The organism is Photobacterium proteolyticum (genome assembly GCF_001939735.1).
GTDB classification, from domain to species: Bacteria; Pseudomonadota; Gammaproteobacteria; order Enterobacterales; family Vibrionaceae; genus Photobacterium; species Photobacterium proteolyticum.
Window position 1 is genome coordinate 171,590 of sequence record NZ_MJIL01000069.1, and the last position, 115,343, is coordinate 286,932.

General features: G+C 45.3%; 116 protein-coding genes, 1 tRNA gene and 1 pseudogene (1 of these 118 cut by a window edge). 105 read left to right on the forward strand and 13 right to left on the reverse strand.

The window, feature by feature from the left end:
* Window positions 1-42: 42 nt before the first annotated feature.
* Together BIT28_RS11840 and BIT28_RS11845 are read right to left on the reverse strand one after the other, a co-directional pair.
* Window positions 43-119 (reverse strand) — tRNA-Arg (locus BIT28_RS11840).
* Window positions 120-179: 60 nt separating this feature from the next.
* On the reverse strand, window positions 180-1,316 hold the full coding sequence (locus tag BIT28_RS11845; RefSeq protein ID WP_075763887.1) for a flagella assembly protein FlgT: 1,137 nt from the start codon (window positions 1,314-1,316) through the stop codon (window positions 180-182).
* A 198-nt stretch (window positions 1,317-1,514) separates the two neighbouring features.
* Here BIT28_RS11845 and BIT28_RS11850 point away from each other — a divergent pair, with 198 nt between their 5' ends.
* Window positions 1,515-2,150, forward strand: coding sequence for a FlgO family outer membrane protein (locus tag BIT28_RS11850; RefSeq protein WP_075763889.1), 636 nt, complete (start codon window positions 1,515-1,517; stop codon window positions 2,148-2,150).
* 8 nt (window positions 2,151-2,158) lie between these two features.
* On the forward strand, window positions 2,159-2,584 hold the full coding sequence (locus BIT28_RS11855) for an LPP20 family lipoprotein (protein WP_075763891.1): 426 nt from the start codon (window positions 2,159-2,161) through the stop codon (window positions 2,582-2,584).
* Between the two features lie 211 nt (window positions 2,585-2,795).
* Here the strand turns inward: BIT28_RS11855 and BIT28_RS11860 are convergent, their stop codons facing one another.
* The 3 genes from BIT28_RS11860 to flgA form a co-directional block, all read right to left on the reverse strand.
* Complete coding sequence (locus BIT28_RS11860; RefSeq protein ID WP_075763893.1) at window positions 2,796-3,224, reverse strand: flagella synthesis protein FlgN; 429 nt, start codon at window positions 3,222-3,224, stop codon at window positions 2,796-2,798.
* Window positions 3,225-3,264: 40 nt separating this feature from the next.
* A complete protein-coding gene (gene flgM, locus BIT28_RS11865; protein WP_075763895.1) occupies window positions 3,265-3,582 on the reverse strand; it encodes a flagellar biosynthesis anti-sigma factor FlgM in 318 nt (105 codons plus the stop codon).
* A 73-nt stretch (window positions 3,583-3,655) separates the two neighbouring features.
* The gene (gene flgA / locus BIT28_RS11870; RefSeq protein WP_075763897.1) at window positions 3,656-4,363 is read right to left on the reverse strand and encodes a flagellar basal body P-ring formation chaperone FlgA; all 708 of its coding nucleotides are present in this window, start codon (window positions 4,361-4,363) and stop codon (window positions 3,656-3,658) included.
* Between the two features lie 126 nt (window positions 4,364-4,489).
* On the opposite strand from flgA, the gene BIT28_RS11875 reads away from it, so the two are divergent.
* From BIT28_RS11875 to BIT28_RS12115, 49 genes are all read left to right on the forward strand, one after another.
* The gene (locus BIT28_RS11875; protein WP_075763899.1) at window positions 4,490-5,407 is read left to right on the forward strand and encodes a chemotaxis protein; all 918 of its coding nucleotides are present in this window, start codon (window positions 4,490-4,492) and stop codon (window positions 5,405-5,407) included.
* 19 nt (window positions 5,408-5,426) lie between these two features.
* Window positions 5,427-6,257: a CheR family methyltransferase gene (locus tag BIT28_RS11880; protein WP_075763901.1), complete on the forward strand. Its 831-nt coding sequence runs from the start codon at window positions 5,427-5,429 to the stop codon at window positions 6,255-6,257.
* Window positions 6,258-6,398: 141 nt separating this feature from the next.
* Entirely contained in the window at window positions 6,399-6,794 is a 396-nt protein-coding gene (gene flgB / locus BIT28_RS11885; protein WP_075763903.1) for a flagellar basal body rod protein FlgB, read from the forward strand.
* Between the two features lie 3 nt (window positions 6,795-6,797).
* Window positions 6,798-7,214 carry a flagellar basal body rod protein FlgC gene (gene flgC / locus BIT28_RS11890; protein ID WP_075763905.1) on the forward strand — a complete coding sequence of 139 codons (417 nt, stop codon included), beginning with the start codon at window positions 6,798-6,800 and terminating at the stop codon, window positions 7,212-7,214.
* Window positions 7,215-7,232: 18 nt separating this feature from the next.
* Window positions 7,233-7,949: a flagellar hook assembly protein FlgD gene (flgD, locus tag BIT28_RS11895; RefSeq protein WP_075763907.1), complete on the forward strand. Its 717-nt coding sequence runs from the start codon at window positions 7,233-7,235 to the stop codon at window positions 7,947-7,949.
* A gap of 22 nt (window positions 7,950-7,971) precedes the next feature.
* On the forward strand, window positions 7,972-9,405 hold the full coding sequence (locus BIT28_RS11900; protein WP_075763909.1) for a flagellar hook protein FlgE: 1,434 nt from the start codon (window positions 7,972-7,974) through the stop codon (window positions 9,403-9,405).
* 209 nt (window positions 9,406-9,614) lie between these two features.
* Window positions 9,615-10,364: a flagellar basal-body rod protein FlgF gene (flgF, locus tag BIT28_RS11905; protein WP_075763911.1), complete on the forward strand. Its 750-nt coding sequence runs from the start codon at window positions 9,615-9,617 to the stop codon at window positions 10,362-10,364.
* Window positions 10,365-10,384: 20 nt separating this feature from the next.
* On the forward strand, window positions 10,385-11,173 hold the full coding sequence (gene flgG / locus BIT28_RS11910) for a flagellar basal-body rod protein FlgG (protein WP_075763913.1): 789 nt from the start codon (window positions 10,385-10,387) through the stop codon (window positions 11,171-11,173).
* 18 nt (window positions 11,174-11,191) lie between these two features.
* Entirely contained in the window at window positions 11,192-11,956 is a 765-nt protein-coding gene (flgH, locus tag BIT28_RS11915) for a flagellar basal body L-ring protein FlgH (protein WP_075763915.1), read from the forward strand.
* Between the two features lie 64 nt (window positions 11,957-12,020).
* On the forward strand, window positions 12,021-13,091 hold the full coding sequence (locus BIT28_RS11920) for a flagellar basal body P-ring protein FlgI (protein ID WP_089153675.1): 1,071 nt from the start codon (window positions 12,021-12,023) through the stop codon (window positions 13,089-13,091).
* Window positions 13,092-13,111: 20 nt separating this feature from the next.
* Entirely contained in the window at window positions 13,112-14,095 is a 984-nt protein-coding gene (gene flgJ / locus BIT28_RS11925; RefSeq protein ID WP_075763919.1) for a flagellar assembly peptidoglycan hydrolase FlgJ, read from the forward strand.
* Between the two features lie 161 nt (window positions 14,096-14,256).
* On the forward strand, window positions 14,257-16,140 hold the full coding sequence (flgK, locus tag BIT28_RS11930; protein WP_075763921.1) for a flagellar hook-associated protein FlgK: 1,884 nt from the start codon (window positions 14,257-14,259) through the stop codon (window positions 16,138-16,140).
* Window positions 16,141-16,154: 14 nt separating this feature from the next.
* Entirely contained in the window at window positions 16,155-17,345 is a 1,191-nt protein-coding gene (gene flgL / locus BIT28_RS11935; RefSeq protein WP_075763923.1) for a flagellar hook-associated protein FlgL, read from the forward strand.
* 349 nt (window positions 17,346-17,694) lie between these two features.
* Window positions 17,695-18,810: a flagellin gene (locus BIT28_RS11940; protein ID WP_425439631.1), complete on the forward strand. Its 1,116-nt coding sequence runs from the start codon at window positions 17,695-17,697 to the stop codon at window positions 18,808-18,810.
* A gap of 347 nt (window positions 18,811-19,157) precedes the next feature.
* The gene (locus tag BIT28_RS11945) at window positions 19,158-20,306 is read left to right on the forward strand and encodes a flagellin (RefSeq protein ID WP_075763927.1); all 1,149 of its coding nucleotides are present in this window, start codon (window positions 19,158-19,160) and stop codon (window positions 20,304-20,306) included.
* 64 nt (window positions 20,307-20,370) lie between these two features.
* Window positions 20,371-20,826: a flagellar protein FlaG gene (locus BIT28_RS11950; protein ID WP_075763929.1), complete on the forward strand. Its 456-nt coding sequence runs from the start codon at window positions 20,371-20,373 to the stop codon at window positions 20,824-20,826.
* A 23-nt stretch (window positions 20,827-20,849) separates the two neighbouring features.
* Window positions 20,850-22,241: a flagellar filament capping protein FliD gene (fliD, locus tag BIT28_RS11955; protein WP_075763931.1), complete on the forward strand. Its 1,392-nt coding sequence runs from the start codon at window positions 20,850-20,852 to the stop codon at window positions 22,239-22,241.
* A gap of 24 nt (window positions 22,242-22,265) precedes the next feature.
* Entirely contained in the window at window positions 22,266-22,550 is a 285-nt protein-coding gene (locus BIT28_RS11960) for a flagellar rod protein FlaI (RefSeq protein ID WP_075763933.1), read from the forward strand.
* A gap of 16 nt (window positions 22,551-22,566) precedes the next feature.
* Window positions 22,567-22,971, forward strand: a complete 405-nt coding sequence (fliS, locus tag BIT28_RS11965) for a flagellar export chaperone FliS (RefSeq protein WP_075764215.1) — start codon at window positions 22,567-22,569, stop codon at window positions 22,969-22,971.
* Window positions 22,972-23,258: 287 nt separating this feature from the next.
* Window positions 23,259-24,716: a sigma-54 dependent transcriptional regulator gene (locus BIT28_RS11970; RefSeq protein ID WP_075763935.1), complete on the forward strand. Its 1,458-nt coding sequence runs from the start codon at window positions 23,259-23,261 to the stop codon at window positions 24,714-24,716.
* Between the two features lie 139 nt (window positions 24,717-24,855).
* Window positions 24,856-25,926: a sensor histidine kinase gene (locus tag BIT28_RS11975; RefSeq protein ID WP_075763937.1), complete on the forward strand. Its 1,071-nt coding sequence runs from the start codon at window positions 24,856-24,858 to the stop codon at window positions 25,924-25,926.
* Window positions 25,923-27,305 carry a sigma-54-dependent transcriptional regulator gene (locus BIT28_RS11980; RefSeq protein WP_075763939.1) on the forward strand — a complete coding sequence of 461 codons (1,383 nt, stop codon included), beginning with the start codon at window positions 25,923-25,925 and terminating at the stop codon, window positions 27,303-27,305. The genes BIT28_RS11975 and BIT28_RS11980 overlap by 4 nt, the downstream gene beginning before the upstream one ends.
* 153 nt (window positions 27,306-27,458) lie before the next feature.
* A complete protein-coding gene (fliE, locus tag BIT28_RS11985) occupies window positions 27,459-27,770 on the forward strand; it encodes a flagellar hook-basal body complex protein FliE (protein ID WP_075763941.1) in 312 nt (103 codons plus the stop codon).
* Window positions 27,771-27,785: 15 nt separating this feature from the next.
* The gene (fliF, locus tag BIT28_RS11990) at window positions 27,786-29,534 is read left to right on the forward strand and encodes a flagellar basal-body MS-ring/collar protein FliF (RefSeq protein WP_075763943.1); all 1,749 of its coding nucleotides are present in this window, start codon (window positions 27,786-27,788) and stop codon (window positions 29,532-29,534) included.
* The gene (gene fliG, locus BIT28_RS11995; RefSeq protein WP_075763945.1) at window positions 29,527-30,567 is read left to right on the forward strand and encodes a flagellar motor switch protein FliG; all 1,041 of its coding nucleotides are present in this window, start codon (window positions 29,527-29,529) and stop codon (window positions 30,565-30,567) included. The genes fliF and fliG overlap by 8 nt, the downstream gene beginning before the upstream one ends.
* Window positions 30,568-30,611: 44 nt before the next feature.
* The gene (gene fliH, locus BIT28_RS12000; RefSeq protein WP_075763947.1) at window positions 30,612-31,415 is read left to right on the forward strand and encodes a flagellar assembly protein FliH; all 804 of its coding nucleotides are present in this window, start codon (window positions 30,612-30,614) and stop codon (window positions 31,413-31,415) included.
* Window positions 31,415-32,737, forward strand: a complete 1,323-nt coding sequence (gene fliI, locus BIT28_RS12005; protein ID WP_075763949.1) for a flagellar protein export ATPase FliI — start codon at window positions 31,415-31,417, stop codon at window positions 32,735-32,737. The genes fliH and fliI overlap by 1 nt, the downstream gene beginning before the upstream one ends.
* A 51-nt stretch (window positions 32,738-32,788) precedes the next feature.
* Window positions 32,789-33,232, forward strand: coding sequence for a flagellar export protein FliJ (gene fliJ, locus BIT28_RS12010; RefSeq protein ID WP_075763951.1), 444 nt, complete (start codon window positions 32,789-32,791; stop codon window positions 33,230-33,232).
* A gap of 85 nt (window positions 33,233-33,317) precedes the next feature.
* Window positions 33,318-35,498 carry a flagellar hook-length control protein FliK gene (locus BIT28_RS12015; protein WP_075763953.1) on the forward strand — a complete coding sequence of 727 codons (2,181 nt, stop codon included), beginning with the start codon at window positions 33,318-33,320 and terminating at the stop codon, window positions 35,496-35,498.
* Window positions 35,499-35,549: 51 nt separating this feature from the next.
* Window positions 35,550-36,041, forward strand: a complete 492-nt coding sequence (gene fliL, locus BIT28_RS12020) for a flagellar basal body-associated protein FliL (RefSeq protein WP_075763955.1) — start codon at window positions 35,550-35,552, stop codon at window positions 36,039-36,041.
* Between the two features lie 7 nt (window positions 36,042-36,048).
* Window positions 36,049-37,104 (forward strand): flagellar motor switch protein FliM, encoded by a 1,056-nt coding sequence (gene fliM, locus BIT28_RS12025; RefSeq protein ID WP_075763957.1) that lies wholly within the window; start codon window positions 36,049-36,051, stop codon window positions 37,102-37,104.
* 15 nt (window positions 37,105-37,119) lie between these two features.
* A complete protein-coding gene (gene fliN / locus BIT28_RS12030; RefSeq protein WP_075763959.1) occupies window positions 37,120-37,512 on the forward strand; it encodes a flagellar motor switch protein FliN in 393 nt (130 codons plus the stop codon).
* Between the two features lie 8 nt (window positions 37,513-37,520).
* Entirely contained in the window at window positions 37,521-37,931 is a 411-nt protein-coding gene (gene fliO, locus BIT28_RS12035) for a flagellar biosynthetic protein FliO (RefSeq protein ID WP_075763961.1), read from the forward strand.
* A complete protein-coding gene (fliP, locus tag BIT28_RS12040) occupies window positions 37,918-38,769 on the forward strand; it encodes a flagellar type III secretion system pore protein FliP (RefSeq protein WP_075763963.1) in 852 nt (283 codons plus the stop codon). Before fliO ends, fliP begins: the two co-directional genes overlap by 14 nt.
* A gap of 17 nt (window positions 38,770-38,786) precedes the next feature.
* Entirely contained in the window at window positions 38,787-39,056 is a 270-nt protein-coding gene (gene fliQ, locus BIT28_RS12045) for a flagellar biosynthesis protein FliQ (protein ID WP_075763965.1), read from the forward strand.
* Between the two features lie 37 nt (window positions 39,057-39,093).
* The gene (gene fliR, locus BIT28_RS12050) at window positions 39,094-39,876 is read left to right on the forward strand and encodes a flagellar biosynthetic protein FliR (RefSeq protein WP_075763967.1); all 783 of its coding nucleotides are present in this window, start codon (window positions 39,094-39,096) and stop codon (window positions 39,874-39,876) included.
* A 1-nt stretch (window position 39,877) separates the two neighbouring features.
* On the forward strand, window positions 39,878-41,008 hold the full coding sequence (gene flhB, locus BIT28_RS12055) for a flagellar biosynthesis protein FlhB (protein WP_075763969.1): 1,131 nt from the start codon (window positions 39,878-39,880) through the stop codon (window positions 41,006-41,008).
* A gap of 153 nt (window positions 41,009-41,161) precedes the next feature.
* Complete coding sequence (gene flhA / locus BIT28_RS12060) at window positions 41,162-43,261, forward strand: flagellar biosynthesis protein FlhA (protein WP_075763971.1); 2,100 nt, start codon at window positions 41,162-41,164, stop codon at window positions 43,259-43,261.
* An 82-nt stretch (window positions 43,262-43,343) separates the two neighbouring features.
* On the forward strand, window positions 43,344-45,029 hold the full coding sequence (flhF, locus tag BIT28_RS12065) for a flagellar biosynthesis GTPase FlhF (RefSeq protein ID WP_075763973.1): 1,686 nt from the start codon (window positions 43,344-43,346) through the stop codon (window positions 45,027-45,029).
* Complete coding sequence (locus BIT28_RS12070; RefSeq protein ID WP_075763975.1) at window positions 45,022-45,921, forward strand: MinD/ParA family protein; 900 nt, start codon at window positions 45,022-45,024, stop codon at window positions 45,919-45,921. The genes flhF and BIT28_RS12070 overlap by 8 nt, the downstream gene beginning before the upstream one ends.
* Window positions 45,914-46,636, forward strand: coding sequence for an RNA polymerase sigma factor FliA (locus BIT28_RS12075; RefSeq protein WP_075763977.1), 723 nt, complete (start codon window positions 45,914-45,916; stop codon window positions 46,634-46,636). Before BIT28_RS12070 ends, BIT28_RS12075 begins: the two co-directional genes overlap by 8 nt.
* 54 nt (window positions 46,637-46,690) lie before the next feature.
* Complete coding sequence (gene cheY / locus BIT28_RS12080; protein WP_036800231.1) at window positions 46,691-47,062, forward strand: chemotaxis response regulator CheY; 372 nt, start codon at window positions 46,691-46,693, stop codon at window positions 47,060-47,062.
* A 36-nt stretch (window positions 47,063-47,098) separates the two neighbouring features.
* A complete protein-coding gene (locus tag BIT28_RS12085) occupies window positions 47,099-47,818 on the forward strand; it encodes a protein phosphatase CheZ (protein WP_075763979.1) in 720 nt (239 codons plus the stop codon).
* Between the two features lie 9 nt (window positions 47,819-47,827).
* On the forward strand, window positions 47,828-50,164 hold the full coding sequence (locus BIT28_RS12090; protein ID WP_075763981.1) for a chemotaxis protein CheA: 2,337 nt from the start codon (window positions 47,828-47,830) through the stop codon (window positions 50,162-50,164).
* A gap of 163 nt (window positions 50,165-50,327) precedes the next feature.
* The gene (locus BIT28_RS12095; protein ID WP_075763983.1) at window positions 50,328-51,476 is read left to right on the forward strand and encodes a protein-glutamate methylesterase/protein-glutamine glutaminase; all 1,149 of its coding nucleotides are present in this window, start codon (window positions 50,328-50,330) and stop codon (window positions 51,474-51,476) included.
* A 10-nt stretch (window positions 51,477-51,486) separates the two neighbouring features.
* A complete protein-coding gene (locus tag BIT28_RS12100; protein ID WP_075763985.1) occupies window positions 51,487-52,266 on the forward strand; it encodes a ParA family protein in 780 nt (259 codons plus the stop codon).
* A complete protein-coding gene (locus BIT28_RS12105) occupies window positions 52,256-53,539 on the forward strand; it encodes a chemotaxis protein CheW (RefSeq protein ID WP_075763987.1) in 1,284 nt (427 codons plus the stop codon). Before BIT28_RS12100 ends, BIT28_RS12105 begins: the two co-directional genes overlap by 11 nt.
* A gap of 22 nt (window positions 53,540-53,561) precedes the next feature.
* Entirely contained in the window at window positions 53,562-54,056 is a 495-nt protein-coding gene (locus tag BIT28_RS12110; RefSeq protein WP_075763989.1) for a chemotaxis protein CheW, read from the forward strand.
* Window positions 54,056-54,490, forward strand: coding sequence for a DUF2802 domain-containing protein (locus BIT28_RS12115; RefSeq protein ID WP_075763991.1), 435 nt, complete (start codon window positions 54,056-54,058; stop codon window positions 54,488-54,490). The genes BIT28_RS12110 and BIT28_RS12115 overlap by 1 nt, the downstream gene beginning before the upstream one ends.
* Before the next feature lie 38 nt (window positions 54,491-54,528).
* On the opposite strand, the gene BIT28_RS12120 is transcribed toward BIT28_RS12115, so the two are convergent.
* On the reverse strand, window positions 54,529-54,825 hold the full coding sequence (locus tag BIT28_RS12120; protein ID WP_075763993.1) for an EscU/YscU/HrcU family type III secretion system export apparatus switch protein: 297 nt from the start codon (window positions 54,823-54,825) through the stop codon (window positions 54,529-54,531).
* A 31-nt stretch (window positions 54,826-54,856) separates the two neighbouring features.
* The gene (locus tag BIT28_RS12125) at window positions 54,857-55,429 is read right to left on the reverse strand and encodes a hypothetical protein (protein ID WP_139310462.1); all 573 of its coding nucleotides are present in this window, start codon (window positions 55,427-55,429) and stop codon (window positions 54,857-54,859) included.
* Window positions 55,430-55,810: 381 nt separating this feature from the next.
* On the opposite strand from BIT28_RS12125, the gene ccmA reads away from it, so the two are divergent.
* The 25 genes from ccmA (at window position 55,811) to BIT28_RS12250 (ending at window position 77,987) form a co-directional block, all read left to right on the forward strand.
* The gene (ccmA, locus tag BIT28_RS12130; RefSeq protein WP_075763997.1) at window positions 55,811-56,461 is read left to right on the forward strand and encodes a cytochrome c biogenesis heme-transporting ATPase CcmA; all 651 of its coding nucleotides are present in this window, start codon (window positions 55,811-55,813) and stop codon (window positions 56,459-56,461) included.
* Window positions 56,462-56,467: 6 nt separating this feature from the next.
* Complete coding sequence (ccmB, locus tag BIT28_RS12135; RefSeq protein ID WP_075764000.1) at window positions 56,468-57,136, forward strand: heme exporter protein CcmB; 669 nt, start codon at window positions 56,468-56,470, stop codon at window positions 57,134-57,136.
* A 234-nt stretch (window positions 57,137-57,370) separates the two neighbouring features.
* Window positions 57,371-58,102 (forward strand): heme ABC transporter permease, encoded by a 732-nt coding sequence (locus tag BIT28_RS12140; RefSeq protein WP_075764002.1) that lies wholly within the window; start codon window positions 57,371-57,373, stop codon window positions 58,100-58,102.
* A 7-nt stretch (window positions 58,103-58,109) separates the two neighbouring features.
* Complete coding sequence (gene ccmD / locus BIT28_RS12145) at window positions 58,110-58,316, forward strand: heme exporter protein CcmD (RefSeq protein ID WP_075764004.1); 207 nt, start codon at window positions 58,110-58,112, stop codon at window positions 58,314-58,316.
* Window positions 58,313-58,798: a cytochrome c maturation protein CcmE gene (gene ccmE / locus BIT28_RS12150; RefSeq protein WP_075764006.1), complete on the forward strand. Its 486-nt coding sequence runs from the start codon at window positions 58,313-58,315 to the stop codon at window positions 58,796-58,798. Before ccmD ends, ccmE begins: the two co-directional genes overlap by 4 nt.
* On the forward strand, window positions 58,795-60,777 hold the full coding sequence (locus tag BIT28_RS12155; protein ID WP_075764008.1) for a heme lyase CcmF/NrfE family subunit: 1,983 nt from the start codon (window positions 58,795-58,797) through the stop codon (window positions 60,775-60,777). The genes ccmE and BIT28_RS12155 overlap by 4 nt, the downstream gene beginning before the upstream one ends.
* Window positions 60,777-61,331, forward strand: a complete 555-nt coding sequence (locus tag BIT28_RS12160; RefSeq protein WP_075764010.1) for a DsbE family thiol:disulfide interchange protein — start codon at window positions 60,777-60,779, stop codon at window positions 61,329-61,331. The genes BIT28_RS12155 and BIT28_RS12160 overlap by 1 nt, the downstream gene beginning before the upstream one ends.
* Complete coding sequence (locus BIT28_RS12165; RefSeq protein WP_083651792.1) at window positions 61,328-61,834, forward strand: cytochrome c-type biogenesis protein; 507 nt, start codon at window positions 61,328-61,330, stop codon at window positions 61,832-61,834. The genes BIT28_RS12160 and BIT28_RS12165 overlap by 4 nt, the downstream gene beginning before the upstream one ends.
* Window positions 61,834-63,057 (forward strand): c-type cytochrome biogenesis protein CcmI, encoded by a 1,224-nt coding sequence (gene ccmI, locus BIT28_RS12170; RefSeq protein WP_075764012.1) that lies wholly within the window; start codon window positions 61,834-61,836, stop codon window positions 63,055-63,057. Before BIT28_RS12165 ends, ccmI begins: the two co-directional genes overlap by 1 nt.
* A 75-nt stretch (window positions 63,058-63,132) precedes the next feature.
* Window positions 63,133-63,945, forward strand: coding sequence for an MlaA family lipoprotein (locus BIT28_RS12175; protein WP_075764014.1), 813 nt, complete (start codon window positions 63,133-63,135; stop codon window positions 63,943-63,945).
* Between the two features lie 359 nt (window positions 63,946-64,304).
* Window positions 64,305-64,928, forward strand: a complete 624-nt coding sequence (locus tag BIT28_RS12180) for an acetyltransferase (protein WP_075764016.1) — start codon at window positions 64,305-64,307, stop codon at window positions 64,926-64,928.
* Window positions 64,928-65,968, forward strand: a complete 1,041-nt coding sequence (gene neuB / locus BIT28_RS12185) for an N-acetylneuraminate synthase (RefSeq protein WP_075764018.1) — start codon at window positions 64,928-64,930, stop codon at window positions 65,966-65,968. The genes BIT28_RS12180 and neuB overlap by 1 nt, the downstream gene beginning before the upstream one ends.
* An 8-nt stretch (window positions 65,969-65,976) precedes the next feature.
* The gene (locus tag BIT28_RS12190; RefSeq protein ID WP_075764020.1) at window positions 65,977-67,233 is read left to right on the forward strand and encodes a cytidylyltransferase domain-containing protein; all 1,257 of its coding nucleotides are present in this window, start codon (window positions 65,977-65,979) and stop codon (window positions 67,231-67,233) included.
* Window positions 67,234-68,400, forward strand: coding sequence for a UDP-N-acetylglucosamine 2-epimerase (neuC, locus tag BIT28_RS12195; protein ID WP_075764022.1), 1,167 nt, complete (start codon window positions 67,234-67,236; stop codon window positions 68,398-68,400). It begins immediately after the preceding gene.
* A complete protein-coding gene (locus BIT28_RS12200) occupies window positions 68,397-69,314 on the forward strand; it encodes a polysaccharide deacetylase family protein (protein WP_075764024.1) in 918 nt (305 codons plus the stop codon). Before neuC ends, BIT28_RS12200 begins: the two co-directional genes overlap by 4 nt.
* A gap of 15 nt (window positions 69,315-69,329) precedes the next feature.
* Window positions 69,330-71,108, forward strand: coding sequence for an HAD-IIIC family phosphatase (locus BIT28_RS12205; RefSeq protein ID WP_075764026.1), 1,779 nt, complete (start codon window positions 69,330-69,332; stop codon window positions 71,106-71,108).
* Entirely contained in the window at window positions 71,098-71,331 is a 234-nt protein-coding gene (locus BIT28_RS12210; protein WP_075764028.1) for an acyl carrier protein, read from the forward strand. The genes BIT28_RS12205 and BIT28_RS12210 overlap by 11 nt, the downstream gene beginning before the upstream one ends.
* Entirely contained in the window at window positions 71,325-71,723 is a 399-nt protein-coding gene (locus tag BIT28_RS12215; RefSeq protein WP_075764030.1) for a VOC family protein, read from the forward strand. The genes BIT28_RS12210 and BIT28_RS12215 overlap by 7 nt, the downstream gene beginning before the upstream one ends.
* Window positions 71,713-72,669 (forward strand): GNAT family N-acetyltransferase, encoded by a 957-nt coding sequence (locus BIT28_RS12220; RefSeq protein ID WP_075764032.1) that lies wholly within the window; start codon window positions 71,713-71,715, stop codon window positions 72,667-72,669. The genes BIT28_RS12215 and BIT28_RS12220 overlap by 11 nt, the downstream gene beginning before the upstream one ends.
* Window positions 72,666-74,075, forward strand: a complete 1,410-nt coding sequence (locus tag BIT28_RS12225; protein ID WP_075764034.1) for a polysialyltransferase family glycosyltransferase — start codon at window positions 72,666-72,668, stop codon at window positions 74,073-74,075. The genes BIT28_RS12220 and BIT28_RS12225 overlap by 4 nt, the downstream gene beginning before the upstream one ends.
* Before the next feature lie 2 nt (window positions 74,076-74,077).
* Window positions 74,078-74,857, forward strand: coding sequence for an ABC transporter permease (locus tag BIT28_RS12230; RefSeq protein ID WP_075764036.1), 780 nt, complete (start codon window positions 74,078-74,080; stop codon window positions 74,855-74,857).
* Window positions 74,857-75,552 (forward strand): ABC transporter ATP-binding protein, encoded by a 696-nt coding sequence (locus BIT28_RS12235; protein ID WP_075764038.1) that lies wholly within the window; start codon window positions 74,857-74,859, stop codon window positions 75,550-75,552. The genes BIT28_RS12230 and BIT28_RS12235 overlap by 1 nt, the downstream gene beginning before the upstream one ends.
* Before the next feature lie 5 nt (window positions 75,553-75,557).
* Window positions 75,558-76,622 carry a sulfotransferase domain-containing protein gene (locus tag BIT28_RS12240; protein WP_075764040.1) on the forward strand — a complete coding sequence of 355 codons (1,065 nt, stop codon included), beginning with the start codon at window positions 75,558-75,560 and terminating at the stop codon, window positions 76,620-76,622.
* A 4-nt stretch (window positions 76,623-76,626) separates the two neighbouring features.
* Entirely contained in the window at window positions 76,627-77,592 is a 966-nt protein-coding gene (locus BIT28_RS12245) for a glycosyltransferase family 52 (RefSeq protein WP_175577519.1), read from the forward strand.
* Window positions 77,589-77,987 (forward strand): FAD synthase family protein, encoded by a 399-nt coding sequence (locus BIT28_RS12250; protein ID WP_075764044.1) that lies wholly within the window; start codon window positions 77,589-77,591, stop codon window positions 77,985-77,987. The genes BIT28_RS12245 and BIT28_RS12250 overlap by 4 nt, the downstream gene beginning before the upstream one ends.
* Before the next feature lie 88 nt (window positions 77,988-78,075).
* On the opposite strand, the gene BIT28_RS12255 is transcribed toward BIT28_RS12250, so the two are convergent.
* Complete coding sequence (locus tag BIT28_RS12255; protein WP_075764046.1) at window positions 78,076-79,269, reverse strand: CDP-glycerol glycerophosphotransferase family protein; 1,194 nt, start codon at window positions 79,267-79,269, stop codon at window positions 78,076-78,078.
* A 39-nt stretch (window positions 79,270-79,308) separates the two neighbouring features.
* Here BIT28_RS12255 and BIT28_RS12260 point away from each other — a divergent pair, with 39 nt between their 5' ends.
* Window positions 79,309-80,259, forward strand: a complete 951-nt coding sequence (locus BIT28_RS12260; protein ID WP_075764048.1) for an NAD-dependent epimerase/dehydratase family protein — start codon at window positions 79,309-79,311, stop codon at window positions 80,257-80,259.
* Window positions 80,260-80,330: 71 nt separating this feature from the next.
* On the opposite strand, the gene BIT28_RS12265 is transcribed toward BIT28_RS12260, so the two are convergent.
* On the reverse strand, window positions 80,331-82,256 hold the full coding sequence (locus tag BIT28_RS12265) for a polysaccharide biosynthesis protein (RefSeq protein ID WP_075764050.1): 1,926 nt from the start codon (window positions 82,254-82,256) through the stop codon (window positions 80,331-80,333).
* 206 nt (window positions 82,257-82,462) lie between these two features.
* Between BIT28_RS12265 and BIT28_RS12270 the strand changes: the two genes are divergently transcribed.
* The 12 genes and pseudogenes from BIT28_RS12270 to cysN all read left to right on the forward strand — a co-directional run bounded on the left by BIT28_RS12270 (window position 82,463) and on the right by cysN (window position 94,188).
* Window positions 82,463-83,476, forward strand: a complete 1,014-nt coding sequence (locus BIT28_RS12270; protein WP_075764052.1) for an MraY family glycosyltransferase — start codon at window positions 82,463-82,465, stop codon at window positions 83,474-83,476.
* Window positions 83,477-83,645: 169 nt separating this feature from the next.
* On the forward strand, window positions 83,646-84,710 hold the full coding sequence (rfbB, locus tag BIT28_RS12275) for a dTDP-glucose 4,6-dehydratase (protein WP_075764054.1): 1,065 nt from the start codon (window positions 83,646-83,648) through the stop codon (window positions 84,708-84,710).
* On the forward strand, window positions 84,710-85,609 hold the full coding sequence (gene rfbA / locus BIT28_RS12280) for a glucose-1-phosphate thymidylyltransferase RfbA (protein WP_075764056.1): 900 nt from the start codon (window positions 84,710-84,712) through the stop codon (window positions 85,607-85,609). The genes rfbB and rfbA overlap by 1 nt, the downstream gene beginning before the upstream one ends.
* The gene (gene rfbD / locus BIT28_RS12285) at window positions 85,597-86,472 is read left to right on the forward strand and encodes a dTDP-4-dehydrorhamnose reductase (RefSeq protein ID WP_075764058.1); all 876 of its coding nucleotides are present in this window, start codon (window positions 85,597-85,599) and stop codon (window positions 86,470-86,472) included. Before rfbA ends, rfbD begins: the two co-directional genes overlap by 13 nt.
* Window positions 86,473-86,495: 23 nt before the next feature.
* Window positions 86,496-87,038 carry a dTDP-4-dehydrorhamnose 3,5-epimerase gene (gene rfbC / locus BIT28_RS12290; protein WP_075764060.1) on the forward strand — a complete coding sequence of 181 codons (543 nt, stop codon included), beginning with the start codon at window positions 86,496-86,498 and terminating at the stop codon, window positions 87,036-87,038.
* 61 nt (window positions 87,039-87,099) lie between these two features.
* Window positions 87,100-87,615: pseudogene (locus tag BIT28_RS29525) on the forward strand (elongation factor P hydroxylase); the annotation flags it as partial.
* Between the two features lie 30 nt (window positions 87,616-87,645).
* Window positions 87,646-87,912, forward strand: coding sequence for a YfcL family protein (locus BIT28_RS29530; RefSeq protein WP_175577524.1), 267 nt, complete (start codon window positions 87,646-87,648; stop codon window positions 87,910-87,912).
* A gap of 638 nt (window positions 87,913-88,550) precedes the next feature.
* Window positions 88,551-89,465 (forward strand): sulfate adenylyltransferase subunit CysD, encoded by a 915-nt coding sequence (cysD, locus tag BIT28_RS12310; RefSeq protein ID WP_075764064.1) that lies wholly within the window; start codon window positions 88,551-88,553, stop codon window positions 89,463-89,465.
* Between the two features lie 3 nt (window positions 89,466-89,468).
* On the forward strand, window positions 89,469-91,184 hold the full coding sequence (locus BIT28_RS12315; protein ID WP_083651799.1) for an SLC13 family permease: 1,716 nt from the start codon (window positions 89,469-89,471) through the stop codon (window positions 91,182-91,184).
* A 9-nt stretch (window positions 91,185-91,193) separates the two neighbouring features.
* Window positions 91,194-91,793, forward strand: a complete 600-nt coding sequence (gene cysC / locus BIT28_RS12320; protein WP_075764066.1) for an adenylyl-sulfate kinase — start codon at window positions 91,194-91,196, stop codon at window positions 91,791-91,793.
* On the forward strand, window positions 91,793-92,749 hold the full coding sequence (locus tag BIT28_RS12325) for an acetyltransferase (protein WP_075764068.1): 957 nt from the start codon (window positions 91,793-91,795) through the stop codon (window positions 92,747-92,749). The genes cysC and BIT28_RS12325 overlap by 1 nt, the downstream gene beginning before the upstream one ends.
* Before the next feature lie 29 nt (window positions 92,750-92,778).
* Window positions 92,779-94,188: a sulfate adenylyltransferase subunit CysN gene (gene cysN, locus BIT28_RS12330; RefSeq protein WP_075764070.1), complete on the forward strand. Its 1,410-nt coding sequence runs from the start codon at window positions 92,779-92,781 to the stop codon at window positions 94,186-94,188.
* Window positions 94,189-94,279: 91 nt separating this feature from the next.
* Here cysN and BIT28_RS12335 read toward each other — a convergent pair whose 3' ends face one another.
* From BIT28_RS12335 to BIT28_RS12350, 4 genes are all read right to left on the reverse strand, one after another.
* Window positions 94,280-96,472 carry a YjbH domain-containing protein gene (locus BIT28_RS12335; protein WP_075764072.1) on the reverse strand — a complete coding sequence of 731 codons (2,193 nt, stop codon included), beginning with the start codon at window positions 96,470-96,472 and terminating at the stop codon, window positions 94,280-94,282.
* Between the two features lies 1 nt (window position 96,473).
* Window positions 96,474-97,391 (reverse strand): capsule biosynthesis GfcC family protein, encoded by a 918-nt coding sequence (locus BIT28_RS12340; protein ID WP_245823680.1) that lies wholly within the window; start codon window positions 97,389-97,391, stop codon window positions 96,474-96,476.
* A 12-nt stretch (window positions 97,392-97,403) separates the two neighbouring features.
* Window positions 97,404-98,114, reverse strand: a complete 711-nt coding sequence (locus BIT28_RS12345; protein WP_075764074.1) for a YjbF family lipoprotein — start codon at window positions 98,112-98,114, stop codon at window positions 97,404-97,406.
* Window positions 98,115-98,254: 140 nt separating this feature from the next.
* On the reverse strand, window positions 98,255-98,593 hold the full coding sequence (locus BIT28_RS12350) for a hypothetical protein (RefSeq protein WP_075764076.1): 339 nt from the start codon (window positions 98,591-98,593) through the stop codon (window positions 98,255-98,257).
* Window positions 98,594-99,266: 673 nt separating this feature from the next.
* Between BIT28_RS12350 and BIT28_RS12355 the strand changes: the two genes are divergently transcribed.
* The 16 genes from BIT28_RS12355 to wecA form a co-directional block, all read left to right on the forward strand.
* Window positions 99,267-100,415, forward strand: coding sequence for a polysaccharide export protein (locus BIT28_RS12355; protein ID WP_075764223.1), 1,149 nt, complete (start codon window positions 99,267-99,269; stop codon window positions 100,413-100,415).
* A 75-nt stretch (window positions 100,416-100,490) separates the two neighbouring features.
* Entirely contained in the window at window positions 100,491-100,868 is a 378-nt protein-coding gene (locus BIT28_RS12360) for a four helix bundle protein (protein WP_075764078.1), read from the forward strand.
* 103 nt (window positions 100,869-100,971) lie between these two features.
* A complete protein-coding gene (locus BIT28_RS12365; protein WP_075764080.1) occupies window positions 100,972-101,403 on the forward strand; it encodes an arsenate reductase/protein-tyrosine-phosphatase family protein in 432 nt (143 codons plus the stop codon).
* 98 nt (window positions 101,404-101,501) lie between these two features.
* Complete coding sequence (locus tag BIT28_RS12370; RefSeq protein WP_075764082.1) at window positions 101,502-103,667, forward strand: polysaccharide biosynthesis tyrosine autokinase; 2,166 nt, start codon at window positions 101,502-101,504, stop codon at window positions 103,665-103,667.
* Between the two features lie 403 nt (window positions 103,668-104,070).
* The gene (locus BIT28_RS12375) at window positions 104,071-105,201 is read left to right on the forward strand and encodes an oligosaccharide flippase family protein (protein WP_245823681.1); all 1,131 of its coding nucleotides are present in this window, start codon (window positions 104,071-104,073) and stop codon (window positions 105,199-105,201) included.
* Window positions 105,185-106,693 (forward strand): hypothetical protein, encoded by a 1,509-nt coding sequence (locus tag BIT28_RS12380; protein ID WP_075764086.1) that lies wholly within the window; start codon window positions 105,185-105,187, stop codon window positions 106,691-106,693. Before BIT28_RS12375 ends, BIT28_RS12380 begins: the two co-directional genes overlap by 17 nt.
* The gene (locus BIT28_RS12385) at window positions 106,683-107,852 is read left to right on the forward strand and encodes a glycosyltransferase family 4 protein (RefSeq protein ID WP_075764088.1); all 1,170 of its coding nucleotides are present in this window, start codon (window positions 106,683-106,685) and stop codon (window positions 107,850-107,852) included. The genes BIT28_RS12380 and BIT28_RS12385 overlap by 11 nt, the downstream gene beginning before the upstream one ends.
* Window positions 107,849-108,973, forward strand: coding sequence for a glycosyltransferase family 4 protein (locus BIT28_RS12390; protein ID WP_075764090.1), 1,125 nt, complete (start codon window positions 107,849-107,851; stop codon window positions 108,971-108,973). The genes BIT28_RS12385 and BIT28_RS12390 overlap by 4 nt, the downstream gene beginning before the upstream one ends.
* Window positions 108,963-109,955 carry a glycosyltransferase gene (locus BIT28_RS12395; protein WP_075764092.1) on the forward strand — a complete coding sequence of 331 codons (993 nt, stop codon included), beginning with the start codon at window positions 108,963-108,965 and terminating at the stop codon, window positions 109,953-109,955. Before BIT28_RS12390 ends, BIT28_RS12395 begins: the two co-directional genes overlap by 11 nt.
* Window positions 109,942-110,583 carry a hypothetical protein gene (locus tag BIT28_RS12400; protein WP_075764094.1) on the forward strand — a complete coding sequence of 214 codons (642 nt, stop codon included), beginning with the start codon at window positions 109,942-109,944 and terminating at the stop codon, window positions 110,581-110,583. Before BIT28_RS12395 ends, BIT28_RS12400 begins: the two co-directional genes overlap by 14 nt.
* Complete coding sequence (locus BIT28_RS12405; protein ID WP_075764096.1) at window positions 110,580-111,206, forward strand: hypothetical protein; 627 nt, start codon at window positions 110,580-110,582, stop codon at window positions 111,204-111,206. Before BIT28_RS12400 ends, BIT28_RS12405 begins: the two co-directional genes overlap by 4 nt.
* Window positions 111,207-111,647 (forward strand): PssD/Cps14F family polysaccharide biosynthesis glycosyltransferase, encoded by a 441-nt coding sequence (gene pssD / locus BIT28_RS12410; RefSeq protein WP_075764098.1) that lies wholly within the window; start codon window positions 111,207-111,209, stop codon window positions 111,645-111,647.
* Window positions 111,644-112,159, forward strand: a complete 516-nt coding sequence (locus BIT28_RS12415) for a glycosyltransferase (protein WP_075764100.1) — start codon at window positions 111,644-111,646, stop codon at window positions 112,157-112,159. The genes pssD and BIT28_RS12415 overlap by 4 nt, the downstream gene beginning before the upstream one ends.
* A gap of 39 nt (window positions 112,160-112,198) precedes the next feature.
* Complete coding sequence (locus BIT28_RS12420) at window positions 112,199-112,972, forward strand: glycosyltransferase family protein (protein WP_075764102.1); 774 nt, start codon at window positions 112,199-112,201, stop codon at window positions 112,970-112,972.
* Between the two features lie 136 nt (window positions 112,973-113,108).
* Window positions 113,109-114,029, forward strand: a complete 921-nt coding sequence (gene galU / locus BIT28_RS12425) for a UTP--glucose-1-phosphate uridylyltransferase GalU (protein ID WP_075764104.1) — start codon at window positions 113,109-113,111, stop codon at window positions 114,027-114,029.
* Window positions 114,030-114,261: 232 nt separating this feature from the next.
* A protein-coding gene (wecA, locus tag BIT28_RS12430; protein WP_075764225.1) for a UDP-N-acetylglucosamine--undecaprenyl-phosphate N-acetylglucosaminephosphotransferase crosses the window boundary here: on the forward strand, window positions 114,262-115,343 show its 5' portion. The gene runs 40 nt beyond the window's last position; 1,082 of the gene's 1,122 nt are visible here — the first part of the coding sequence; the start codon lies at window positions 114,262-114,264; its stop codon lies beyond the right edge, outside the window.

The window sequence follows — 115,343 nt, forward strand, 5'->3', positions numbered from 1 at the left end:
GTTTGAAGAAATGTGAGGTTGGGCTAGTTGCCAAAGAGAAAATGGCGCTCCCTGCAGGAGTCGAACCTGCGGCCTTCCCCTTAGGAGGGGGACGCTCTATCCAGCTGAGCTAAGGGAGCATCAAGTCATACTTGAATTACCATTATACCTAAAATATTACTGATTTTAAGTAATTAGTGTTAACGAGGCAGCTGCTTGGTCAGTAAATCACCAGGTTGAATGCTGCTCGCCAGATCGGCTTGCTCGACGGAAAGCTCGGTCGATTTTTCGTATACGCGATCTACCGTCAGGGTAATGTCTGTCTGCACCATTCGATTGCGCGGGATGCCCTGTTGGTCAATAAAGCCTGCGCTGTGCCAAAGCTTCAGCTGATCGCCACGTTTTACCCCATGAATACGGCCAATATTGATTTGAACCTTGTTTCCGTAGACGTTCACGACTTCAGGCAGGCTTGTTCGGCATGAAAGGGCACTTTCGAGATCAAGCATCATGTTGCGACTAACCCGTTGTACAGCCTGGCCATAGCTCGACTGCCAAAAACGGGCACTCTGGGTATCGACCTGGCTGACACGAGAGAATGGCCACTCGGCAACCTCACGATAGTTATTTTGCATCAGCACTTCACCGGTTTTGCCATCCATTATCTTGAGAGTGGCGGCAAATTGACGGTTTATTTTATCGCTCTGGAGCAGTTTTTGATCTAGGGTCGATGTCAGGTCAGTAATTTGACCGTTGATAATATATTGGGCGTCATTATCTTCAGCCAGCATCATCATGGCGGCAGGTTGCCCGGCATTTACCGGCACGCGAGTGATCCCGGAAACCACAAAACTTTGTGATTTTCGCTCAATCTGGCGTTTTAGCATAAACGAAAAATCGTTGCCGAGCTGATAGACACCACCCATCGCGGCGTGCTGAGGCGAGACGATGTCGAAGCTGCCTAGCAGTACGCCTTTTTTGTATTGGATTTTGTGGCAAGTATTTGCCGATGGGTAAACATCAATACGTGCCGTCAGGTAATATTTGCCGCTTTTCTTACGAGTTTCCGTCACCATGACATGGCGCACTTCATTACCGCTAAACTGGTACTCGTCACGGACAGAGGCCAGGAAAGGCTTTAGGTTTGGGAAGCTGGCAAGGTCGGCACCGGCATAGCCCATCGCCTGATAAACGGCATCTTCCAGCGCATTGGTTCTGGCTGTCTTTTCACTTTCAAGCATAACGGCAGAACCTGTGACCTCAAGCCAGGCGGCATTAAGCTGAAACGCGGCGATAAGACATAGGCTGCTCAAGGTGTTAATAATTTTTTTAATCATATTTTAACTTCGGTATGAAAATTGCTTGCTGTGTGATTAGCTAAAGAAAATTGCCGTTTCTTTAATTCAGTTTGGAACATCTATGCAAAGAGTGTTCCTAGTAGCACTTTTTGAAACGGCGAGATAATAACGAGTAAAGTTTTTCTTTATACGAACGATAACAGGCTACAAGTCTATTTTCATCCGGAGCTGGCAAGAATGAAAAAATGGATAGTCCTGATACTGGCAGCGATGACTGTATCTTGCTCTTATTCTCCGATATATAACGGTAAAGAGCCCTATATGGGAAGCTCTTTTCTGCTAAAGGAAACGCCACGTCATACGATGGATTTCTTTATTGAGGGGCTGACTGAGCAGTTGGTATCATCGAACCAGTACCTGACGGCAAAGACGCCACTGGCTGTGACATCATTTGTTGACTTGCAGGAAATGAATGAAACCAACTGGTTGGGTAATTCCGTAACGGAAGGTTTCATGTTCCAAATGCAACAGCGCGGTTATACCGTTGTTGACTATAAAGCGACAGGTGCAATCAAGGTTACTGCTGATGGTGATTTTGCTATCAGCCGCAACTGGCGTGAGCTTGCTGGTGAACAGCCAGTTGATTATGTACTTACTGGTACGATGTTGCGCCAGGGGGCGGGGGTATTGGTTAATGCCAGGATCATCGGTATGCGCTCGCGGGTTGTGATTGCCTCGGCGCAAGGTTTCCTACCGGCCGATAGAATTGGACGTGACCTAGATACTTTGAATAAAATGCGGATTCAGAATGGCGTTATTATTCGCAGCGAAGTGAATACATTCGACCGCAATACTGTTGTCTTAAAACCTTAGGAGTTGTTATGCGTTACTGGTTTCTGCTAGTTTTCATGGCGTTGGCGGGCTGTCAGCCTTTAACAGAGATCCGTAATGATGATCTGATCACTTCCGTTGGCTATGCCTCTATCAGTGAGCAGCGTGGCCGCACAATTGAAGAAAAGCGTGTTCGGGCGATGCGTGCATCGAAAATTGATGCCTACCGTGAACTGACTGAGCAAGTTTACGGTATGCGTATAAGTGCCCGTGCGGAGCTTGAAGATCAGCAACTTGGTGTAGAAAACACCGATGGTGCGGTAGATGGCATTATCCGAGGTGCCGAGGTGATCCGTAGCTATCCTGTCGGCGACAGCTTTGTGACCGAGATGCAGTTGGATCTTCGCAAAATGGACAAGATGAAAAAACATGGCGAAGTCTTCCATGTTCCTACCAATCAAGAGACCATGTTCTAACAGCGCTTAGAGCAGCATTCCTATTTACAACATACTTGATCAAAAGGTGTACTCGTAGCGAGCGCACTTTGTTGTTGTTGAAGGGAAGAGATGCTGGGCGGTATCCGCTGTCAGATTTTGACAGAAATAAGGGAGTCGATGAGTTGATCTTGGTGCTGGGTCTTTGAACCTGGATTTTGATATCAGTGCGCAGGCCTTGCTATTGATTCTCTTATGCCTTGATATTGGTTCCCAATGAGCGGATGTTCTGTGCCACCCCTTCACTGTTATAGGTCATTTGTTGCTTGCCGCGGCTTTGCTGGAATAGGTTATTTAATTTATGGAAGCTAAGTTGGGCACGCTGTAGTGCTTCGCCGTTGACTTCATTGATCTCTTTGCAACGACTGACGATTGCTTTTATCGACTCAACTTTCTGTACATATTCCGGGTTGTCGACAAGCAGTTGGCGTTGGGCATGGCTGGAGATCTGGTGATCCTGCTGTTGCACTTTGTTGAGCAGGGCAAGTTTATCGTTGGCGAGTTTGGCGATGTCTGCCGCTTTTCGCTCGACAATAGCTGCTTTTTCTTGTTCAAGCAGGCGAGAGAGTGACTCCAATGTTGCAAGTTGCAACTCTAGTAATTGTTCAATACTTTGGGCCATTAAGTTCTCTCTGATAGTGCGTCATATCGAGCCTGCCTGGCTAGAGGCCACGAAGCTCGTCTTCAAATTTCATCATATTGGATGCCAGCTTGTCGGCATCGACCACATAAGAACCGTTGGAAATCGCATCCTTGATCGCCGCAACCTTGGCACTGTCAAAGCTTGGTTCAGCAGCGAGTTGCTGGTGGATCTGCCCGACCGCCTTGCCCTGAGAGCTGAGCGAAACGGCATCTTTGGGTCCACTTGGCACAGATTGCTGACTTTTTGCAGCCCCTGATGTCGATCCTGATACGTTGCCATGATTGCTGCGTGCTGTGGTCATTGGATGACCGGAGCGTAGCTGATCAATACTTGCCATAAAAAAAGCCTTTGCACAATTTACTAGAGACAGCCATTACTTCGGCAGGGTCTGTAATAACTTTAGCATTTAATTAAAAGTTTACGGTGACTTCACCGACGCCGGTGATAATACCATCGACAACACGCTTTGACTTGGCATTTTGTACCCGTATTTGTTCTCCGAGCGAGCCGTCGGACAGTGCTGTCCCTTTGGTAACAATATTTAGCCCGCTGCGACCAGCCTTGATAAGGACGGCATCATTTCGACAAACAAGGCAGATATCATTGCCCTGTATGGCGTCTCCCATGTTAACATTTCGCTTTACTTTAGAGCCAATGATTTGTTGTGGGTGCTCGAAAACCACCCCGCGCTGAAACCGGGTCTCGATCATTTGTACCACCAGATCGGAGGCGGACAGTACTGCGCCACGAGCCAGTGGCTTGGCGGCGACAACCCGGGGAAGGAGCTGCTTGACCCGAACCGGGACATAAACCTGCCAGCCTTCGGTGCTGCAACTGACCAGTACCGTGATATTGCCCGTCAGGGATTGCTTGCCGGGCACCGAGGTCTTAAGCGGCTCGGAACAGGTGCTCAGTTTTAGCCGGGAATCTAAATGTGCAGCCTTAACAGTGAGTTGGCCTTTAGGGGGAGATTTGACAATTGTTTTGACATATTCTTCCGCGGTATGCTGTACCATATCTAAGCTATTTTGTGGTGCTGATGACACAAAAGTGCTAAAGAAAAATGCCAGTAGGCCGAAAAAAATGGTTAAGAGTGTTAAATGTGTTCTTTGGGTCACGGTTTTTACTCTTTAATGCAAGGTCTAAGGGGCTACAATTAGCCTCAGCTCATCATATGTGATTTGCAATGAGAATTCTCATTTAACACGTATAGAAATAAAAAACGCATAACATGGAGTCACCTTATGTCGGGGATACTTGATTCAGTGAATCAGCGCACCCAGCTAGTCGGCCAAAACCGTTTGGAACTGCTAACCTTCCGGTTAAACCGACGTCAGCGCTATGGGATAAATGTATTTAAGGTCAAAGAGGTGCTTCAGTGCCCGAAACTGACAACAATGCCTAACCTGCACCCGTTGGTAAAGGGTATTGCCCATATTCGCGGACAAACTATTTCTGTTATTGATATGAGCCTGGCAACCGGTGGTCGCCCGATTGATGACCTGGACAACTGTTTTGTGATCATTTCGGAATTTAACCGTTCGATTCAGGGCTTCCTGGTATCATCCGTTGAGCGCATCATCAACATGAACTGGGAGTCGATTTTGCCGCCGCCGAAAGGAGCCGGCAAGGAAAACTACCTGACTGCGGTGACTGAAATCGACAATGAGCTGGTTGAAATTCTGGATGTAGAGAAAATTCTCGACGAGATCTCTCCGGTTGATACCGATATTAGCGGTACGGTCCTTGAGGAGCTGGTTGATGATATGCCGGTTATCCGTCGCGTGCTTGTTGCTGATGACTCCAGTGTTGCGCGCAAGCAGATCCAGCGCGCGATTGAAGCTATCGGCTGCGAGTGTGTACTTGTTCAGGATGGTAAAGAAGCCATTGAGAAGCTCAGGGAGATGGCCAAAGACGCCAGTATTTATGATCAGTTGGCACTGGTTATTTCAGACATTGAAATGCCGGAAATGGATGGCTACACCTTAACGGCAGAAATTCGTAATGATGCCAACCTAAAGGATTTACATGTTATCCTGCACACCTCATTGAGTGGGGTATTTAACCAGGCGATGGTTGAGCGTGTGGGTGCGAATGCTTTCATCCCTAAGTTTAACCCGGATGAGCTGGGGGCTGCGGTGAAGGCCGCTATGCCGGAATAATCGAATTAAAGAGTAGTAGATGACAGCTATAACAATTAAAGACCAGGAATACCGCGATTTTTGCCGTTTTCTAGAAGCGCAATGCGGCATTGTACTTGGCGACAGTAAGCAATACTTGGTTCGTAGCCGCCTGAGTCCGTTGGTCAGCCGATTTTCGCTATCATCTCTTTCCGAGTTATTGCAAGTAGTGATCAGTGGTCGTAACCGGGAGTTACGCGTTGCGGCTGTGGATGCCATGACGACCAATGAGACGTTGTGGTTTCGCGATACCTATCCGTATGCGGTGCTGGGGGATAAAATTTTGCCGGAGCTTGCTGCCAACAAGCGCCCGATCAAAATCTGGTCATCGGCAAGCTCTTCCGGCCAGGAACCGTATTCGATCGCGATGACGGTGCTGGAAACCCAAAATCGTCGCCCTGGCATGATTGCCGGCGGTGTTCAGATCACGGCGACAGATATCTCGCAGACTATGCTGGATACCTGTCGTGCCGGGGTTTATGACAATTTGGCATTGAGCCGTGGGCTTTCCCCGGATCGCCGCCGTGTTTTCTTCGAAAACAACGGTGACGGCCGAATGAAGGTCAACGACAAAGTGAAGCGGATGGTGAACTTCCGGCCGCAAAACCTGAAAGACAGTTATGCGCTATTGGGTAAATTCGATGTAATTTTCTGTCGCAACGTACTGATTTACTTTTCGCCGGAAATGAAGGCGAAAGTACTGAACCAAATGGCTGCCAGCTTAAATCCGGGCGGTTACCTGCTGCTGGGTGCGTCCGAGTCACTGACCGGCTTGACCGATAAGTTTGAGATGATCCGCTGTAACCCGGGAATAATTTACAAGCTCAAATAGATTTAAGAAAGAGCAGGACCCAGAACCCAACGTTATCGAGGAACATCCCTAGTTCCTCGATACTTACCTTCCAACCCTCATTATCTTTAAAACTTGGCACACCATTTGCTTATATATCAATAACGATTTTTGGAGGCAGCTATGTCCATCTCTTTTGATAAAGCATTAGGTATTCACCAGCACACGGTTGGCGTGCGTGCCAAGCGCGCGGAAACACTGGCCAGCAACATTGCTAATGCCAATACCCCAGGCTACAAAGCAAAAGATATCGACTTTCAGCGTGCATTGAATGCGGCAACGTCAGAGGCAAAGATTGGCCTGAGCCGCACTGATGGTCGGCATATATCTGCCTCCACCAAAATAATGGGCGAGCAAAAGTACCGTGTACCCAATCAACCGGATACCGGTGACGGCAATACGGTAGATGCGCAGCTTGAGCAAAATCTGTTTATGCAGAACTCACTGGAATACCAGGCATCACTCGACTTTCTGGGCTCCAAGTTTAAGAACCTGAGCAAGGCATTAAAAGGAGAATAATAAATGAGTTTGTTTAACGTTTTTAATGTCACAGGGTCGGCGATGAGTGCAGAATCTGTTCGTCTGAACACGACGTCCAGTAACCTGGCCAATGCCAACAGTGTAAGTAGTTCTGCAGAAGAAACTTATAAGGCTCGGCACCCAATTTTTGCAGCAGCGCTGCAGAATGCCAGTTATCAGCGTGATGAAAGCGTGCCGGTACAGGTAAAAGGCATTGTTGAAAGTCAAAAGCCGCTACGTGCCGAATATAACCCGCAGCACCCGATGGCGAATGCTGAAGGGTATATCTACAAGCCGAATGTCAACGTTATGGAAGAAATGGCCAACATGATTTCAGCTTCTCGTTCCTATCAGAGCAATGTCCAGGTAGCAGATGCCAGCAAGCAGATGCTAATGAGCACATTGCAGATGGGCAAATAAGGGTAAGGAGTAACTGTTATGACCAGTATTAACGGCGCAGGTCAAAGCAACTTGTCCTACCTTGATCAACTCAAGGGGATGCAAGAGAAAAAGCTTCAGGAAGATCAGAAAATTACTACTGGTCAGAATGAACTGAAGCAGGAGGATTTTCTCTCGTTGCTGACCAAACAGCTTGCCCAGCAAGACCCGTTCAAACCAGTTGGTAATGATCAGATGATTGCCCAGATGGCATCGTTTGCCACGGTTGACGGGATCAACCAGATGAATGAGCAGTTTGGCAGCCTGAACTCTGCCATGACCTCGAACCAGGCGCTGCAGGCATCCTCGCTGGTTGGCCGTGATGTACTTATCCCTAGCTCGACTGGGGTGAAGCAGGCTGAAGGTGGTATGGCCGGCATGGTTAGATTGCCTCAGGCGCTGGATAATATGATGGTCAGGGTCGAAAACGAGCAGGGCCAGTTAATTAAAACCTTCGATATGGGCGCTAAACCGCCGGGCGAGCATCGCCTTGAGTGGGACGGCACCGATGAAAGTGGCAATGTCTTGCCGGAAGGTCGCTATCAGCTAAAAGTTGCCGGGCTGGTTGATGGCGAAAGCCGGGAATTTGATGTGTCTACCTATGCAAATGTAAACAGTGTGTTGCTTGGTAATGGTGATGGCAATGTCATGCTTAACCTTGCGGGCTTTGACTCGCCATTCAAACTTGCCGAAGTACTTGAAGTCGGTCAGGTATAACAGGTCTTAGGAGATTCATAACATGGGATTTAATATTTCACTAAGTGGTATTGGGGCATCACAGAAAGACCTGAATACCACCAGTAACAACATTGCCAACTCGAATACTTTCGGCTTTAAAGAGTCGCGTGCTGAGTTTGGGGATGTGTATTCAAGCTCGGTATTTTCGAACGCCAAGACCACAACTGGTGGCGGTGTTCAGACATCGGTAGTTGCACAGCAATTTCACGAAGGCTCCAGTATTTATACCAACAACCCGATGGATCTGCGGATCTCGGGCAGTGGTTTCTTTGCGGTTGCCGATGACAAGCTGCAGCCTCAGAACAACAGCCTGACCCGTAACGGTGCTTTCCACCTCAACAAAGACAATAACATTGTCAACTCGGAAGGCCAGTACCTGCTGGGCTATAAGGTTGATCAGGAAACCGATCAGGTGACCTCCTATGAATCTCAGGCAATGAAAGTGCCGGATCAGTTTGGCCAGCCGAAGGAATCAGAGAATATCGAGATCGGCGTGAACCTGCCGGCCTCGGCAGAGGCGAAGAACCCGAGCGAGTTCGACTTTACAGATCCAAGTACCTATAACAAGTCAACCTCGCTGACGATGTACGATTCTCTGGGTCAGCCTTATAAAATGACCACCTACTATGTTAAAGACAATGGTGGTACAGGTGGTGCAGCTCCTGCTGTTGATGCCGATGGTAACCCAATTCCAGCCGACCCGGCTGCTGAAGGTGCTGCTGCGGCAGACGGTGCCGAGAACCGTTGGGCGGTGTACTACACCGTGACGGATGGGTCCGGTGAAAAAGCAGTCGATGTTAACCTGACACCGGAAGGTGATGGTGAGGTTGCCACTGGTGATGCAAACGGTCCGTTGGCCAGTGGTCATCAGGGCCACTATGTAGAATTCAATACTGATGGCTCGGTGAAATCTGTCAACAACGGTAATCCGATTCAGACCGAGGAGCTGGGTGCTGCCGGTGCTGGGGTTGATATGAACGGCGCCAGCGAGACACAGAAGCTGAACATTCAGTTTGAAGACCCGACTCAGTATGCTGCGCCGTTTGAGATCCGTCGTTTTAGCGAAGATGGCGCAACCACCGGTTTCCTGGCAAAAGTTGACATCGATGCTAAGGGGTCGATTGTCGCGACATACAGTAACGGTGAGAACGTGACGCTAGGCCGCGTCGGTATGGTACGTGTGCCGAATGAACAGGGGCTGGTATCGAAAGGCGGTACCCAGTGGGTAACGAGCCAGGATTCTGGCGCGGCTATCTGGGGTGAGGCCAGCCAGGGGGCATTCGGTGGTATTAAGAGTGGTACCCTTGAGCAGTCAAATATTGATATGACCCAGGAACTGGTGGATCTGATCACAGCCCAGCGAAACTTCCAGGCAAACTCCCGTGCGCTGGAAGTAGATAACCAGCTTCAGCAGACAATCTTGCAGATCCGATAAGCAAGAGGCGCTAGCGACGCGCAATATTATTGCCGCTTTATTGGCCTTGTGTCGATTAAGCGGCAAATCTTGTCCTTGTCCGTCATAAAATTGTCCCTTCTTTGCCCCTATTCTGGGCGAAAATCCTCAATTCGTTGATTTATTACACTATCTTAATGGTGGCATAGTTATTGCTTGATATTCACTAGATTGTGATTGGAGAGTCAATAATGGATCGTTCACTGTATTTAGCCATGAGTGGTGCCAAACAGGATATGTATGGCATGCAACTACATGCCAACAACCTGGCCAACGTGAGAACAACCGGTTTTCGTGCCGATCTCGAGCAGGCTCGTAGCATGCAGGCATACGGTGAAGGGCTACCGTCTCGCGTTTTTGCGATGACCGAGCGTCCGGGACAGGATTTTTCCCAGGGCTCTGTCATGACAACCGGGCGTGATCTGGATGTCACTGTCGAGGGGGATGGCTGGTTGGCTGTGATGGATCCTTCAGGCCAGGAAGCCTACACCCGTGCAGGTCATTTGAAAATCGACCAGACAGGTATGTTGCAAAACAGCAATGGCAACCTGATGTTGGGTGAAAATGGCGGTCCGATCTTTATTCCTCTTCCAATCAGTAAAATTGAGATCGGCAAAGATGGAACCATTTCAGTGCTTCCTCAGGGGGCACCGCCGGAAGCGATGGAAGTCGTAGACCGCCTTAAGCTGGTTCGCCCGGATAACCGTGATATGTATAAAGATGTCAATGGTTTATTCAAATCAAAGACCCCCGGTGAAGTCTTTGATGCCGATGCCGGCGTGACCCTGCTTAACGGAGCGCTTGAAGGCAGCAACGTTAATGCAGTCGGCGAAATGACCAGCATGATTGACTTGCAGCGTCACTTCGAAATGCAGGTCAAATTAATGAAAACAGCAGAAGAAATGGATGCGGCATCATCTTCACTGCTGCGTTTAGGCTAACCGATAATAAGGAATAGAACATGCATCCAGCTTTATGGGTAAGTAAAACCGGTCTTGACGCTCAGCAGACAAATATCTCGACCATTTCGAATAACCTTGCGAACGCCTCGACGGTCGGCTTCAAGAAAAGCCGGGCCGTCTTTGAAGATTTGTTCTATCAGAATATCAACCAGCCGGGCGGTCAGTCTACACAGGATACCGAATTGCCGTCGGGTCTGATGCTGGGCGCTGGTTCGAAAGTGGTTGCGACACAGAAGGTCTTTACCCAGGGAAATACCCAGACAACCAACAATGCAATGGACATGATGATCGAGGGAGACGGTTTCTTCCAGATCCTCCTGCCTGACGGCAATATGGGTTATACCCGTAATGGCCAGTTTACTATTAACGGTGAAGGCCAGCTGGTGACTACCGGCTCAGGCTATGTCTTGCAGCCTGAGATTGTCGTACCGGAAGATGCGGTTGGGATAACCGTCGGTACGGATGGTGAGGTGTCTGCCCGTATTCGAGGCCAGCAGGAGAACCAGGTGCTGGGTCAGATCACAACGGTTGACTTTATCAACCCGGGTGGCCTTGAACCTATTGGTCAGAACTTGTTCTTGCCAACCGGTGCCAGCGGCGATGCCCAAGAAGGGGTGCCGGGTCTGGACGGGTTGGGTTCGGTTCGCCAGTCTATGCTGGAAACCTCGAACGTAAACGTGACGGAAGAGCTGGTCAATATGATTGAAGCGCAGCGCGTGTATGAAATGAACTCGAAAGTCATTTCAACCGTCGACCAGATGTTGAGCTACGTTAACCAGCAGTTATAACAGGGAGTTAATACCGTGATGAAAAAGCTCATTATCGCATTGGCTGTTATTCTTTCGGGGTGCTCGCAGCTGCAGATGGAAGAGTCAGATATCGCACAGGCGACGACGTCGGTGGATGCGGTTGAGGGATCAACAGAACAGGGGGGTGGCCTGATCGACATGCTGCGCCGTCGTGAAGACCCGCAAGCTGGCGATCCTGCCTGGGCTAGTATTCGTCCTCAGGAGAAACCTGAGCATTATGCGACGGCGACAGGCTCGCTGTTCAATGTTACTGGGGCTCAGGATCTCTATGATGATACCAAGCCGCGTGGTATTGGCGATATAGTCACCGTGCTGCTGGAAGAGAAGACACAGGCGAAGAAGAGTGCCAGCTCGGACTTAGATAAATCGACAGACCTGTCGATGGACCCATTGGCACTTGGCGGTCAGGAAATCAAGATTGGCGAGCGTAACTTGTCTTACGAGGTGAGCAACGCCAATAAGTTTGCCGGCAGTACCTCTGCCGATCAGAGTAACAGTATCAAGGGCTCTATCTCGGTTGAAGTGATTGATGTACTTGCCAATGGCAACCTGTTAGTCCGTGGCGAGAAATGGCTGACACTCAACACCGGTGATGAATATATCCGGGTCAGTGGTACGGTGCGGCCGGACGATATCAGTCAGGAAAATACGATTGCCTCGACTCGGATTGCCAATGCCCGCATACAGTATTCCGGTACCGGTGATCGCCAGGATGTCCAGGAGCAAGGCTGGTTGGCCCGCTTCTTTAACGTCAGCATTTAGCGCTAGTTTGTTTGAACGATAAGTGACACTACGGAGCACTGAAGTGAAATTCCAGAGTATTTGTATGGGGCTGATGCTGCTGTTGGCATTACCGGCTCAGGCGGCACGAATTAAAGACGTATCGGAAGTCGCCGGGGTTCGGAGTAACCAGTTGGTTGGCTATGGTCTGGTTGTCGGCTTGCCGGGAACGGGGGAGACGACGCCGTTTACCGACCAGAGCTTCAATGCCATGCTGCAAAATTTTGGAATTCAGCTTCCGGCGGGCACTAAACCTAAAACAAAGAATGTGGCTGCCGTTGCCGTAAACGCAACTTTGCCGCCGTTTACCAAACAGGGGCAGACGATAGATATCACAGTATCGTCAATTGGTTCGGCGAAAAGCCTGCGCGGTGGTACATTGCTGCAAACCTTTCTAAAGGGCCTGGACGGAAAGGTCTATGCCATTGCTCAGGGGAGCCTGGTCGTTGGCGGGTTCAGTGCCACCGGGGCCGATGGGTCTAAAGTGGTAGGCAACACGCCGACAGTAGGACGTATTTCCAATGGTGCCATGGTTGAACAGGAAGTACCGAATCCGTTTGGTCGTGGTGATTTTCTGACTTTTAACTTGTTCGAGTCCGATTTTACCACGGCGCAGCGTATGGCTGATGCCGTTAACCAGTTTCTCGGCCCGCAGATGGCGGCAGCAGTAGATGCCACCTCTGTTCGAGTCCGCGCCCCGCGAGATGTGAGCCAGCGGGTGGCATTTTTGTCGACCATCGAGAATCTCGAGTTTGATCCGGCGGAAGGCGCGGCGAAAATTATAGTTAACTCGCGCACTGGTACGATTGTTGTCGGCCAGAACGTGAAGCTCAAGCCTGCGGCTATCACCCATGGCGGCATGACCGTATCGATTAAGGAAAATTATTCTGTCAGCCAGCCTAACGGCTTCTCTGGTGGTAATACGGTTGTCGTACCGAACTCTGATATTGAAGTCACCGAGGAAGATTCCCGAATGTTCAAGTTTGAACCTGGGATCACTCTGGATGAGTTGGTACGTGCGGTGAACCAGGTCGGTGCCGCCCCTTCTGATCTGATGGCTATCTTGCAGGCACTTAAGCAGGCAGGGGCCATTGAAGGTCAGTTGATTATTATTTAAAGCAACCTTTGGTTCTGAGCATGAAAACAACCAACCCGGGTTTTATTCACGATATCTCCAACCTTGAGCGACTAAGGGCGGGGATCAATGATGATGAAAGTCAGTCTTTGCGTGCCGCAGCGCAGCAGTTCGAGGCGATTTTTACTCAGATGTTGTTTAAGTCGATGCGTCAGGCCAATGAGGTTTTTGAATCTGATTTGATGAGCAGCAGCAACAGTAAGTTTTTCGAGCAGATGCATGACGAGCAGATGGCAAGCGAGCTGAGTTCCACGGGTTCACTGGGTTTGGCTGATTTGATTGTCTCCCAGCTTGGTGGTGAAGAGGAAGCGCAGAGCTCTGCAGTGCCGTCAGAGCAGGACTTCCGTCAGGCGGTAAAAGAAGCACCGCTGAACCTGCCGTTTGATACCAAAGGCAAGCAGCCGGATAAGGCGATGGTAGAAAAGGCTGCGGAAGATGCGCTGACGATAATGCAGCAAACTCAGCCGGCGTCGTTTACTGCGCCTCTGCCACCGTTGAAGCCGCAGGATAATGATCGTGGTTTTGAGTCACCTCAGGACTTTGTCAATCGGATGCGCCCCTATGCCGAAAAGGCAGCCCATGCGATAGGCACTGAGCCATCAGTATTGATTGCCCAGGCTGCACTGGAAACGGGGTGGGGCAAGAAAGTGATCAAGAATGCGGCAGGCAACAGCAACAACCTTTTCAATATCAAGGCTGATCAGCGTTGGTCCGGCAACAAGGTTGCGACCAACACCCTGGAGTTCCATAACGGGATCCCTGTCCAGCAACGGGCGGCATTCCGCTCTTATGACAGTTACCAAGACAGCTTCAATGACTATGTTCGTTTTCTCAATCAGAACCCGCGTTATTCTGAAGCGCTGGAGCAACCCGCTGATCCGGTGCATTTTATTCGAAATCTGCATAAGGCGGGTTATGCGACGGATCCGGAATATTCCAATAAGGTCATCAGTGTCATGGATACGGTGAACCGCCTGATGAAATAGGCAAGCCCTTGCCTCCGCTCAAAAAAACGTCACATCACTCCCCATATAGGTATAAGCAAGTCGCTATAAAATCAATAACTTAGTCAAATTTAAAAAGTGGAACGCTTTTTGCATTTCAAGTTATTGATTAATTGTAACCCCCTCACAGTTCCGGAGGCTTCATGGGGTTTGACTTGCTAAATATGGGCTCTCAAGGTCTGATGACTGCACAACGGCAGTTAAATACGACCAGCCACAACGTTAACAATGTTAATACTGAAGGCTACAGCCGCCAATCTGTTGTTCAGCAAGCCAATGATCCTATTTGGTGGGGGGGCAACCAGTACGGTACCGGTGTCCACGCGGCAGAAGTTCGCCGCGGTTTCGATCAGTTTGCCACCAATGAACTCAATTTGACCACCACCAACCTCAGCTATGCCACCGAACGAGAAGGACAGCTTGGTCGTCTGGATAATATGCTGGCCAACAGTGCCAAAAAAATTCCTGAAGACATGAACCAGTGGTATGACGCGGTCAAGGCGTTGGCAGACAGCCCTAATGATATGGGCTCGCGAAAAGTGGTGCTTGAAAAAGCAAAGATGGTTGCCAAGGGGCTGAATGACAATCACGGTATCTTGTCACGCCAAAAGTCGGAGACAAACGAGGTGTTGTCTCGCACCCTGAGCCGGGTAAATGATATTGCCAGGGAGCTGGTGGATGTCCACAAGGCACTGGTCAAGACACCGGCATCCGGGCATGACAACGATTTGTTGGACAGGCACCAGAGCCTGATCAACGAGCTGTCCGAATACACCAAGGTCACTGTTACCAGGAAGAATGCCGAAAGCTTCAACGTGATGATCGGCAGCGGCCACACCTTGGTATCGGGTACTGAATCCAGTGAGCTGAGGATGGTGAGCGGCAAGCCGGATCCGCAGCAGACCCAGTTGGCCATTGTCGAGGGCAAATCGCTTAAAACCATCCGCAATGATGATATTGGCGGCAAGATGGCAGCATTGTTCCAGTTCCGTGATGAGACGCTGACCCACGCTATGGATGAAATTGGCCGAATTGCGATTGGTTTCTCCAAGTCGGTAAACGAGCTTCAGCTGCAGGGTCTGGATCTGAAAGGTCAGGTCGGCGAGAACATGTTTCGTGATGTCAACGACCCGGCAGCAGCGGCTGCGCGGGTGATGTTACCGGCAGATTCGACCGCAGAGATGAAGGTCTTTATTGACGATTTGAGCAAAGTCAAAATCGGAGAATACGGTCTGAGCTTCGACGGCAGTCAGCATACCTTGTCTTATCCTGACGGTACGAGCCAGAACGTGATCCCGAGCGGTAACCCGCCGTCTTTCAGCATGGACGGTTTTCGGGTTGAAATGACAGCACCGATGAAAGCCGGCGAGCAGGTGGTCCTGCGTCCGACACGTTCGGCCGCGGGTGAAATCAGCGTCACAATGACAGATCCGGCAAAAATTGCCGCCCAGAGCTACCTTAGCTCGGCCAGCAATACGCAGGGGCAGGCCAGCTTTAATGTTACCCAGCCAGGTACCCTGTCGGAGTTTCAGGTTGCCGTCTCGCCGGATGCCAGCCAGTTTGCCGTTCTGGATATGAAAGGCAATATTTTGCAGGCCCCGCAGCCTTACCCGCCAGCCGGTGAAGTGGTTGTGGGTGGCACTGGTTTTACCCTGAGTCAAGGGGCTATTGGCGGTGATGTCTTTGCCGTTAACCTCAATGCAGCCGATGGCGATAACGGCAACCTGATCAAGATGCAGACCCTTCAGGCTGAAAAGCTGATGGATGAGGGCCGTTCTACCGTCATTGATGTCTATCAGGGGCTAAATACCGAGATGGGGGTACAGAAAGCTTCTGCAGCCCGTCTCAGGGAAGTTGGTCTGGTCGAGAAAGATGCTGCCGAAAGTCGGGTGGCGGAAATATCAGGCGTGAACCTCGATGAAGAGGCGGCCAATATGATGAGATTCCAGCAGGCCTATATGGCCTCGTCGCGCATCATGACCGTTGCCAACGAAACCTTTGATACCTTACTTAACGTATCGCGCTAGGGAGACCGTTAATTATGATTAGCCGAATGGCCACTTTCCATAACTACCGCTCTGTGGCAAACGATATGAATCGGCAGCAGGTGCGGGTGCAGGAAAACCAGGAGCAGCTGGCAACGGGGAAACGTCTGCTGACTGCCGGTGATGATCCGGTATCGTCGATCTATATCCAGAATTTTGATCAGCAGAATACCCAGATAGAACAGTCGCTCAAGTCGATCACACTGGCGCGTAACCGCCTGGATAATGAAGAGACGGCGATCACCGAAGTTGAAAATCTGCTTGATGAAGCCAAGCGCAAGTCGATGATGATGGTCAACGGCTCGCTGTCCGGTGATGACCGCATGGCCCACAAGCAAGATATGCAGGGGCTGTATGACTCGTTCATGAACCTGGTGAATACCAAGGATGAGTCCGGCAACTTTATTTTCGCCGGTACCCAGTACAGCAAGCAGCCCTTTTTCCGGGACAACAATGGTCATGTCACCTATGTCGGTGACAGCTACCAGCGGATGGCCAAGGTGGCCCCGTCGGTTGACGTGCCGATGAATGATGCCGGCGATAAGTTGTTTATGGAAGTTTCCAATCCATACGGTGACTACCAGCCGGACTATGAACTGCAAAGCGGTTCGCTGCTGTTGCTGTCACAGGCGACGAATACCAATGATGCTGATCCGTCGGCGTATCGCATCGAGTTTGCGACGACGGCGACCGGGCCTGCCTATAAGCTGTTCCAGAATGGCAGCGAGGTCAGTAGTGGCCAGTTTGATCCGGGTAAGGGGATCCAGTGGGGAACTCTGCAGGTTGATCTGGAAGGCGAGATCGAAGACGGCGATGTGATCGAGCTATCTCGGCAGGACAAGATCAATGTTTTCGATGCTTTTCAGCGCAGCATTGATCTGTCGGACAGCGATGTTTCAGATGCCTCGGCCTCGGCGGAACTGCAACAGGCTGTGGCTGAACTGTCCGAAGGCTTCAAGCATATTAACCGCGCGCGATCTGAAATTGGCACCCGGCTGCAGACCTTAGATCGCCAGGAGAATATGCACGAGGATTTCAAGATCGTGATGACACAGGCGCGTGGCACGCTGGAGGATCTTGATTACGCGACTGCTGTTATTGAATTAAATGAAAATATGATGGCATTGCAGGCCTCTCAACAGGCGTTTGCAAAAACCAAAGATTTGAATCTGTTCAACTATATCTAACTGGTATTCGCTCTAGCGCAAATATGTGTGTGAGTTGAACGGTTGACGGCGGCAATAGATTTACCGCAACGGCAAAGCTGCGTCTTGCCGATGGGCATAGGGTTGCCGCCGAACTGAACTTTATATCAATTTTAAACATAAGTTATTGAAATAAAGTATATTTTAATTTTGGCATGATAATTGCTAATACTAGGTTGGTGGCAACTGTGTTGCCAATATTATTTATACATATAGCTGGCCCCGCTTCACCGTCTTTCGTATTGACTGTTGCGGGTAGGCTGTTTCGCTGAAAGAGCGAAAGTCAAAGGAGAGCAAAATGGGTGTAACAGTAAACACCAACGTGTCTGCCATGACTGCGCAGCGTTACCTGGGCAAAGCAACGAGTGATCTTAGTACTTCGATGGAACGCCTATCGACAGGTAGTAAGATCAACAGTGCTAAAGACGATGCTGCGGGTCTGCAGATCTCTAACCGTTTGGTGGCACAGACACGAGGCCTGAACGTAGCAATGCGTAACGCCAATGACGGTATATCTATTGCGCAGACAGCCGAAGGTGCAATGCAGGAATCAACCAGCATTTTGCAGCGTATGCGTGATCTGTCACTGCAGTCTTCCAATGGTGCAAACTCGGATGATGACCGTGTTGCAATCCAGGAAGAAGTCTCGGCGCTTCAGGATGAACTTAACCGTATCGCGGAAACAACGGCATTTGGTGGCCGTAAGCTTCTGAATGGTACCTTCGGTGAAGCGGCATTCCAGATCGGTGCCGATTCGGGTGAAGCGATCATCATGGGGATGGACAGTGTCCGTGCCGATTATGAGGAGATGGGCGGTAGTCTGCTGGTTTCAACGAATAAGATTGAACCAGGCGCTGAGTTGAATGCCAATGCAACGGTTGGCTTCTCGGTAACTGACAAGCTGGGTAATGTCACCAACGTGAGCGTCGATCTGCTCCAGGGTGACGATGTCGAAGAAATCGCAACGCGCATTAACGGTCAGAACTCTGCAGTTAACGCCTCGGTAACTGAAGAGGGTGAACTGCAAATTTTTGCCGGTGACGGTGATGTGGCAGTGACTGCCGGTGCGATGAGCATGAAAAACACCGATGGTACGGTTGTAGCCGGTGATATCGCAGGTGTGGCTAAGTCGGTATCGGTGGGTGACATTGATGTCGAATCCGTAGGAGGCGCCCAGCAGGCTGTGCCAATTATCGATGCGGCCTTGAAGTATATCGACAGCCAACGTGCCGATTTGGGTGCGAAGCAGAACCGTCTGGGTCATACCATTAATAACCTGGCGAACGTATCTGAAAACGTATCGGCGTCTAACAGCCGTATCCGTGACACCGACTTTGCCAAAGAAACGACGGAAATGGCCAAGAATCAGATCCTGCAGCAGGCAAGTACGTCTATCCTTGCTCAGGCAAAACAGGTTCCACAGGCTGCAATGAGCTTGCTGCAATAACTTTCCGCTACTCGGACCAGATCAGAACGGCAAGGGGCAACCCCTTGCCGTTTTTGTTTCTGGCGGTGAAACTCTTGCCTTATTTTCCCCCTTCATACGCAACACGCCTAATTTGTTACCGGAATGAGCGTAAAAAAGTGCTAACCATTGAGTGGGCTGTACCACTTGCAATGAAATATTCACCTTGATTTTTATTAACTTGATCACGTTTTAATCGATTTCCAAAAAATACTAAAAAAAAACTTAAAGGTTTTTTTTACGGTGCCGTTAAAGGTCATGTACGAAGAATAACAAGGTTTTTCCGGCTGGGCTGGTCAAGCCATTTTGAACACTTAAGGAGAGACATTATGGCAGTTACAGTAAATACTAACGTTTCTGCAATGACCGCTCAGCGCTACCTGGGTCAGGCGACCGAAGCTACTGGTAAATCAATGGAGCGTCTTGCTACCGGTAGTAAAATCAACAGTGCGAAAGACGATGCGGCTGGTCTGCAGATCTCTAACCGTTTGATGACCCAGAGCCGTGGTCTGGATGTGGCAGTACGTAATGCCAACGACGGTATCTCAATGGCACAGACCGCTGAAGGTTCTATGCAGGAAACAACAAGCATCCTTCAGCGTATGCGTGACCTGTCGTTGCAGTCTGCTAACGGTTCTAACTCACAGGAAGACCGCGCTTCTATCCAGGAAGAAGTGACAGCACTGAATGACGAACTAAACCGTATCGCGGAAACTACCTCTTTCGGTGGTACCAAGCTATTGAACGGTCAGTTCGGTTCTCGTTCTTTCCAGGTGGGTGCTGACTCGGGTGAAGCGGTTCAGATGAACTTCAATAACATCCGCTCTGACGAAACCAAGATGGGCGGCAGCATGCTGACATCAACTAACAAGGTAGCAGCTGATGCGACACTGAACGCTGACACAGCTATCGAGTTGAGCGTAACTGATGCTGGCGGTACTGCGACAGCGGTAAATGTTAGCCTGGTAAAAGGCGATGATATCGAAGAAATCGCTACCCGTATCAACGGTCAGAATGACAAGATCAATGCATCTGTTTCTGAAGAAGGCGAACTACAGCTGTTCTCTTCTGAAGGTGCTGTTGGCGTAACTACCGGTGGTATTGCGATGACTGACAGTGCTGGTACAGCAGTAGATGCCACAATTGCAGGTACTGCGGCCAATACAACGGTTTCTGAAATCGACGTAACGTCTGTCGGTGGTGCACAGAAAGCGGTAGCGGTACTTGATGGTGCGATGAAGTATGTCGACTCAGAGCGTGCGCAGCTAGGTGCATCTCAGAACCGTTTGAACCACACTATCAATAACCTGAACAACGTTAACGAGAACGTGTCTGCATCTAACAGCCGTATCCGTGATACTGACTTCGCAAAAGAAACAACCAACATGACGAAGAACCAGATCCTGTCTCAGGCTTCTACGTCTATCCTTGCTCAGGCAAAACAGGCGCCGCAAGCGGCACTAAGCCTGCTAGGTTAATACCTCGTAATAGCGGCAAGGGGGCAGCCCCTTGCCGTTTTCTGCTATCAGAAGGTGAAAGAATATGGATGTCAAACCTGTTTCTACTTCTTCACTTCCTCTCCGTTCCGCTGAGAATGGCACCCATGCTTCTGCTGGCACAAATATTGCTAATAAATCTAATGGTAATTCTCAGGGGGCTTCATCGGCCGGTAATACCTCCACCCAGCATGCAATACCAAGTAGTGATGGCGGAAATTCGGATGTACGCCGGGTTGAGCAGAGCAACAGGGTAGAACAGCAGCAGCAAATGCAGCGCGAGGAGCTGGAAAAGGTGGTAGAGCGCATCGAAGAGTTTGTCGGCAGTACGCTAAACAAAGGACTGGCTTTTCGAATCGATGAAGAATCTGGAAAAAATATCGTCACCATTTACGATAAGCGTACCGGTGATGTAGTCCGTCAAATCCCTGACGAAGATATGTTAGCACTATCCCGGCAGTTGGCAGCCAATTCGGGAGGGCTGGTAACGACGAAAGTGTAAACTGACATCATTTGAGGTAATCAATGAATATAGGCGCAGCAGGCACAGCCTCCGGTCTTGATATTAACAGTATGGTTAACAAGATTGTCGATGCTGAGCGGGCTCCGAAAGAAGCACGCATCAATGAGCGCCGCGATAATGTCGATGTCAGTATCAGTGCCTATGGCAAGCTCAAGAGCTCGTTGAATGATATGAAATTCATGATGGCTGACTTTCGTCGCAACCATACCCTATCAGCTCGTTCTGTTTCGTCGGATAACAGTGACATTCTTACGGCTTCAGCCTCTCATGAAGCGATTCCTGGAAAATACAGTGTTAAGGTTGAGCAGCTTGCCCAGCCCCATAAAATTGTTTCCGGCACGTTTGACGAAGAAGAGAAAATGGGCGCCGGTAAACTGGCCATATCATTGGGTGCGACTCAGTTCGATGTAGAAATACCGGAAGACGAAAGCGAGATCCTTGATGTCGTCCGCTTGATCAACCGCCACCCGTCGAATACCGGTGTGCTAGCCTCGGTGATCAAAGATGATGTCGGTGCGCGTTTGGTGTTGTCGGCCGATAAAAGTGGTGAAGCGAACAATATCAAAGTACGGGTCGATGCGCCGGTTGCCAGTACTCTGCAAAAATTTGGTTTTAATCCGAATAACAACATCAACTCAATGAGTGAGATGCAGAAGGCAGAAGATGCCAAGGTAGTGATTGATGGCCTGGCTGTGGTCACCAGTGACACCAACACCATTGAAGATGCGATCAAGGGTGTTGATCTCAACCTTGTTGCTTTGACCGACTCTGCCAAGGCCGAGGGGGAAGCGACAAAGAATAAAGATGTGTTGGTCGATGTCGGTTATGATCGCAATGCCGTTGGGGGTGCCATTGAGCAGTTCGTCAATGCATACAATCAGTTTTACACAACCTCGAGAGAGCTGGGCAAGTTCGATCCTGAAACTCAGGAAAAAGGCCCACTAGTTGGCGACAGTATTATTCGTACGGTTGATAACCAGTTGCGTGCAGTATTTTCGACGCCGATAGAAGGCGCGCCAGAGTCAGTGACAACCTTGAGTGAGCTCGGGATCACCACTACGATGGAAGGGCGGCTTGAGATTGACTATGACATGCTCGACAAACAGCTGGAAAAGAATTTTGCCGATGTCGGTGAATTTTTTAGCAGCCGCGATGGTTTTGCCCGTAAGGTTGAAGATCTGATCCATGCCCATACCGGGATCACCGGTAGCATTAAAGGGCGGCAGGACAGCTTGAATGATCAGATAACGCGCTTGAATAGCGAGCAGACCAAGCTGGATCGCCGGATGGAAAGTGTTCAGAAACGTACCCATGACCAGTTTACGGCGATGGACAGTGCTATGGGGCAAATGAAAAGTCAGCTCAACTCAATGATGAGTATGATGCCACAATAGTTTTTAGGGTAAGAGAAGTCGCGTATGCAACGTTTAAATCAACTGGATGATCAACTTGAGGCTATGCTGGCTGTTGAGGCAGAGGTTGATTCTGAGCAGTTGCAGCTGCTTTTGGCACAGCGCGAACAGCTTTTACAACAATTAATGGCCCGGCCTGAGAGTCTGGATAAAGCAGAATGGCAGGCAGCGGTCGATAGAACGTCGTACTTACTTGCCAGGATCCGTCATCATCGGGATATGTCGGCAAGTCAGTTACAACGACTGCAGCACGGGCAACGCTCGATGCAGGTTTACAATAAATTTCGGTAAGGTTAGAAAAATGGCAATGAGAGGATCTCTACAGGCTTATAAACGAGTCTCAGTGGACAGTCAGTTAACATCGGCATCGCCGCACCGTGTGATATCGATGCTGATGGCCGGTGCGATTGAACGCTTGATCCAGGGCAAAGCCGCCATGGAGCAGGGCTCTATTGCAGTGAAGGGTGAACGTCTTGGCAAGGCACTTGATATCGTGATCAGCCTTCGAAGCTGTCTGTCGATGGAAGATGGTGCGGAAATCGCGTCAAACCTCGATGCGCTTTACGATTACATGATCCAGCAGATCTACAAGGCAAACCAGGACAACCTTGCAGAACCAATTGATGATGTTATCGGCATGCTGCGCGAAATTAAATCCGCCTGGGATCAAATTCCGGCTGAATATCATAATATGACTCAGCTAGACGTATAGTCGCCTTTCTGGGGCAATCGAAGTATTGGTTAATGGCTTTGTTGTTTGTAAAGTCAAAAAATAAACACCAATGACTTGATTTGCACTTTCCTTTGTACTGGGGTCACAGCTTTTGGGTGTCCCTAGTTGCCTTCTCCTGTGCTTTTATTACAATAGTCGGAATAATTTTGGTTGCTGTTCCTCAGTAATAGCAAACTGAACAATTTTTGACTGGATTTGATAGTTGTTCAGTTTGGTATAAAAGCCACAGAATAGAAAATCCTATAAAGGCAGGCAATATCTCTCCTATGCAAGGTTTAGCTAAGACCCTCGTTATTGATGACGATCAGCAGCACCGTCATGACCTTAGTGTCATCCTTAATTTTGTTGGCGAGCAGCACGAAGCTGTGTCAACAAGCGAGGTGGAAAATTCGCTTTGGGAAAAGGATTGGGGTGCCTGTTTACTGGGTAAAATCAGTACTGGTAAGTCACTGAACAAGATCCTGGATTTTTTGCGCATCCACAACCACATTCCTGTTATTGCATTGTCTAACCATGCCAATGAATTGGCGGGGCTGCCTAACTATGTTGGGGAGCTCGAGCTGCCGTTGCACTACGGGCAGTTGTCGGATGCGCTACGTCATTGCCAGGAGTTCCTGGGTAAGCGCGCGTTTCAGGTTCCGCAACTAGGGCGAAAGAATACGTTATTTCGGAGCATGGTTGGTCGAAGTGAAGCGATCAGCCAGGTCCGTTATTTGATCGAGCAGGTATCGTCTACCGATGCCAGTGTGTTGATCCTCGGTGAGTCCGGAACAGGCAAAGAAGTCGTTGCGCGTAACGTTCACTACCACTCCTCCCGTGGTAAAGGACCGTTTGTACCGGTTAACTGCGGAGCGATCCCACCAGATTTGCTGGAAAGCGAGCTGTTCGGCCACGAGAAAGGTGCCTTTACCGGAGCAATTGCGGCCCGAAAAGGACGCTTTGAGCTGGCTGAAGGCGGTACCTTGTTCCTCGACGAGATTGGCGACATGCCAATGTCGATGCAGGTTAAGCTGCTGCGTGTATTGCAGGAGCGCTGTTTTGAACGTGTGGGTGGCAACGGTACCATCAAGGTTAATGTCCGCATTATTGCCGCGACTCACCGTAACCTTGAAGAAATGATCCAGGACGGGACTTTCCGCGAAGATCTTTATTACCGCCTGAACGTTTTTCCAATCGAAATGCCGGCATTGCGTGAGCGTATCGGTGATATCCCGCTATTACTCCAGGAACTGCTGGCCAGAATGGAAGCTGAGGGTGCAAAACTTATCCACTTCACGCCAAGGGCAATTACCTCGCTGATGGAGCATGACTGGCCGGGTAACGTTCGCGAACTGGCGAATCTGGTTGAACGATTGATCATTCTGTATCCGGGTGAAATGGTTGATGTAAACCATCTGCCGATGAAGTATCGCTACAATGATCTGCCGGATTTTCAGCCGGAAGATCACTTCCTGTCGACCGAGGATCAGGAACGTGCGGCGCTGGCCGATATGTTCGCGACCAGCTACGATGAGACGGAGGAGGCTGCGGGCAGCAGTGATCTGCCGCCTGAAGGGGTTAACCTGAAAGAAATGCTGGCAGAGCTGGAGGTCGAGATGATCCGCCAGGCACTGGAAGCCCAGGCTGGTGTGGTTGCCCGAGCGGCGGACATGCTGGGGATGCGACGTACTACGCTGGTTGAGAAAATGCGTAAGTATGGCCTCAACAAAGAAGATTTGCGTTAACCACCTCAAAAAACGACGGTGTCACATTCTTGACGCCGTCAATTTTCTTTCCTTACCATTAACCCATTGATAATATGTTCTTTATTTTGGCATAAAAAATGCTTGTTTAGTGTTTTTATGCGTATTGATCAGGTAATTCATGGGTGACAATGCTTCTCCTCTTGGCACATTAGCGCAGCAGGTCGGCCGGTATCAGCAGGTACTGGATGTGATGCCCTCTGGCGTGATATTTCTTGATTCGATGGGGATCGTCTGCGAAGCGAACCCGGAAGCTCATCGTCTGTTGGGCGAGCCTCTTGAGGGAGAACGCTGGTTTTCTGTTATTCAGCGGTCGTTTGCGCCGCAGGAAGATGACGGCCATGAGGTATCATTGCGCAGCGGCCGCAAGGTGAAGCTGGCCATATCAGCGTCGGATAGCGGCCAACTTATTTTTATCACCGACATGACGGAAACTCGTCTCCTGCAATCGCGGATCAGCGAAATGCAGCGTCTGTCCTCGCTGGGTAAGATGGTTGCCTCGTTGGCACACCAGGTAAGAACACCGTTATCGAGTGCCATGTTATATGCCTCGAATTTATCGGCGCCAAATCTCAATAGCCAAACCCGGCAGCGGTTTCAGACCAAATTAGTTGATCGTCTGCACGACTTGGAAAAGCAGGTTAATGATATGCTGCTATTTGCCAAAGGCGGGGACAACAAGGTCATCGAGCGATTTACTCTCGAGAGCCTGCTCAATGAGCTGGATAATATGGTTGAGGCCCAGGTGGTCACCAATCAGGTCGATTTTAGCATTGAATGTGCTGATGAAAGTATCTCGATCCTGGGCAATGCCAATGCCCTGGCCAGCGCTTTAGGTAACCTGATCACCAACGCGATTCAGATGTCAGGCAAGCAGTGTAAGGTTGCATTGAACTGTACACAGCAAGGCGATGCCATTTATTTGTCGGTCATTGATAATGGGCCGGGTATTGCGCCTGACATGCAGGCCAAAATTCTTGAGCCCTTCTTTACCACCCGGCAGCAGGGTACCGGACTTGGCCTGGCCGTCGTGCAAATGGTGGCAACGGCGCATAAAGGACGGTTATTGCTAGAGTCCGAGCTTGGCAAAGGGGCATGTTTTACCCTGTCGATACCTGTGGCTGATGGTCTGGTAGCTCAACAAGAAACGACCCAAAATGAAAATAACCCAGCAATTGGAGAGTTGCAATGAATCAAAGCAGAGTACTGGTCGTAGAAGATGATGAAGGGCTACGTGAAGCTCTGGTTGATACGTTGGCACTGGCCGGCTACCAGTGGCTTGAGGCGGAGAGCGCCGAGCAGGCTTTGCTGCTGCTAAAGTCCGAGTCGGTTGATATTGTCGTTTCTGATGTGCAGATGGCTGGCATGGACGGGCTGGGTCTGTTGCGAAGTATTAAGCAGCATTGGCCGAAATTGCCGGTATTGCTGATGACAGCCTATGCCAATATTGAAGATGCGGTATCGGCCATGAAAGAAGGTGCCATTGACTATATGGCCAAGCCCTTTGCGCCAGAAGTGCTGCTAAATATGGTGAGCCGTTACGCACCAGTCAAAAATGAGTCAAGCAAAGCCATTGTGGCGGATGAAAAATCCCTGAAGCTATTAGCCTTGGCTGAAAAGGTTGCAAAAACGGATGCCAGCGTGATGATTCTGGGGCCAAGTGGCTCGGGGAAAGAAGTCATGTCTCGCTATATTCATGACCACTCAGATCGCCATGAAGGGGCGTTTATTGCCATTAACTGTGCGGCCATTCCGGACAATATGCTGGAAGCGACATTGTTCGGTTACGAGAAGGGCGCGTTTACCGGTGCTATCCAGGCTTGCCCGGGTAAATTCGAGCAGGCACAGGGTGGAACTATTTTGCTCGACGAGATCAGTGAAATGGATCTGAACCTGCAGGCCAAGTTACTGCGGGTATTGCAGGAGCGTGAGGTGGAGCGTCTGGGCAGCCGCAAGAGTATCAAGCTCAATGTCCGGGTACTGGCGACCAGTAACCGTGATCTGAAGCAATATGTGTCTGAAGGCAATTTTCGTGAAGATTTATATTACCGATTGAATGTTTTTCCATTAGTATGGCCGGCCTTGACGGATCGAAAAGGGGATATTGCCCCATTGGCGACATACCTGACAGAACGTCACTGTGTTAAACAGGGACTGCCGGTGCCAAAAATCAGTCAGTCAGCCTTGGTGAAGTTGCAACAATATGCCTGGCCGGGTAATGTGCGCGAATTGGATAATGTAATTCAGCGGGCATTGATCCTTGGCGATGGCAACAATATCGATTGTGAGCATATTCTGTTGGAAGGGCTTGATTGGCTGGATGCACAAAGCCTGCAAACCGCGGTAGAATTGGCAACACCGTCGCCGACGGTTGAACCGCTTCAGGTGCCGCCCTCTTCCGACGGACTCGGCAATGAGCTTCGGGAGCAGGAATTTTCCATTATTTTAGATACAATCCGTGCCTGTGACGGGCGGCGGAAAGACGTCGCAGATAAGCTGGGGATCAGTCCGCGGACATTACGCTACAAGCTCGCTAAAATGCGAGATGCCGGAATTGAGATCCCAGTTTAGAGTAAAATTTTAATTTTGCTGGTCTTTTGAGTCATGCTGGCGGTAAGCTTGCTAATTACAGCAAAGAAAGTCGTAAGTTGAGCAGTAAGAAATCGAATCAATAAAAACACATCTCTTTTTGAGGTGACAAATTTTTGACTGTCGGGGAAGATTATGAAAGTCAACGGACTACAAGCAGAAATGCAGGCTATGAAGCTGGAAGCCCAGAACACGACTCGCCCGGCGACAGGCCAGCAGGTCAGTTCGGATTTCGGCGCAGTACTTAATGACGCCGTTAAAACGGTGAACAACCTTCAGTCAGAATCCAGCGAGCTGGCTACGCGTTTTGATCAGGGGGATCGCAGTGTGTCGCTTTCCGATGTCATGATCGCCCGAAATAAATCCAGTGTTGCGTTTGAGGCGACCGTCCAGGTTCGTAACAAGCTGGTGGATGCGTATAAACAATTAATGAACATGCCAGTTTAATTCAGGAATTAATGAGTGTCGGAAACATCTTCAAACAACGAATTAGCCGTTGCAGGTAATGCCCCGGCCCCGGTCGTTACAGATACTGACCTGGAGCTGCAAAATCCTGATACAGAAGAAAAAAGTGCTAATCGTGTTGACAGCATGCTGGGTAACCTTGACTTACTTCGTCAGGTTATTCTGGTGCTGTCTGTGGCGATTTGTGTGGCGTTGATCGTGCTTGTCGTTGCCTGGATCAAAGAGCCGGAAATGCGCCCGCTCGGCACGTTTGAAACTGAAGAGCTGATCCCTATTTTGGATCATTTCGATCAGAAAAAGATCGAATACACCCTTGACGGCAATACGATCCGTGTACCGGCCGATGCTTTCTCGTCGATAAAACTGGAAATGAGCCGGGCGGGTTTGAACAACACCGTTTCTGAAGGTGATGAAATCCTGATGCAGGATATGGGGTTCGGCGTTTCCCAGCGTCTTGAACGCGAAAGGCTAAAATTAAGCCGTGAGCGTCAGTTGGCCCGTGCGATAGAGCAGATCCGCCAGGTACGAAAAGCACAGGTGCTGCTGGCGATGCCAAAGCAGAGTGTGTTTGTTCGCCATAACCAGGAAGCCTCGGCCACCGTATTTCTGACCTTGGGCACCAACGGTTCGCTTGGCCAACAGGAAGTCGACTCGATTGTTGATATGGTTGCAACGGCAGTACCGGGGTTGAGACCGACCCGCGTGACGGTCACGGATCAACATGGTCGCCTGCTGAGCTCCGGTACCGAAGACCCGAGTGCTACGGCACAGCGCAAGGAATATGAACTCGAACGCAAACAAGAGCAGGCTCTGCGCGAGAAAATTGATGCGATTCTGATCCCGGTTCTCGGGCTGGGCAATTATACCTCTCAGGTTGATGTCTCGATGGATTTCAGTGCCATCGAAGAGACACGAAAGAAATATGATCCGGCCACACCAGCAACACGAAGTGAATATACGCTCGAAGATTACAATAACGGCAACGTGGTTGCCGGTATTCCGGGTGCACTGAGCAACCAGCCACCGGCCGATGCCTCTATTCCTCAGGATATTGCCGAAATGCAGTCGGGTAAAGGCTCAAGTAATGGTTCTGTTCACCGTGAGTCCACCCGTAACTTCGAGCTTGATACAACCATCAGGCACAAACGAGCCCAGACTGGCATTGTCAGTCGTCAGACGGTATCGGTCGCCATTGACTACAAACAGGTTGTCAATGCGGAAACCGGCGAGATCACACGTGTTCCGGTGAGTGAAGCCGAGCTTGCCAAGATCAGCCGTCTGCTAAAAGGCGGAGTAGGTTTTTCTGAGCTTCGCGGCGATATGCTGGAAGTGATCTCAGTGCCGTTTGCCTTGCCTGAAGAACAACTGGTTCCCGAACTGCCTATCTGGGAGCATCCTAACTTTAATACCTGGATACGCTGGCTGGCAGCGGCACTGGTGATTATTGTGGTGGTTGTGGTGCTTGTTCGCCCAGCGATGCGCAAACTGCTGTATCCGAACCAGGCGGCGGACGGTACGCCGCTGGATGAAAATGGTATGCCGATGCTGGCTGCTGGTGAAGAGGGCATTGATTTGATTGGTGCCGAGCTTGATGGTGCCGAGTCGCTCGAGCTGAGCAGCAGTAGTTTGGATTTGCCAAATCTGCATAAAGATGAAGATTTGCTGAAAGCCGTCAGGGCGCTGGTTGCCAATGAACCGGATCTGGCTGCGCAAGTAGTGAAAAGTTGGGTAACAGAAGATGGCTAACGAAGTCGCAACGACAGAAGAAAAAAAATTTGATGTCTCGTCATTAACCGGGGCAGACAAAGCTGCGATCTTATTGCTCAGCCTCAGTGAGCAGGATGCCGCCAGTATCATTCGCCACCTGGAGCCCAAACAGGTTCAGCGTGTCGGTGGGGTAATGGCCTCGATGGCCGATCTGAGTCAGGACAAGGTTTCTGCCGTTCACCGTCACTTCCTGGAAGATATCCAGAAATACACCAGTATCGGTATGGGCAGCGAAGACTTCGTTCGTAATACCCTGGTGGCGGCACTCGGGGAAGACAAGGCCAACAACCTGGTCGACCAAATATTGATGGGCAGCGGCTCGCGTGGTCTGGACTCTCTGAAATGGATGGATCCGCGCCAGGTGGCAAGTATTATTCTTAACGAACACCCGCAGATACAAACTATCGTTCTGTCCTACCTGGAACCGGAGCAGTCTGCCGAGATCCTTGCGCAGTTCCCTGAACGTGTGCGTCTGGACTTGATGATGCGAATTGCCAATCTTGAAGAAGTTCAGCCTGCAGCACTGCATGAGCTAAACGACATCATGGAGAAACAGTTTGCCGGCCAGGCGGGTGCACAGGCTGCGAAAATTGGTGGCCTGAAGGCGGCTGCTGAAATCATGAACTACCTGGACAACAACGTCGAAGGTCTGCTGATGGATCAGATCCGCGAAGCGGATGAAGACATGGCAACCCAGATTGATGATTTGATGTTTGTATTCGACAACCTCGCCGAGGTGGACGATCGCGGTATCCAGACCTTGCTGCGTGATGTGCCTCAGGATCTGCTGCAGCAGGCGCTTAAAGGTGCCGATGATATGCTACGCGACAAGATCCTCCGTAACATGTCAAAACGTGCGGCAGAAATGCTTCAGGATGACCTGGAGGCTATGGGGCCGATTCGTGTTGCCGATGTGGAAGCGGCGCAGAAGGAAATTCTGTCGATTGCCCGCCGTTTGTCTGATGCCGGTGAGCTGATGCTAACAGGCGGAGGCGCAGATGAATTCTTGTAATTCTCGCCTTTCCAGCAAAGAGAAAAATGCCGTAAGGGCTGGCTATGAGTACTGATCGCCGCCGTGGCTTTTTGCGGGTTTCGGACCATCAGGCCCAGGAGCTCGAACGCTGGGCTTATCCGGATTATGCGGATGCACAAGAAGCGCCGCTGGATAATGCGATCAGCTATGATCCGCAATGGCCACCGGAACTGCCTGAGGAAGAGGAAGAGCAGGGTCCCCCACCGCTGACGGCTGCTGATCTTGAGGATATTCGCCACTCTGCCTATGAAGAAGGGCTTGAGGAAGGACGGATAGCCGGGCATGCCGAAGGGCTGGAAGCCGGTAAGGCTGAAGGGCTGGAAGTTGGGCAGCAGGAAGGCATGGAGCAAGGTTTGCAGCAAGGGCTGGAACAAGGCCAGGCGCAGATCAACGAGCATGTCAACCATCTGACCCAGCTGGTTGAAAAGCTGGCTGCACCGCTGCAACAAGTCGACGGCGAAGTCGAAACTCAGGTGGTCAACTTGGTAACCAGCCTTACGCGGGAGTTAATCCGGGTCGAGGTTCAAACCAACCCGCAGGTTATCCTGAATACGATCCGTGAAGTTATCGGTGCACTTCCTATTGCTGGCCGAGAAACCCGGCTTAGCCTGCATCCCGAGGATCTGGCTTTGGTCAGGGAAGCCTACGGGGAAGACAATTTGGCTGAACGCCATTGGGCGCTTCAGGCCGAGCCTGCTTTAAACCGGGGCGATCTGCAGGTACAGTCCGGTGATTCCAGCGTTGACTATTTTATTGAAGATCGCATTCGCCATCTGCTACAACAATTCAACGGGGCCAATAGCCAGCAGAACAACGGAGGACAGTAATGTCTGCTCCTTTGGCTGAACGCCTTTCTCGCTATCAAACCAATAATACAGCCTGTCGTCCGGTAGCATCCGGACGGCTAGTTCGTGTCGTCGGGCTGACGCTAGAAGCGGTCGGCTGCCGGGCACCGCTAGGAAGCCTGTGCCGGGTAGAAACCCTCAACGGAGATATAGAAGCCGAAGTCGTCGGGTTTTCCGGTGAGACCCTGTTCCTGATGCCAAGTGAGCAGCTTACCGGTATTATGCCTGGCGCCAAGGTCACTCCGGTTCTGCAGAACAGCGGATTGCCGGTTGGGCCTGAATTATTAGGCCGGGTTATTGACGGGGTGGGCAACCCGCTCGACGGGCTGGGGGATATTTATACCGCGAATCGTGCTTCCTTCAGTGCCGAGCCGATTAACCCGCTGGCTCGCAAGCCGATCAAAGAGCCGCTGGATGTTGGTCTGAAAGCTATCAACGGTCTGTTGACTGTCGGCAAAGGTCAGCGTATCGGCCTGTTTGCCGGCTCGGGTGTCGGTAAGTCGGTCACTCTGGGGATGATGACCCGGGGAACCACGGCGCAGGTCGTGGTGGTCGGGCTTATCGGTGAGCGTGGTCGAGAAGTGAAAGAGTTTATTGATGAAATTCTCGGTGTTGAGGGCCGTCAGCGCGCTGTCGTTGTTGCGGCACCGGCAGATGCCTCGCCCCTGATGCGCCTGAAGGGGTGCCAGACCGCGCTCACGATTGCCGAATATTTTCGGGATCAGGGGCTGGATGTCTTGCTGCTGATGGATTCGCTGACCCGTTTTGCCCAGGCACAACGTGAAATCGCCTTGTCAGTCGGCGAACCTCCGGCCACGAAAGGTTACCCGCCGTCGGTATTTGCCAAATTGCCGGCACTGGTTGAACGTGCCGGAAACGGCGGGGAGCATCAGGGCTCGATCACCGCTTTCTTTACCGTGCTGACAGAAGGTGATGATTTGCAGGATCCGATTGCCGATGCCTCGCGGGCTATTCTGGATGGCCATATTGTCTTATCGCGGGAGATGGCCGATGCCGGCCATTATCCGGCAATTGATGTTGAGCGCTCTGTCAGCCGTGTTATGCCGGCCATTGTCAGTGAAGAACATATGCTGATGTCCAAGGCCGTGCGCCAGATCTTGTCGATATGTCGAAAAAACCAGGATCTGGTATCGATTGGAGCCTATAAACCCGGCACCGATCAGGCTATCGATCAGGCCTTTACCTTCAAACCTAAGCTGGATGCTTATCTGCAGCAGGCGATGAAAGAGTCTGTTCCGTATGATATGTGTGTGAATATGCTACGTTCCACACTGGGCGGCTAACTGGGCCGTCACGATCTGATCAACGGAACCCAAGCGTAAACGGGAGCAATAATGGCAGACAATGCACTAGAGCTGATTCTGGAAAGGACCAAAGATGACGAGCATAAGGCGTCGCTTGCCCTCAGCAATGCCCGTACCGAGTTGGATAACTACCGGGAGCAGCTAAAGCAGATCGAGCAGTATCGGCTGGACTACTGCAAGCAGCTCTCGGCCCGTGGACAGCAAGGTTTAACGGCCTGTTCCTATGGTCACCTGCAAAAATTCCTTAGCCAGCTGGACGAGACTCTGGTGACACAGAGGGAAGCGGGAAGACAGTTCGAGGATCAGGTCGAGCAGTGTAGCGAGCACTGGAGTGAGGTCAGGAAAAAGCGCCGATCCATCGAATGGTTGCTTGAAAAAAAACATAACGAGCGGCAACTGCTGCGTGATAAACAAGAACAGAAATTGATGGATGAGTTTGCCACCTTGCAGTTTGCGCGCAGGATCCATCGTTAGTCTGTACTTACCCCTCTTTGCATGCCTTGTTGGCTTATTTTTTGCATGCTATTGCATTATTACTAGTCTAATCTGAAGAGCCGCCATGTTTTCATCTCGCTTTTTGACAGCAGATATCCCTTCGTCTTCCTCGACCAAAGCTGAGGGAGCAAAAGCCAGTTCAGCGCTACTGGGAGAGGAGAGTGCTGCCTCGCCGGAAGATGGGCGTTTTGCCAAAGAGCTTCAAGCTGCCGCCAGTGATGAAAAAATTAAGGTTGAGCAGGCAGTCAAGGACGAGAAAAACGTTGAGGACGAGAAAAGCGTTAAGGGTGATTCACAAGCGGCATCGGTAGCGAAATCTCAAGCACCGGCTGATATAGCCAAAGAGGGTGAAGCCGAGTTGCAACAGCCTGGAAAAGAGGTTTCCCAGACAGCGGCCAAAGAGGCGGCAACGGCCGGGCAAGGTGAGCCGGAAACAGGCAAGCGACTGAAAAACAACGACGAGATCCAGCCTGAAATCAATAAGAGTCAAACAACAGATCACCAAAACGGGCAAAACTCAGCCAGCCAGAAGCCAGATAGCAGTACCGCACTTGATTCATCGTCAAAGCAAAAGATAATGGATGACGGTGAGGCGTTACTGAACCGCCTTTCGGCGTCAAATAAGCAGCTGGCATCGACATCATCGACTGCTGAAGACGGGCAGGATGGCAAAACTTTGCCGCAGGCAGCAACCGCTTCGGCGTTAGCGACCAAATCGGCGGCCTCAGCCTCGCAGAGCGAGCCGGTGAATAAAGAGCTGTTGCAAGAAAAGTCAGTGACTCCTAACCAAATGGCCGTTAAGCCTGTTGGGACTGAGCAGGCGCCGCTTGAGGTAGCCGGAAGATCTCAGCAAGGCGAAGCTAGCGGCGAGGTGAAGAGCAAGAACAAAGGCAAGACTGAGGCTCAGTCGGTTGCTGAGACTGTGAAAGCTGAGAGCAAGGCTGCACAGGGGCAGAGCAGTACCGAACTAACTCCGGCTGCCTTGGCTGGTGTCGGTGCTGCTAGCATTAAGGGTTCTGATAATGTTGTAGCGGCTGAAGAGATTAGCAAAGATACAGTCAGCGCGACAAAGGATAAAAAGCCCGCAGCCGGAATCAGCCAGGAGGAGCTGGCTAAGGTCTTTGCTGTACCGGGCCAGCAAGTCGTGGAAGGCCAGTCTGCTCAACAGGCTGGAGCCAAAACCTCTGAGCCTGTAACTGAAGGCGATGACGTCAGTGCTGATGGCGGCATAGCTGATGACGGCATGTTGAAAGCATTTTCTCTCGGTGCGGCGACAACTGCTGCTGCCGGGGCAGACGTGAAAAGTACCCAGACAGCCCCTCAATCTTCGGCGGATCTGTTACAATCGTCCAATCCAAGAACCGCGGAGATGACCAAGGAGCAGCAAATTGCTTCTGAGTTATTGGATAGTAAGAATAAACCAAGCAATGTGCCGGGGACCAATACGGCAGCAGCAACTGCTGTTACCGGGGCATTGTCGGCAGCCGCTAGTCAGCCTGCACTCTCTCCCGAGTCGGGTCAGGCCCAGGTGTTGAATTTAGGCCTGGGTAGCCAGGCGCAGGCAGCATCGGCGAGCAGCGTAGCAGAGGCCCAGCTTGCTGGTTCAGCAGAAACTGCAGCGGCAGTAGGCGCGGGCGCAATGGCGGCAATGGAGCTGGCCTCGGCTGAAGGTGGTAGTGATGCGAAATCTCCCGAGCTGACGCATTCGCTGACCGGTTCGGCAACACAGCAGGGGCAGGCGACACTACAGGCGCGGGCAGAAGCTGCGCTGGCGCAAAGCCCATTGCAACTGAGTAAGGAGCAGGCTGGTGATCAGCTTGCCGAGCGAGTGCAGGTTATGATGTCGAAGAACCTCAAGCATGTCGACATACGCCTGGACCCGCCTGAGCTGGGTAAACTACAGATTAAGCTGTCATTGAATCAGGATCAGGCATCGGTGCAGTTTACCGTTGGTAATCAGCAAACCCGGGACTTGGTCGAACAGGCGATGCCGCGACTTCGCGAGTTGATGAACCAGCAGGGGTTGCAACTGGCCCAAACCTCGGTTCAGCAAGATAGTTCGCGCCAGCAGTTTGCCGGGCAGCAGAACCAGCAACAAAACCAGACCAATGCGGGCCAGCAAAATAGCGGTGGCGGCCAGCAGGGCAATGGTGGCACGCGCCACCAGCATGCAGAGTCGGGAGGCTCTGAGCCCGTAGATATGTACGTGAGTCAGCCATCTGACCGCGTCGATTATTATGCATAATAAAAATGACCCTCTAGTGGCGGTCACGATAGAGAAAGGATTATAAGGACTATGGCTGAAGGCGCAGAAAACTCCGGCGGAAAGAAAAAACTGATCATCATTATTGCTCTGGTTGTCCTGTTGCTTGGCGGCGGTGCCGGCGCATGGTTTTTCTTTATGGGCGATGATGCCCCGGAAGCCGAAGTGGCCGAAGCCGCTCCGCTGGCACAACCGGCGAAGCTTGAACCGGCTTATTATGTGATTCTGCCGCAGCCGTTTATCTTTAATGTAACGGGTGACAAGCGAGATCGTCTCGTGCAGGTGAAGGTGCAACTCATGGTCCGTGGTGACAGTAACGAGTCTACGGCCAGCCAACATATTCCGCTGATTGAAAGTACATTGCTTCAGACTTTCGGTGCAGCAACGGTAGAGCAGCTTCGGACCCCGAACGGGCGTGCGGATCTGCGTCAGCAGGCACTGTCTTCAGTCCAGAATGCCATGGTAAAGGTCTCCGGCAACCAGGTTGTCGAGCGAGTACTCTTTACTGGCTTTGTAATGCAATAGGTTTAATGTGAGTGACTTACTAACTCAGGACGAAATCGATGCCCTGCTTCATGGTGTCGATGACGTAGAAGATGATGATGATAGCGGGAGTGACAGCGGTGCTGGTGTCATCTCGTTTGATTTCTCGTCACAAGACCGGATCGTGCGTGGGCGAATGCCCACGCTGGAATTGATCAACGAACGTTTTGCTCGTCATATGCGGATCAGCCTGTTTAATATGCTGAGAAAGACCGCTGAGGTGTCGATCAACGGCGTTCAGATGATTAAGTTCGGAGAGTACCAAAATACGTTATATGTCCCGACAAGCCTTAACATGGTGCGTTTTCGTCCGTTGAAAGGAACGGCGCTGATCACTATGGAGGCGAGGTTAGTTTTCATTCTGGTTGAAAACTTCTTCGGTGGTGACGGGCGTTTCCACGCCAAGATCGAAGGGCGGGAGTTCACCCCGACTGAACGTCGAATTGTTCAGATGCTGCTGAAGCTGGTCTTTGAGGACTACCGTGAGGCCTGGTCTCCGGTTATGGGGGTGGAGTTCGAGTATCTGGACTCGGAAGTTAACCCGACCATGGCCAATATCGTCAGCCCGACAGAAGTCATCGTTGTCAGCTCTTTTCATATTGAAGTGGATGGCGGCGGTGGCGACTTCCATGTGGTAATGCCGTATTCGATGGTTGAGCCTATCCGCGAGTTGCTCGATGCCGGTGTTCAGAGTGACAAGATGGATACTGATGTGCGCTGGAGCAAGGCGCTGCGTGATGAAATCATGGACGTACCGGTTAATATCCGTGCCAAGCTGATGGATGTCGATCTTTCGTTGCGTGATTTGATGGAGCTTCGACCGGGGGACGTTATCCCGATTGATATGCCAGAGGCGGCAACGGTTTATGTCGAAGACTTACCGTCATATCGTGCGAAAATGGGTAAATCCGGCGATAATATTGCCCTTAAGGTCACCGAGAAACTCAAGCGTCCGGATATGGTGAAGACCGATCTGGCTTTCCTTGACCGTGATGAACTTGGATCGGCGTTGCTTGATATCAACAACGACAATTCAGACGATTAATAACAGGTGTAAGTTATGTCTCAAAATGATCAACAAATTGCCGACGATTGGGCTGCTGCACTTGCAGAACAAGCGATTGACGAATCAGCTCAGCCTGCGCCACTCGAAGAGCTGACTGATGACAGCTCACCGATCAGCGACGATGAGCGGCGCAAACTCGATACCATCATGGATATCCCGGTTACGATCTCCATGGAAGTCGGCCGTACCCAGATCAGTATCCGTAACCTGCTTCAGCTTAACCAGGGCTCGGTTGTCGAGCTGGATCGTGTTGCGGGAGAATCCCTGGACGTGATGGTTAACGGTACCCTGATTGCCCACGGTGAAGTGGTGGTGGTCAATGATAAGTTCGGTATTCGTCTGACAGATGTGATCAGCCAGACTGAACGAATCAAGAAGCTGCGTTAAGGTTGGCTATGAGTTTGTTACGGACGATTGGATATACTGGCAGCGTTGCCTTGGCAACGACCAGTATGCCGGTATTGGCAGCGCCCCCGGCTGACATGAACATTGCAACGACGCTGGCAGCCCTGACGCTGGTCGTGATATTGATTTTATTTCTAGCCTGGTTGCTCAAGCGCATGAAGCTACCCGGCATCCAGGGAAGTGACGGCAACATGAAGATCCTGCGCCAGTTACCTGTGGGACAGCGGGAGCGGATTGTTCTGCTGCAGGTAGGTGAAGAGCAAATGCTGGTTGGGATCACCCAGCAAAATATCTCATTGCTAAGCAAGCTGGAGCAGCCCCTGTCGATGAACGAGGTTCAAAGTGGCAGTGAGTTCGCGGGCCATTTGACGAAGTTACTGAAAAAGAATGTTAAGAAATAATCTTATTGCCGCCGTTCTGGCGGCTTTTAGCTTTCTCCTCGCATTTCCTGTTTTGGCTGAAACGGCTGATCCTGGTTTATCGTCCGCGGCCGGCAGTAGCGTGACACTCAGTGAGATGCAGGGTGAAGCTGGCACAACCAAGCTGATGACGACAGGAAATGGCGGTGGGATCCCGGCTTTTTCCGTGACGGTAAACCCGGACGGCAGCGAAGACTATTCGGTAACCCTGCAGATCCTCGCCCTGATGACGGCACTGGGGTTCCTGCCGGCCATTGTTATCCTGATGACATCCTTTACCCGTATCGTGGTGGTAATGTCGATTCTCAGGCAGGCAATGGGCCTGCAGCAGACACCGTCGAACCAGGTTATCATCGGTATCGCCATGTTCCTGACTTTCTTTATTATGTCTCCGGTGCTCGACAAGATTAACACCACGGCGCTGCAGCCTTATATCAATGAGCAGATCACCGCCCCCGAGGCATTGTCTGCCGCTCAGATCCCGATCCGCCAGTTTATGCTGAAGCAAACTCGGGTCAAAGACCTTGAAAGCTTCGTTAATATGTCAGGGTCAGATGCAACCGACCCACAGGACGTGCCAATTACCGTATTGATCCCGGCTTTTATTACCTCGGAGCTCAAAACCGCCTTTCAGATCGGCTTTATGTTATTCCTGCCTTTTTTGATCATTGACCTGGTTGTTGCCTCGGTACTGATGGCGATGGGTATGATGATGCTATCGCCAATGATTGTTTCTCTGCCGTTCAAGCTCATGCTGTTTGTACTGGTTGACGGTTGGAATCTGATACTGTCGACTCTCGCCGGTAGTTTTGGGACTTAGGCAAGGGAGTATAGCGAATGACACCTGAAGCGTTTGTCGAGATATTCCAGGATGCGTTATACATGGTTTTGGTCATGGTTTGCGCAATTGTGGTGCCGGGCTTGCTTATTGGTCTGGTGGTAGCGGTTTTTCAGGCCGCAACCTCGATCAACGAACAGACTCTGAGCTTTCTGCCCCGTCTGATTGTGACGCTGCTGGCACTGATGTTTTTCGGCCACATGATGACTCAAATGCTGATAGATTATTTCTACCGCATTATTGAGCAGATCCCTCAGTTGCTGTACTGACGGCGGTTGGTATTGACTATGGTGAGTGAGTAACGCTATGTCCTACCCATCAGCACTGCTATTGGACTGGATTGCCAATTATTTTTGGCCGCTGACACGGATTGCGGCCATGATGATGGTCATGACTTTTTTTGGTGCTCGCTTTGTGTCGCCGAGAATTCGCCTTTATCTTGCCGTTACAATTACCTTTGCCGTCATGCCGGCTCTACCTAAAGTTCCCACTGATATCGAACTGCTATCTATTGGTGGCTTTCTGACCACTGCGCAGCAGGTGGTGATTGGTATATCGATGGGCCTGGTGACCCAGTTCGTTACCCAGACTTTCGTTTTACTGGGTCAAATCCTGGGTATGCAGTCGAGCCTGGGCTTTGCCTCTATGGTTGACCCGGCCAATGGGCAGAATACGCCAGTGCTGGGTCAGTTCTATATGTTTCTGGCCGTGATGCTTTTTCTTGCTACCGACGGTCATTTGACCATGCTGAACATGGTCGTACTCAGTTTCAAGACCTTGCCGATTGGCGAGTCGATGTTACAGCCGGTTGATTACTATCAGCTTGCAGGTTGGTTCGGTCACATGTTCAAGGCCGGGCTGAATATGGCGCTGGCCGGGATTATTGCGCTGCTGACCGTTAACCTGTCATTTGGTGTGATGACCCGTGCAGCGCCGCAGCTGAATATCTTTTCGCTCGGCTTTTCCTTTGCCCTTTTGCTGGGTTTGGTGATTAGCTGGTTCCTGGTGGCGGCAATGCTGCCGCAGTACGAATACCACTGGGATATCGGCTTCGGCCAGATATGCAGTTTGATTAGGGTAGATTGCTGATATGGCTGAATCTGACGGTCAGGAACGTACCGAAGAAGCCACGCCCCGAAGGCTTCAGCAGGCGCGGGAAAAGGGGCAAGTACCGCGCTCAAGAGAATTAGCTTCAGTTGCTGTGCTGGTGGCAGGTGCCGTCGGCCTCATGTGGTTTGGCGAAACCCTCGGCAAGGGGTTAGCTGAGATGATGATGAAGATGTTTTCCCTTAGCCGGGAGGAAATCTTCGATCTCAATAAATTATTTTCAGTGATCACCGGTTCGGTATGGCATGTAGTGTTGCCGTTGGTTCTGGTGCTGGTGTTTCTGTTTGTCGCAGCACTGGTAGGGGCTGCCGGGTTGGGGGGAGTGAGTTTTTCCGCTGAGGCGGCGCGGCCGAAGCTTTCCAAGATGAATCCCATCAGCGGTTTGCAGCGAATGCTTGGCAAGCAGAGCATTGTCGAGCTGATTAAATCGATTCTTAAAGTGGCGCTGGTGGCAGGGGTCGCATTCTATCTTATGCTGGCCAACCTGGAGGATTTCTTCCAGTTGAGCGTTGAAATCTATCCGCAAAACATGTTCCACGCACTCGATATTTTGTCGGGCTTTATCTTGTTGATCTGTTGTTCGTTGCTGATTGTGGTTGCCATCGATATTCCCTATCAGATTTGGCAGCATAACGAGCAGCTAAAAATGACCAAGCAGGAAGTGAAGGACGAGTTTAAGGACAGCGAAGGTAAGCCTGAGGTAAAAGGGCGGATCCGAATGTTGCAGCGCGAGATGGCCCAGCGGCGGATGATGGCCGATGTCCCCCAGGCCGATGTTGTTATTACCAACCCGGAGCACTTTTCTGTTGCTCTGCGCTATGATCCGGATATTGACTCGGCGCCAGTTGTGGTTGCCAAGGGTATCGACCACCTGGCTCTGAAAATACGGGAAATTGCCAATAAGCATGATGTCGACATCGTGCCCGCTCCGCCGCTTGCGCGTGCGCTTTACCATACTACCGAGTTGGAACAACAAATTCCTGACGGACTATTTGCTGCTGTGGCACAGGTTCTTGCTTATATTTTCCAGCTCAAGCAATATCGCAAAGGCAAGGGAACCAAACCGCAGCTTTCAAAGGAAGCAACAAATATTCCATCAGATATGCGATATTAATTCGTAAAGATCATATTGATACAAAGCTTCGTCAATTTGTTGACGGTTTGGAAGGTATGATTATTGCTTTGAAGGTTCCTGTTTGAACGTTAAAGCGATAAAATAGACCGCTCTCACTGTTCGTCAGTACCACACCAACAACAAAAAGATTGAATGAAGCTTTCGATACCTTTTGCGGATAAATTACCTTTATCACGCCTGCAATCTATGCCAGCAATAGGCGCCCCAGTCATGGTTTTGGCAACCTTGGCAATGGTTGTGCTGCCTATGCCTCCGTTACTGCTGGATATGGCCTTCTCCTTCAATATTGCCCTGGCTCTTGTGGTACTGCTGGTTACTGTTTATACCCGCCGTCCGCTCGATTTCGCGGCTTTCCCTACCGTATTGCTGATAGCCACCTTGTTGCGCCTGGCGCTGAACGTGGCGTCAACCCGTGTGGTACTGCTTTACGGGCACGAGGGTCCCGATGCGGCCGGCCAGGTCATTGACGCCTTCGGCTCGGTGGTGATTGGCGGTAACTATGCCGTCGGTCTGGTGGTGTTCCTGATTTTGATGATCATTAACTTCATGGTTGTCACCAAGGGTGCCGGTCGTATCTCCGAGGTAAGTGCCCGCTTTACCCTTGATGCCTTGCCCGGCAAGCAGATGGCTATCGATGCGGATTTGAACGCCGGACTGATAGATCAGGAGCAGGCCAGAACTCGCCGTTTTGAGGTGACCAAGGAGGCCGACTTCTACGGTTCGATGGATGGTGCGTCGAAGTTTGTCAAAGGGGATGCCATTGCGGGTATCCTGATCCTGTTCATCAACATCATCGGCGGCCTGGTGATTGGCATGGGCCAGCACGGCCTGAACTTTGGCAGTGCGATAGAAATTTATAGTTTGCTGACCATCGGTGATGGTCTGGTTGCGCAGATCCCGTCGCTGTTGCTGTCAATTGGCGCGGCAATGATGGTGACTCGTCAAAATACTGACGAGGATATGGGGCAGCAGCTCATCTTTCAGATGTTCAATAATCCCCAGGCCCTGATTATTACCGGGGTGATCCTGTTTGTGATGGGGATTGTGCCGGGAATGCCGCATGTACCGTTCTTGTTGCTGGCAGCTTCTATCGGGGGCTTTGCCTATTGGCGGATCAAGAAAGAAAAAGCGGCTGCGGTGGCGGAGGCTGAAACATCTTCCTCGACGGAACTGGCCGCCCAGCCGACGCAGAAAGAACTATCTTGGGATGATGTGCAGCCTGTCGACGTTATTGGCCTCGAAGTGGGTTATCGTCTAATACCTATGGTCGACAAAGAGCAGGGCGGTGAGTTGCTCGAGCGGGTGAAAGGGGTGCGCAAAAAGCTGTCTCAGGACTTTGGTTTTTTGATCCCGCCGGTTCATATTCGCGATAACCTGGAGTTACCGCCCAATACATACCGATTGAGCCTGATGGGCGTGGCCTGCGGGGAAGCCAATATTCACCCGAATATGGAACTGGCCATTAACCCGGGGCAGGTTTTTGGCACTATCGATGGCGAAGCGACCACCGATCCGGCCTTTGGTCTTGAGGCCGTATGGATCATGGAGTCGCAGCGCGAACATGCCCAGGCGCTTGGCTATACCGTGGTAGATTCTGCAACGGTACTGGCTACCCACCTGAGCCAGATCCTGACCAACAGTGCCTCGCAGTTGCTCGGCCATGAAGAAGTACAGAATTTGCTTGAGATGTTGAGCCAGACTACACCCAAGCTTGTCGAGGGCTTTGTTCCCGATCAGCTGTCGCTGGGTGTGGTGGTTAAAGTGCTGCAGAACTTGCTTCATGAAGGGATCCCGATCAGGGATGTGCGGACAATCGTGCAGACCCTTTCCGAGTACTCCTCCAAGAGTCAAGATCCTGACATTCTGACGGCCGCTGTCCGAATTGGGCTTAAGCGACTAATTTGCCAAGAAATCAATGGTATAGAACCAGAGTTGCCAGTGATCACTTTAGTCCCAGAGTTGGAACAAATATTGCATAAAACTATGCAGTCTGCCGGAGGTGAATCTTCCGGCATCGAGCCAGGGCTGGCAGAGCGTCTACAGCGCTCACTGACCGAGGCCACTCAGCAACAAGAGCTGAAAGGGGAGCCTGCCGTATTACTGACTTCCGGTGTATTACGGTCAACGCTCGCTAAGTTTGTCAAAAATACCATTCCGTCGTTGCGGGTACTGTCCTATCAGGAGGTTCCGGACGAAAAACAGATACGCATTGTCAATGCAGTGGGTAACTAGTGCGGAGTGGATGCAATACCGAATGGCTGGCTTGGCGTGACAGATGCCGTAAGCAATAGCGTGATTAGACGGGAAGACAAGATTGAAAATTAAGCGATTTTTTGCCAAAGACATGCGAACTGCGCTGAGCCAAGTGAAAGAAGAGCTCGGGGCTGATGCGGTGATCATGTCAAATAAAAAAGTGACCGGCGGAGTCGAGATTGTTGCTGCCGTGGATACTGACGTTGCCAACGAGCCGCCTAAAACGTCACAGGCGACACGTGACGCCCTGGCTGAGCGACTGGGTCAGGCCAAACGCAAGCTGGCAGATGACAAGGTACAGCTGAAGCAGTCGGCGGCAAGCCGGTTTGCCAATGTATTGCAGAACTACACCGGTGACAGCAAGCCAGAGGACGAGCCTGCTGAAACAGAAGTGGATTCGCTGTCGGCGCTGCTTAAACGCCAGTCCAAGCACCATGGCAACGGCTCCGAACGTGGCTATGATGAGCCGGATCGTTCAGGAATGCGTCCGCGCTCTGCGCCGGCCGAGCGACGTCCGGCGCAAAACCGTGCCCCGCAAAACGGCAATTATTCGCCGCCGGAATCCGGATTTGGTTCCGGCCGCCGGCAAGAGTTCGGTCAGGACCCGCGTACGGAACGTCGCCAGCAAAACGGGCTTAACGGCTCCTCGCGTGGTATGGGATCTCAGCGTCAGCCAAAGCATGCGCTGGATATTGGCGACTACCGTCGCCCGCAATCGCAGAGTAAAGGGCTGAAACAGGATTATGGCCGGGGAGGCAACCGCCTTGACCCGAGTCGTCACGATCCGAAGGCCGGTAGCCATTCGAATGATGAAATGGACTCGATGCGCAATGAGATGGCGTCGATCCGGCGATTGCTGGAACACCAGCTTTCCGGTCTGATGTGGCAGGAAGTCGAGCGCCGTGAACCGATGCGGGCAATGATGATCAAGCGGTTGGAAAAAATGGGGCTCTCACCGGAGCTTGCCGATCAGCTGGCCTGTTACATCCCCGAAGACGTCCCGGCTAACGAAGCCTGGCCGGCGCTGTTGGATTTGCTGTCAGATCAAATCATCACTACCGATGACTGTATACTCGAGACCGGTGGCGTTGTTGCGTTGCTGGGACCGACAGGGGTGGGCAAGACGACCACTATCGCCAAGTTGGCGGCACGTGCCGCGATGGATTTTGGTCCTGACCAAATCGCCCTTGTCACAACAGATACTTATCGTATCGGAGCGCATGAACAGCTGGCTACATATGGTCGAATTATGGGCTGTCCGGTAAGAGTTGCTAAAGATGCCGAGGAGTTGGCCGATATACTTCACCAGTTACGGCATAGACGCCTGGTTCTGCTCGATACTGCAGGGATGGGGCAACGTGATATTCGGTTGTCTGAGCAGCTTGATACCCTGATGCAGAACAGTGGCTCACAAATTCGTAGTTTTCTGGTGCTGCCTTCGACGGCACAGCGGCGCGTACTGCACGAAACCATTGAACACTTCCGCCGGATCCCGTTGTCAGGCTGTGTCCTGACCAAGCTGGATGAGTCTCTCAGCCTGGGTGAGGTGATTTGTGTATCGATTCAGAGTGCGCTGCCTATCGCCTACCTGGCTGACGGCCAGCGGGTACCGGAAGACATTAAAGTAGCAACAGGTGATTACCTGGTATCACGTGCAAACGAATTACTAGAACAAGAATTAAGCCAGCAATCTCATTTCTGGAGTAGCGATAGTTCAGATAATCAGGCGGCAGACTTTTATGATTGAGAACGCAATGTACGATCAAGCGAGCGGTTTGCGCCGTATGACAAAATTATCTTCCACTAAGGTCATTACTGTTACTGGCGGTAAAGGCGGTGTGGGCAAGACCAACGTGACCCTGAGCATGGCTATTTCGATGGCCCGCGAGGGTAAGCGGGTGATGGTGCTTGATGCCGACCTCGGCCTTGCCAACGTGGATGTCATGTTGGGGCTGCGTGCAGGCCGTAACCTGTCGCATGTCCTGGCCGGACAGTGCGATCTTCAGGATATCATTGTCGAGGGGCCGTACGGGGTGAAAATCATCCCGGCTGCATCGGGTACCCAGAACATGGCTGAACTGACGGCTGCTCAGCATATGGGGCTGATCCGTGCTTTCAGCAGCCTGGAAGATGATATTGATGTCCTGCTGGTGGATACTGCTGCCGGTATTTCAGATATGGTACTGAGCTTTGCGCGAGCCGCACAGGATGTACTGGTGGTAGTTTGTGATGAGCCGACGTCGATTACCGATGCCTATGCACTGATTAAGATCCTGAGCCGCGAATACGATGTTCAGCGGTTCAAGATTGTAGCCAATATGGTACGCAGTTACCGAGAGGGGCGGGAACTGTTTGCCAAGCTGACGCGCGTGACTGAGCGGTTCCTCAATGCCAACCTCGAACTGGTTGCCTGTGTACCGCTTGATGATCGGGTTCGCCAGTCGGTTAAACGACAAAAAATTGTGGTTGATGCCTTCCCGCGTAGTCCGGCGGCATTAGCGTTGACGTCACTGGCGTCAAAGGCCATGACCTGGCCGGTACCGAGCAGTGCTGGTGGGCATCTCGAGTTCTTTGTCGAGAAGTTATTGGTAAAGCAAACACCGGAACCAACACCGAACGAGGCTCCTATTGGTGAATAAAGCATTGACATACGGACGCTATCAGGAGAGTCCGCATGCCTTTATTGAGCGATATTCGTCATTGGTAAAGCGCATTGCTCACCACCTGATGGGGCGATTGCCCCCCAACGTTCTATTAGAAGATTTAATTCAGGCTGGTATGATAGGCCTCCTGGAAGCACAGCAGAATTATGATCCCAGCAAAGGTGCAAGCTTCGAGACCTTTGCCGGTATCCGGATCCGGGGCGCGATGCTTGATGATATCCGCCGTGGAGACTGGGTTCCGCGTTCGGTATATAAAAATAGCCGGCGCATCACGGAAGCCATTTCTTTCCTGGAAGCAGAGTTCGGGCGAGACCCTAATGATCAGGAAATTGCCGAACATCTCGAAATGACACTCGAACAGTACCATCAGGCGCTAAATGATGTTAATTGTGGGCGTCTTATTGGTATGGATGATCTGGGTGTATCGGAAGATGCTGTTGCAAGTGAAGAAGCACTTGAAGAAAATCTTCCATTTCAGGGTGTTGTGAATGATAATTTCCGTCAATCACTGGCTGAAGCAATAAAAACACTGCCTGAAAGAGAGGCGCTGGTCCTGTCTCTTTACTATGATGAGGAGCTCAATCTCAAGGAGATTGGTGCTGTTATCGGGGTCAGTGAATCTCGTATTTGCCAGATTCATAGTCAGGCGATGCAACGTTTGCGTTCCAAGCTCAAGGTTTGGACTGCTTAATACATATTAGATAAAAACACTGTGACCTCAGTGGAGGCAACTTTGAATAAAAACATGAAAATCCTCATTGTTGATGACTTCTCAACAATGCGCCGTATCGTTAAAAATTTGCTACGTGACCTAGGTTTTAACAATACCCAGGAGGCGGATGATGGATTGACTGCGCTACCTATGCTGAAAAAAGGCGGGTTTGATTTCGTTGTAACAGACTGGAACATGCCTGGTATGCAAGGGATTGATTTGCTGAAGCACATTCGTGCTGATGATGAACTGAAGCACCTTCCGGTACTGATGATCACCGCTGAAGCAAAACGCGAGCAGATTATCGAAGCTGCGCAGGCGGGTGTTAACGGTTATATCGTTAAGCCATTTACTGCCGCTACGTTGAAAGAGAAGTTAGATAAAATCTTCGAGCGTATGCAGTAATTACAATCGTCAGGCGCTAAAAGGGTAATAACCATAATGATTTCACTCGATCAGGCTAAGCAGCTTGTCAGCCTGCTTGAAGATGGGAAACAGGACGAAGCAAACACGCTTGTACAGGGGCTTGTCTCCGACAGTCGTGATCCTGTCTATGCAGAAGTGGGTAAGTTGACTCGCCAATTGCATGATTCACTGGCAAATTTTCGTCTTGATCCCCGTCTTAATGATTTAGCGAAGAACGAAATTCCTGACGCCCGTGACCGTTTATCATATGTGATTGATAAAACGGAATCTGCTGCCAATAAAACCATGGATGCGATCGATAGTATCGAGCCGCTTGCCGATAGGTTGAATGACTCTCTGAGTCAGGTTCATCCTCAGTGGAAGCGTCTAATGGGTGGGCAGATTGCGCTTAATGAATTTAAGTTACTATGCCATGAAATTGACAGCTTGTTGGTACAGGTTGAAAGTGACAACAATGCGCTTCGTAGCCATTTGACAGAAATTTTAATGGCTCAAGACTTTCAGGATCTCACCGGACAGATAATACGTCGTGTCATCGAATTGGTGCACGAAGTGGAAGATCAATTAGTCGAAATCCTTAAAGCCTTTGGCATGGAACAAGAAGACAGATCAGATGCCCTTACAGAAGCCTGTGTGCTTACTCCCGAGGGGCCAATTGTCAACACAGAAGAACGTGAAAATGTCATGTCCTCACAGGATGATGTTGACGACTTGCTGTCTAGTCTTGGATTTTAGGGGAAATATATGAGCTTTGATTTAGACGAAGACATCCTGCAAGACTTTTTGATTGAAGCAGGAGAAATTCTTGAGTTGCTGTCTGAGCAGCTGGTTGAGCTTGAGCGTAGCCCTGAAGATTCAGAGCTGCTCAATGCTATTTTCCGTGGCTTTCACACCGTTAAGGGTGGCGCTGGTTTCCTCTCTCTGACTGAGTTGGTGGATGCATGCCATGGTGCAGAGAATATCTTTGACTTGCTGAGAACCGGCAAGCGAAGCGTTACACCAGAATTAATGGATGTGATTCTTGAGGCGCTGGACACCATCAACGAAATGTTTGGCCTGGTGCAGGAGCGAGAACCGCTTGTTCCCGCTGAGCAGAGCCTGCTTGATGCGCTTCACCGCTACAGCCAGCCGCCGACAGCAGAAGAACTCGCTCCTGCCGCTGCTGCGCCGGTCTCAGAGCCAGAGCCGGTTGTGGTTCCTGAGCCTGTCGCACCAAGCCCAGTAGTTGAACCAGCAGCGGCACAGCCTGCTGCCCCATCATCGGCAATTGCCGGTGATACGGTTGACGACATGACGCAGGATGAATTTGATCGTCTACTTGATGAGCTTCATGGAGCAGGCAGTGGCCCATCAGCTTCTTCTGCAGCTCCAACCCCGGCATCGGCACCTGCGCCTCAAGCAGGCAATGCAGCTGTTGTGGATCAGATCCAGTCTGAGTCGGGTGACATCACCGACGATGAGTTCGAGCGTCTGCTGGACGAACTGCACGGTGCAGGCAAAGGCCCGGGCAATACTGACAGCGTGGTTGTTGCTACACCGGTTCCAGCTACACCGGCACCAGCCGCACCGGTAGCGGCCTCGACAGTGCCGAGTGACACAGGTGCCAGCTCTGGTGATGATGACCTGATGACTGACGATGAATTTGAGCGTTTGCTTGATGAGCTACATGGCTCGGGTAAAGGGCCATCGGCAGAAGAGCTGGAGATGGCGACTTGCCCTGTGGCTGATATGCTGGCAGATGTCTCTAAACCGGCAAGTGCTGAAGTGCCTGTCGCGCCAGTGGCTCCTGCAGCAGCCACTGCGGCACCAGCAGCATCGGCTCCTGTAGCCAGTTCACCTGCTCCGGCATCTAAACCTGTGGCAGAAAGAAAGCCGAAAGCCGTTGCTGCCGCCAAGGATAAAGGCAAACCGGCCGCCGAAGCGACAGTCCGTGTTGATACCTCGACTCTGGATACCATCATGAATATGGTGGGTGAATTGGTACTGGTGCGTAACCGTCTGGTAAGCCTGGGGCTTAATACCAATGACGAGGAAATGTCCAAGGCCGTATCCAACCTGGATGTCGTGACTGCCGATTTGCAGGGTGCGGTGATGAAAACCCGTATGCAGCCGATCAAGAAAGTCTTTGGCCGCTTCCCTCGGGTTGTTCGTGACTTGGCGCGTAGCCTGAAAAAAGAAATCGTGCTGGAAATGCGCGGTGAAGAAACTGATCTGGATAAGAACCTGGTTGAAGCGCTGGCCGATCCGCTGGTTCACTTGGTCCGTAACTCGGTTGACCATGGTATCGAAATGCCGGATGCCCGTGAAAAAGCAGGCAAACCGCGCCTTGGTACCGTACTGCTGTCAGCCTCGCAGGAAGGCGACCATATTCTGCTGACTATCGAGGATGATGGCGGCGGTATGGATCCGGATAAACTGCGTAACATTGCTGTTGACCGCGGTGTGATGGACGCTGATGCCGCATCACGCCTTACTGATTCAGAGTGTTATAACCTTATCTTTGCACCTGGCTTCTCGACCAAGAAAGAGATCTCTGATATCTCCGGTCGCGGTGTGGGCATGGATGTAGTTAAGACCGGGATCAGTCAGCTTAACGGCTCAATCAGCATTGATTCGGCGCTGGGCAAGGGTACCAGAATTGATATCAAGGTGCCGCTGACGCTGGCTATCCTGCCGACCCTGATGGTGGGTGTGGCTGAACAGCCATTTGCCCTGCCGTTGGCAAGCGTAAACGAGATTTTCCATCTTGATCTGCGCAAGACCAACAATGTCGACGGTCAGCTGACAATCATTGTCCGTGATAAGGCAATCCCGCTGTTCTACCTGCAAGACTGGTTGTCAGCTGTCGGCCTGCCGCAGCGCGAACGCGACCATGGCCATGTGGTGATTGTTCAAATCGGTCACCAGCGAATTGGTTTTGTGGTTGATACATTGATTGGCCAGGAAGAAGTTGTGATCAAGCCACTTGATGAATTGCTTCAGGGTACACCGGGTATGGCCGGAGCCACCATTACCAGTGACGGTCATATTGCCCTGATCCTTGATGTGCCGAACCTGCTAAAACACTATGCCGGCCGTTAAGGCCTAGCGGCTCACTCAATATCAGAGCGACAACTAAATTAGGGGCGTAAGCCCCTAAATAGCAAATTAAATTATTATCTGGTTCTGCTGGCCTGCCGGTGCCAGATAATTGTTCAGTTTGTTAGATAGGCTGGATAACTCATATATACGGGATAAATACAACATGGCAGTAAAAGTATTGGTGGTGGATGATTCAAGCTTCTTCCGCCGCCGTGTCAGTGAAATAATTAACTCCGATCCTCGACTCGAGGTGATTGGCAGTGCCGTCAATGGTAAAGAAGCGGTAGAACTGACTAACAAGCTTCAGCCTGATGTCATCACCATGGACATTGAGATGCCGGTGATGGACGGTATTACTGCCGTGCGCGAAATTATGAAAAGCGCACCGACCCCGATCCTGATGTTCTCTTCGCTAACCCACGAAGGAGCGAAGGCGACACTGGATGCCCTTGATGCCGGTGCGTTGGATTTTCTGCCGAAGAAATTTGAAGATATTGCCCGCAACCGTGATGAGGCGGTTGGCCTGTTGCAAAAACGTGTTGGCGAGCTGGCACGCAAACGTGTCTTTATGCGTCGCTCTGTACGCCCAGCATCGGCAACGGCTGCTGGCCGTGAGCTGAAAAAGCCTGCACTTGGGCGAACAGCTGCAACGGCATCTCAGACAGCGACAGTAGCACGTCCGGGAGCGCGTCCTGTGGCGGCGAAGCCAATGGCGCGGTTTAAGTCTTCGGGCAAGAAGTATCAGCTGATGGCAATTGGTACCTCGACAGGTGGCCCGGTTGCCCTGCAGAAAATATTGACTAAGTTACCGGCCAACTTCCCTTATCCGATCGTATTGGTTCAGCACATGCCAGCGACCTTTACGGCCGCGTTTGCAGCTCGCCTGAACAATCTGTGCAAGATTGGGGTAAAGGAAGCCGAGGACGGGGATACCCTCAAACCGGGAATGGCCTACCTGGCTCCCGGCGGTCAGCAAATGATGCTGGACGGACGTCCGGGCTCCGCCCGTGTGCGGATCATTGATGGCGGCGAGCGAATGAACTACAAGCCATGCGTCGATGTGACCTTCGGCTCGGCGGCCAAGATCTATCATGACAAGGTTCTGTCCATGGTATTGACCGGGATGGGCGCTGACGGTCGAGAAGGCGCACGAATGCTGAAATCCAGCGGCTCGACAATTTGGGCGCAGGACGAAGAGAGCTGTGTCGTCTACGGGATGCCGCAGGCTGTGGCAAAAGCGGGGATCTCCAGTGAAGACCTGCCGCTAGATCGGATTGCCGAGCGCATTCTGGTTGAAATCGGCCTGTCATAGGGAGTTCGATTTGATCGTCTGGAGTATCGCCAATCAAAAAGGCGGGGTCGGGAAAACAACGACAACGGTAACGCTTGCCGGGTTGCTGAGTGAGCGTAACAAACGCGTACTGTTGGTGGATACCGATCCCCACTCGTCGCTGACGACTTATCTTAACCTTGATGCGGACTCAGTACCTGCCAGTCTGTTTGACTTGTTTCAGCTAACCGATGTCACGCGCGAAACCGTTCGCCCGATAATCTTGAACACCCAGTTCAAGAACATCGATATTATACCTGCGCATATGTCGCTGGCGACGCTGGACCGGGTAATGGGTAATCGTGGCGGGATGGGGCTTGTGTTAAAAAAGGCCTTGAACAGCCTGGCAGATGACTATGATTATGTGCTGATTGACTGTCCGCCGATCCTTGGGGTGATGATGGTCAATGCCCTTGCGGCCAGCGATAGGATCCTGATCCCGGTGCAGACCGAGTTTTTGGCGATGAAAGGGCTGGAGCGCATGATGCGCACCCTCCAGATCATGCAAAAATCTCGTCCCTCGGGCTTTCGGGTAACCATTGTCCCGACAATGTATGATAAGCGGACCCGGGCATCATTGCAGACACTGCAGGAGCTGAAAGTACGGTTCCCGGAGCAAATTTGGGCATCGGCGGTGCCGATTGATACCAAGTTCCGTGATGCCAGTATCAAGCATATGCCGCCGTCTTTGTATGCCCGCAGTTGTCGTGGTGTCTTTGCTTACAAGACACTACTAAATTATCTGGAGCGTCTGGATCAAGATGAACGATAAGCATCGTCTGTCCAGTGAACAGGCACTGGATGATTATTTCTTTGATTTGCTGGCTGAGCCTGAAGAGGCTCAGCCGGCAGATGAGTTAGCCTCTCAGGCTGAAGATGACGGCCAGGCTGCCTTAGCGCAAGAGCCTGTGCAGCAAGATGCGATTTCGCCACCTAGTCAGGCGGATGCTTCTGACGAAGAGACAGAACCCGCAGGTGAAGATGAGCTTGAGCTACAAGAGCAACCGGATCAGCACGATCAAGGCGGTGACGCCACGATCGACAGCGATCTTCAATCTGAGAGTACCGCGGCACCGTTCGACTTTGAACAACTGTCCGAGTCGCACGACGAGCAGAGTGATAGTGTCGTCTCTGTCGCGCTGAACCTTTCTCCCTCATCGGAGAAGGCATCGGGTTGGATACCACAGACTCAGGAGCCGCCGGCAGAGCCTAAGCCCGTATTACCGGACAGCAAGTCCTCCGTTTCTTTTGCCGAAAAGCCGCAGGCTGAGCTGGAAGATGTGCAGCGACTGCTGAGTCAGATGAGCCAGATGCAGTCTGACATCCAGCATGAAACCGATGCCCTGATTGCCGAGCAGATGCAGTGTGCGGCCGAAAGGGCTGAACAAGTGGTCGAAGAAGCGGTTCTGGAAGAGGCCGTGACTGTGCCTGCTATGGAACCTTTTTCTGTTGAATCGCAAAGCAATAACGTAGAATCAGCAACAAGCGTAGAATCAGAGCCAGACGTTGAACACGCTGAGCCTGAAGTGGTTGTTGAGCCTGAAACACAGCCAGGCAGTGAGGGGCCACCGGATGTGTGGCAGCAACAGCAGGACAGAAGTTCAGAGTTTCAGGCGCTTTTCTTTGAGGTCAATGGCGTGACGTTTGCTGTGCCGTTGACTGAATTGGGGGGCATTCATCAGCTCGGTGAGGTGAATCACCTTCTGGGGCGGCCGCCCTGGTACCTCGGGTTGATGACAAACCGTGAGCATCAGCTGGATGTGGTCGATACTGCACGCTGGGTGATGCCGGAAAAACTGAGTTCGAATGAACATCAGGAAGAATATCGATATATCGTGATGTTAGGGGAAAGTAAGTGGGGACTGGCATGTAATGCGCTCCACGGGACTGAAACTTTGACAGAACAGAGTGTTCGTTGGCGGGAACAGGCGGGTAAACGTCCTTGGCTTGCCGGAATGGTTAAAGAAAAAATGTGTGCTCTAATTCATGTTAGCGAACTAATATCTATGCTCAATGCTGGTTTAGATGTTAAGAGTGTAATGTGAGCAAGGCCAAAGAGGAAACAGCATGTCTCAGGTTAGTGTAGCCGAAATACAAAAAGAAGACGGTAGCGATCAGGTACTGCAGTGGGTAACCTTCCAGCTGGAAGATGAAACCTACGGTATCAATGTGATGCAGGTACGTGAAGTATTGCGCTACTCCGAAATTGCTCCGGTACCAGGTGCGCCAGATTACGTTCTGGGTATCATCAACCTGCGTGGTAACGTAGTAACGGTTATTGATACCCGTTCTCGCTTTGGCCTAATGCCAGGTGAAATCTCTGACAATACCCGTATTGTGATCATCGAGGCTGAAAAGCAGGTGATCGGTATCTTGGTAGACAGCGTCGCAGAAGTTGTTTATCTACGTAGTTCTGAAATTGACAGCACACCAAGTGTCGGTACAGAAGAGAGCGCGAAGTTTATCCAGGGCGTGAGCAACCGAGACGGTGAGCTGCTGATCCTGGTAGACCTAAACAAGCTGCTGTCTGACGAAGAATGGGACGAGATGGCGTACTTGTAATGCTAAGCCTCGTTTTGCAATGGTTGCCGGTTGCTGTTGCGATCCTGGCCGTGATCATTTCATGGCTAATGGTTCGTCGTGAACGCAAGGCCCGCCAGGCACTGGAAGCAAAATTTGCCGCCACAGAGTTGGTGTTGAAAAACTCTCGGCACCAGCACGAAAGCTTGCTTAAGCAGTTTACCGAGCTGCGTGCCGGAACAATAGGTATGAGCCAGAAGCTGGCTGACATGGCCGAGCACCTTGAGATGATCTCGGATCGACAGGGTGAAATGGCGATGTTGGATCCTGACGGAAAGCTCTACAGCCGCGCCAGTAAAATGGTTGAGCTGGGCGCCGATGTCGATGAGCTGATGGAAGAGTGTGATTTGCCGAAGGCCGAGGCGGAGCTGTTGCTGCGCTTGCAGCAAAAGATGGCGCAGCCAAGACGGCGTTAGAATGCAAACACGGTTTCACAACCTGTCGTTCAGTTGTATTACACTTGTTCGTTGATACTTGAAAGCCCTTCCCACCCGGGAGGGGTTTTTCCGTTTAGGTACCAGGAAAAAGCGATCAGCTCGGCGATAACCTGATAGAGTTTTTCCGGGATCTCATCACCGACCTCAAGGTTGTTGAGGTAGTCAGTAAGCGCTTCATCCTGATGAATCAAGCCGCCCTGTTGTTTGACCTGCTCGATAATGTGTTCTGCCAGCTGGTTATGGCCCTTGGCCGTTACCGTTGGTGTTTGCTGCCCGTCATAGTGGAGGGCTATTGCACTTTTGTTTTTCTGCATTGCTTCTATCTGGCTATCTGTGTTGTGGTCACTATATCAGAATCGACAGCCCTTCAGTGTTGGGCTCGATAACTTGCGGCGGACGAAGGGTAAAGATGGCAGGTTCGCTATCGATCCCCAGCATTGCTAATCGTTCGGTCAGTACCGGGGAAAGGACTTCGGTGCGTTTCAGCCACTCTCTATTGTCTGATTCGAAGGCGAGAGCCAGGTTTTGTTGTTGCCATACCGCGATTGCATGGACGGTATCATATTGACCGACAGGGAGTGCTAACCGGATAGTCCACTTAGACGATTGCTCGGTGCTTCGTGCTGGACTGGCGTCGGGATCTTTTTCAACGGATAACTTCAGCTCTCGGCCGTTTGGCTGCAACAAATGCAGCTGGAGCAGGCTGGTATCGGTGTCTTTACCGTTGGCAGCCAAACGCTGCTCAACAGCCAGTTTGAGAAGCGCATTGAATTCGTCTTGCTTGTCGGTTGGCAGCTGCTGCAACCACTGCCTCAGAGGACTATCCGCTTGTCTGGATTGTTCCAACAATTGGAGCAGAATCGGTTTTCCGGCACCTTGTCTAAGCCATTGGATAAGTGTGGCTTTATTTTCGGGCATCAGAAGCTGAGAGAGCAAATTAGTGACAGCAGGCGAAGAGGGCATCGGAGGGGATGAACTCTGTGCGACAAAAGTTGTAAAAAAACGTTGCAGCACATTCATTTGCATTAATACTTGAGACAGTTGAGAAATTTGTCCCTGAACAGGCCGATTTGCATTTACAGGTTGTGAAATTTTTGGATTTGTCTCATTTTCTGGCACTTTTTTAGGTTCAATTTGTCCACTCTTAATTAAAGCAGAGGTTTGGGAGCTGTCGATACGCATGGATGTCACAATTACTAACCTAAGTGATGGAACTATACAACTGGGTGTCTAACAAAATCCTGAACCAGTGTGGTAATATGCCCGCTAAATTGTGTCACCTAGGATACATCATTTAATATGTTGTCTGTACAAGAATTAAGCTGTGTCCGCGATGAGCGGGTGTTGTTCGACGACCTAAGTTTCTCTGTATCGTCAGGTGAACTGGTTCAGATTGAAGGACATAACGGCGCTGGAAAAACAACCTTGCTCCGGATCATTGCGGGTCTCGGGCGGGCAGACAGCGGTAGCGTGTGCTGGAACAACGAAAATATCGAATCAGCACGGGAAGATTACTATCAGGACTTGCTGTTCCTGGGTCACCAGACTGGGGTAAAGCGAGAGCTGACAGCGTTTGAGAACCTGGCTTTTTTCCAGGCTATGCATACCCATGCAGAAGACTCGGAGCTGGCGGGAACGCCGCAGGTTAGCGGTGATGATTGCCTCTGGCAGGCACTTGCCCATGTCGGTCTGGCAGGGCGGGAAGATGTCCCGGCCGGTCAGCTTTCTGCCGGTCAGCAGCGTCGGGTGGCTCTGGCGAGGTTGTGGATCAGCAACCATAAGCTGTGGATTTTGGATGAGCCCCTGACGGCTATCGACAAGCAGGGTGTGAAAGTGCTGGAACGGTTATTCCTGTCTCATGTCGAGCGTGGCGGTGTCGTGCTGCTAACGACTCACCAGGATATGTTCACAGACAGTAACCATTTACGGAAGATTAAGTTGGGGCAGTAGTTCAGGATGCTAAGCGCTATTTTTCAAGTCATTCGGCGTGAACTGCTGATTGCATTTCGTCGACAGGCTGATGTTTTTAACCCGTTGTGGTTCTTTATCATTGTGATCACCCTGTTCCCGTTGGGAGTCGGGCCGGAGCCGAATCTACTGGCTCGGATCGCACCGGGTATTGTTTGGGTTGCCGCGTTGCTGGCTGCGTTGTTGTCGCTGGAGCGTCTGTTCCGGGATGACTTTGTCGACGGTTCGCTCGAGCAGATGCTGATGATGCCGACACCACTGCCGGTGCTGGCTTTTGCCAAAATGGTGGCGCACTGGGTACTGACAGGTGTGCCTTTGTTGCTGATCAGCCCGCTGCTGGCAATATTGCTATCGTTGGACTGGGAGACCTGGAAGGCGGTGGTATTGACGCTGCTTGTCGGCACGCCGACATTGAGCTTTCTCGGGGCGATTGGGGTCGCGCTGACAGTGGGGCTGAGAAAGGGCGGGGTACTGTTGAGCTTGCTGATTTTGCCGCTTTATATCCCAGTGCTGATATTTGCCACTTCGGCGATTGATGCGGCAAGCCTCGGGATGGCGTTCAACGGGCAGTTGGCGTTGATGGGGGCAATGTTAGTTGGGTCGGCAACGCTGGCACCATTTGCGGTTGCTGCATCATTACGTATAAGTGTGCAATAAAAGATTACAATTACACCTGAGTAAGATGTCTCATAATAATGGATCTCATGAGACAATTTTGAGCAAGAACAAGGAAGCGATGGTTAGATGAGCAAGTACCTCAAAGGAGGTATTCAACTTTGCTTATCCTAATTTAATGATGAGAATTGTTTCATTGGTATGTTGTTCTGCTTTGAGTGAACAATACGCTGGCTGAGAACGTACTTATTACAATTATACGAGTAGAGCAGAAATATGTGGAAGTGGTTACATCCCTACGCGAAAGCTGAAAATTGCTACCGCCTGTGCGGTACCCTGTTACCCTGGTTCTCCATTATTGCCTTATTGGGGATCATTGGCGGTACTATCTGGGGGTTAATGTTTGCCCCGACAGATTACCAGCAGGGCGATAGTTTCCGGATTATCTATCTTCACGTTCCTGCGGCCATCTGGTCGATGGGGGCCTATATGTCAATGGCCATTGCTGCCTTTATCGGTTTGGTCTGGCAGATCCGACTGTCCGATATGGCTGCTGCGGCAATGGCGCCGGTGGGTGCTGTGTTCACCGTGATTGCTCTTCTCACCGGTGCCATCTGGGGTAAGCCTATGTGGGGAGCCTGGTGGGTGTGGGATGCCCGTCTGACGTCTGAGCTAATCTTGCTGTTCCTCTACCTGGGTGTTATCGCCCTCTATAGTGCGTTTGATGATCAGAAAACCGCGGCAAAGGCGGCGGGTATTCTGGCGATTGTCGGTGTTATCAACCTGCCTATCATTCATTTCTCTGTTGAGTGGTGGAATACCCTGCACCAAGGTGCCACGATTACCAAATTTGACAAACCGTCGATGGATAGCACCATGCTGTGGCCGCTGTTACTGAACATTGTCGGCTTTGCCTGTTTCTTTGGCGCGGTGACGCTGGTACGTCTGCGCAATGAAATCATTGCCCGTGAAAGTCATCGCCCTTGGGTCCGTGAATTAATGAAGTGAGGCCATCATGCATTTTGAATCTTTTAGTGACTTTTTAGCGATGGGTGGCTACGCATCTTATGTCTGGGCGGCCTATGGTATTTCCTTTGCTGCTCTGCTGTGGATCTTATTTTCAAGCCTGAGTAAAAAACGTCGCCTGGCGGCAGAAATCAAGAACAAAATCGCTCGTGAGCACCGTATTAAAGAAGCGAAAAAACTGGAGAATACACTATGAACCCGAGACGTAAAAAACGCATGACGTTAGTGTTGGCGTTGGTTGTTGGCCTCGGCGCAACGGTTGGCTTGATGCTGTATGCGTTAAACCAGAATATGGATTTATTCTATACCCCGACCGAGCTGGTTAACGGCAAGCCGGACGGCACAAAGCCTGAAGTCGGTCAGCGCCTGCGTATCGGTGGTATGGTTGTTACGGGTTCGGTTGAGCGTGATCCTCAGTCGCTGGAAGTTCGCTTTGACGTGGCCGATGTCGGCCCGGCTGTGACCATTAAGTACGATGGTATCTTGCCGGATCTGTTCCGTGAAGGTCAGGGTATCGTTGCTCAGGGTGTATTGGTAAATGCCACCACCATTGAAGCTCATGAAGTACTGGCAAAACACGATGAAGAGTATATGCCGCCGGAAGTGGCTGAAGCGATGAAGAAAACCCACGAACCTCTTCAATATACCGAAGAACAGATGCAGGGCAGTGTTCAATGATTGCAGAACTGGGGCATTTTAGCCTGATTATTGCGCTGGGTTTGTCGATCCTCGCAAGTATCTATCCATTGTACGGGGCCTCTGTTGGCAACCAGTCAATGATGCGCATGGCACGTCCGCTGACATACGGTGTATTCGGTATGCTGCTGTTGTCATTTGTCGTGCTGTGCTGGGCATTTTACACCAACGACTTCACCGTGACCTATGTGGCGAGTAACTCGAATAGTCTATTGCCGTGGTACTACCGTATTACTGCTGTTTGGGGCGCACACGAAGGTTCCTTGTTGCTTTGGGTGCTGATCCAGGCGACGTGGGCGGCTGCTGTAGCCATGTTCAGCCGCGGTATGCCGTTAGAGTCGGTATCCCGTGTATTGGCGGTAATGGGTATGATTTCAGTAGGCTTCCTGCTGTTTATCATCATGACTTCTAACCCGTTCCTGCGTACCTTGCCATTCTTCCCGGTTGACGGTCGCGACTTGAACCCTCTGCTGCAGGATCCGGGGCTGATTATTCACCCGCCGATGCTGTACATGGGTTATGTAGGTTTCTCTGTTGCCTTTGCCTTTGCAATTGCCTCTTTGATGACTGGTCGTCTGGATACTGCATGGGCGCGTTGGTCTCGTCCTTGGACAATCGCTGCATGGTCGTTCCTGACGCTGGGTATCGCACTTGGCTCATGGTGGGCATACTACGAACTTGGCTGGGGCGGCTGGTGGTTCTGGGATCCGGTCGAAAACGCCTCGTTCATGCCATGGTTAGCCGGTACGGCATTGATGCACTCGCTTTCTGTGACAGAAAAACGCGGTACCTTTAAAGCCTGGACGGTACTACTGGCAATCTCGGCGTTCTCGTTGAGTCTGTTGGGTACCTTCCTGGTCCGTTCAGGTGTTTTGGTTTCTGTCCATGCTTTCGCCTCCGATCCGGCTCGTGGCATGTTCATCCTAGGCTTCCTGATTGTGGTCATTGGCGGCTCCTTGCTGCTCTACGCCCTGCGCGGCGGTCAGATCAGATCACGTGGTAACTACAGCCTGTTCTCGCGTGAGAACCTGCTGCTGGCTAACAACCTGCTGCTGGTTGCTGGCCTGCTGGTTGTATTGATTGGTACCTTGCTGCCACTGATCCACAAGCAGATTGGCCTTGGTTCCGTATCCATTGGTGTGCCGTTCTTCAATACCTTGTTTACCTGGCTGATGATCCCGTTTGCCTTCATTCTGGGTATCGGTCCGCTGGTCCGCTGGAAGCGTGACAACCTGTCTAATATCACCAAGCCGATGATTATTTCGGCTGCGATTACGCTACCGTTCTCGTTCCTGGCCATTCTGCTCTTTACCGACAGCATGGAGCCGCTGGCGGTACTTGGCCTTGTCATGGCTATCTGGATTGTGGTGATGCACAGTTTTGAGCTGTATCAGCGCGCGACGCATCGCCATAGCCTGCTGAAAGGGCTAGGTAAGCTTGGCCGCAGTCACTGGGCAATGGTACTGGGTCATATTGGTCTGGCCGTGTCTGTGATCGGTATTACCCTGGTTTCGAACTATGATATTGAGCGTGATGTGCGCCTTGCGCCGGGTGAAACGGTTCAGGTTCAGGGATATAATTTCCATTTCGCCGGTCTGCGTGATGCCGATGGACCTAACTACGATGGTTATATTGCAGATTTCAATATTACCCGTAACGGCAAGTTTGTTACCGAACTGCATGCCGAGAAGCGTTTCTATACAGTAGCCGGTTCGATGATGACTGAAGCAGCGATCGACAGCGGCGTTACCCGCGATTTGTATGTTGCTATGGGTGAGAAGCTAGGTGATGGTGCCTGGGCGGTACGAATTTACTTCAAACCGTTTGTAAACTGGATCTGGTTTGGCTCGGTGCTGATGGCGCTGGGTGGAGCTATTGCAATTAGTGACAAGCGTTACCGTTTCCGTAAACAAGCCAAGCTAGGCACAGCTAAAGCTGCCAAGAAAGCTGAGGTTAACTGATGAATAAGAAATTATTGTTTGTACCTCTGGTACTGTTTTTGGCACTGGCGCTGGTCTTTATGGTTCAGCTTACCCGTAATGCAGAAGGCGATGATCCGACCAAGCTGGAGTCGGTACTGGTCGGTAAGCCGGTCCCTGATTTCAAGTTGGAAGATTTGGTCGAAGCCGGCAAGTTGTATGAGCAGGATATCTTCAAGGGCGAACCTCTGCTGTTGAACGTCTGGGCAACCTGGTGTCCGACCTGTTACGCCGAGCACACCTACCTCAATGAGCTGGCAAGCAACGGGGTAAAGATTATTGGACTTAACTATAAGGATGAGCGTCTTAAGGCTGTCCGTTGGCTTAATGAGCTGGGCAACCCGTACATTCATAGTCTGTTCGATGGTAACGGCATGTTGGGTATGGATCTGGGTGTTTACGGCGCGCCGGAGACCTTCCTGATTGATGCCAACGGTATTGTTCGTTATCGCCATGTTGGTGATGTGAACGAGCGAAACTGGGCTGATACTCTACAGCCAATGTATCAGGCGTTGCTGGAGGAAGCGAAGGGATGATGAAACAAATTAGTGCCATGCTGCTGGCTTTCGGGCTGGTATTTGCTGCGGCTCTTCCTGCGTCGGCTGCTATCGATGTCTATGAGTTTGAATCCGCAGAGCAGGAAAAAGCATTTCAGAACCTGACGGCAACACTGCGTTGTCCTAAGTGTCAGAACAATACAATTGCAGACTCGAATGCTGAACTGGCCAAAGATATGCGCCAGAAAGCGTATGATATGCTGAGCGAAGGCAAAAGCGAGCAAGATGTAGTCGACTACATGATTGCGCGCTACGGTAACTTCGTTACTTACGATCCGCCGTTGATGCTATCGACAATTATCCTGTGGGCTGGACCATTGTTGTTCGTCTTCATTGGTTTTACCGTGCTGGTTATGCGTTCTCGCAAAACGGCAGACAAGCAGGCAGCGCCAGAGTTGGAAGCTGATGAAGAGCAACGCCTGAAAGCGCTGTTGAAAGAGATGGAACAACAAAATCCGAATAACGACGGGAAGGTGAAGTAATGACGCTGTTTTGGCTAATAACCGTTGCTTTGGTTTTGGTTGCTGCGGCCATTTTTGTCGCGCCAATGTATCTTGGCAAGGCACAGGATAACGTCGCTAGCCGTGACGAGTTGAACAAGGCCTTCTTTAAAGACCGTATTAGCGAGCTGGAAAGTGAAACCAGCGAAGGCTTGGTCTCGAATCAGGATGAGCTGGTTTCTGAGTTGCAACAGTCACTGCTAGATGATGTGCCGGCCCAGGCCGAGCAGCAAAAAACGGCAGTCAGTACAGTTATGCTGATCCCGGGGCTTATCATGCTGGTGGCGGTATCGTACGGTATGTATTTCACCGTCGGTAACCTCGACAAGGTGGAGTCCTGGCAGCAGACGGTTGCTCAGCTACCAGAGCTATCTAAGCGCTTGATGGATGAGCAGGGAGCCGAGCCGTTAAGCGATGCTGAGATGAACGATCTCACCCTGGCACTGCGTACCCGTTTGCACGACAACCCGAATGACGCAACGGGCTGGTTGCTGCTTGGCCGTATTGGGATGGCGAACCGCGATGCCGATACTGCCCAGGGGGCGATGAAGCGCGCTTATGCATTGGAGCCGGGTAACCCGGAAATCCAGCTGAGCTATGCTCAGACGCTGATGCTGATTGGTGATCCGGCCAAGAGCGATTATGCGCGCCAACTACTGCGTAATGTGATCAAGCAAGACCACACGAATATCCGTGCAATGTCTCTGTTGGCGTTTGACTCATTTGAGCGTGGTGATTATCCGCAGGCTGTCTCTTACTGGACGATGATGAAGCGGATGATTGGTGAAGATGATCCTCGAGCCAAAATGCTGTACCGCAGTATTGAGCGGGCGCAGGCTCAGATCACTCAGGCGAGCGAACAAGCCGCGAATCCGAAAACTGTTTCGGTGAAGGTTGAGCTTGCTCCATCAGTGACATTGCCATCACAGGGAATCGTCATTGTTTCAGTACATTCAGCTGATGGCGCGCCAATGCCTGTAGCTGCGCGTCGAATTCCGCTATCTCAGTTCCCGCTAACGCTGACATTAAGCGACAGTGATAGCATGATACCTGAGCGTTTGATGTCATCGCTGCCGACTATGATCGTCAAGGCACGTATCGACACTGATGGCAATGTAATGACCAAAAAGGGTGATTGGTACGGCCAGAGTGATGTGATTTCGCTCGGCGGTTCCACAAATGTGCAGATAAATAAACAATACTGATAACATCGCTGGAACTCATGGAGCAGGCTGGATATCATTGTCCAGTCTGCTTTTTTATATCTGTGGAATAATCCCTTGAAAAGAATAACCCTTGTATCACTACTTCTTATTCTGGGTCTTTCGGGCTGTGCCGAGACACCAAACGATGAGTCTGTCAGCTCAGGTGCTGACACCAACGCTGAATATAGCGAGCAGGCAACTGAGTATAATGTCGAAGGTACCTATGATCCGTTCGAAGGCTTCAACCGGGCCATGTGGACACTGAACTACGATTATCTTGATCCGTATGTGGCTCGTCCGGTATCACTGGCTTACGTCGATTATGTGCCTTCGCCAGTGAGAACGGGGATCCGTAATTTTCTGTCTAACCTCGATGAGCCGGCCAATATGGTCAACAGCATTATCATGCTCGATGGTGAGCAAGCTGTTACCCACTTCAACCGTTTTTGGATCAACTCCGTGTTTGGCCTCGCTGGTTTGATTGATATCGCAACAGCGGCAGATATCACTAAACCTAGCGAGCGTGCATTTGGTGATTCAATGGGTTACTACGGTGTCGAAAACGGACCGTACTTTATGGTTCCGCTTTATGGCCCCGTCACACTTCGAGAAGGGGCCGGTGATTATGTAGACGGTCTTTATTTCCCGCTTAACCTACTGACATTCTGGCAGAGCCTGGGCAAATGGGCCTTTGAAGGCATGGAAGATCGCGCAGCACTTGTCTCGCAAGAAAACTTGCTGAAAGACTCGCCAGACCCGTACATCTTTACCCGAGATGCCTACATTCAGAACAAGAACTTCCGTGCCTTAGGCGGCGAAAGCCTGCCTGAAGAACCTGAAGATGATGAGTATCTTGATGAGTTTTTGGATGAGGTGGATGAGTTTTGACACGAACACATATAATTTTATCCCGTCCTAAGCTGTTGGTATTATGAGCTTTTTATCTGGGTGAAAAATCGATAAAACTTATATATAATGCTTGGCTCAGCAAAGATCATTGGTGAATGACGCTATGGGGATGCGTGAACCCTAGGGCGGTAGCGTGCATAAATTACAGGTATATGTAGCACCTTGAATAAAACCATCTATGCACTCATTCATGAATGAGTAATAAAGTTTCTATTAACATATTTAAGCTAAGAATGTATATCGCTAGCATGAATAAGCATTACTACAGCCATTGATTTGTAATAGATTGGTTTATGTTATTGAAATGTTGCATAATAATTATAACGTAGGATGATTTGATGAAAAATCAATTAATTATTATTGGTGCTGGTGGCTTTGCAAAATCAGTAGTTGATAGTATTAATTTTACAACAGAAGAAATAGTCGGGTTTATTGATAGTTATAAACAAGGAGAACATTTAGGCATTCCTATTCTAGGGGCTAGTTTAAATGAAATAGATGATAAAGATAAATATGTTTATTTCATTTCAATTGGTGATCCTAAAGCTAGACTGTTTTGGTACAACGAGTTAGAAAAAAGAAATTTACAGCAGATAAATATAATAGATCCTACAGCAATAGTGTCTAGAACTGTGGAGTTAGGAACAGGTATATATATCGGAAAAATGTGTATTGTTAATAGCGGTACCGTTATTCATGATGGCGCAGTTTTAAATACTCGAACGCTTATTGAGCATGGTAACCAAATTGGTTTTTGCGCAAACATATCTACAAATGTTGTGCTGAATGGCGATGTACAAGTTGGAAAATGTACTTTTGTTGGAAGTTGCACTGTTGTAAATGGTCAACTCAACATTGGAAATGAGTCAATAGTTGGCTCTGGATCAGTAGTAATTCGCGATATTCCGAATAACGTAGTTGTAGCTGGTTCTCCTACAAGATTAATTAGAGATATTGATTAATGGATAAAATATATATTGTTGCCGAAATTGGTTGTAACCACAACGGTGATTTTGACCTAGCCAAGAAAATGGTTGAAAAGGCAAAGGAAGCTGGTGTTGATGCGGTAAAGTTTCAAACATTTAAGGCTGAACAGTTAATTTCAAAGTTTGCCCCAAAAGCTGAATATCAGATAAAAGTAACTGGAAATACTGAAAGCCAGCTTGAGATGACCCGTAAGCTAGAACTACCTTACGATGAGTTTGTTAAACTAGAAGCATATGCTATTGAATTAGGGTTAGACGTATTTTCAACACCATTTGATTTTGATTCTATAGATTTTCTTGCAAGTCAAAATCAGAAAATGTGGAAGATCCCATCAGGTGAGTTGTTGAATCTTCCATATTTGGAAAAAATTGCAAATCTAGATATCGAAGGTAAGGAATTAGTATTATCAACTGGTATGGCTACCGTAGATGAGATTAAAATGTCTCTTGCTGTACTAGAAAAAAACAATGTACCAAAAGATTCAATTACAATTCTTCATTGTAATACTGAATACCCAACGCCATTTGAGGATGTAAATCTAAACTCGATCACAGGACTACAGAAAGAGTTTGGAGATTATAAGATTGGTTTTTCAGATCATTCACCTGGTTATTTTGCGGGGATTGCAGCAGTTCCATATGGAATCACTTTCATCGAAAAACATTTTACACTAGATAAGAATTTTGATGGACCTGACCACAAAGCATCGGTGACACCAGAGGAGTTGACGCTACTTTGTCAGGGTATTAGAGCTGTAGAGAGCTCTTTAGGTTCTCATGAGAAAATAGTAACCAAATCCGAAAAGAAAAATAAAATTGTAGCTCGTAAATCAATCGTTGCTAAAACAGCTATTAAAGCTGGTGAGGTATTTACGATCGACAATATTACAACTAAACGACCAGGAAATGGAATTAGTCCTATGTCCTGGTATGAAGTATTAGGTAAAGTCGCAGAAAAAGATTTTTCTGAAGATGAACTAATAGAACATAGTGAATTTGTAGCTCAAGAGGTTTAACTGAAAGCATGACTCTCAAAAAAATTGCAATCATTCCTGCACGCTCAGGCTCAAAAGGCTTGCCAAATAAAAATATATTAATGTTATTAGATAAGCCTTTGATAGCTTACAGTATTGAAGCGGCAATTGAGTCGGGTGTATTTGAGAGAGTCATTGTTTCCACAGACTCATTGGAATATGCACGAATTTCAGAGCAATATGGTGCAGAAGTTCTAATGAGAAGCCCAGAGTTAGCATCTGACACAGCTTCTTCATATATGGTAATAGAAGATGTATTAAAAAGAACGAATGCTAAGCCAAAAGACTCGTTTGTTCTTTTACAACCGACATCACCATTCAGAACTAGTGCACATATACAGGAAGCTGTGTCATTGTTCGATTCATCAGATGCAAAGTTTTCAGTATCAATGGTTGAAAGTGAGAAAAGTTCTTCGTTGATTAAGCCTCTAAATGAAGGAACGCTCAGCGAATTTGATATTGATTTTAGCAATTACAGGCGACAAGATTCTAAGGAATATACACCAAATGGCGCTATATTCATTGCTGAAAACGAAGCTTACCAAAGAAAGAAACACTTTTTTGGAGCATCAAGTCTGGCCTATGTCATGGGCAAAGAAGACTCAGTAGATATCGATGATGCTCTGGATTTTGAGTTCGCTATTACAATTGCTACAAAGAGAAAGAAAAGCCAAGTGCTTCTTGACTCGATAAAAAATAGAATTGAAACGAAAAAGAAAGATATGACGAGTGAGAAAGACATCACTCTTCTTGGACATTCACTGTTTGATTATTGGAATGTTGAGTTCCTTTCAAACCAGAGCGTCAATAATCTTGGTATTGCCGGTATCAGCACAAAGGAATACTTAGAGCTAATTTTAGAAAAGAAATTGATAAAATGTATAGGCAATAAGGTGGTTCTGTTTGCTGGTACTAATGATGTAGTGATCAATGGCTGGAGAAAAGAAGATACTCTTAAATGGATAAAGCAAAGTATTAAATTAATAAAATTAATAAATAGTAATGCTGAAATTTATCTTTTTGAAGTACCATTGATTAGAGGTCGTATAGACAGAAATAACTCAGTGATTAACGAATTAAATCAATTTTTGATTAGCGAGCTGGAAGGTGATGTTAATTGGATTGGTCTAAATGAACACTTCTCCGACGAGTTTGGGTGTTTACGCTCAGAATATACTTCTGATGGTTTGCACTTTACAGATCTTGCTTATGAAAAATTAACAGCAATAGTTGAAAGGTATGTGTAAATGAAAAAACTACTATGTGTAACTGGTTCTAGAGCAGAATATGGAATCATGCGTAGACTATTGTTGGAATTGAATAAAGACCCAAATATATGTCTTTCGATAGTAGCAACGGGGATGCACTGTGATCCAAAATTTGGAAGCACGTACAAGAATATCGAAGAAGATGGTTTTACAATTGATAAAATGATTCCTATCGATATCGATACATCAACAAATTCTAAAGTACTAAACTCAATGTCTATTTGTCAAAGTGGATTTGGAGAGTATCTAGAGTTTAATAAATTTGATGCAATATTAATTCTTGGCGATCGCTACGAGATTTTTTCTGTTGCCATTGCAGCTGCAATACATAATATTCCCCTGATTCACTTACATGGTGGTGAGAAGACGCTTGGAAATTATGATGAGTTTATTCGCCATGCTATTACGAAAATGAGTAAGTTGCATTTAGCATCAACAGAAGAATATAGACAGAGAATAATTCAGATGGGTGAAGAACCTAGCTCTGTTTATAATATCGGCGCACTAGGTGCCGAGAATGCAGCAATTCTTGATTTACCAAATACAACACAACTAGAGAAGAAATTCGGTTCGTTCGTTAAACCGTATTTCATGGTTGTATTTCACCCAGAAACACTAACAAATGTAAGTTTGGAATCACAGGTTAAAGAAGTTCTGGCTGCAATATCCGAGTATATGCCTGAGTATGACTTTGTATTTATCGGTTCTAACTCCGATACAGGTTCGGATAAAATTACAGAATTAGTTTCAAAGTATTGTCATGATAATAATCTTCGCTATATGACTTCTGTATCTTCAGAAGAGTACTTAGCATTAAATAAGTATTCATGTGGACTAATTGGCAATTCTTCTTCTGGACTTATCGAAATTCCTACTCTAGGTGTTGCAACTGTCAACATTGGTGACAGGCAAAAAGGAAGAGTAAGAGGTAATTCTGTCTTTGATACACCTTGTGATAAGAATTCTATAATCGAAGCTATAGAGAGTAGCCTAAAGCTAGAGTCATCGAATATTAACAATCCTTATTATCAAAAAGGCGTTCTTGATGAAGCATTAGTGCGAATTAGTGAATTTTTAAATAGTAAATTAATTACTCTTCCGAAAGACTTTTTTGATATCAATTCAAACGCCACGGAGGGGTTATGAATCCAATAATGTTCCATTACTTTCATGATGATGGTGAAAATTATCGTAATACTCAAGGAGCGTTAACCTCAACTGAACTTGAGCGAATTATTAATCATAAAGATATAACAGTTCTTGATGTTGATGAGTGGCACGCTAAACTGGAAAATGGCACCTTAAAAGATGATGAAACTTGTTTTACGTTCGATGATGGCATTCGTGAACAATTAGACATCGCTTTGCCTGTTTTAGATAAATATAATATTAAAGCCAATTTTAATATATGCTCCTTTCAATTCCTTAAAGAAAAAGATAACTTTGAAATCTATCGATACTTTAAGAATTATTATTTTGATGATATTGAAAGTTATTATAAAGAATATTTTTCACATTGTAAGTCGATGCTTGCCGAATACTATGACGAAATTAATGAGAATGTTGACTTTTCAACCTATCTTGAAAAATCTACTTTTTATACGTATAATGACCGAAAGTTTAGATATTTCCGTGATGAAATATTAAAAAAAGATCATTTCAAAATTCTTGATCGAATGATCGAAAAAGAGAAAATTGATCCTGAAATCGTGCATAGTAAATTATGGATTTCACCAGAAGAGCTTAAGATAATAAGTGATAGCGGTCATACAATAGGGCTACATACACACGAGCATCCAACTGATTTGTGTTCTTGGGAATATGAAGCACAGCTCAACAGCTTAAAGAAAAATAAAGAAATTCTTGAAGGTATAATTGATAAGGAAATTATACATTGTGCTTACCCTTGTGGTAAGAAAAACAAAGATACTTACAAAGTCATGAGTGAGTTAAATATTGAATATGCTTATGCTGCTCACGACTTTGAATTTGAACAAGATGGTTTAAATATCCCTCGATGTGATAGCACTAATGTTGCTAAACATTTTGACATTAAATAATTGGAGCAGATAATTGTGAAAGAGTTTTTCTTAGAACCATTAAATAATGTCGAAATATTAAGAAATAAGAATAAAATAAAGTCATCTTTACAGCCTATCGCGAAGAAAAAAATACGCTTATTGGTTCTTAGTGGCTCAACTGTTGGTGAGCTTAAAGAATATATTCAATTATTCCTGCTGAACCAGGGGATAGATGCTGAAGTAATCGAAGGATCTTATAACTCATATTATGAAGAAGTTATGTTTAGCGATCTTATCGAAACAGTATCTCCTGACTGGGTATACATTCACACTACAAACAAAAATATCCTTAAGTGGCCACAGAATAGTCAATGTGAACAAGAGGTTGACGAACTGTTTGAGCGTGAAGTAAGTAGAATAAGTGACATTTTAACTAAGCTTGATAACTTAAAAATCAATACAATAGTTAATAATTTTGAGCTGCCTCATTACAGAAATATGGGTAACTATGACTTCACGTCTAAGTATGGTTATGTCAATTTTGTAAATCGAATCAATAACAGCTTAGCAGAACTAGTTTCGACTAAACCAAATATCTATATTAACGATATAATGTATTTGTCTTCGGATATTGGTTTGAGTAAGTGGTTCGATGATTCATATTGGTTTGCATTTAAATATGCAATTGCACCAACAGCGCTACCAACTGTCGCCAAGTCAATAACTAATATTGTTAAATCAGTAGCAGGCCATAGCAAAAAGACGCTTGTCTGTGATTTGGATAATACGTTGTGGGGTGGTGTAATAGGAGATGATGGACCTGAAGGCGTACTCGTTGGGCAGGGTAATCCTAAGGCCGAATCATTTTTGGAATTACAAAACTATATTCTTCAGCTGAAATCTCGAGGTATAGTTTTAGCCATCAACTCAAAAAATGAAAAGAAACTTGCTGAAGAGGGGATTGCTAAATCTAGCGGCTCATTGTCATGCGATGATTTTGCTAGTTTCGTAGCAAACTGGGAACCTAAATCACAAAACATACAGCGAATTGAAACTGAATTGAATCTATTTCAAGATAGCTTTGTATTTATTGATGATAATCCAGCAGAGATAAAACAAGTCAGTGAGTTTTGCCCTTCAGTTACGTGCGTAACATACTCAAAATCACCTTATGAGTTAATTAAGCAACTTGATAAAGAAGGTTATTTTGAGGTCAGCCGATTATCTGCAGAGGATAAAAAACGAGCAGAATATTATAAGAAAAATAAGCTAGTTAATGAAATAAAAAACAATGCAAAAAATTTCGATGACTATCTTAAGTCTCTTGAAATGAAAACAACAATCGTTGGTATTTCGGAGAAGAATAGAGAGCGCGTTGTTCAACTTGTTAATAAAACAAATCAATTCAATCCAAACACATCACGTGTTACGGATGCAGATTTTGATATTAAATATGCAAACAACAGTAGCTCTTTAAACTTGGTAGCTGATTTAGAAGATATCTACGGTAATAATGGAATAGTGTCGACGTTGCTTTCTACTGTTTGCGGTGAAACTGTTGATATTGATATCTGGGTAATGAGCTGCAGAGTGTTTAATAGAGAACTTGAGTTTGCACTATTTGATACATTTGTTAATGTATGTAAATCAAGATCAATCACTACAATTTATTCTAGCTATACAGAATCACCTAAAAATGCATACGTGGCTAATTTGTATGAAAAGCTAGGATTTAAAATTATCGAACAAACATCTAACAGTAAGCAATATCGGTTAGATGTTAGTGAATATGTAAATAAGAGTAAAAATATCGGGGTAACCTATGAGTTCTGAACAGTCTGTAATTAAAATCGTATCTGAAATTCTAGAAATTGATAGCAATGATCTCACAATTGATACAACAATCGATGATATCGCGGTATGGGATTCAATGGCAACGGTTAATATAATGACTGTGGTATGTCAGGAGTTTGGTATTGTCCCGTCTTTTGATGACTTTGAGCACTTTACTTCTATCAACGGAATTGTTTCATTCATGGGTAAAGTAGCGTGCTAAAATTTCACCATGTCGGTATAGCTTGTAAAGATATTGATAAAAGTGCTTCTCAGTATAGGAAGCACTTTAAGGAATCTATCTTTTCCGAATCAGGTAATGTATATGACCCAGAGCAAGATGCAACCTTAAAATTGTTCACTCTCGCTGATGGTGCTAGCGTTGAATTCATAGCTGGAAAAATGGTAGAGGGGTTGGTCAAGAAGAACCGAGATCTTTATCATGTATGCTATGAAAGTAATAATTTTGATGTAGATACTCAATCTTTAATTCAAGATGGTGCTATTCCTATATCAAAACCAAAACCAGCGGTTTTGTTTGATGGAAGGGTTGTTCAGTTTTTCATGACAAGCTATGGGATGGTTGAAATACTGGAGAGTGCCAGTGAATATTGATTTAGCAAGTACTAGTGACATAAATGCTATTAGGAGCTTTATAAAGGATAATTGGGCTCCCAACCATATTTTTGCTCGCGATGCTGATTTTTTTGAATATGAGATGACTGATGAGGGAACCGTTAATTTTGTTGTGGCTAAAAATGAGTTACAACAAATATGCGGTCTAGTTGGTTTTACAAAAAGCAAAAAACAAATTAATGAAGCTAACTTGTTTCTCGTAATCTTATGTGTACTTCCTGAGTATGCAAAGCAAGGCTTAAGCTTCAAACTCATTAATAAATGTATTGAATTGACCTCTGGCTCAGTAAATACCGTAGGAGCAGCACCAAGTGTGCTGCCTCTTTATAAGTTACTAGGATTCCAAACCGGTTATCTCAAGCATTACTTTTGGTTAAATCCAGAGCTAAATAGCTTTGAACTGTGCCAGCCTGGTGAGAAGCAGTTTGTGCAGGTTCAGGACACGGGTGAGTTTGTTCAGGTTTCAAATGTACTAGAGGAAGAATTCTGTTCGCTTTCAACTGAGCGAAGAGATTACGAAACATTTGTTAAAAGGTATCTTGAACATCCAACGTATGAATACCTTCTTTATTTGTCTAAATCAAAAGACGGGCTAATAGTTGCAAGAGAGGTTAGTCAAGGTCAGGCTAAGGCTCTTAAAGTAATAGATTATTTTGGTGATAACGCTAAGCTAACAGGTGCGTTAATTAAATTAACCAGTGTAGCCGTTGGCCAAAAGTATGAGTTCATTGACTTATATGTTAAAGGAACTGAGGACACTGATGTTCAAAACGCTGGTTTTGACATTATCGATACGAATGGTGACGTAGTTATTCCGAATTATTTTAGCCCATTTGTTATGAAGAACATCCAACTAACTTATGCTACAAGAGACGAAAGCTTAATATTAATGCGTGGTGACGGAGATCAGGACAGACCATCATGAGTAAACAGAATATTATAATTTATACGACTGGTGGCTTTTGTGATGTAATGGCGTGCTCAGCGCTGTTTACTAATGGTGATTTGACCGACGATTGTAATTTGATCTTCGTAGTCAACAGTGTTGATAGAAACGTTAGCTTTTTAGAAAAAACAAAAGCTAACATTAAGCGCCTAACTGATAATGATAATGTAAAGATAGAAAATGTCTATGACTACTGTCATGACGATGATATCAAGACTTTAGATAGTGATCTTATCAAATCTAGTTTTAAAGATGTGAGTAAAGTATATCTTTATGCTGAGTCAAGCGGTTTGCGTATTGATGCTTTCTTCAGAGCATTTAAAGATGCGGAATATATTGTTTACGAAGAAGGAATGCTAGGTTATTGCGCCGACATTTTTCATAACTCTGAACTTGGTGGCCTTAAGTTAATTAGCAAGTATTATTCTACACGCTACTTTGACAAGCTATCACCTCAAAGTCTGAGACAAGTTCCGTTCAATGTTTGTAGTTATGATCGGCAAGCGATTAAGTTAGCTTTCTCTAAAATTGATGACGTATCACCTGGTTCAATAAACCAACAAGATAACATCTCTGTTATGGTTGTATCTGCTCCACTATGGAGGATGGGACCTTTAAGTTATTCTGATGTTTTAGTTGAGCATCTAAATGTAATAACATCTCTTCTAAGTACTGGTGCTACGGTATACTTCAAAGATCATCCGCGTCCTGAAGCTAAGCTTTATTCACAGATTCGTAGTTTGCTTGATGATAATGACAGAGAAAATTTTATCGACGTAAGTGATGTCGCAATGCTTGCTGAGACTATAGTTGATGTTTTATCTCCAGATGCTGTGGTCGGGTTTGGCAGTACTGTTTTGTTCAACTCTCCTCACTTTTACGGTGTACCAGCATTCAGAACATCAACTGAATTTGTTGCTTATTCTCTTGGGGCTCGACGTCAACATGTCCTGAATTGTGCGTTGAAATGTCAATATCTACCTCATATTGATGAGTTACTTGAAGTTCTTCACACTGATTGTGACAATAAAAAGGATATGGTTAAGCATACGTTTGACCAGTTTATTGAACAAACTGAAGAATCATTAGACAATCAAGCCATTAATAATGTCTATGAAGGCATGTTTGTTAAAAATATTCCTGTTAGTAATGATCTAAAACTGATTCGTAATATCCTTTATAAAGGAGAATTACCAACAGCAAAGGCAAGCTTCTTAAGTCAGCTATATAGAACCGGTTACCTTAGAAAGCTAAAGATACAGTTAGAAAATATCTTTCAAGTTAAGATCATGAAGCAAGATACATTCAAAGATATTAAGAAGAAGCTTGATAGTAATGATAAAACAATTGAGCATCTTATAAATGTAATAAGCAAGAGCGATTAAACATGAGTGTTTTGTTTGTCGATTATATTAAAACCTTAAAGATTTCTTATTATAAAGCTGTCCTTAATATTAAATCCGAGGTTAGTGATAATAAAATGTCCTATGCATGGCTCATTCTTGAGCCTGCTTTGTTTATGGGTATATATTATGTTGTATTTGGTTTATTACTAAACCACGGTACAGATAATTTTCTAGAATACCTTCTTGTGGGACTTGTACCTTGGTTATGGTTTTCAAGGAGTGTCACAAAGACTAGTGGTGCATTAGTTTCTGCACGTAATACAATCAGTCAAGTTAAAGTATCTAAAATCTACTTTGTCTATTCTCTTGTTTTGCAAGAGACGATCAAGCAAGCCTTAGTGATTGCTGTTCTTGCTGTATTTATTGATACTTATTTAGGAGGGGATGTAAACTATCTTCTTTTAACCTTGGTTATTCCACTGAATTTTATCTTTAATGTTTCAGTAGCATTAACTGTATCTTTTCTAGTTGCCTTTGTTAGAGATATTAAACTATTAATACCTAGTGCGATGCGAATTCTTATGTATGGAAGTGCTGTGGTATATTCTCTTGACAAAATACCAGAGAAATTTCATATTCTGTTCAGTATTAATCCTGTCTATAATGTTATTGATTTATATAGAGTGTCGATATTAGGTTCTCCAAGTGATTATGTAGCAGAGATTACTTTTTTGACTATTTTTTCATTTAGTCTCTATATCATTTCTCATTTGTTTTATATATTGTTTGATGAAAAGATAACCAGAGAAGTTTTGATGTAATGAAAGAGATTATTAAACTTACTAATGTTGGCTTGTCTTATAAACTTAAAAATAAAGTAAATGGAAAAAAGCATCATAACCCTATAAAAGATATAGGTTTTACTCTATATGAAGGCGAGACGTTAGGTGTTCTAGGTAAGAATGGTACAGGGAAAAGTTCTCTTCTCAAATTGCTCTCAGGTGTTTTAAAGCCTAACAAAGGAAAGATTGAGTTCAGAAAAGGTATATCTATTCGTATGCTTTCGTTGCAACTGGGCTTTGACCAGAATTTGAGCGGGTATGATAATATTCTTCTTTCTTCAATGTTATCCGGCTTTTCTCTGCGTGAAACCAAGTCGATGATACAAGATATCATTGAGTACTCTGAATTAGGCGATTTTATCTACCAACCAGTAAAATCCTACTCGAGTGGCATGAAGTCAAAGTTAGGTTTTTCCATTTCGGTAAATATATCACCTGATGTATTGCTTATTGATGAAGCGTTGAGTGTAGGCGATTTAGCTTTTAAGAAAAAGGCAGAAGCGACAATCGTCGAAAAAGTCACTGGTGATCAAACAGTAGTTTTTGTTAGCCACTCTTTAGCTCAGGTTAAGCGTCTGTGCGACAGAGTGTTATGGATGGATGATGGTATAATACGAATGATAGGGACGCCAGAAGAAGTAATCCCAGAATATGAAAAACACTTCGGGAAATAATTATTATGGAAAAATTAAGAAAAGTTATTCGATCTAAACTCCTAAGCGGTGTTGATTCTCGCATTAAGAAGTTGGACATGCAACTAGTGTCCTTAGCATGCAAGAACGATGCGTTAACATCCAAGAACGATGCGTTAACATCCAAGAGCGATGCATTAGAGACTCAAATTAAATCAATAGTCCCCCGTGTTGATAAGCTTACAAAAGCGGTTGATGCGGAAAAAAAACTTAGAATCGAAAGTAACCGCTCATTAATTTCAAAATCAATACCTAACAGTATCTTTGTTTGTACGATTCCTAAATCAGGAACAACTTATACAATTAATTTTTTAGCAAATTATATTGTGAACCTAAATAAAGAGCTAACTGAGAAAGTTAGATTTGATGAGCTTGTACAAAATGGTGTTTTTCATACTGTAGATACACCATTATTGATGAAAAATATCGATGATATCAGTCAATATAGTAAATCAATTAGCTCAATTTCTTCTAGTAATAATGCAATCTCGCGTAATTGTAGTTTCGAACATATTATTGGTACTCATAAATACCATGAAAGCTATAACTTTAATAAGGCAATATTCCTATATCGAAATCCATTAGACTTTTTAGTTTCGATATACAACTTCGAGTATGTGAAAAAAGGTATAGATAAGCCTTTCTCCGAGTGTGTCAAAGAAAAACTTGCTGGTAGCGAATACTCTTTTGTAGAACGGTACATGCGTCAGTCTGAGCTATGTTCTAAATATGGAGCATTACATGTATCTTACGAAAGTATTATGAAAGATCCCAAATCTGCTTTTACTTCGATACTTGATTATTTGGCCATTCCAGTTGTAAATGAAACTCTTGAGTTAGCACTGGAGTATTCCTCTATTGATAGCGTCAAAGAACAGGAAAAGTCATCTGGAAAAATCTTGCTTGGTTCTGAAAGAGGTTTAAAAGGCTCTTTTATAACGTCAGGTAAAATTGGTCAGTGGAAGGATTATTACGATGATGCGCTTTTAGATTATGTGAGATCAACTTTAGCATCGTACGGATTAGACCTCGACGATTTTATTTATGAATAATATAATGAAATCGTCCTTGGCTCTTTGTAGAACAAAATTACAAGTATTTACATTGAGCCTTATCCTTGCAAGAAAAAAAGAAGAAACTGTCGAGATTTACTACTTCGACGACTCCTATAAAAGTGATACTTTGGATTTTCTTAACCGAATTTGTAAATCCAAAGGATATCAATTTAAGTATTTCGTTAAAAAAAATACATTTTCGGATTTGTCTTTCATTTATAGAGAGTTTCGAAATAAAGAATACAGTAATTTATACATTGCTAGTTTATGTAATGGGTATATATCATTAGCAACTGGATTGATTAACTTTGTTAACCTTATAACATTTGATGATGGCGCAGCAAACTTAGAGAAAAGTTCTTTTGTATATCAGCAAAGAGAGAGCTTAAAGAGGAGCTTATTTTTTTCCTTATTTAGGTCTGGCTATTCATTAAGTGATATTGTAAGCAAATCTTCTGAACATTATAACATATTTGAAGCATCGCTTTACCCATATAAAGGGTACTTCAGTAAAGAGATCAACATAAGTGACGTATTTCAAAGCTCAGTACAGCTAGACTTGAACGAAGAGTTTTCACATTTGTTTTTATCTCCATGCTATGAAGAGCTCTTCGAAGATCCTGAACAAGGCTACTGTAACGTAAGAGATTTTCTAAAGTTACAACTATCCACTTCTGACAAAGTGGGATATATTCAGCATCCTAGGAGTTCATATCCAACCCCTGATTTGCCTGGTCTTGTTGATTTGACGAGTAACTATATTGCCGAGGAAATCATCGCAGACTTAGCTGTAGGTCCTTGTTCATTAAGTCTGATTGGCTTCGGTAATACTACACAAGCTTTTTATATTAATAGCAACAAGATACAAAACGTATTGCTTACATCGAATAATATGAAGAAGCAGTACATTAACCATTTCTTTAACAAGTCTAGCAATATAACTTATTTTACTTTGGATGGTTTATGAAGAAAAATTTGGTTATAACATTTGGAACATTTGACGTGTTTCATATTGGGCATATCAATATTCTTGAAAGGTGTGCATCTTTAGGTGATCGGCTCATTGTAGGTGTTTCTAGTGATCAGCTTAATTTTGAGAAGAAGAACCGAGCTCCTATTTATACACAGGAAGACAGGTTAAAGATAGTAAGTTCCCTTAAGTTTGTTGACGAGGTTTTCATAGAACACTCACTTGATCTAAAGCGAGATTATATCGAGTATTTTAAGGCTGATATTCTAGCGATGGGTAATGATTGGGAGGGTAAATTTGACGAATTTAAAGATATTTGTGATGTGGTTTACTTCCCACGGACACCATCTATATCAACAACAGAAATTATTGAGATAGCAAAGAATTTCTAGCTGAACACTTACTATATACTATACGTTCTATAAATTTGTATGAGTCTTGCCTCTGCTTTAAAGCAGAGGCTATATAAACTTCTATCTATTATCTTGTTAGTCTAATCCTATTTAACTCTCTCGATATAAATTTATCTATAATTTGAGATGCCGGCATAGTGTTAAGTTTTGATGCCCGCTCCTTTGGTTTATTTTCTTCTCCTACCTTGAAAAGCCCTTCTAAACTGTTCACTTCATCTCCCCACGTAACCTGTTTATAGTCAAATGAGAACCCAACCGATTTCTCGTACAATTTAATATCATACGGTATAAAGCCAACTGGTTTCCCAAGCATTGCAAAATCACAGTATATGCTTGAATAATCAGTTAATAGTACATCGAATTGGTCCAGGTATTCAGTGATGTCTTCTGCTTGGTTGCTATCAAGGTTTATTATACGGCTATTGAGGTAAGGGGTGATATCTCCCTCAAACTTAGGGTGTAGACGGATGAATATTACTATATCATTCTCAACTAATTTCTTTTCAACGGTTTCTGGCGAATAGTCTCCAAATGGAAATAGTTTTACATCTTCATATGGGCGCCATGTTGGGCTATATAGAAACAATCTGGTTTTGTTACTGTATCTATATTGGTTTATGAAATTAGATTGGCATGTCTGCATTGATTCTAATCGTGGTTGTGGCAAAACGATTATTTGATTTTGAGCAACTCCAAATGCTTGCCCTATATATTTAGAAAAATAGTCAGATGGACTTAAATAATAAGATATATTGGTTGTCATCAATTTGTAGTAAGCTCGTTTAAGCCAACTCGCGGAACCATCCATTAAACCTATATTTTTAATTGGTGTGCCGTGGCCCAATTGGAGAACAAATCGGTTTTTGTTAAGGAAGCAACCACCTACAGGTGGATCCATGGTACTCATGATCCAGCATGCAGCGTTTAGAATATAGCACTTATCTTTAATACCTTTGCTAGATATGAAGTAATCACCATATTTTTCAGTTAATTTTACTTGCTTTTCTATGTCATTTATTACGAACTTTACTTCGTAACCTTGTTCTTCAAGATTTTTTTTATGGTTTAAAAACAGGTATTTAGAGTTAAATGTAAAATCTGTATTTACTGTAGAATTAAAGATTATACGTTTTTTTCTTTTTAAAAAGAGGAAAATTAAAGAAAGAAAAAAACCTGAGCTAGCATCTAGAAGCCTTTGTACTAGAAATTTATTTTTGTTATTTATTTTAATCATTGCTATAAACCAACCAAAGTAATTCATGTATAGTACCATAAGTCTTTTTAAATATTGAGATATTGAGTGAAAAGAGTATTAGTAACAGGTGCGAATGGCTTTATAGGACAGAGAGTTATCTCTTATTTAAACGGGAAGTGTCATATAAGGGCGTCTTTGCGGAAAGACAATGCAGTTTTTGATCATGTCCTAGATGGTATCGATTTTGACACAGTAACTATCGGCAACCTTTCAGGTCAAACGAATTGGTCTCACGCCCTATCTGATGTTGATGTCATCATTCACTTGGCTGGTCGAGCGCATATTACAAATGATACAGCGGAGTCACCTATCGATGAATTTCGGAAAGTTAACCGCGATGCCAGTTTGTGTCTACTAAAGCAGGCTGCACAGTATAAGGTTTCTCGTCTTGTCTTTGTTAGTTCAATTGGTGTAAATGGTAACACTACAGAAGGTTCTCCTTTTTGCGAGGAATCAGTTCCGAATCCAGTTGCGGACTATGCATTATCTAAGCTTGAAGCTGAGCAACTACTAGTTGAAGAGGCTAGTAGGTTGGGGATAGAACTAACCATTGTCAGGCCGCCGTTGGTTTATGGTCCAAGTGCACCAGGAAACTTAGATAAATTGATTAAGTTAGTAAAGCTATCGCCCATTTTACCTTTCGGCTTAGTTAATAATCGAAAAAGCTTTATTTCAATAGACAACTTAGCTGACTTTCTTGTCACTTGCGCATTTCATCCCAAAGCTGCAAATGAACTGTTTTTAATTGCAGATGATCAGGTTATTTCAACTAAGGATTTGACTAGATTACTTGCAAAAAGTGCTAAACGCAGTTTGGTAAACATACCAGTACCTCTTAGCTTGTTGAAGCTGACAGCTAGAATGTTTGGGAAGGGGAGTATGGCAATTCAGCTATTTGATGATCTTGTTATCGATAATTCAAAAGCTAAAGATCTTCTTGGTTGGAAGCCTGTTTTGTCAACAGAGCTAGCAGTGAGAAGATGTATAGAGGAGTAATGCTCCTCTATTCTTCAGCCTAAAACGAAACTAATGCAGTGCTATTGGTGTTAAGTTGAAGGCATACCTCATTAGTGTATATTGCCAATGGCCTGTTTTTGAAATGACTGGTCGGTATAGAGAAAATCCTTGATATCACCTTTGGGGCTATAACCAGTTGGTGTCGCGATCAGGATTTCACGTATACATTTGATATCGAAGTTATGGCAACATTCATCTAATTGCTTAATCACATATTCCATTTCGTCCCAGCTGAGCATATCTTCGATAGCTGTCATAATTTTGGGGTGCTCAGTTCCGGTTACATTTTCCCCGATGAGTAGTTCTTCATAAAGCTTTTCGCCTGGGCGAAGCCCGGTGAACTTGATCTCAATGCCGCCATCGTTCTCTTCATTTCCTTGCTCTCTGGCTCCCATGAGATGGATCATCCGCTTTGCAAGATCAAGAATTTTGATGGGCTCTCCCATATCAAGCACAAAAACTTGGCCGTTATGCCCTATAGCTCCAGCTTGGATGACAAGTTGTGCAGCTTCCGGAATCAGCATGAAATAACGGGTTATATCTGGGTGGGTTACAGTCACAGGTCCGCCGTTGTGGATCTGTTCACGGAATAATGGAACAACCGAACCTGATGAGCCCAATACATTACCAAAGCGTACCATGGTAAAATTAGTCCCAGATTGGTGATCAGCTAGAGACTGAAGAACTAACTCCGCCATACGCTTACTCGCGCCCATAACGTTTGTCGAACGAACAGCCTTGTCTGTTGATATCAGTACGAAATTTTTAACTTCCGCGTCAATTGCTGCTTGCGCAGCAAATAGTGTTCCGAAGATATTGTTACGGATTCCTTCAACGATATTATGCTCAACAATTGGAACATGTTTGTAGGCAGCGGCATGATAAACAGTGTCTATCTGGTATGAACGCATTAAATTTAGTAGACGATTTCTATGCTGAACGGACCCTAATGCTGCAATAATTGTTGTTTGCATGTTTTTATATCGCACTGTCTTAATTAACTCTCGCTCAATGCTATATAGGTTATATTCATTGAGTTCGAACAATACGATGGTCTTTGGGTTTCTTTGGATTATCTGACGACACAGCTCCGAGCCAATCGACCCGCCTGCTCCAGTAACCATGATCGCTTTTGCTTCTATACAGGCTTTCATCAGCGGCTCTTGAGGCTCAACAGTATTTCGCCCCAACAAGTCAGCAACGTCAAGATCTCTAATTTCTGTCAGTTGTGCTTTGCCTGATGCAATGTCTTCCACCGATGGTACAGACTGAACAGCAATTGGCCAATCGGATAGCCTATCAACTAATCGAAGACGCTCAGCTTTACTGATATTGTTTATTGCTAGTAGCAGTTTTACTGGTTGGTATAAATCGTTTAGTTTTGCAAATTCATTGCTATTGTAAACTCTTAACCCATAGATGATATTGCCGATCTTACTAAGATCATCATCAATGATAGCAACGGGGTGGTACTCAGAGCCTTGTCGTAGGGCGTAAGCAAGTTCGCGCCCTGTTGCACCGGCTCCGTAAATTAGAACATTGGGTTTACCACGCCGATAGTAACGGTCGAAGTACATACGAATCATGACCCGAGGCGTGCCTAGCATAAGCACTGCGATACCAGCGTAAATGGCTGGTACACTCCGGTGGATATAAGAATGTAGATAGAAGCTTGAAATGGCAAGCGCCAGAGCTGATGCTACAACAGCAAGCACTATATGGCCCAGAGCCGGTACTATCATGTAGCGTAACACAGCCCGGTATAAACCAAGCTTGGCGAAAACCAAAATAGTAACCACTACAGTTACAATTAAACTTCCGATTTCAACGCTAGAAATCGGAATTTCAAGTTTGCCAATTCTCAACCCAATTGCAGCGTATAATGACAGTGTGATGGCGATAACGTCATACAATACAGTAACTGTACGTTTTGTGGTTCTTTTGGCGCTGAATAGGGATAAAATTGGTTGAAGCATGAAATTTACACCTTAGTTCAAGGAGCGTTATTGTAGTCTTTACGGTTAGGGCAAGCCAGTTTTTTACGGAATTTATTATGTCTCAAACCATTTCGAGCTGTTTGTGCGTGATTTCTCAGAATGGTAAGCTTGTGGGAGAGATTTTGATGAGGGTACTGGTTTGGCAGTACTGAGACTAGCATGAGCTTCATAACACAATAAAAAATATGAATATACCTGTTACTTTACTATCTATTTTGGCAACCAGCTTTTTGTTAACGTTTTTTCTGCGATCTTATGCTTTAAAGAATAATATTATTGACAACCCTAATGCACGTAGTTCGCACTCGATACCAACACCAAGAGGCGGTGGCGTAGCTATTGTTCTTTGTTTTATTGCTTTCTGTGGAATGGGAGTCACCTTAAATATCGTGCCTGGCGTAATAGGTTACGGGATAATTGTGGCTGGGTTGATAGTTGCCACAGTGGGTTTCATTGATGACCATAATCACATCCCGGCTGGTTGGCGTTTGCTTGCTCACTTTTCATCTGCTTTTGTATTGCTATGGGCATCAAGTGGCTTACCCGCAATCACAATATTTGGTTTTACATTTTCATTTGGCGCGGCTGGCTACCTTATAGGAGGGCTGTACCTAGTTTGGCTATTAAACCTCTATAACTTTATGGATGGAATTGATGGCCTTGCTGGTATAGAGGCTGCCACCGTGTGTTTCTTTGCTGCATTGTTGTCATTTTCTATTGGAACTCCTGTATTTGTCTGGCTATTGCCGTTAGTGCTTGGAACTGCCTGTTTAGGTTTTTTGCTACTGAATTTTCCACCAGCCAAGATTTTCATGGGTGACGCTGGAAGTGGTTTTATAGGCTTAATATTGGGGGGGCTGTCCCTGTTCGCTGCACAACAGCAAAGTCAATTACTATGGGTATGGCTTATCTTATTAGGAGTATTCATAGTTGATGCCACTATTACATTAATTCGAAGGCTTAGTTCGGGTTATAAGCCTTACGAAGCCCATCGTACCCATGCCTATCAATATGCATCAAGGCATCATGGGAGCCACAGGGTTGTTACAATATCAGTATTAGCGATCAATGCGTTTTGGCTTTTTCCTGTTGCCAGCATGGTTGCCTTAAACTGGATTGACGGGGCGTTAGGAACAGCTGTTGCTTACTTTCCACTTGCTGTTGTTGCCATAAAGTACAATGCAGGGAAGGCAGAATAGGCTTAATGTTTATTGCCAGTTAATTGAATGTGTTTTCTTTTTTTTGTTTTGAGCTTAAATTCAAACATATGTGGTGTGTTCACTAGCGCTGATAATATTTATCGTATGTATTTAGACCTGATCTTTGTGGTTCAAAGCAAAGTGTTACGTAAAATATAAGGAACTTATTGTGAAAATTCTTGTTACCGGTGGTGCCGGTTTTATTGGCTCTGCTGTAGTGCGCCATATAATTAACAATACCGAAGATTCTGTTATAAATGTAGACAAGCTAACATATGCAGGTAACTTAGAGTCGCTGGGTTCTGTGCAGGATAGTACACGTTATACGTTCGAGCAGGTCGATATTTGTGACCGTGAAGCATTGGTGCGTGTATTCAATGAGCATCAACCTGAACTTGTTATGCATTTAGCTGCAGAAAGCCATGTGGATCGATCGATTGATGGTCCTGCTGAATTTATTGAAACCAACATTATTGGTACATACACTCTTCTGGAAGTAGCTCGTAATTACTGGAGTCAGTTAGAGGCTGAAAAGAAACAAGCATTTCGTTTCCACCATATTTCTACAGACGAAGTATATGGTGACCTTGAAGGTACAGATGACTTATTTACAGAGCAGACCTCTTATGCGCCGTCTAGCCCTTATTCGGCTTCTAAAGCTTCAAGTGACCACTTGGTGCGTGCTTGGTTACGTACGTTTGGCTTACCAACAATTGTAACTAACTGTTCTAACAACTATGGGCCTTTCCACTTCCCTGAGAAGCTAATACCTCTAATGATCTTGAATGCGCTAGAAGGGAAGCCATTGCCTGTTTATGGCGATGGTATGCAAATTCGTGATTGGCTGTATGTGGAAGATCATGCATCGGCCTTATACAAAGTCGTCACAGAAGGTGTTGTTGGTGAAACTTATAATATTGGCGGTCATAACGAGAAAGCCAATATCGAAGTCGTTAAGACGATTTGTGAGTTACTTGAGCAACTAGTGCCGAATAAGCCGGAGGGTGTAATGCAGTACCAAGATCTAATTACTTATGTAACTGATCGCCCTGGGCACGATGTTCGCTATGCTATAGATGCAAGTAAGATTGAGCGCGAACTAGGATGGAAACCCGCTGAGACATTCGAATCCGGTATCCGCAAAACAGTTGAATGGTACTTGGATAATAAAAAATGGTGGAGTCGTGTTTTAGATGGTTCTTATAGTCGAGAACGTTTAGGAGGGGAGAAATAATGAAAGGAATAATCTTAGCGGGTGGTTCAGGCTCTCGTCTCTATCCGATTACACGAGGTGTATCAAAGCAGCTTCTTCCTGTTTATGATAAGCCTATGATTTACTACCCCCTTTCCACTTTAATGCTTGCAGGTATTAAAGATATTCTTGTTATTACCACACCGGAAGATAATGAAGGGTTTAAGCGCTTGCTAGGCGATGGTTCAGATTTCGGTATCAACTTGGAATATGCGGTTCAGGAAAGCCCAGACGGTCTTGCTCAAGCCTTTTTGATTGGTGAAAAGTTCATAGGTGATGACAATTGCTGTTTGGTACTTGGTGACAATATTTTTTATGGTCAATCATTTAGCCAGACGCTACGTAATGCAGCAAGCCGTGAACATGGTGCGTCTGTATTCGGCTATCAAGTAAAAGATCCAGAACGTTTTGGTGTTGTGGAATTTGACAGTGAAATGAAGGCGATCTCAATTGAAGAAAAGCCTGTTGAACCTAAGTCGAATTATGCTGTGACAGGGTTATATTTTTACGATAATCGCGTGGTTGATTTTGCAAAACGCGTTGAGCCGTCAGATCGAGGTGAGTTGGAAATCACCAGTATAAATCAGATGTATCTTGAAGACGACTCGCTCAATGTTGAATTGCTTGGACGTGGTTTTGCCTGGTTAGATACGGGTACACACGAGAGCCTTCATGAAGCGTCATCTTTCGTGCAGACAATTGAAAACGTCCAAGGGCTGAAAGTCGCTTGCCTTGAAGAGATTGCATGGAGAAATGGTTGGCTTTCCGACGCTCGTTTGCTTGAGCTTGCAAAGCCAATGCTGAAAAATGACTATGGCCAGTATTTGATACGATTGGTTGCTGAACAGCAGAATAAGGTTGAAATGAAATGCGAGTATTAATTACAGGTTGCAATGGGCAAGTTGGCCATTGCCTTGTTGAGCAATTAGCCGGTCATGCTGAACTGTTGGCTGTTGATCGCGACCAGCTCGATATTACAGACAGCGTTGCTGTTGATACAACGGTAAATGAATTTAAGCCTGATATCATAATTAATGCCGCCGCGCATACCGCTGTTGATAAAGCTGAAGAAGAAGCAGAGCTCTCCTATGCAATCAACCGCGACGGCCCTAAATACATTGCTCAGGCAGCAGCTAATGTAGGTGCTGCAATACTCCATATTTCAACGGATTATGTCTTTGCCGGGAACAAAGATGGTCTGTATGTTGAGAATGACGAAACAGAGCCTCAGGGGATCTACGGGCAAAGCAAGCTAGCTGGTGAAAAAGCGGTAATTGAAGCCTGCTCAAAACATATCATTCTACGTACGGCCTGGGTATTTGGTCAGCACGGGAACAACTTTGTTAAAACAATGCTTCGACTTGCTAAAGACAGGGACACATTAGGGATTGTTGGTGATCAAGTTGGTGGACCTACCTGTGCAGATGATATTGCCAGTGCACTCATAACCATAGCTAAGCAGGTTGTATCAGGAAAGAATGCCCAATATGGGGTTTATCACTTTTCCGGCATGCCTCACGTCAGTTGGTTCGAATTTGCACAAACTATTTTTGAGCAAGCTGAAGAACAAGAGTTGTTATCAAGCAAACCTCGACTCAATAGTATTGCTACAGCAGACTACCCAACACCGGCTAAGCGTCCAGCGAACTCAAAACTTGATACGAAAAAAATTGAGCAAGCATTTAATATTCAGCCTTCTGACTGGCGTTCAGCATTGACAGATCTTAAGCCCTACACGAATTAAGCAACGGCTAACGAGTTTTAAATATGAATGTAATAGAAACTGATATCCCAGATGTGAAAGTTATTGAACCTGCTGTCTTTGGTGATGAGCGTGGCTTTTTCATGGAAACCTGGCAGCAAAAGAAGTTTGAAGAACTTGTTGCAAAGCGTACCTTTGTTCAAGACAACCACTCTAAATCGAAGCATGGTATTCTTCGTGGTTTGCATTATCAAACAGAAAATACTCAAGGAAAACTTGTACGTGTGCTCTCTGGCGAGGTGTTTGATGTGGCCGTTGACATTCGTAAGGGGTCTCCGACATTTGGTCAGTGGGTTGGTGTCTACCTATCGGCAGAAAACAAACGTCAACTATGGGTGCCAGAAGGCTTCGCACACGGTTTTTATGTAACAAGCGCAGAAGCTGAGTTTGTTTATAAGTGTACAGATTATTATAACCCACAAGCTGAAGTATCTATACGTTGGGACGACCCTGCGTTAGGGATAACCTGGCCATTAAAAGGGGTTGAACCATTGCTATCTGATAAAGATGCAAATGGGGCTAGTTTTGAAGAAGTTGAATACCTATGATTGGCAGGAAAATTGTTTTCCATTGCTTGTTTTATGTTATGGCTAACGCTAGTTGATGCAAATGTTTAATGTTGAAGATTTAATCACAATATTTAATCGTACATTTTTAGACACTTATAATACTGAGCTAGTGTTTGGCGGTGATGAGCCAATCTACCTTCCTGCTGACGATGACTATGAATATCATCGGATTATTTTTGCTCGAGGCTACTTTGCTTCAGCACTGCATGAAATTGCACACTGGTGTATTGCGGGTCCCAAGCGACGATTATTGGAAGACTATGGGTATTGGTACGAGCCGGACGGACGTACTGCCGAAGTGCAGGCTGAATTTGAGAAAGTCGAAATCAAACCTCAGGCAGTGGAATGGATCCTGTCTGCCAGTTGCGGTTTTCGATTTTTAGTTAGCTGTGATAACCTCAGCGGTGACTGTGAACCTGATAGAGATGCTTTTACTGACAAGGTAAGAGATCAGGTTTTCACCTATTTAGAGCAGGGGATACCAGAGCGTGCAAAGATACTGTCTGATGCGTTCCGCGACTATTACCGAGTTGCCTCCTTGTGTATAGAAAGCTTCACAGAACCAACTTCAATAAAGAGTATAGTTATGATCCAGCAATATGAAGAAAAGCTACTGAACCTGATTGATATGATGGTTGAGACCGCGTCAGATGATGAACTATTTGCTGGAGGCTATCTGCGCGGGCATATCTCACTGTCAGCCGCGAACTGTGAAATGGATGGAATAAGCTCGATTGAGGCAATGAACTCTGCTGTTGAAGAGAGCCTTGCTGAAGCTCAATCTGAGTTAACACCCGCCGATCAATTGATTGTTAAATCGATGTGGGAGCAGTTACAGCAAGGCGTACAGTAAAGGCTTAAGTTAGCTTGATTATGAAATGATAGGCCCTTTGATTAAGGCTTGAGACAAAAAAACTATCATTTCAGTATTCATGTTAATTGCTAGTGCTTATATATTTACGCTTATAATCAGATGCTTTGGCAAAAATTGCAGTAGGGATTGAAACCAGAAGAAATCCTGCTGTGTATGATAAGTTTTCATTAGCAACTAGTTGATAGCCGCTTATCATGAATACTCCTAACATTGAAATCAAGTTAAGTGTATGAATGTAAGGATGCTTTACAGTGAAATGAGCATATGCTTTATACATGCTCTAACCTCTTCTACAGTGTATGCTCGAATAATTATTTGTCACTCCATCGTGTTGATGGAAGTGTTATTAATAAATGGTACTATGTCCTGAGTGTATATTGTGTATTTAAAATGCATTTTTCGTAGAGGTTCACATTTTTGCTAACGATTAAATTGATCTCTGTTCACAGTATAGTATGCAGCATATGTCAGTACTACTGAGTTAGCTTTGTTACTAATTTATTATGCGATGATGGTAAGTGCGCTTATTGTTGCATAGAATAGTACCCCTTCATCTTAGGATGGATTGGTTCGAATAATTATTGTTAAAAAAGTCATCACGGATGTAAGTTAACACGATGAAAATGACACCTGAGAAATTAACCCATTTAAAGCAACTTGAAGCTGAATCTATTCATATTATTCGTGAAGTGGCTGCAGAATTTGATAATCCTGTGATGCTCTACTCGGTAGGTAAAGACTCGTCCGTTATGCTTCATCTTGCAAAGAAAGCTTTTGCTCCCGGCATTCCACCTTTCCCATTAATGCATGTTGATACAACGTGGAAGTTCAAGGAAATGATTGAATTTCGTGATTACATGGCTGAAAAGATGGGAATGAACTTGATTGTGCATCAGAACCCAGAAGGGATTGAGATGGACATAAATCCATTTGTACATGGCAGTTCTGTACATACAGATATCATGAAAACGCAAGGGTTGAAGCAGGCTCTGGACAAATTTGAGTTTGATGCTGCTTTTGGTGGAGCTCGTCGGGATGAAGAGAAATCTCGTGCGAAGGAACGAGTTTATTCTTTCCGTGACGAGAACCATCGATGGGATCCGAAAAATCAGCGTCCCGAGTTGTGGAATATTTATAATGGTAAAATCAATAAAGGGGAAAGTATTCGAGTATTCCCTCTGTCAAACTGGACTGAACTGGATATTTGGCAGTATATCTACTTGGAAAGTATTGAAATTCCTTCTTTATATCTCGCCAAACCGCGTCCTGTTGTAGAACGTGATGGTATGTTGATCATGGTTGATGATGAACGAATGGATATTAAGGCTGGTGAAGTTGTCGAAGAGAAAATGGTACGATTCCGTACTTTAGGCTGCTATCCATTGACTGGTGCAGTTGAATCTCAGGCGACGACATTACCCGAAATTATCCAAGAAATGTTATTGACTACGACTTCTGAGCGTCAGGGGCGTGCTATTGACCATGATAGTTCAGGGTCTATGGAAAAGAAAAAACGCGAAGGGTATTTCTAGTCAGTGCTCATCACCGCAATTGTAATTATGGGGCTGATTCTATTATTAATTTTTAGCCCCTTTAAAGCGAGCTTGGTATTTCTTGCTGCCGTTAGTGCACTTTATGCTAGTGGTGTTGTTGATCAAAGTGTTGTTCTTGCCAACAGTGTAAATAGTTCAGTGATCACTTTGCTGCTATTACTGCTTGCCTCTCTATCGCTAGAGCGTTCGATGTTACTTCCATGGTTATCAGGAAGGTTGCTCCACACGCGCTATCATTGGTCCGTAATTCGTTTAGCTATAACTACGGCATTTAGCTCAGCGGTACTGAACAATACGGCTGTTGTTGCGACATTGATGAGCAGTGTGTTAAACAATCAAGACCATCCACCATCTAAGCTATTAATACCGCTGTCATACTTTGCTATTTTGGGGGGAACGCTAACTCTAATTGGTACTTCGACTAATTTAGTTATAAGTGGGTTAATCGAAGAGCAAGGCTTACCCAGTTTATCATTTTTCAGTTTTTTTCCCGTTGGTGCAATTTTGCTTTCAGTCTGTGGTGCTGTTGTCTTTGTAATGACGAAATACCTACCCGTGAACTCACCCCAGGCCACTCCGTTCGAGCAGTATTTTCTTGACGCAGAGGTTAAAGCTGGTAGTAAATTGATCGGTAAGACAGTACGTCAAAATGGACTACGAGCATTGGATAGTTTGTTTCTAGCTGAAATTGTTCGTGGTGGACGGCTGCTCTCGCCAGTGACACCTGACATGATTATTGAAGTCCATGATAAGTTAGTATTTACCGGAAAGGTCAGTGAAGTACAGCAGCTCAAGACACTCCATGGGGTGGAAATTTTCGCAGATAGAAGCGAATTGCTTAACCAGAACTTAACCGAGGTAATCGTTAGCCCAGAATCAGTGCTGATTAATAAAACATTGAAGCAGACGGACTTTCGCTCTCGCTTTGATGCGGCAGTAGTCGCTATTAGCCGCCAGGGCCAGCCTTTATCTGGAAAGCTGGGTGAGCAGACAATTTTAGCTGGCGATAAGCTTGTGCTTGCTGTGGGCAAAGACTTTAGTAAGCGCCAAAATATCTCACGAAACTTCTTCTTGCTGACCGGAAAGAAAGTACGGGAGCCGCTTTCTTTGTTACAGAATATATTGGCTGTTTTGGGTTTTTTCTCTGCCATCTTCTTCTCTGCTTGTACGTCGCTAACCCTTGTTGATGCTTTGGCCGCCTATCTAATTCTGTGTGTGATTGTTGGTATCCTTGACGGAACCGCGATTCGACGGCAGTTTCCGTTTGAATTGTGGGTTATTCTGGTTTGCTCTTTAACGATAGCCTATGCATTCACATCAACCGGGCTGGCAACAGCAGTGTCTGAGCAATTGTATCAAATACTGGGGGGGCACTCTGTTTACTTCGCTTTTGCGGGTGTCTTTCTAGTGACTGTTTTACTTACCGAAACTATGACCAACAGTGCGGCAGCTGCAATTATGCTACCAATTGGATTGGCGTTTTCTGATACGTATGGGGTGCATTACCTGCCTTTTGTTATGGCCGTAGCTTATGCAGCAAGCGCTTCATTTATCAGCCCATTTGGTTATCAAACGAACCTGATGGTGATGAACGCGGGTAATTATCAATTTAAAGATTTTGTTAGAGTGGGCTGGCCTGTCACTGTTGTATATAGCCTGGTGGCTATTGTTATCATCCCAGTCTTTTTTCCGTTTTAAGGAATTACAATGTCAGAAGTAAACGTTGTGTGGCATGAACATACAGTTAGTCATCAAGAGCGAGTTGCACTTAAACAACAGCAACCGGTGGTGTTATGGTTCACCGGCCTTAGCGGCTCAGGAAAGTCAACGATTGCGAATGCTGTAGAGCGTTTGTTGCTTGATAAGGGAAAACACAGCTATTTGCTTGATGGCGATAACGTACGTCATGGTTTAAATAAAGATCTTGGCTTCAGTGATACAGACAGAGTAGAAAATATTCGCCGTATTGGTGAAGTCGCTAAACTGTTTGTTGACTCAGGGAGTATTGTATTGACTGCTTTCATTTCACCTTTTAGAGCTGATCGTAGTCAAGTTCGAAATCTTCTGGCTGAAGGACAGTTTATTGAGGTATTTATTGATACTTCATTGGAGACGTGTGAGTCGCGTGACCCTAAAGGTTTATACAAGAAAGCACGAGCTGGCGAAATTAAGCATTTTACCGGAATTGATTCAGACTATGAAGCTCCTATGGCTCCGGATATTCACGTAAAAACGGATGCTATGACAGTTGAACAGTGCGCAATAAAGGTTCTGGAGTATCTTGATGTAAAAGGATATCTACGATAATGCATTATGATGTTTTCAATGGCGATGCTGATGGCATTATTGCTCTATTGCAGTTACGCTGGAATGAGCCGAAAGCTAATACTCTAGTCACCGGGGGCAAGCGGGATATCAAGCTACTCAAGCAAGTACCACAAAGTGCTACTTCGGTAACTGTACTTGATATCTCTTTGGAAAAAAATGCGGAGCCGCTGGCTAGCTTGTTGTCGAGTGGAGCCTCAGTCTTTTATTGTGATCATCATCGTTCGGGGGTTATACCTCAACATGACAAGTGTGAAACGCTTATAGATGTATCACCTGAGATTTGTACAAGCCTGTTGATTAATCGATACCTTGGAGAGCAGTACATCTGTTGGGCGATCGCAGCTGCATTTGGTGACAACTTACATTCGGTTGCTAACACCATGGCAGAAGCGAATGGTCTTGATGAAGAACAAACAGCATTCTTATGTGAGCTTGGTACGTTGATTAACTATAACGGTTATGGTTCGTGTCTTGAAGATTTGCATATAGCACCTGCAGACTTGTACCATCAACTTCAGCCTTACCAAAATCCTTTTGAGTTGCTCAATAACCCTGAATCGCCTTATTTTCGTCTAAAAAGCGGATATGAAAATGACTACCGGCATGTGGATGACTTGCAGCCGTATGCGGATACTGAGTTTAGTACGGTTTTCATGCTACCCGCATCGATTTGGGCTCGACGAGTAAGCGGTGTGTTTGGTAATGAGTTAGCTAACCGAAACCCGAGTAAGGCCCATGCAGTCTTAACAATGAACCCCTCAAAGACTGACTATACCGTTAGTGTCCGTGCGCCGTTATCAAACCGTACCGGTGCCGATGAGATTTGCTGTCAGTTTCCGACGGGAGGGGGCCGTAAAGCCGCAGCTGGTATTAATGCTCTGCCAGTGGAGCAGCTAGATGTATTTGTTGAAACACTGAATAATTTTTATCAATAATAAATATATTGATAGTAGAAGGAACCCCCATGTCACACTCATCTAAACTGATTGCAACGGATATTGAAGCGTATTTGAAGGTACATGAAAATAAAGATCTGCTACGCTTTTTGACTTGCGGAAGTGTGGATGACGGTAAATCCACACTGATAGGTCGATTGTTGTATGACAGCAAACTGATCTATGAAGACCAGATGGCTGCGATCGAAAAAGACTCACAAAAGTTCAATACGACCAATGAAGCATTCGATCTGGCGTTGCTGGTTGATGGATTACAGTCTGAACGTGAACAAGGTATTACGATTGACGTTGCCTATCGTTATTTCTCAACAGATAAGCGTAAGTTTATCATCGCTGATACTCCCGGGCATGAACAGTATACTCGCAACATGGTAACAGGGGCTTCAACCTGTGACTTGGCAATTGTGATGGTAGATGCCCGCCATGGGATTCAGACCCAGACTCGACGTCATAGCTATATTTGTAGCTTGCTGGGAATAAAGCACATTATTGTTGCCATTAACAAGATGGATTTGGTGGGGTATGACCAGGAGATGTATCAGAACATCAAGGCTGATTACCGCAAGATGGCGGAAGGGTTTGATATAGAAGATATTCGCTTTGTCCCTATCTCAGCGCTGAAAGGAGACAATGTTGTTACCCCGAGCGAGAAAATGGACTGGTATCCTGGCGCAACGCTGATGAAGTTACTGGAAACCGTCAAAGTGGGTAAAGATAAAGACCTGGAGCGTATGCGTTTTCCTGTGCAATATGTTAATCGCCCCAATCTCGACTTTAGAGGCTTTTGTGGAACGCTGGCTTCAGGCATTGCCAATGTTGGTGATGAGGTGGTTGCCCTTCCGTCAGGCAAAACCTCAACCATTGAAGCCATCTATACCTATGACGGAGAGTTGAAGCAGGCTCATCCGGGCATGGCAGTAACACTGATCCTTGAGGATGAAATTGATATCTCTCGTGGTGACATGATTGTTCATCCAGAGAGTCAGCCTGAGTGCATTAGTCAATTCAAGGCGAATATTGTCTGGATGGATGAAGATGCGCTCAAAGTTAATCGCGACTATGGCTTTAAGTTTGCCACGAAAAGCTGTTCTGGAAAGGTCGCTCGACTAGACTACAAGATTGATGTTAACACCTTGGAGCAACACGAGCAGGATTCTACATTACTTCACTTGAATGAGATAGCGGTTGCTGATATTTCACTATCAGAAAAAGTGACGGTTGATAAATATCAAGAGCTCTCGCAGACAGGCTCATTTATCATTATTGACCGTATGACGAATGTTACTGTTGGTGCGGGTATGGTCAAAGAACTGTCGGCCACCAAAGCGGCAACCGAAAAAGTTTATACGCAGGCTGAAGTAGAACTGAACGCCTATATCCGTAAGCATTACCCTGAGTGGGGGTGCCAGAAAATATAGTTTGGCTGATTAAGTAGCAATGAATGAAAAAAAGCGAGAGGCTAAAACCTCTCGCTTTTGCTTTTTAGAATATTTGATTATATGCCGATACTTAGTTCATCGCCTTACGTCCATACCATGGGTAGCGTGCATCGGTTACACTGAATAGCTGGTATTTGCGATTAAGCATCTGTCCACCATCGCGGGTTAGTGGTAACCAAGAAATCGTAGCTCGGTTGGTACTTGGTTTAACCGTCATGATGTCAAACGGAATAGAGACATAAAACCCTTTGTTGTAGCTCCCTTCACCGAACTCTTCAGCAGACAAGTTTGTTTGTGCGATAAAGGCGCCGGCAATAACACCACTGTCAAACTGTTTAGAGAAGTCAACAGTCACACCCTTATCCTCTGTCAGGTACTGACCTGCACTGATTTTGAACAATGTGTTTGGCAGCCATTCCCATTGCGGTTGGTAATACACAGTTGCATGGCCTGTGATTGCGCCCGTTTGTACCCGATAGTCTCGGTTGGTTATAGGGTCAAACTGAACTTCCTCAGTAAAAAAGCCAAACTGTGAATCTGGATCACGCTGAATGACATAGTTAGCATCTACACCTACGGCCCAGTTACTGCCTTGAGGCCGATAAAGTATTTCAGTGCCGACACCACCGAACATCATCTCCAGGTAGCCACCGTAAGCCTGGCTGTACCAGTTATCACCAAGGCGATCCATCCATGTCAGCTGAAGATTATTCATTCGAACAGGATTGTCGTTGATATACTGGCGAACCAGGGTTCGAACGCGTTTAAGATCGGTACCATCAGGTGGAACTTCGTACAAGAATTTGTCGTAGTTGTCGTAGATATTGAAGTAGACAGAGCCACCGAGTTCAACATGATCGCCAAACCAATAGTTAGCGCCGGCATTGATGCCGATATTGAACATATAGAAGTTCTCTGAGCCACCAAAAGACTGTTGTAGGGTAGGGGCAACACTGATATCCCAATCTTTGTCTGATGAGGCAATCAATGAGCCTTTAGGTGACTCCGGTACGTCAACTTTTGTAGCATCTTCGACCTTTGCATCAAAGTATTCATGATTTGCCACTTTTACGAACTGTTCTCTATCAATTCGTGTTTCGGTGATAGCCTGGCGGTTTGATGTTTCAACTAATCGGTATTCTTTTGCCTCAGGAACGTGATTGGCAATAAGCGTTCCCGCGCGTTGGTGAGCTTCTGCTCTGTCGCGATATTTAGTTTGCGGCGCTACAACGGTTACTGTTTCTGAATCACTGTAAATCGATGGGTTTTCGTAGCCAGCAATTTTGTGTAGGTCTTGAGCAAGCTCAAGCCACTCCTCATTACTCAGTTCACTTTTGTTGACATTCGGACGCGGTGTTTGCTTTTGGTATGCAGGTAGTGGTTGGTCTTGCCAAATCGCTTTTAGGTCATTGAAGTTGGTATTGAGGTTAAAGCCGAATGTCCAGGTATTGCCTCGCTCATAGCTAAGACGCAAGTCCCCCCAGTTACCTAAGCGATATAGCGCACCATAGTTGAACTTGCTGTCTTGAGACATGTCAATGCCACCACGGGTTACCGGGAAGTCACTGGTATAATCATTACCATCATACTCAACTTTCAATCTTAGTGGTTGCCATGGGCTTTGGTACTCAAGCCCTCCAAAAATAGCGCTGCAACCTGTATACCAGCGATCAAAGTCAACACTACCACCTTTGCCTTTGACTTCAGTATTTCGGTTGCAATCGCTGGAAGCCGTCTTGTCTCCAGTCAAATTTGCACTATTTCCGATATAGCCCCAGCCTACACCGACAGTAAAATCGAATGGGCCGATATGTTTACTAGCAGCAATGAACTCACCATCAAATAACCCGGTGCCACCGAAATCACGGACACCTAATGAGGTCTCCGGTATCCAATAGCTTTCTTCGAGGAGGCGAATCTTGAAGTCGATCCCTTTGTCAGTATATTTTGTATCACCACTGAAGCTTGGGTCATTACTATAGAGAAGGTCTTGCACTAAGGTGTAGCGAATAGTGGATTCCAGCCAGGGCAGTAGCTGAAGTGAAACGGTGTAGTGATAGTATTCATTATTAAAAGTACCACCGACGTTGAACTCACCTTCAGGGGCCACTCGACCTGTTGGCATTTGGATCAAGCCTACGCCACCGAAGTCGGATTGGGATGGTTGTAATACCGGATAGCTAAATTCATCGGCATGGCTGTGCAACACAGGTACCATAACAACGGTAAGCGCTGATAATGAGGTTGTTAATACTTTTTTCATTTTACGAAGCCCGGTTCCTTAGCAGGTTAACTATTTCCTCGTTAATGGTGTTGAAATCATCGGGTAGAGAGGAAAAGCCAAGGTAAATAGTTGCACCCGGCGCAATGTCGAAGTGTTTGTTGTTCCAGTAAGCGATAGGGTGCTGTTCTACGTGCCCATCGGGTTGAATAACCCAGACATCGCTGTTATCTGCATTGCTGAGTATTACAACTTGCTTGAGATAATTATTGGCGTTTCTGCGTTCTTGCCAAGAAACCTCTTTAGGGTGGGATACCGCACCTGCGACAAGTAAAGTCCTTGGGCGAGGGGGCAACACCAACGTCAAATTATGGTCAACTAACGGGTTGATTGTAGACTCAATACGAACATGGTCATAATCAAGAGGCGTGAATATTCTTTCGCCAATATTAAGATTGTCAATGTGCGCTGCGAGTTTGAGAGCGGCTTGACTTTGTTCCCCTTTTCCTTCATTTTTCCAGAGGCTTGCTAACTGCGTAAGTTGGCTAATTACATGTTGCTTCCGAGGGTGAGGAAAACGCTCAAACAGTGCAGCACCAGTCCAGAAAATATTGTTTGAAGATGTAGGTTGAATCTGCTCTTGAGCAAGAGCTAGCTGGTTGATATTGGCAATACTATCACTCAATATTTGGTCAACACGAGCAGGTGCAGGATAGCTAAGTTGTATTTGCTGCTTATTGGTTAGCGATGTCGTTACAATAATCTTAAAAGACTTGTTATCGCCAGATGCAATGATTTCATTGTGAGAAGGTGCTTGCGCCATGAGATTAAAGCTAGCCACTGTACTCGTGAGTATAATCAAAACAGTTTTATTGATTTTTCGAGTAAGTCTTGCTTGCATAACAGTCAAGAAAGTAGAAATAGCAGAGGCTGCAAGTGTTCTGAAAAAGAGCAGGTTCATGTTCATTCCGTGTTATGAATAAGGCTTCAATAAAGTAATTTCGACATATGGCAGGCTAGGTGCGAGCTTTTGCTTGCTTTTTAGCACTTTTCCTGTTTGTGGATATAGCCAGAAGTCATTTTGATACTCTATGCTGAGGCTAGAAACCGTTACAATTTCAGTAAAGTGCAGTGCTTCAATAGGCTTTTCATTGACGATAATTACTGTGTTTTTCTGGCGTGTAAATTCGGACTGTAATGTATAGCCATAATGATAACCAGGTTGCCAATCAATCTTCCGTTGCCAGGTTGTTGGTGTTGAAGGCAGATGAAGCCCTAGAGCAAGGGGATCAGGCTGTGAGCTGATAGTCTCGATAAGATTACCTTGCGGCAAATTTAGCGTTTTTACTAATCGCCCACTTTCTGTAACTAGCATCCCGTTGTCTGAAGACATCCACTTTAGTTGTTTAGCTTGTTGTGATGTAGCTTGGTGCTGGCCTAAGCTTGTTTGGGACTCAGCAAGAGCTAACACCATGAATGCTTGAGGGCCGTTACTCACTTTCGCATAAATGCTAGCATAAGGAAGGTTATAAATATCATCCTGATCTAACTTTATGTCAGCTTCCCCAAAAAGCGCGATCTTAACTGTGTCGTTAACATCATTAAATTTTTGACTGCAGCCTGTTAAAGTAGCTGAAGCTAGAATTAAAGAGAGACAAAGAATAGAACGGTGAAGTGTTCGCATTTGAGTAGCAACTATCCATTAGTTTGAAATAAAGCATATCTTAATCGGTACGCTTATGAAGCAGCGGGCTAAAATAAAAGCAAATAATAACCGCACAGAAATGTGCGGTTATGTTATAAAGCTATATCAGTAAGCTGTGATTACCCCTGACCAGAAAGAGTTGTCACAGTATCGTTATTGCTTGAATCAGCAACAGCAACTGCTGCTACAGTAACAGCAGCTGTAGCAGCGACCGCTGTAGCAGTAATGCCGCCTGCAGCAGCAACAGTCGCACCTGCTGTACCAGCGGCAGCACCAGTTGTGGCACCAGCTGTAGCTGCTGTAGTTGAAGTTGCACCAGCTGTTGCTGAAGATGTAGCTCCAGCCGTAGTAGCTGAAGATGATGCGCTACCTGCCGCACCAGCTGAAGTTTCAGTAGCTGCAAATGCAGAACTAGCCATCGACATAGCGGCTAGCAATGCTATTGTGGTCTTTTTCATCCTATTCCCTTATTTTTATAAAAATACAAAAATGCGAAGTCACCTTCATTGGCAATGATATGAGCTATTTGGATTAATGGCAATGGATACACATAACTGCCACCAAACAATTTTAACTTCCTCTAATAATGAAATAATAAATTTGATGGTTGTGATGGATAGGGGAGCCTTAAAGCAGGAATTTAAAATGAGAGAGTTAGTTTAGTAGAATAAGTGATAATTTTGCTATTTATCAGAAATTTAGGTGCTAAGTTGGGGCGAGGGGATGAACCTGTTCTGAAAAATACAGTTCCTCTTAAGCCTCATTTTGTGTAAAATTGCGACCGTTTTTGTGTAAGTAGATAACTTCCATGAGATCATGGGATGTTAGTTGCTAACAAATGGGTGTATATGTGTATTTTCCGAGTTGAAAGGCCCCGCACACCCAGAAAGTAGAAATATAAAGCACATTGGGAGCTATAACCCAAGGGCGGTAGCGTGCATAAAATTGTCATCTAGTGGCCCTTCTTTCTTATTCTGCGGCCTTGGTTGACTATGTAATTTTGTGTATTTGCTAAGTTGGTCGCATCGTAATCGTAGATGCATAACCAGATGCAAACCCAAGATAATCTGCTCTCTTTATTGCTTGTACAATATGAGCAGCCCTTCATTTATCGGTACTGAATCTTATAATATGGATTTCACAAAAAAGTTTCTTATAACTGCAATGGCATCTGTCATGCTGGTAGGCTGCACGGTGCCTGGCGCCCATTTAACTGTTGATGACAAGAAAGTTATCACGGTTCAAAATCAAGATAGCGATTTTTCTGAACAGGTGAATGTTTACCCTTTAACAGCGAATGTCGTTAACCAATTCAAAGTGCCTAAAGCATTCTCTCAAACTAATCCCAGCTTAGATGCTGAGATAGCCCGTTACCGATACAAAATTGGACCTGGTGATATTCTAAATGTGACTATTTGGGATCACCCTGAATTGACGATTCCTGCAGGCTCTTATCGTAGCTCGAGTGAATCAGGAAACTGGGTGCATGCCGACGGCACTATTTTCTACCCATATATAGGGATAGTGAAAGTAGAGGGTAAGACGGTTACCGAGGTACGTGATGAAATGGCTACGCGCCTTGCAGCCTTTATCGAAAGCCCGCAAGTAGATGTAAATGTTGCCGCTTTCCGCTCTCAAAAGACATATGTAACCGGGGAGGTAAGTACTCCGGGCCAACAAGCAATTACTAATGTACCGCTGACTTTGTTAGATGCGATTAACCGTGCTGGCGGCCTTGCTGCTGATGCTGATTGGCGCAATGTCACATTAACTAGCAATGGTGTCGAAGAAAGTATTTCTTTATATGCACTTATGCAGCGTGGTGATCTAACGCAAAATCGCCTTCTCCGCCCTGGTGACATTGTTCATGTTCCTCGCAACGATGCTCAGAAAGTATTTGTTATGGGGGAGGTGAACGAACCTCAATTGCTTAAAATCGACCGTGCCGGTATGAGCTTAACAGAAGCTCTCAGCAATGTTGGAGGAATTAACCAACTTTCAGCTGATGCTACTGGTGTGTTTGTTATTCGTGGAAGAAAAGATGGATCAAAAAATAGTGCAGACGTTAATCAGATTCTTGCTAATATTTACCAACTCAATATTCAAGATGCATCTGCTTTATTGATTGGGACAGAGTTTGATCTCGAGCCATACGATATAGTTTATGTGACAGCGGCTCCAGTTACTCGTTGGAACCGTGTAATTTCACAAATTGTCCCAACAATTACTGGCTTCAATGAGCTAAGTGAAGGCGTACTGCGGATCAGAAATTGGCCATAGAAACGAAGTTTCTAGCAGCGAGATAAGAGGTGCGAGTTTCGAGTAATTTGCCTCTCAAGGAGCCAAGGAGGGCAGATGCATTATCTTAAGCTTGAAGTTTGGCAGAGAGGATATCAAGTCTCGCTGGGTGCCTGTAAATTACTTCAGTCCTGCAGAGATTTTGCACTAAAAGATCAAATATCACGTTCAGCAATTTCAATTCCGTCAAATATTGCAGAAGGTTCAGAGCGAAGAACAGCTAAAGACAATGTTAAATTTCTCTACATAGCCAAAGGCTCTTGTGGGGAGCTTGTCACCCAGTTGATGTTTGCAAGGGACCTTGGTTATATTTCGGAAGCAACCGCAAACGAAATGATTGACGAGTTGATAGAAGTTAGCCGGATGATTGGTGGACTGATAAGGTATCGGTCATCACAAATTCAAGAAAAACGCGGAGAGTATAGAGGTGAGTAGCGATGAAAAAGGTGCGAGTAGTGAGGTTGCTACAATGGTTCGCCGCGTTACTCAAGATACACCTCTCGAATCTCGATCCTAGCCTCTCGAAACTGGTAATACTATGTTCAACAAAATCCTTGTAGTCTGTGTTGGCAACATCTGTCGATCACCATCAGGCGAATATTTACTAAAAAAACTATTGCATAATAAACATGTTGCATCTGCAGGTGTTGGCGCACTGGTTGGTAAAACAGCTGACAAAATGGCGGCTGAAGTTGCTTTAGAAAACGGTGTGAGCCTTGATGGCCATATAGCTCAACAGTTAAAAAGTGAATTGTGCCGTGAATATGACCTTATTCTTGTGATGGAAAAAGGTCATGTAGAGGCAGTGACCAAGATAGCTCCTGAAGCGCGAGGAAAAACAATGCTCTTTGGTCAATGGGTTGGTCAGAGAGATATTCCTGATCCTTACCGCCAAAGTCGTGAAGCTTTTGAGCATGCTTATAGTCTAATTGACGAGGCTGCAAAAGCATGGGCGAAGAAATTGAATTAACTCAGGGTGAGATTTATAAATAAGTGAAGATCGATTGTGCTGATCTCATTACTCGCCACTAGTCCTACGAAACTAAACTCTCATTACTGGAAATAACTATGAGCGTTACGCAAAATTTACAAGTCAAGCAAGCAGACTCGGATGAGATTGATTTGGGGAAGCTGTTTGGTATTCTGTTAGATAATCGGTGGAATATAATCTCGATTACTTTCATTTTTGCCATTTTTGGTGTGGCGTATGCGCTGCTGGCGACACCAGTTTATAAAGCAGATGCATTAATTCAGGTTGAAACCAAAAGCTCTGGTATGCCCGCTCTGGGTGAAATGGGGGAGCTTTTCGCTTCTGAATCCTCGGCGACTACTGAAATTGAGATTATTAAGTCACGTATGATTTTAGGAAAAACAGTCGATAAGCTGAATTTAACGACTGTATCCTCGCCCAATTACTTGCCTATTGTTGGGAAGGGGCTTGCTCGTATTCAAGGTGAGCAAAATGCGATTTCTATTAGTCGTTTTGAAGCTCCTAACCATGTTGATATGCATGTGTTTACATTATTAGTGACTGACTCTGAAGCTGGGCATTTTGAATTAGTTGATAGTAATGAGCATAGGGTACTATCTGGTAGCGTTGGAGAATTATCTCAGCAAGGTGATTTTAGTATATTTGTTAGTCAATTGACAGCAGGTGATGGAGAGTCATTTACTATATTAAAAAGATCTCGACTTGATGCGATCCAATGGTTGCAACAAAATTTATCTGTCAACGAGCGTGGTAAACAAACTGGTATTCTTCAGTTATCTCTGACTGGTGAAAATCGTCGTGATATTGAAGAAATTCTTGACAACATAAGTCGAAATTATTTTTTGCAGAATGTAGCTCGTAACTCTGCAGAAGCCGAGAACAGTCTTAAGTTTCTCCGTACTCATCTTCCAGATATTAAGAGCCAACTGACGCTTTCTGAAGATGAACTGAATCAGTATCGACAAGACAATGAATCCATTGATTTAGGTTTAGAAGCTAAATCAACACTCGATGTTATGGTAAAGCTTGAAGCACAACTGAATCAGTTGACTTTCAAAGAAAGTGAAATATCTCAACGCTTTACAAAAGAACATCCTGCTTATCGTTCGTTATTAGATAAACGTAAGACATTGTTATCTGAGCGAGAAAGGTTGAATGAACAGATACAGAAACTGCCAAAAACACAGCGAGAAATTTTGCGTTTGACTCGAGATGTAGAAGTTAATCAGCAGATTTATGTTCAATTATTAAATAAAGTTCAAGAGTTGAATATCGTAAAAGCAAGTACGGTTGGTAACGTTCGTATATTAGATGTGGCACAATCATACACAAATGCAGTTAAGCCCAAAAAAGTATTGATTGTGGTATTGTGTACAATTGTAGGAGGGGTCTTAGCTATATCTATTGCTTTGCTAAGGTCTGTTTTCCACAGAGGGGTAGAAAGCCCTGAACAAATAGAATCGATTGGATTACCTGTCTATGCCAGTGTTCCAATGTCAGATTGGCAGGTCGAGCTAGAAAAAAAACAAAAGAATAAAAAATTACCTAGTGTAGATGAGACTCTCTTAACAGTATCTAATCCGGCTGATTTATCAATTGAAGCTTTGAGAAGCCTTCGGACAAGCCTCCACTTTGCAATGATGGAGGCTAAGAATAATATCATTATGATTTCTGGTCCTAGTCCTAGTATTGGAAAGTCATTTATATCTGCAAATATGGCTGCTGTAATAGCTAAATCTGGTTCTAAGGTATTAATCATTGATAGCGATATGCGAAAAGGGAGAATGGAGCGACAGATGGCTGTTGCGTATACTCCAGGTTTGTCTGAGTATCTCAGTGGACAAGTAGGGGTGGAGACTTTAATTAAACAACCGGGTGTCGAGGGCTTGGACTATATTGGCCGAGGGAAAGTTCCCCCGAATCCTTCTGAGTTACTAATGCACCCGCGCTTTAAGGTATTACTAGAATGGGCTTCCAAACACTACGATATAGTTATTGTTGATACTCCGCCAATTTTAGCTGTTACTGATCCTGCCATTGTTGGTGCTCACGCTGGGACCACGTTGCTAGTAGGTCGGTTTGGGCAGAACTCAGTAAAAGAAATTGATATAGCTAAGCAGCGTTTTGAGCAAAGTGGAATTGAGGTTAAGGGTTTCATCTTGAATGCAGTTATTAGAAAAGCTAGTAGCTATTATGGTGGTAATTATGGATATTATAATTATAGTTATGAATCAAAAGAATAATATCTAGTGATTATTAGTGTTTTTTTTGGCGCTATAATAGCGCCATTATTTTATAGTGAAATTTTCGTTATTCATTTATATGCTCGAGTTCGTTATGCCCGATTTACTATAATCAAGAAGTGGGATATTTTTATTTAAAATAACTGAAAGCATAATAACCACATCAAAGAGCATGTTAATACTTACTTTAGAAGGTATAAGGGTTTTAATTGATTTGGATTAATACACATTATTTAGAATAAGTGTCTATTTTAAGACTTAACTGTTCATATTTAGCAGCAATATATTAAAACACAAAGAACTACCTCATATGATTAATGTAAAATGGTTCCATTTATCCCAATCCATAATTTTGAAGTTGTCTTCAGCAGTTGTGAAGTTTATGTTAATCAAGGTCATTCTTATGTATATAAATATAGAGGTCTATGGTATGTATACATATTCTATAGCCATCTTTATGTTTTTTATGATGCTTTCAAGATTGGGGTTGGATACATATCTTCAGCGAGAAGTTTCCTCTGGAAATACTTCTGGGAATATAGCAGTAGGTCAGGTTTCTGTAATTAGTGTTATATCAACTATTGTAACAGGTTCAGTCTATTTGTTTTTCTCTGGCACAGAATATGAGACTTTCTGGGTGTTTTTTCTTCTGTCGGCATTCTTTTTTAACGCTTCGTGGATATATAGCTATATACTAAAAGGTGCTGGTTATATAAAAGAAGCAATAGCTATTTATGAAGTTGGCTTACCTTTAATAAATATAAGTTCAATTTTACTTTTAGGAAGATTTCTTGATGGTACAAAGTTGTTACTTTTATCATTTCTTATTAGCATGTTAATAACATTTTTGTTGTTGTTGGCTTTTTTGTATAAAAGACGTGTAGTTACTAAATTTGAAATAGCTCGGCCAAAAGTTTCAGAAAGTTATGGCTTTTCTTTAATTTCAATAAGTACAATGCTGCTAGTAATGGGGGATACGTACTTAATAGGAATACTACTGAGCGATTACGATGTTGGAGTCTATACACTTACGACAAAGATTGGAATGTTTATTCTTTTGCCAACTTCAGTTATTACAACCTTTTTGAATAATAAGATATCAAAGAATATTGGAAACGTAATAGCAATTAAAAATTTAATAGTTCCAAGTATAATTTTGAATGGGGTTATAGTTAGTATATTTGGCATGATTATATATATACTTAGTCCATTAATCCTTGATTTCTTGTCAGTAAGTAGTGATGAAGCAGTAATTGTTTTGATGTTATTGAAGGTATATGTTGTAGCTCAAATTATGATGGGAATGAGCGGTATATTTGAGTCGGTACTTATAATGGGAGGAGGGCAAAATGACCTCTTCAAGATAAACTCATTAATGGTGATTATAAACTTAATCTTGGGCTATCTATTCATTACAGCTTTTGGTCTCATTGGGGCTGTATATTCAACTCTGATTAGCTGTATTATTTGTCGTATACTACAGGTGTACATTGTAAATAAAAAGGTCTTTACTGTTAATGTCAGTGTCAATTAATGGCTCGAAAGTCAATTCGCTTACGTTGCTTTTTATTATTCTAACAATAATCACTATTTTTCTGGCTCTAATAGGTGTAGATGAACTTAACTTAGGTGGGCGGAAAATTGCCGCTCTTACTCTAGGGTTACCTTTCCTTCTAGTTATCAATTATCTTTTGATGACATCTATAAAAAAAGCTCTGTTTGCTATTTTAGTATTTTACCCTATATGGCAGAGACCTGCATATTATATAAAACTGCTAAGCATGCCTGATGGCTTTTATATTTTAAACTTACAACAAGCATATATCATGATTATCTCTGTCATAATTATACTTGCAGGGCTTGTTAATAGGAAGGTCAGGCTAAACTCCCAAGAGTTATTATGCTTGACCTTTTCACTATTAGTTCTAGTATTCTCTAGTATAAATTACTTTGTTAGTGGTGATGATGTTACTACATATAATTTTAATATTCTGATTGTAAATTATTACATTCCATCTTTGTTATTTATTGGGCTTATATTATACACTTATCAGGTTGATAGGCGCTATATTAATAATGCTATTTTGTGTTTCATTATATTCCAGTTTCTGTTTTGCTTTATTGAGCTAATATTTAGAGGTAAAATAATCTTAAGCAATCCGATGTTATTCGTTACATATGGGTTGAGGTTACCGTCTGGTAGTGATGGCTCACAGATAATAACGGGTGGCATTAGAGACTTACTATACTTTGCTTGGTTTTTTTCTTGGTTGCCAATCTATTTTTTTTATAGATATAAAAACGGACTTTTTTCTAAAAAAGAATATGTTTTTTGGATGTTTTTTTCTTACGTCGTTGTACTTATGACGTATTCAAAGTCTCCAATAATAATACTTCTAATTAATACGTTTATTATATTGAAGGTTGATGGTGTATTTAGTAAAAAAACAAGGAAGAAATTAATTGGTATAGCTTTGGGTATCACAATATTATCACCCTTTATAATAAATAATTTTTATTCGAGAGTAATACAATTTATTGAGTCTGTTACTGTATATTTTACTATGGGGGATAATGCTAGTCGAGAAGTCGATATGACTGTATATTATAGACTAAAATCTATCGCAGACCAACTACAGTATATCTCTAATGATGCGTCAAATTTATTTTTTGGTGGCTTTAACAACTTTGTTGAAGGCTCGTCGTTATTTTTTGTACTATCATCGTTTGGTTTTATAGCACTACTTATTATTATTATTATCTCTTTATTATACTTCATAAAATGTAATATTTATCAGAAGGGTGTTTTTTTATCATATTTAATTTACTCAATAACAAGTTTAGAGAGCTTCGTTGGGGTTTCAAACCACAGGTTATATTTACACTCTATAGATTATTCAAAGTATATTAATGAAAATGGTTGGTATCCTCAGTATTCTATGGGGAATGTATTTATAACAATTGTTCTTTTTGTTTTTGTTCAGAAAATTTTGTTGATTGATAATGGCGAAAATAATGTCAAATAAATTAAATGTCATCCAAGTATATCAAACAGATCCGTCATTAAATGATCAAGGCGGTGGAATTCGCTATGTTTGTAACTTAACTACTAACCTTTTAAAAAGAAATATTGGTATTACGTTTCTGGGGGTCGGGAAAAAAAATTATTCAGATAGAGAATTAAATTTTATTAAGGTTGATTCATCCGTTCGTGGTTATTTATCTTTTGGGATTAAGTTATTTAAATATTCCTTAAATCGTACTCTCTTACTAGGCAAAGTTGTACATGTACACAGGCTATATTACGGGTTACCATTTTCACTATTTAGTTGGTTTACTGGTTGTAAGGTTATATGTACTCTACATGGAAGAACGTTTGAAGTATTTAAAGACAAAAACTCTACAATAGCTTCAAAATTAGTTTTTCCACTGTTTTATTTCATAGAGTATTTATCATTACGCTTGGTTGATGAAGTTATCCCTGTTTCACAAGACGTTATCGATAGTTTCATAGAAAAGTATCCAAGCCTAGAATCTAAAATAGCTGTCATAGATAATATTATCCCTTCTATGTTAAATCTTTCAGATTTTAATGAATTACCTTCGAAAGAGGATTCACTAAGAGAGTTAGGTCTTTCCACAGACTTCCGTTATTTATGTTTTATTGGAAGATTCGCGAAGGTGAAAGATATCCCTTTTATTATTAACCTTGTTAATGAAAATAAGTGCTATTTTTCTAAAAATTCAATCAAAGTGATTTTATGTGGTCATGGGGAAGATTTTGAAGAAGTAAAGCTATCAATTAATCAACTAGGTTTAAATGTTTTTTTCCATCTGACTGGTGTCGTTGAATCAGCAGAAATAAAGCATGTATATAATTCTTCAGAACTAACTCTTATATGTTCGAAACATGAAGCCGGTCCAACGGTATTGATTGAATCAATAGCCGCCAATACTCCTGTAGTCTCTAATGATGTTGGAGAGGTAAAAGAGGTATTATCCGCTGGGAGGGTAGGAGTGTTAACAGATAAGACTACGGAGAGCTATTTTTACGCCATTAAAACAGTTTTGGAACAAGATAACTTTTTTGATTTAAATACTGGAATAAAAATTACTAATAGTAGAGGTAGTGAATCGATTACCGATAAATATATAGAGAAGTACATGGGGTTATTTAAAAAATGAAAATTGTAATTGTTACTTCCTGTTCTTTCCCTGCTTCTGAAGGATTAGGGACTCATGTTAAATCTATTGCTGAAAATTATGCTAACAATAACCATGATGTGGAAGTTTATATAAGAAGGTCTGGTAAAGGTGCTGTAGAAAAGGTCCAACATTGTGGTGTAACCTATGTGCTTATACCTTCTTCGTCTATTCCTGTGATAAGTTCATTTGTTTTTAAACATAAATGTGAAACAATATTAAATGATCAAGAACACGTTATTGATGTTATTCATTATCATAGCCCGCTAGTCTTACCATTGAATATAAAACATGAAGCAAAGGTAATAACTACTGTTCACTCAACCATGATAGAGGATACAAAGCACATTGAAATTATTAATGTAAAGTCTGTTTTATACAAGTTAATGGGACGCTTTGTAAGTCCTTTTTTTGAGAACTCATTATTTAAAGCTTCGTCGAATGTAATTGCCGTTAGTGCGGGTGTAAAAGATGAGCTTTACTCATTATATAAGCTCCCAACCAATAAAGTAAAAACAATTGCAAATGGTATTGATTTAGGAACATTTAGGCCTTTATGTAGTGTTGGCGATAAAACAAAGACCATTGTTTATATCGGACGCGTAGGGTTTCGAAAAGGAATTCCTGAATTAGTCGAGGCTATAAGATTACTTAAAAATGATTTGTTAGGCTATAGATTCCTAATTATTGGTTCGGGTGATTTAGATTCGTATTTAGAAGGTAAAATTAATGAGTATGCTTTAAGTGATATTATTGATTGGAAAAAGCATGTATCTCAAGAAAGCTTACCTCAACTACTATCGTCTTCAAGATTTCTCATCATGCCATCATCATATGAAACTGGACCTCGAGTTGTATTAGAGTCAATATCATGCTTAACACCAACAATTGCTACTCAGGTAGGATTGGTTCCACAGATAGATGATTCTGCATACATTAAAATTGATCAATCTAGTGCCGATAAAGTCAGAGATGCGATTCAATTTGCCATAAATCTATCACCAGAGGCTTATGACGTTTACGTTGAAGCGTGCCGCTTAGAAAGGAATAATTTTAATAGAGATATATCTTGTCAGGAATTATTAAAAACATATGAAAACTAAGAAGTATATCGTTATTGCGGCTTATAACTCTGAGCTTGCAAAGAGGCAGCCTTGGTACTCTGTCTCATATTTTATTGAAAAGTTAAGAAAAGATTACGATTGCATAATTGTAGGGAGTGTCAAGGATATACCTAAAACATTTACTGGTGAGGTTATAAAGGTTTTTTCTTTGAAAGATATTATTACTTTCGATAGCTTTAGGAGTAGAAAGTATAAACTAACATACTTTTGCTCATTGCCTATATATAACTTTTCTAGTTTTTTTTGTTTAGGACTTAACAATTTATTAAGAAATATCCAAGATCTATACCGCTTGATCATTATTTCATTGATTCCAAAATCTTTAATATGTAATGTTTTTTCTAACGCTGATTCCGTTATATTTATCTCCGATGAAACTTATAATTTGTTCTCAACTCTTAATAATAAACTTCATTTAATACCTTTTAAAAAAGACAATTGGGGAGGAGGAAATAACATTGAGATAAAAAGAGATAAAGTGGCGTATTTGGGGCCTCCTTTTGAGACAAGAGGCTTTGACATCGCTCTTAATTTATTTAATAAAATTGAAGGCTATGAATGTAAAGTTATCACTCGTATTGAAAGGGATTCATTAAAGAAAAGATTAATTAATTATAGCAATAACTCTAGTAATGTTAAGTTTATACTCGGCATGTTAAGTAGGGAAGAACTATTAAAAGAGCTTTCTGATGTTAAAATATTAGTTTTGCCATTTAGAGTTGTGATGTCTGAATTGCCTATCGTTGTACTTGAGGCCGCTGAATTAGGCATTCAAATCATAACAACAAAAGAATGTGGGGTTTCTAGTATCAAGAACTTCCCTGGTGTGATTATAAACAAAAAGGATATTCCCATAGATATTCTTGATAAAGTAGAACTTAAACTGGCTAATCAATCATTCTTTGACGAAGTAGAAAAGATAAATAGTATTTTTTGGAGTAAATATAATGGCAAAGATTAAGTACGCAAGAAGAGGTCTGTTATATGCCATTTTGAATTTAAAAATAATGGTACTTCTTTCAAATGTCTTATTCCAAGGTGCTCGTTATATGGAGTTCGGGGAGTTGTTATATAAATTATCTATAACGATATTTCTTTCAACAGCTTTGTATTTTTCGGGATTGGATGTGTTTTTTTCTATTTGTTTGGGACATGTTGGAAATTATATATTTAATGGTCAGTTTTTTGTGGTATATCGCTATTTGTTTGCATCGAAGGTGCTTACAAAATCAAAAGTTGAATATGTGTTAGATTGCTGTTCAAATCTATCTGATAGTAAACACATTAGAGATGTTTTATTTATTGGTAGTCTGTGTCGAAATACTCTTAAAGAGTCTAGTGATATTGATATCAGAATATTTCATAATTCAGGTTTAATTTCTAGCTTGTTTGCATATTGCCAAGCAACTAAGTTAAGATTTTTAGGGTTGATATATAGAGTCCCTGTTGATGTATTCTGTTTTTCAAATTTATCTTTTTTAAATAAAATCGATGAGCGAGAGGTTCCTCTTCATATTAACAGAGAGCGCGAGTTTATGGCCATGTATCCAAACTCTCTGAGTGTTTTTGATAGTAAGGTGAATTTATGAAAGTAATTCAGGTTATAGGTCCTGATGGTGTTGGTAAAAGTACAATTTGTTCACAGTTGACTGACCAACTGAGCATGAATTCATATAAGTCAAGATCAGTATGGTTACGTTTTAATAATTATATATCAAAAATATTTAATGCTATATGTAGATTGTTCGGAAAGAGTTATTATGAGCAATACACATGGGGTAAACTTGGTTACCATGATTATCAAGGTTCACTTGGGAATTTATATATTATATTGGTTTTTCTGGATCATATTATATTCCATACTTTTGTTAGAAGATCAAAAATCAGAACAGATGTTGATTTTAATGTTATCGACAGGTATGTATTTGATACTGTAGTCGATCTGTATGTTGATACTAATAATATTCGATTACCCTTGGTATTATTTTCTTCTTTTATAAAAAAAGAGTTGAGAGAGTCATTAGTTTATTGCTTGAAGTGTGATTATGACATAGTTGTGAGTAGACGCTCTGATATAGCAGATGATAAGGTATATAGTAAAAAGCTTGAGGGGTATAAAATAATAAGGCGATTATACGGGATAACTTCAATAGATACAGGTGTTAATGAAGTTATGGAATCCGTAAATCTTATTAAAAAGGAGTGCATATAAGTGAAAGTCGTTGCAATTTGTTCTGGGGGAGGACACATGGCTGAACTGAAAAGAGCTCTTCCTCATGTTAACGGTCTTAATATTACCTGGATCACAGCTTCTTCTGGCTATAATGCTGTTAAGAAAATGCCTAATACACTTTATATTTGTGATCCTCACACTTCAAAACTTATGTTTTTAGTTAACTTTGTCCAATCCCTTTACTTTTTTATTAAAACTCGTCCTCAAATCGTAATTTCATCTGGTGCTGGATTATGTATTTTTTATTGCTTGATTTGTAAAGTTTTTAAAAGAAAGTTGCTTTTCCTTGAAACAGGTGCGCGTATTTCTACTCCATCTAAAACAGGCATGCTATTGTATAAATATGCCGATTTGTTTATTATTCAATCAAAATGTTTGTTGAAATACTATCCTAAGGCAAGAGTCGGGTTGCTAAAATGATCTTATGTTTATTTGGTACTAATCCTTATGAGTTTACTCGATTGGCTTCAGCTATAGATAAGGTTGCTGTTGATTTTTCTGAAGAGTTTTTTGTTCAATCTGGCTCAACCAATTATAAATTTAATAATTGTCAAAGTGTTTCATTTTTAAGTCATGATGAACTTCTTGAAAAAATAAAAAATAGTAATCTTATTATTTGTCAGGGAGGGTATGGAAGCATTATAGAATCGATAGAGAGTAATAAACCTACAATAGCCATACCAAGGTACCCTCAATTAAATGAAAGTGCTGATGAACAATGTGAGACTGTCCATTATTTCTATAATGAAAATTTAATTGAAGCGTGCTTCGATAGCCTAGAAGATCTTGAAACAAAAATTACAGGTCTGTTAACTGGGCTATTAAAACTTAGGAATTATTCAGAGTTCTTATCTACAAGAGATGAACAAATAGTTAGTGATATTATCGCTGATTATCTGCAATTACATGAACATTCAAATACGAATTTATAGCTTTTATACTTATTGTTTAAAGGGCTGGGTTTTTTAGATATGGCAGTATATATTTCTGTAGTTTCACACGGTCATGGTGGTTTAATTAAACAATTAGATTGTCTTGCTAATTTAGCAGAGAAATTCAACGTTGTTGTGAAACTTAATTTAAAAGAATTGGACTTGGTGTCTTATCTTAAAGAGAATAACATTCATGTTATAGATGAACTATATGGCTTGGGTTTTGGTCACAATAATAATGTTGTTTTCTCTCATTGTAGTAATATATTAAAAATGAATGATGGTGATACTTTTATTGTTTTCAATCCTGACGTAATCTCAAGTGTAGAAGCTATTGAGCAACTTGTAGATTCTATGAATAAGGAAAAGGTTCCAATTGCTGCTGTAAATTTATTTAAAGATGCTAAATATTCTTTGCCTGATAATTCTATCCGAAAATTCCCCAGTTTAACTCAATTTATAAATTCGTTTTTAGGCTTGGGGAACTCTAGCATCATCAATAAAAAAAACATAATAAAACCGACTATTACTGATTGGGCCGCAGGGTCGTTTTTAGCTTTTACTGCTTCACATTACAAGACGCTACAAGGTTTTGATGAGAATTATTTTATGTACTGTGAAGATATTGATATTTGCTTTAGAAGTAATCGATTAGGAAGTCCAGTAACTTTTTTCCCAAATGTAAAAATGCAGCACCTTGCTGAACATGCTAATAGATCTATGTTCTCGAAGCATTTTTATTGGCATTTAAAAAGTGTTATCCGATTTTTACTCTGTAAACGGGGTTTAACCAAAGTAAAAAGTTCTTTATGATAACTCAACTACTTATTTAGTCCGTTAGGCGTGCAGGGTAACCTGTAAATTCCATATTTCTCTTTATTCCTAAACATGAAACAGGTTTACCGCCACTTTGTATAGGTGCATGGTAGAAACTTCATTATGGTCTTCTATGAAAAAAATAACAAAAGCCGTCATTCCAGTGGCGGGACTAGGTACACGCATGCTGCCTGCGACCAAGGCGATCCCAAAAGAGATGTTGCCGCTTGTCGACAAGCCGCTCATTCAATATATCGTCAATGAATGTGTGGCGGCCGGTATTAAAGAGATCGTGCTGGTCACCCATTCGTCTAAAAACGCGATAGAGAACCACTTTGATACCTCTTATGAGCTGGAGGCTACGCTGGAAATGCGCGTGAAACGTCAGTTGCTTGATGAAGTGCAATCGATTTGTCCGAACGAAGTCACCATCATGCATGTTCGCCAGAGCCATGCCAAGGGGTTGGGCCATGCCGTTCTGTGCGCCAAACCGTTGGTGGGGGATGCTCCGTTTGCCGTGGTGTTGCCAGATGTCATTTTGGATGAGTATACCGCTGATCAGTCGGCTGAGAATTTGGCGGCGATGGTTCAGCGTTATGAACAAACACGTTGTAGCCAGATCATGGTTGAACCGGTGCCGATGTCTGAGGTGTCCAAATACGGTGTTGTCGATTGCGGTGGGGCGACCCTGCAAGGGGGCGAGTCTCATTCGATGACCGCGATGGTAGAAAAACCGACCGTTGAGGAAGCGCCGTCTAACCTGGCGGTGGTGGGCCGTTATGTGCTGTCATCGAATATCTGGGGCAAACTGGCGATGACGCCTCCTGGGGCTGGCGATGAAATTCAGCTCACTGATGCCATTGATATGCTGATGGCACAAGAGACCGTCGAAGCTTTCCATATGACTGGAAAATCCCATGATTGTGGTGATAAGCTCGGTTATCTTAAAGCCTTTGTCGAGTATGGTCTGCGTCATGAAAGGCTTGGAACTAATTTCAGTGAATACCTAAGTAGTTTAATTAAAGGTGATACAGCATTGAAGTTAGTTAGCTAAGTGTTGTTGGCTAGTATTCTTTTTCGTTATTATTTCCTCGAACCTCGAACCTCGAACCTCGAACCTCGAACCTCGAACCTCGAACCTCGAACCTCGAACCTCGAACCTCGAACCTTTAAATCTATAAGTAAACCTTATGCCTACCGCATTTATTTTTGTATTTTTTACTTCGTTTTGTAGCCTTTTCGTTTTTCGAAAAGTGGCAAAGCGTGTTGGTTTGGTTGANAACCTTATGCCTACCGCATTTATTTTTGTATTTTTTACTTCGTTTTGTAGCCTTTTCGTTTTTCGAAAAGTGGCAAAGCGTGTTGGTTTGGTTGATAAACCAAATGCTCGTAAACATCACCAAGGTGTAATCCCTCTAGTTGGTGGTGTCTCAATTTTTATTACATTAGCTATTACCTTCTTATTGTTTGCACATATAACACCAGATGCTTTGCTATTTTTGGTTTGTGCCTTGATTTTGGTGATTACAGGGGTTGTTGATGATCGCTACGATATCAGTTTTAAGCTGAGGCTTATTATTCAGGCTGGTGTGTCGTTTGCGATGATGCTGATTGGTGATAAGAGCCTTCATAATTTGGGTTACCTGATGGGCAGTGAAGCCATAGAGCTATCCGTTGCTGCTAGTTATCTCATTACTGTTCTTGGTGTTATCGGTGCGATTAACGCTTTCAACATGGTCGATGGAATTGATGGGCTGCTTGGTGGTTTGGCATCTGTAACTTTTGGTGCGCTTGGCTTCATGTTCCTAGTTGACGGGAACATGGATTTGGCAATGACTTGTGGCTTGATCGTGACTGCAATCGTGCCATATATCATGTTAAACCTTGGTTTTCCTCTAGGGCGCCGTTTTAAGGTATTTATGGGCGATGCCGGCAGTATCTTTATTGGTTTCACTGTAATTTGGTTGCTGATTGAAGCGACTCAAGGTGAGAACAATACCTATATTCGCCCGGTAACAGCATTATGGGTTATTGCGATTCCTCTTATGGATATGGCAACAATCATGGTTCGTCGTATAAGAAAAGGGCAATCGCCGTTTAGGCCGGATCGTGAGCACCTTCATCATATTTGTCAACGTATTGGGCTTTCTTCAAGTATGTCGCTGTTCGTGATATGTACAATGGCTATAGTCATGGCAGGTGTTGGTATTTGGTCTGATATGGAGAAGATCAGTGAATCAGTAATGTTTGCTAGCTTCTTAGGTGTGTTTGCGGTTTACTTCTTTGTGATCAGCCATATCTGGCGTATTATTACCTTTATCCATAAGCTGTTTGGCACGAATAAACCTATTGATTTTAGTTTAGAAAC

Bases quoted from the DNA above. Each gene is read 5' to 3' on its own strand.
- flgK (WP_075763921.1), top strand. From the start codon at position 14,257: ATGGGGTTTGACTTGCTAAATATGGGCTCTCAAGGTCTGATGACTGCA.
- BIT28_RS11845 (WP_075763887.1), bottom strand. From the start codon at position 1,316: ATGATTAAAAAAATTATTAACACCTTGAGCAGCCTATGTCTTATCGCC.
- fliG (WP_075763945.1), top strand. From the start codon at position 29,527: ATGGCTAACGAAGTCGCAACGACAGAAGAAAAAAAATTTGATGTCTCG.
- BIT28_RS12225 (WP_075764034.1), top strand. From the start codon at position 72,666: ATGAGTAAACAGAATATTATAATTTATACGACTGGTGGCTTTTGTGAT.
- flgL (WP_075763923.1), top strand. From the start codon at position 16,155: ATGATTAGCCGAATGGCCACTTTCCATAACTACCGCTCTGTGGCAAAC.
- BIT28_RS12070 (WP_075763975.1), top strand. From the start codon at position 45,022: ATGATTGAGAACGCAATGTACGATCAAGCGAGCGGTTTGCGCCGTATG.
- BIT28_RS12335 (WP_075764072.1), bottom strand. From the start codon at position 96,472: ATGAAAAAAGTATTAACAACCTCATTATCAGCGCTTACCGTTGTTATG.
- BIT28_RS12240 (WP_075764040.1), top strand. From the start codon at position 75,558: ATGGAAAAATTAAGAAAAGTTATTCGATCTAAACTCCTAAGCGGTGTT.
- BIT28_RS12365 (WP_075764080.1), top strand. From the start codon at position 100,972: ATGTTCAACAAAATCCTTGTAGTCTGTGTTGGCAACATCTGTCGATCA.
- ccmI (WP_075764012.1), top strand. From the start codon at position 61,834: ATGACGCTGTTTTGGCTAATAACCGTTGCTTTGGTTTTGGTTGCTGCG.
- BIT28_RS11950 (WP_075763929.1), top strand. From the start codon at position 20,371: ATGGATGTCAAACCTGTTTCTACTTCTTCACTTCCTCTCCGTTCCGCT.
- BIT28_RS11940 (WP_425439631.1), top strand. From the start codon at position 17,695: ATGACTGCGCAGCGTTACCTGGGCAAAGCAACGAGTGATCTTAGTACT.
- fliL (WP_075763955.1), top strand. From the start codon at position 35,550: ATGGCTGAAGGCGCAGAAAACTCCGGCGGAAAGAAAAAACTGATCATC.
- BIT28_RS12090 (WP_075763981.1), top strand. From the start codon at position 47,828: ATGAGCTTTGATTTAGACGAAGACATCCTGCAAGACTTTTTGATTGAA.
- BIT28_RS12140 (WP_075764002.1), top strand. From the start codon at position 57,371: ATGTGGAAGTGGTTACATCCCTACGCGAAAGCTGAAAATTGCTACCGC.
- BIT28_RS12190 (WP_075764020.1), top strand. From the start codon at position 65,977: ATGACTCTCAAAAAAATTGCAATCATTCCTGCACGCTCAGGCTCAAAA.
- flhA (WP_075763971.1), top strand. From the start codon at position 41,162: ATGAAGCTTTCGATACCTTTTGCGGATAAATTACCTTTATCACGCCTG.
- neuB (WP_075764018.1), top strand. From the start codon at position 64,928: ATGGATAAAATATATATTGTTGCCGAAATTGGTTGTAACCACAACGGT.
- BIT28_RS12345 (WP_075764074.1), bottom strand. From the start codon at position 98,114: ATGCGAACACTTCACCGTTCTATTCTTTGTCTCTCTTTAATTCTAGCT.
- BIT28_RS12255 (WP_075764046.1), bottom strand. From the start codon at position 79,269: ATGAATTACTTTGGTTGGTTTATAGCAATGATTAAAATAAATAACAAA.
- flgB (WP_075763903.1), top strand. From the start codon at position 6,399: ATGTCCATCTCTTTTGATAAAGCATTAGGTATTCACCAGCACACGGTT.
- BIT28_RS12085 (WP_075763979.1), top strand. From the start codon at position 47,099: ATGATTTCACTCGATCAGGCTAAGCAGCTTGTCAGCCTGCTTGAAGAT.
- BIT28_RS11975 (WP_075763937.1), top strand. From the start codon at position 24,856: ATGGGTGACAATGCTTCTCCTCTTGGCACATTAGCGCAGCAGGTCGGC.
- flgF (WP_075763911.1), top strand. From the start codon at position 9,615: ATGGATCGTTCACTGTATTTAGCCATGAGTGGTGCCAAACAGGATATG.
- BIT28_RS12415 (WP_075764100.1), top strand. From the start codon at position 111,644: ATGATCTTATGTTTATTTGGTACTAATCCTTATGAGTTTACTCGATTG.
- BIT28_RS12370 (WP_075764082.1), top strand. From the start codon at position 101,502: ATGAGCGTTACGCAAAATTTACAAGTCAAGCAAGCAGACTCGGATGAG.
- BIT28_RS12400 (WP_075764094.1), top strand. From the start codon at position 109,942: ATGGCAAAGATTAAGTACGCAAGAAGAGGTCTGTTATATGCCATTTTG.
- BIT28_RS12105 (WP_075763987.1), top strand. From the start codon at position 52,256: ATGAACGATAAGCATCGTCTGTCCAGTGAACAGGCACTGGATGATTAT.
- ccmE (WP_075764006.1), top strand. From the start codon at position 58,313: ATGAACCCGAGACGTAAAAAACGCATGACGTTAGTGTTGGCGTTGGTT.
- BIT28_RS12360 (WP_075764078.1), top strand. From the start codon at position 100,491: ATGCATTATCTTAAGCTTGAAGTTTGGCAGAGAGGATATCAAGTCTCG.
- BIT28_RS11875 (WP_075763899.1), top strand. From the start codon at position 4,490: ATGTCGGGGATACTTGATTCAGTGAATCAGCGCACCCAGCTAGTCGGC.
- BIT28_RS12350 (WP_075764076.1), bottom strand. From the start codon at position 98,593: ATGAAAAAGACCACAATAGCATTGCTAGCCGCTATGTCGATGGCTAGT.
- BIT28_RS12390 (WP_075764090.1), top strand. From the start codon at position 107,849: ATGAAAATTGTAATTGTTACTTCCTGTTCTTTCCCTGCTTCTGAAGGA.
- BIT28_RS12375 (WP_245823681.1), top strand. From the start codon at position 104,071: ATGTATATAAATATAGAGGTCTATGGTATGTATACATATTCTATAGCC.
- flgC (WP_075763905.1), top strand. From the start codon at position 6,798: ATGAGTTTGTTTAACGTTTTTAATGTCACAGGGTCGGCGATGAGTGCA.
- BIT28_RS12165 (WP_083651792.1), top strand. From the start codon at position 61,328: ATGATGAAACAAATTAGTGCCATGCTGCTGGCTTTCGGGCTGGTATTT.
- cheY (WP_036800231.1), top strand. From the start codon at position 46,691: ATGAAAATCCTCATTGTTGATGACTTCTCAACAATGCGCCGTATCGTT.
- BIT28_RS12265 (WP_075764050.1), bottom strand. From the start codon at position 82,256: ATGCTTCAACCAATTTTATCCCTATTCAGCGCCAAAAGAACCACAAAA.
- BIT28_RS11900 (WP_075763909.1), top strand. From the start codon at position 7,972: ATGGGATTTAATATTTCACTAAGTGGTATTGGGGCATCACAGAAAGAC.
- BIT28_RS11880 (WP_075763901.1), top strand. From the start codon at position 5,427: ATGACAGCTATAACAATTAAAGACCAGGAATACCGCGATTTTTGCCGT.
- flgD (WP_075763907.1), top strand. From the start codon at position 7,233: ATGACCAGTATTAACGGCGCAGGTCAAAGCAACTTGTCCTACCTTGAT.
- BIT28_RS11860 (WP_075763893.1), bottom strand. From the start codon at position 3,224: ATGGCCCAAAGTATTGAACAATTACTAGAGTTGCAACTTGCAACATTG.
- BIT28_RS12405 (WP_075764096.1), top strand. From the start codon at position 110,580: ATGAAAGTAATTCAGGTTATAGGTCCTGATGGTGTTGGTAAAAGTACA.
- fliS (WP_075764215.1), top strand. From the start codon at position 22,567: ATGAGAGGATCTCTACAGGCTTATAAACGAGTCTCAGTGGACAGTCAG.
- BIT28_RS11960 (WP_075763933.1), top strand. From the start codon at position 22,266: ATGCAACGTTTAAATCAACTGGATGATCAACTTGAGGCTATGCTGGCT.
- fliE (WP_075763941.1), top strand. From the start codon at position 27,459: ATGAAAGTCAACGGACTACAAGCAGAAATGCAGGCTATGAAGCTGGAA.
- BIT28_RS12155 (WP_075764008.1), top strand. From the start codon at position 58,795: ATGATTGCAGAACTGGGGCATTTTAGCCTGATTATTGCGCTGGGTTTG.
- BIT28_RS12200 (WP_075764024.1), top strand. From the start codon at position 68,397: ATGAATCCAATAATGTTCCATTACTTTCATGATGATGGTGAAAATTAT.
- BIT28_RS12110 (WP_075763989.1), top strand. From the start codon at position 53,562: ATGTCTCAGGTTAGTGTAGCCGAAATACAAAAAGAAGACGGTAGCGAT.
- BIT28_RS12380 (WP_075764086.1), top strand. From the start codon at position 105,185: ATGTCAGTGTCAATTAATGGCTCGAAAGTCAATTCGCTTACGTTGCTT.
- fliO (WP_075763961.1), top strand. From the start codon at position 37,521: ATGAGTTTGTTACGGACGATTGGATATACTGGCAGCGTTGCCTTGGCA.
- BIT28_RS12250 (WP_075764044.1), top strand. From the start codon at position 77,589: ATGAAGAAAAATTTGGTTATAACATTTGGAACATTTGACGTGTTTCAT.
- BIT28_RS12235 (WP_075764038.1), top strand. From the start codon at position 74,857: ATGAAAGAGATTATTAAACTTACTAATGTTGGCTTGTCTTATAAACTT.
- fliJ (WP_075763951.1), top strand. From the start codon at position 32,789: ATGGCAGACAATGCACTAGAGCTGATTCTGGAAAGGACCAAAGATGAC.
- fliQ (WP_075763965.1), top strand. From the start codon at position 38,787: ATGACACCTGAAGCGTTTGTCGAGATATTCCAGGATGCGTTATACATG.
- rfbC (WP_075764060.1), top strand. From the start codon at position 86,496: ATGAATGTAATAGAAACTGATATCCCAGATGTGAAAGTTATTGAACCT.
- flhB (WP_075763969.1), top strand. From the start codon at position 39,878: ATGGCTGAATCTGACGGTCAGGAACGTACCGAAGAAGCCACGCCCCGA.
- BIT28_RS12015 (WP_075763953.1), top strand. From the start codon at position 33,318: ATGTTTTCATCTCGCTTTTTGACAGCAGATATCCCTTCGTCTTCCTCG.
- neuC (WP_075764022.1), top strand. From the start codon at position 67,234: ATGAAAAAACTACTATGTGTAACTGGTTCTAGAGCAGAATATGGAATC.
- rfbD (WP_075764058.1), top strand. From the start codon at position 85,597: ATGCGAGTATTAATTACAGGTTGCAATGGGCAAGTTGGCCATTGCCTT.
- rfbA (WP_075764056.1), top strand. From the start codon at position 84,710: ATGAAAGGAATAATCTTAGCGGGTGGTTCAGGCTCTCGTCTCTATCCG.
- BIT28_RS12180 (WP_075764016.1), top strand. From the start codon at position 64,305: ATGAAAAATCAATTAATTATTATTGGTGCTGGTGGCTTTGCAAAATCA.
- BIT28_RS12270 (WP_075764052.1), top strand. From the start codon at position 82,463: ATGAATATACCTGTTACTTTACTATCTATTTTGGCAACCAGCTTTTTG.
- fliN (WP_075763959.1), top strand. From the start codon at position 37,120: ATGTCTCAAAATGATCAACAAATTGCCGACGATTGGGCTGCTGCACTT.
- BIT28_RS12385 (WP_075764088.1), top strand. From the start codon at position 106,683: ATGTCAAATAAATTAAATGTCATCCAAGTATATCAAACAGATCCGTCA.
- cysN (WP_075764070.1), top strand. From the start codon at position 92,779: ATGTCACACTCATCTAAACTGATTGCAACGGATATTGAAGCGTATTTG.
- BIT28_RS12355 (WP_075764223.1), top strand. From the start codon at position 99,267: ATGGATTTCACAAAAAAGTTTCTTATAACTGCAATGGCATCTGTCATG.
- fliP (WP_075763963.1), top strand. From the start codon at position 37,918: ATGTTAAGAAATAATCTTATTGCCGCCGTTCTGGCGGCTTTTAGCTTT.
- flgH (WP_075763915.1), top strand. From the start codon at position 11,192: ATGAAAAAGCTCATTATCGCATTGGCTGTTATTCTTTCGGGGTGCTCG.
- BIT28_RS11855 (WP_075763891.1), top strand. From the start codon at position 2,159: ATGCGTTACTGGTTTCTGCTAGTTTTCATGGCGTTGGCGGGCTGTCAG.
- BIT28_RS29530 (WP_175577524.1), top strand. From the start codon at position 87,646: ATGATCCAGCAATATGAAGAAAAGCTACTGAACCTGATTGATATGATG.
- ccmB (WP_075764000.1), top strand. From the start codon at position 56,468: ATGCTAAGCGCTATTTTTCAAGTCATTCGGCGTGAACTGCTGATTGCA.
- BIT28_RS11850 (WP_075763889.1), top strand. From the start codon at position 1,515: ATGAAAAAATGGATAGTCCTGATACTGGCAGCGATGACTGTATCTTGC.
- BIT28_RS12160 (WP_075764010.1), top strand. From the start codon at position 60,777: ATGAATAAGAAATTATTGTTTGTACCTCTGGTACTGTTTTTGGCACTG.
- galU (WP_075764104.1), top strand. From the start codon at position 113,109: ATGAAAAAAATAACAAAAGCCGTCATTCCAGTGGCGGGACTAGGTACA.
- BIT28_RS11970 (WP_075763935.1), top strand. From the start codon at position 23,259: ATGCAAGGTTTAGCTAAGACCCTCGTTATTGATGACGATCAGCAGCAC.
- flgG (WP_075763913.1), top strand. From the start codon at position 10,385: ATGCATCCAGCTTTATGGGTAAGTAAAACCGGTCTTGACGCTCAGCAG.
- fliI (WP_075763949.1), top strand. From the start codon at position 31,415: ATGTCTGCTCCTTTGGCTGAACGCCTTTCTCGCTATCAAACCAATAAT.
- BIT28_RS12210 (WP_075764028.1), top strand. From the start codon at position 71,098: ATGAGTTCTGAACAGTCTGTAATTAAAATCGTATCTGAAATTCTAGAA.
- BIT28_RS11945 (WP_075763927.1), top strand. From the start codon at position 19,158: ATGGCAGTTACAGTAAATACTAACGTTTCTGCAATGACCGCTCAGCGC.
- BIT28_RS12095 (WP_075763983.1), top strand. From the start codon at position 50,328: ATGGCAGTAAAAGTATTGGTGGTGGATGATTCAAGCTTCTTCCGCCGC.
- BIT28_RS12325 (WP_075764068.1), top strand. From the start codon at position 91,793: ATGCATTATGATGTTTTCAATGGCGATGCTGATGGCATTATTGCTCTA.
- BIT28_RS12230 (WP_075764036.1), top strand. From the start codon at position 74,078: ATGAGTGTTTTGTTTGTCGATTATATTAAAACCTTAAAGATTTCTTAT.
- fliR (WP_075763967.1), top strand. From the start codon at position 39,094: ATGTCCTACCCATCAGCACTGCTATTGGACTGGATTGCCAATTATTTT.
- BIT28_RS12340 (WP_245823680.1), bottom strand. From the start codon at position 97,391: ATGAACCTGCTCTTTTTCAGAACACTTGCAGCCTCTGCTATTTCTACT.
- BIT28_RS12395 (WP_075764092.1), top strand. From the start codon at position 108,963: ATGAAAACTAAGAAGTATATCGTTATTGCGGCTTATAACTCTGAGCTT.
- fliH (WP_075763947.1), top strand. From the start codon at position 30,612: ATGAGTACTGATCGCCGCCGTGGCTTTTTGCGGGTTTCGGACCATCAG.
- BIT28_RS12120 (WP_075763993.1), bottom strand. From the start codon at position 54,825: ATGCAGAAAAACAAAAGTGCAATAGCCCTCCACTATGACGGGCAGCAA.
- BIT28_RS12420 (WP_075764102.1), top strand. From the start codon at position 112,199: ATGGCAGTATATATTTCTGTAGTTTCACACGGTCATGGTGGTTTAATT.
- ccmA (WP_075763997.1), top strand. From the start codon at position 55,811: ATGTTGTCTGTACAAGAATTAAGCTGTGTCCGCGATGAGCGGGTGTTG.
- BIT28_RS12115 (WP_075763991.1), top strand. From the start codon at position 54,056: ATGCTAAGCCTCGTTTTGCAATGGTTGCCGGTTGCTGTTGCGATCCTG.
- fliD (WP_075763931.1), top strand. From the start codon at position 20,850: ATGAATATAGGCGCAGCAGGCACAGCCTCCGGTCTTGATATTAACAGT.
- ccmD (WP_075764004.1), top strand. From the start codon at position 58,110: ATGCATTTTGAATCTTTTAGTGACTTTTTAGCGATGGGTGGCTACGCA.
- cysC (WP_075764066.1), top strand. From the start codon at position 91,194: ATGTCAGAAGTAAACGTTGTGTGGCATGAACATACAGTTAGTCATCAA.
- BIT28_RS11980 (WP_075763939.1), top strand. From the start codon at position 25,923: ATGAATCAAAGCAGAGTACTGGTCGTAGAAGATGATGAAGGGCTACGT.
- BIT28_RS12245 (WP_175577519.1), top strand. From the start codon at position 76,627: ATGAAATCGTCCTTGGCTCTTTGTAGAACAAAATTACAAGTATTTACA.
- cysD (WP_075764064.1), top strand. From the start codon at position 88,551: ATGAAAATGACACCTGAGAAATTAACCCATTTAAAGCAACTTGAAGCT.
- flgM (WP_075763895.1), bottom strand. From the start codon at position 3,582: ATGGCAAGTATTGATCAGCTACGCTCCGGTCATCCAATGACCACAGCA.
- flgJ (WP_075763919.1), top strand. From the start codon at position 13,112: ATGAAAACAACCAACCCGGGTTTTATTCACGATATCTCCAACCTTGAG.
- BIT28_RS12125 (WP_139310462.1), bottom strand. From the start codon at position 55,429: ATGCCCGAAAATAAAGCCACACTTATCCAATGGCTTAGACAAGGTGCC.
- BIT28_RS11920 (WP_089153675.1), top strand. From the start codon at position 12,021: ATGGGGCTGATGCTGCTGTTGGCATTACCGGCTCAGGCGGCACGAATT.